The sequence below is a fragment of the Streptomyces noursei genome (assembly GCF_001646665.1).
Classification (GTDB): domain Bacteria; phylum Actinomycetota; class Actinomycetes; order Streptomycetales; family Streptomycetaceae; genus Streptomyces; species Streptomyces lavendulocolor.
Genome location: NZ_LWBU01000384.1, coordinates 56679 through 171217 on the forward strand (window position 1 = coordinate 56679; position 114539 = coordinate 171217).

Sequence of the window (114539 nt, forward strand, 5' to 3'; positions counted from 1 at the left end):
GTACCGCCGCCGCCGACACGTCCGTACGGATCGTCGCGGCCAAGGGCAGCACGGCCCACGCCATCGTCATGAAGTGCGACCAGGAGCCCTTCGACGACCCCGACGTCACCCTGGCGTTCAAGCTGCTCGCCGACCGGGAGAAGCTGGTCGAGGTCGTCCTGGCGGGCCGGGGCGTCGTCGGGAACGACATGTTCGGCAAGGGCTACCAGTACTACCCCGAGGACATACCGCAGCGGAAGCGGGACGTCGCCGAGGCGCGGGCCCTGCTGAAGAAGACCGGCATGCTGAACAGGACGCTGTCCATCTACACCTCCTCCGCCGCCACCGGGTTCGTGGAGGCCGCGACCCTCTTCGCCGAGCAGGCCGCCGACGCCGGCCTGCGGATCAAGGTGACGACCGGCTCCTCGGAGACGTACTTCAAGGACCAGCTCACCAAGGGCGTGATGGGCAGCCACCGTTCCGGCGCCATGTCGATCCCGACGTACCTCAACGACCGTCTGCTGACCACGTCGGCCTTCAACGCCTCCGGGTGGCGCCGCAAGGACTTCGACGCGGCCTTCGCGAAGGCTCGGGCGACGACCGACGAGGGCGAACGCACCCGGCTGTACGGGCAGCTCCAGCGCACCGTCCACGACGAGGGCGGCCTGCTGATGTGGGGCCACCCCGACTGGCTGAACGCGGTCTCCTCCCGTGTGCGCGGCGTCGAGGCGGCCCCGCCCAACACCCTCGACTCCGCCCGCTTCGACAAGGTGTGGCTGGCCTGACGATGCGTGGGTACGCCCTGCAGCGCCTCGCCCTCGGAGGCGTACAACTCGCCCTGCTCACGGTGCTGGTGTTCCTGCTGACGTCGCTGCTGCCCGGTGACGCGGCCGACGTCCGCAACGACGAGGACGCCACGCCCGAGCAGGTGGCGGCGCTGCGCGAACAGCTCGGGCTGGACCGGCCGGCCCTGGAGCGCTTCACCGACTGGGCCGGGGGCGTGCTCACCGGCGACCTCGGCACGTCGCTGGTGAGCGGCGGCCCGGTGCTGGACGTCCTGGCAGGGTCGGCCGGCATCACGCTGCTGCTCGCCGCCGTCACCCTCGCGGTGGTCGTCCCCCTCGCGGTGCTGCTCGGCATCGCGTCCGGGCTGCGGGAGGGCGGCCGCCTGGACCGGGCGGTCACCTCGGTGACGCTCGCGCTCAACGCCGTGCCCGACTTCGTCCTGGCGCTGCTGCTCGTGGCCGGGCTGTCGCTCCGGCTCGGCTGGCTGCCCGCGACCTGGGTGGGGGTGGGCGCGGCCGACCTGATCGCGCGGCCCGCACTGCTGGTCCTGCCGGTCGGGGTGGTCGCGGCCCGCATGATCTGCCTGCTGTCCCGGCAGGTGCGGGCCGGCATGGTGACGGTCCTGAGGGCCGGTTACGTCACCCAGGCGCGGCGCCTGGGCGTGCCGCGCCGGACCCTGCTGCTGCGGCACGTCCTGCCCAACGCGGCCGTGCCCGGCATCCAGGAACTGGCCCGCGTGGGCGACAACCTGGTCGGCGGGGTGCTGATCGTCGAGGCGGTCTTCGCGATCCCCGGCGTGGCGACCGCGCTCGTCGACGCCGTCGAGGCACGGGACGTGCCCACGGTCCAGGGCCTGGCCCTGGTGGTCGCCGCCGCGGCCCTGCTCTTCAGCCTGGCGGCCGACCTCGTCTCCCATCGACTCGTACCACGGACGGAGGTGCTCCGGTGAAGCGCGTGAACCTGCCGACGGCCCCGGCCGGCGTGGCGCTGCTCGCGCTGCCGCTGGGCGTCGCCCTGCTGGGCCCGTGGTGCGCCGAGCCGGCCCGGCCCGGGGTGTTCGCCCCGTACGCGCCCGGTGGCGGCGAACACCCTCTGGGCACCGATGGGTTGGGGCGCGACGTCCTCGCGCTGCTGCTGCACGGCGGGCGCAGCGCGCTCGGCATGGCGCTCGGCGCGGTGGCGGTCGCCTACCTGGTCGGCGGGGCCGTGGGCCTGCTGGCGGCGTCGGCCCGCCGCCGCTGGGCCGACGAGCTGCTGATCCGCCCGCTCGACGTGCTGCTCCCGCTGCCGACCCTGCTGGTGATCAGCGTGGTGGCGGTGGGCTGGCGCGGCTCCCCCGTCGCCATCGCGCTCGCCGTCGCGGCCGTCAACGTCCCGCCCGTGGCACGCCTGGTGCGCGCCGCCGCCCTGGACGCCGCCAGCGGCCCCGTCACCGAGGCGCTGCGCGTACAGGGCGAGTCCCGTGTCCGTATCCAACTCGACCACGTGGCACGCTCGGTGCTCTCCCCCGTGGCCGCCGACATCGGCACCCGCATCACCCTCGCGGTCTTCCTCGTCGGCTCGGCGAACTTCCTCGGCCTCGGCCTGGACCCGACCGCGCCCGACTGGGCGGTGAGCATCTCCCGCAGCCGTGAGGCGCTGCTGCTCCAGCCGTGGGCGGTGCTCGCGCCCGCCGCGATGCTCGTCATGTTCACCGTGGGGCTCAACCTGCTCGCCGACCGCCTGCTGGCCCGCTCCCGCCGTACGCAGGAGGCCGTGTGATGACCGCGAAGACCCCCCTGGTCACGGTGCGCGGGCTCACCGCACGAGCCGGGGACGCCCTGCTCCTCGACGGGGTCGACTTCGACCTGTACGAGGGCCGCGTCACCGCGCTCGTCGGCCCCTCCGGCAGCGGCAAGACCACGGCGGCCCTGGCGCTGCTGGGCGAGTGCGGACCCGGTGTGCGCCTCGGCGGACGGGTGGAGGCCGGGGCCGTCACGGTCGTCGACGCGGACGGCGTCACGCCGGAGGCGGCCACCGGCCTGCGCGGGCGCCTCGTCGCGTACATGCCCCAGCATCCGGGCAGCGCCCTCAACCCGGCCCGCCGCGGCGGAGCCGTCCTCGCCGAACTCGCCCGGCTGCACCACCCGGGCGACCGGCCCCAGGCCCTTGCCGCCGCGGCACTCCGGGCCGCGCAACTGCCCGACGGGCGGGACACCCGACGGCGCTTCCCGCACCAGTTCTCCGGCGGTCAGCGCCAGCGCGTCGCGCTCGCCCAGACCCTGGTGTGCCGCCCGCGGGTGCTGGTGCTCGACGAGCCCAGCACCGGGCTGGACACGGTGACCCGGATGCGGCTGGCCGACGAGCTGGCCGCGCTCGCCCGTACCGGCCCGGCCGTCCTGCTCCTCAGCCACGACCACGACCTGGTGCGCGCCCTGGCCGACCACGTGGTCGTGCTCCGGCGCGGACGGGTGACCGCCCAGGGCAGCCCGGCGGACACCCTGCCCGCCCGCCGCCCGGTCACCGCCACGCGCCACACGCCCACCGGGCCGGACGGCACGGCGGTGACGGGCGACGCAGCGGTGACCGGCGGCACGGCGGTGACGGGCGACGTGCCGGTGCGGAAGGGCACCTCGGTGCCGGACGACGCATCCGCGTCGGACGGCGTGCCCCTGCTGGAGGTGCGGGACCTCTCCGCGCACCTCCACGGCCGGGGCCGCGGCCCGGTCCTGCACGGGGTCGACCTCCGCCTGCCCGCCGGGGCCTGTGTCGGCGTGGCCGGCCTGTCCGGCAGCGGGAAGACCACCCTGGCCCGCTGTGTCGCCGGACTCCACGAACGGCACCGCGGCTCGGTCCTCCTGGACGGCGCTCCCCTGCCGGTGCTGCGCCGCCGCAGCACGGAGCAGAAGCGGCGCGTGCAGTACGTCTGGCAGGAGGTCCGCAGCTCCTTCGACGAGCGGCGCCCGGTGGCCGAGCAGGTCGCCCGTACCGCCGTACGACTGCGCGGCCTGGACGCCGACGCGGCGCGGGGGGAGGCCCTCGCCCTGCTGAGCCGGCTCGGGCTGGACGCGACCACCGTCGAGCGGCGCCCCGGCGGCCTGTCCGGTGGCGAACTGCAACGCGCCGCACTCGCCCGCGCCGCACTCGCCACCCCCGACGTACTGGTCTGCGACGAGATCACCACCGCCCTGGACGCCGACGCCACCGAAGCGGTCGTCGCCGAACTCGCGCGGCTCCGCGAGCAGCACGGCACGGCGCTGCTCTGGGTGAGTCACGACCTGGAGCTGCTCGCCGCGGTCGCCCACCACATCGTCGTCATCGACGCCGGCCACGTCGTCGAGACCGGTTCACCCGAGCGGATCCTCGGCGCGCCCCGGGCCACCCCGACCAAGGAACTGGTCCGCGCCATGGACCTCGGTTCGGCCCTCGCGGCCGACGCCCCGGCCGCGACGGCCGCGGCCACCGCCGTGTCCGCGACCGCGACCCCGTCCGGCTCCTGACGGCCCGCGCGCACCACCGCTCCCCACCCCCCCGCCACGCACTTCAGTCATTCACCCCTGACCACGGAGGACACATGAGCCACCCGAAGACAGCCGAGGCCGAGGCCCGGGCCCTGCTCGACTCGCTGCCCGACACGCTGCCCCGGGACGAGATCCTGGCCATCAACGGCTCCCCGTCCGACATCCACACCCCGCGCACGTACACCTACAACGGCTGGACGTTCCAGCTGCCGCCCGGCGTCTTCAAGCCCGGCGACACCAGCCGCATCGTCCACGACCGGCTGCTGGACGGCACCATCCGGGTGGAAGGGCGGTCGTACGCCGCCATCGGCGCCGGACTCGGCGTCGAAGCCGTGATCGCGGGAGTCAAGGGGGCCCGCGAGGTCTACGCCGCCGACATCCATCCCGACAGCGTCGCCACGGCCGCCGCCCACTACGAGCTCCTGGCCGGCGACCGGCCCGGTACGGTCTTCCGCCTCCTGGTCTCCAACCTCTTCGAGGAGTTCCCCGCCACCACCCGGCTGGACGTCATCACGTTCAACCCACCGGCCGTCAGCACCAGGACCAGCGACGACCCGACGGTCGTCCGCAACGTCTGCGTGGGCTTCGAGATCGTGGCGCGCTTCTTCGACCAGATCGTCGACCGCGACCTGCTCGCCCCCGGCGGGGAGGTGCACCTGGTCGTGTCCAACACCTCGGAGCTCAGAAACATCGTCAAGTACGCCATCGAGGCCGGATTCTCGCCGCGGATCACGCACCGCCAGACCTGGGAGGGCGACAACTGTCAGGCGTACCTCTTCGAGCTGCTGCGCCGCGACGACACCGCCTGACCCGGAGGAGAGGGACATGCACGAGCACATAGCCGAAGCGGTCAAGGAACCCGACGTGGTGACCGTTCCGCCCGGCGCGGTCTGCCTGCGCTTCGAGACGATGAAGCTCTACTCCGCGCTCGGCGCCGTACGCCACCTCCTGGACACCGGCCAGGTCTCACCCGGTGACACGCTCATCGACAGCTCCAGTGGCATCTACGCCCACGCGCTGGCCCTCGCCTGCCACCGCCACGGACTGAAGTGCCACATCGTCGGCTCGACGACGGTGGACCGGACGCTCCGCGTCCAGCTGCAGATCCTGGGCGCCACGCTGGAACAGGTCCGCCCCTCCAAGAACCTGCGCCTCGACCAGAACCTGCGCGTGGAGCGGATCGGCGAACTGCTGCGCGAGAACCCCGACTACCACTGGATGCGCCAGTACCACGACTCCATCCACTACCTCGGCTACCGGGACGTCGCCGACCTGATCGGCAAGGAGGTCCCGGAGGGTGCGCTGGCCCTGGTGGGCGGAGTCGGCACCGGCGCGTCGACCGGCGCCATCGCCACCTACCTGCGCGAGGCCGGGCGTGACGTGACGCTCGTGGGCGTCCAGCCGTTCGGCAGCGTCACGTTCGGCGCCGAGCACGTCTCCGACCCCGACATGATCATCGCGGGGATCGGCAGCTCCATCCCGTTCCGGAACGTCCGCCACGAGCTGTACGACCGGATCCACTGGGTGAACTTCGACTACGCCATGTCCGGCGCCGTCGAACTCCTGCGGGCCAGCGGCATCTTCGCCGGCCTCTCCGCGGGCGCGGCCTATCTGGCCACGCTGTGGGAACGGCGGCGCGACGACTCCAGGACGTACGTCTTCCTCGCCGCCGACACCGGCCACCGCTACGTCGACAGCGCCTACGCCCACCACGACCGGGCGCGCGGCCTGGGCGCCATGCGCCCCCACGAGGTCACGGAGCGGCAGGAGCTGCGACACCCCTGGTCGACGATGGACTGGCCGCCCCGCGACAGCGCACTGCTGCGCGGCGAACCGCTGTTGGTCCCCGGCGCGGTCTGAGCCGCCACGCCGCGCCCGCGTCCGCCTGCCCTCCCCGGCCTCGTCGTGCACCGCTCGGGCCCCAACACCTCCACCCGGGACCGGCGCTCCCTGCTGCTCTGCTTCCAGCCCGCCGGACGCCCGGCCCTGGCGGAGCTGCCGTACCGGCCCGAGCTCCTGGCCGACCTCCCCCTGAGCCGGCCCTCTTACTCCTCCCCGAGCAGGGGCTTCCCCGCCCCACTCCCCTGTCCACCCATGGCCACAGCGGCCATGACGCACCAGAAAGCACCCTCCATGTCTCCGATGCAGCCGCACTCCGTGGCCGACCTCCGGCAGGCCGTCCTCGACGGCGCCTACGGACCGCCGCCCCAGGAGCTCGCCGTCACCAGCGCGTTCCATCTCCACCACACCACCCGGCTGGCCGGCACCGAGGTCACCTACCGCAACAGCTACCTGCTGCTGCGGTCGGGGGACGCCTTCGGTGCCTGCTCCTTCGAGACCGGCGAGCTCACCCCCGACTTCTGCGCGGACGCCTCCGGCCACACCCTCGACCACCTGGTCCGGCACGAGTCGGCACCGGTACGCATCGCCGCCCTCGACGCCTACCTGGCCCGCGTCCAGCCGCACCGCGGCTCCCCCGCCGCCGAGACGGTCACCCTCCCGACCGGCACGCCCGAGACGCGCGCCGAGGCCCGGGACGCGGCCGTCGCCGGGCTGCTCGACATTCCCGCCGGTGCGAAGGTCGCGCTCATCGGCGTCGTCAACCCGCTGGTCGCGGCGATACGCGAGCAGGGCGGCGTCCCGCTGCCCTGCGACTTCAACCTGCGCACCACCCACTGGGGCGACCCGGTCACCGACGACATGTCCCAGGTGCTCGCCGAGGCGGACGCCGTGGTCGCCACGGGCATGACGCTCAGCAACGGCAGCTTCGACGTCATCCTGGAGCACTGCCGCAAGCACGGACTGCCGTTCGTCGTGTACGCGCAGTCCGGCAGTGCCGTCGCCCGCGCCTTCCTGGGTGCCGGTGTCACCGCGCTGTCCGCCGAGCCGTTCCCCTTCTCCCAGTTCAGCGCGGACGCGACCGCGCTGTACCGGTACCGGGCGGCGGGCGCATGAGCAGCGAGACCAAGGGCCCGGCGGTGGAGGCGCACGCGGACGTGAGCACCGGCGCCGTCCCCGGCGACCTGCGGATGGCCCGCACCCTGTGGCCGTTCATGCTCGCCTCGGCCGTGGGACTGGTGCCGTTCACGATCTTCAGCACCTTCCTCGTCCCCATCGCCCACGCGTCGGACGGCGGCGTCGCGGCCATGGGCCAGCTGCGCGGCCTCGGCGGTCTGGCCGCCCTGGCCGTGGGCACGGCCCTCGCCCCCCTGATCGACCGGGTGCGCAAGGACTGGGCGGCGGCCGGCGGGCTCGCCGTGCTGGCCCTTTCCGCCGCTCTCGGCGCGACCGGCGAGTTCCTGCTGCTGGCCGCGTTCTGCCTGCTCGTCGGCGCCGGTACGGCCGTCCTCAACCCGGCGCTGACCGCTGCGGCCGCCGACCGCTTCGACCATGACGCCGCCGCGGGCCGGGCGGCGACCCTCATCACCGCCACCCAGTCGCTCACCGCCCTGCTGGCCGCGCCGCTCGTGGCGCTGCCGGCCGTGCTGTGGGGCTGGCAGGGCGACCTGTGGGCGATCGCCGCCGTCGCCGCCGTACTCGCCGTGCTCTTCGTCGTCCGGGGCCGCCGTGCCGAGCGCCCCGGGGCCCACGGCGAGAAGAACGGGGAGAAGGACGGGGAGAAGGCGGCGTGGCCGGGCTACCTCGCCTCCTTCACGCTGCTGGGGGCCCTCCCCGGGGTGGTGCCACTGCTCTTCGTGGCCATGCTGCGCACGGCGGCGTTCATGGGGTACCTCGCCTACCTGGCGGCGTTCTACGACGAGCGCTTCGGACTCGCCCCCGGCCCCTTCGCCCTCGTCTGGACGCTGAGCGGAACCTCGTTCTTCCTCGGCAACCTCGTCGCCGGCCGGCTGCTGAGCGCCGAGCGGCCGAAGGTGTCCGGTGAGCGGCTGATGACGCTGGCCCTGCTGGTGGCGCTGGCGGCCCTGGTGGGGGTGTTCTACACCCGGTCGCTGCTGCTCGCCCTGCCGCTGACGGCCCTCGTCGGAGCCGGTCACGCGACGGTGGCGGCCTGCGTCACCACGCTGCTGGTGCGCCGCTGCGGCGCGCTGCGGGGCACGGCCCTGAGTCTCAACGCGGCCGGGATGAGCTTCGGCGTCTTCCTGGGTGCGGGGCTCGGCGGCGTCGGTCTCGCACTCGGCGGGTACCCGGGCACGGCGGCGGCGCTGGGGGGCCTGACCCTCGTCGCCCTGGCCTTCGCCCGCGCGGCGGCGCGTTCCGCCCCCGCCGCGGAGGGATGACGGGGGCCGTCGTCCGAGGCGGTCGGGCGCACGGGCGGGGTGTAGGCCCCTCGTCGCCCGCCCGCCGACCGGCGACCGGCCACCGCCGACGGGAGCGCCCGACAAAGGGAACAGTCATACGATTTCCGACCGTCCGGCCACGCCGTCCGAGACGGCACCCGGCTCCGTCCGCCGAGACGCTATGCCCCTAATGCGCAGATATTCTGGAAAGCGTGATCGAGTCTGCATGGCCACGGCTCCGTCGGCGCTACGGCCGGGGGTCGCTCGTGCGGCTGTCACCGGTCATCCTGACCATCGTGATCGCCAGCCTGGCCTACGCCACTCCGCCGGAGATGGCCTTCAGCCGCCTCCTGCCCGCGGCGCCGGCCCTGGCCGCCGCCATGTGGCCGGTCCTGCCGACCGTCCTGCTGGGGACGGTCTGCCTCTGCCTGATGATCGGCCTCGGCTTCGTCTTCCCCGATCTCGGTACGTGGTGGACGGCGGCGGGGATCGTCGCGGTCACCGTGGCCGCCGCGTACGGCAGCCATGTCCGGCTCCAGCGGGAGCGCACCCTGTTCCAGGTGCGGCTCGTCGCCGACGCGGCGCAGCAGGTGGTGCTGAGCCCGATGCCACGCCGCTTCGGGAACGTCGAGATCGAGTCGCTGTACCTCGCGGCGGCGGCGGAGGCCCGGATCGGCGGGGATTTCTACGAGGTGGTCGACACGCCGTACGGGGTCAGGCTCCTCATCGGTGACGTGCGGGGCAAGGGCCTGCCGGCCGTGGGCGCGGCCGCGGCGATCGTCAACGCCTTCCGGGAGGCGGCGTACGGGGAGACCGACATGGTGGAGGTCGCCCGCAGAATGGACGCCAGCAGTACCCGGTACAACGCCGCGTTCCCTCCCGAGGGGCCCATGGAGCGTTTCGCCACCGCTCTCCTCGTCGAGATCCCGCACGAGGGCGGACGCATCCACATCCTCAACTGCGGGCACCCCCCACCGCTGCTCCTGAACCGCAGAAGCCTCCGCGTCCTGGAGGCGGCCACGCCGTCGCCCCTGCTCAGCCTCGCGGAACTCATCGGCGACCACTACACCGTCGACTCCTTCGACTTCGCCCCCGACGACCTGTTGCTCCTCTACACCGACGGGATCGCCGAGGCCCGCGCCCGCGACGGCGAGTTCTTCCCGCTGACGGCCTGGATGCGACGGCAGCCCCCGGCCCCGCCGCGCGAGCTGCTCAGGGTCCTCCACCGCGATCTCCTCCGCTACAGCCGGGGACGCCTCGACGACGACATCGCCGCCCTCGCCGTACGCCGCCGCGACGTCTGAGGCGCCCAGGCGCAGGGGGCGACGAGGGCAACGCCGGTCCACCCGGGGACGTGCCTGCCGATTGCTCGCGCCCGGCGTCGAGGAGGCACCGCTTCCCCGCATCCGGCTGGTCCGCACCTGCCGGGAGACGACAGTGACCGCCGGCCGCCATACGCCCGCCAGCGGTTGTCCGGTACCGCAGGTGGCAGGCAGTTCCCCGGCGACCTGCCCGCATCGGCGGATCACGCTGCACCGGACAGTTAGATTCCCGCCTTCGGAGGGATTGATAGGGCTATGGATAGCTCTAGTCCACCCGGGGTTCTCATTCGGTGTTTTCCTCCGGAGACGCACAGTGTGCCGCTGGCTCGGCGGTTCGTGCGGTCGGCATTGCGTGGTGCCGCGGCGGAGGTGGTGGACACCGCCGAGCTGCTGGCCAGTGAGCTGGTGACCAACGCGGTGCTGCACGCGCGTACCGAGGTGGAGGTGCGGGTCTGGTCGCACGAGGGACAGGTGCGCGTACGCGTCGGCGACGGTCGGCCGGACCGCCCGCTCGTGCCGCGGGAGCGCAGGCCGTACGCCGGTGCCGGGCGGGGCCTTGCCGTGGTCGAGGAGCTGGCTTCGAGTCATGGGGCCCATGTCGGGGAGGGCCGCAAGACGGTCTGGTTCGAGCTGTGGCCCAAGGCCCCGGTGCCACCCACGTCCGGGTGGGGTTCCGTGCCGATGTACGGGCGGACCGCGACCGTGACACTGATCGACATGCCCGGCATCGTGTTCCGCGCGGCGCAGCAGCACGGTGACGAGATGCTGCGCGAGCTGACGCTGACCACCTGCGTCGAGGAGTGCGCCGGGGTGTCGAGCCACGAGTTGCTGGTCGCCATCGATGTGGCCGACGTGATCAACGCGTGCATGACATCCGCGCTGGAGGAGACGGTCACCGGCGGCGCCACAGTGAGCCTGGACATCAGCTTTCCCCTGGACACCGCGCCGGCCCTGGACACGTTGCGGCACGTGCTCGAACACGGCGACGCGGCGGCGCAGCTGGGATCCCTGCTCACCCTCCCGGCTCCGCCGCACGTGCGGAGCCACTACCAGTGGGTGCTCGACCAACTGGGCACTCAGCTCTCCGGAGGTCCGCCCACCGCGTGGACGCTGCTGCCCGGCGTGCCGGACGCCGCCTCCGCCGAACTGGCGCCATGGGATGCCGGCGACGTGGAGGACAGCAGCGTCCCGACCGTCGCGGCCGACGACGACGGCCGGATCATCGCGGCCAACGCCGCTCTGGCCGACCTGCTGGGATGGCAGAGCGACGAGCTGATCGGCCGGCCGTTGACCGTGCTGATTCCCGAGCATCTGCGCGAGCGTCATCGGGCCGGGTTCACCGCCCTCCGGCTGACCGGCCGGTCCAGGATCATGGGCCGGTCCATCCCACTGCCGGCGTTGCACCACGACGGCCACCTGGTCCCTGTGCGTCTGCACGTCCAGAGCCAGGAGGCGGTGGACGGCCGCACGGTGCGGGTCGGCCAGTTCATGCCCAGAGCAATGGCCCCCGGGGAGGACCGGCCGGCATCACGTCCCGGCCCCGGGCTCTCGGTGCGGCTGCCCACCGGCGCGGCAACGGCGCCGCGGGCCGGTGGTGAGAAGGCGGCACGGAGCTGGGAGCGGTTGAGTCTGCTGGCCGACACCACCAGCGCGCTGTCGAGCACACTCGACCTGCGCGAGGGACTGCGGCGGGTGTGCCACGTCCTCACCCGGCGGACGGCCGCCTGGTGCGTGGTCGACCTGCTCGACGAGCACGGGGATGCCGAACGGGTCTGCGTCGTCCACCGCGAGCCCCGGGCACTGAACGCCGGGGTGGACCTCGGCAGGCTGCCCCCGCTGTCCGAGAACGCGCGGGGACCGCTGGCCCGGGTGCTGAACGGCGCGGGGCCCCTGCTGATCACCCACATTCCCTCGCCGGACCAGGCGGAAAGCGCCCTGGACGCCCGGCAGCTGGAGTTGTTCCGGCAGCTGGGCGCCGGCAGCACGATCATGGCACCCCTGAGGGCCCGCCGCGAGGTGCTGGGCGCCCTGATCGTCGTACGCACCGACCACGACGATCCCTTCACCGAGCAGGACGCGCTCCTCGTCGCCGACCTCGTGAAAGGCATCTCCCTGAGTGTCGACAATGCCCGTCTGCACCAGCACACCCGTACCGCAGCCGAGCGCCTTCAGCGCTCCCTGTTGCCTCGCCTGCCGCACATCCCGTCCATGGAGATCACCGCCCGCTACGCCCCGTCGAGTACCACCGCGCAGGTGGGCGGCGACTGGTTCGACGCCTTCACCCTGCCCGGCGGCGACACGGCGCTCGTCATCGGAGACGTCTCCGGGCACGACCTGACCGCAGCCGTGACGATGAGTCAACTGCGCAACATGCTCCGCGGCATCGCCGTCGACTGCCAGGACCGGCCCTCGGAGGTACTGCGCCGCCTCGACCTCGCCACTCTCACCCTTTACCCGCACTCCACCGCGACCTGCGCGTACGCCCTCGTCAAAGGCCCCCGCAGCGGCCCATGGGAAGTGCACCACTCCTCCGCCGGACACCTCCCCCTGCTGCTGACGTGTCCCAACGGCGACACCCACTACCTGGACACCGCCTCCGGTCTCCTCATCGGCGTGGACAGCACCCTTCCCCGACCCACCGCCCGCGACCCGCTGCCACCCCTCTCCACCCTGCTCATGTTCACCGACGGTCTGATCGAACGCCCGGGGGAATCCCTCAGCGACGCCATGACCCGCCTGCGCCGGCACACCGCTGCCCTCGCCCAGGCACCCCTCGACGTCTTCTGTGACGAGCTGATTCTCGGCCTCGGCGCCGGCAGCACCGACGACATCGCCCTGCTCGCCCTGCGTCCCACCCCGCCAGGCACCTGACCGGCGACCGTTCCCGGTGGTGCAGCCCTCTCCCACCGCCCCCTCCGGGGCAAAGGGTACCCACCGCGGGTATTCACCGACCGGGGCTCCTCGGGTCAATGTTGCGGGGTGCACACACCGGACTAAAGTGAGATGAAGAACCCTATGTGCCATCGGAGTTGATGATGATGCCTGAGATTCAGCTCGGCAAACCCGTCGATGAAGAGAAGCTCGTGCCGAACCCTCCCCCGGTCGTCCTGGAATGCCAGCCCGACTCCTTCGTGCGGCTGGAAACACCGGAACAACTGAAGACGTGGGAGTCTCTCGTCAAGCAGACGACCGGTCTCGACATGTCCGCCAGTGATATGCGGGCCGTCGGCACCGAAGGATGCTCGTGCGGATGTTCCGACAAGAGCGACGTCTGTCCCGAATAATGATCCTCACCATTTCACTGCAGGACGACATCCACGCTCTCGCAGTGCAGAACGAGGCGCGCAAACGAGGGTACCGGGATTTCCACATCATCGAGTGCGACCGACTCAGCGGGCAACAAGGCCTGTCCTGGAGCTCGCACGGGGACTCCCCCACCACTCTGCGCGCCTCCGACGGGCGGCTGGTGCGCCTGGAGGACGCTTCCGTCATCTGGTGGCGCCGTGTACGGGCAGCCCAGAAGGACGCGGAAAGCAGGGTGAGCACATCTGAACGCAATCTCGTCAACAACGACTGCCGCGGCGCGCTGACAGGAATTCTCTGCACCGAATTCGCCGGGGAATGGGTCTCTCATCCCGAAGCAACCGACCGCGCATCCGACAAGCTGTACCAGATGGCCGTCGCGCAGCGGGCGGGGTTCCGGGTCCCACGGACACTGGTGACGCAGTCGCGCGACGAAGTCGTGTCCTTCCTGCGGCACGTCGGCCGTATGATCGTGAAGCCCGTCGTCGGCACGTCGGGCCCATTGATCTTCACCCAGTACCTCGACGACCCGGCGTCCATATCCGCAGCCTCCTACGCGGCCTGCCCCGCCATCTACCAGGAATACGTCGAGGGCAACGAGCACATCAGACTGAACGTCTTCGGTGACCGGATGTACGCGGCGCTGTTGCGGACGGAGAAGCTCGACTGGCGGGCCGACCTCACCATACCGATCTCGTGGTGGGAGGTACCCGAGGAAACGGCGCGGAAGGCCCGGTCGGCGCTCCGGGCGCTCGGACTGCGCATGGGGGCCATCGACCTCAAGCTGACGCCCGACGGTGAGCCGGTGTGGCTCGAGGTGAACCCTCAAGGGCAGTTCCTCTTCCTGGAACCCCTCCTGAACATCCCCCTCGCCGGGTACTTCCTGGACTTCCTGCTCTCGACGGCGGAGGACAGCCGTACGCCCGCTCACCGTCCGGTCCTTGCGTGAAGGCAGCTCCCGGGCCCGGCCGCCTCAACGCGCCGCGGCCGGAAAATCCCGGTCGGGGCGGGTGTCAGTGGTCGGGGTGCGTGGCTCGGCGGCTGAGCAGGTCGGTGACCAGGGCGAGCGGGGGCCAGTCCAACCGGCCGTGCCGGGCCACGGCGTGGGCCCGGAGCACCACGTCGGGCTCGGTCAGGGGCAGGAGCCGCACGCCGGGGAGGAGGGCCGTGTCCTGGGGCAGCAGTCCGACGCCGAGATGTGCGGTGATCATGCCCTGGACCAGGTCGAGGCTGTCGGCCCGGTGCGTGATGCGGGGCGTGAACCCCGCCATCGAGGCGAGCGTGCGGATGACGGTCTCATCGGCGTTGTTGCGGGAGTTGACGATCCAGTCGTGCTCGCGGAAGCGGGTGAAGACCTCCGGTGTCGTGGTCGCGCCGCCGGTGTCCGGGTGCGCGGGTACGCCCAGCCCCCATCGGGCGGTCCAGAGCGGGGTGGCGTGGATCGCGGGGTCACCGGCGGCAGGGGCGAGGTTGTAGTCGTAGGTGAGTGCCAGATCGGTCTCGTCCGCGGCCAGCAGAGCCAGCGCCTCCGCCGGTTCGTGTTCGCGGACGAGGACGTGGACCCGGGGGTGGCTCGCGGCCAGCTCGGTGACGAGCGGCAGGAGGAACGCGCGGATCGCGGTGGCGAACCCGGCGATGCGCACGGTGCCGTTCGGTTCCGCTCCGGGAGCGAGGTCCAGGCGGGCCGCCTCGACGGCGGCGAGGATCGCCGTGGCGTGTTCGGTCAGCCTCCGGCCGGCCGGGGTGAGGCGCACCTGCCGCCCGTGCGGTTCGATCAGGGCGGTGCCCATCTCCCGTGCCAGCACCGAGATCTGCTGCGACACCGTCGACGTCGTCGTGCCCTGCGCCTCGGCCACCGCCCGCATCGACCCGAGCCTGGACAGTTCCACCAGCAGCAGCAGCCGTCGTGTCTCCATCCCTCCATTGTTCGTGATCATCGAACGGTATGTCCATGATCGGCACGTGGACACGAACGGTGCTGGGGACATCTACTGGAGCCCATGAGCACGATCGCCCTCCCCGACACGTCCCGCCCCGGCCGCCTGCGCGGTCCCGAGGGCGGAGTCCTCATGGCCCTGGGGTCCATGTCCGGCATCCAGCTGGGCCTCGCCCTGTCCGTGACCCTGCTCGACCGGCTCGGTGCCCTGGGCACCGTGGGGCTGCGCCTGGCGTGGGCGGGCCTGCTGCTCCTGCTCCTGGTGCGGCCGCGCCCCCGCGACTTCGCGCGCCGCGACCTGCTGGCCTGCACGGCCCTGGGGGCGGTGACCGCCGGCATGATGGTGTTCTTCATGCTCGCGGCCTCCCGCCTGCCGCTCGGCACCGCCAGCGCCCTGGAGTTCCTCGGCCCCCTCGCCGTGTCCCTGTACGGATCCGGGGGCGGGCGCAAGCGCTGGACCGCGGCGGCCGCGCTGGGCGTCGTGCTGCTGACCGAGCCCTGGCACGGCGGCGGCGACGCGGTCGGAGTGGGCTTCGCGCTGGCCGCGGCGGCCTGCTGGGCGGGTTACATCCTCCTGACCCAACGGGTCGGCGACACCGTCACCGGCCTGGGCGGCCTGGCCCTGTCCATGCCCGTCGCCGGCGTCCTCGGCCTTCTCGTCGCCGCCCCCACCGACCTGGGCCGCGTGACGTGGCAGCTCCTCGCCGTCATGTTGGGCCTGGCCTCGCTGAGCGTCGTCGGACCGTTCATCCTCGAGTTCCTCGCCCTGCGCCGCCTGACCACCTCGGCCTTCGGCACCCTGATGAGCCTGGAGCCCGCCATCGCCCTCGTCGCGGGCCTGCTCGTGCTCGGCCAGGCGCCCGGCCTGCTGCCCGCGGCCGGAGTCGTCTTCGTGGTCGTCGCCGGTATCGGGGCGACCCGCACCGGTGCCCGCGCCGGCACGGCACGGCCCCGCGTGCAGGAGGCGTCGTGAGCGTCGCCGGTACGGTCACACCTCGTTGAAGCCGCGGGACGGGTCGTAGATGTCCAGCTCGATGAAGACCACGAAGAAGGCCGTGACGACGTAGTGCACCGTCACGCGATCCTCCCACGCCGCACGCGTGACCGTGTCGTTCGTGTAGGCGAGGTGACTGTCGGCGCCCTCGGGATCGGCGGTGATCCTGTCGACGAGACGCTGGAACCTCTCGCGGTCATCGATCGGCATGTATGCGCGGAAGCGCGCAACCTGTTCGGTGAACTGCACACGTCTCTTCATCGGAGGCAGAGCCTAGGGACAAGGCGGCACCCCTCGCAGGGAATATCGGCGCCCGCGTAATCGGCCGGCGGTTCACCGAGTGGCCGTCCCTGCGGGAGACCTGACGGGGCGCAGCCACCCGGCGGGTGTCGGCCGTCCCGCTCGCGCCGCGGGGGCAAGGGATCGGTGCGGCCGCGACCCGCACGGGTACAAGGGCACCATGGACAGCTCTTCCTGGCTCGTGGTGGCCGTGGTTCTCGCTCTCGTCGTGGCCGTGTGCGCGGCGGTTCTGCTCGTACGGGTCTTCCGGGCCCGCCGGCTGCTGCTGGACGCCGGGGTGCCGTTGCAGTCGAAGGCCCTGTTCTGGGCGGCCGTGGTCTACACGGTGTCGCCGGTCGACCTGATCCCGGACCCGGTCTACCTGGACGACGTCGGTGTCCTGCTTGTGGCGCTGCGGGCGCTGCACGCGGCCGCGGCGAGGAGCGGGGCGGACCGTAAGGAGCTGCCGTACTGAAGAGCCGGCTCCGCGCCTGCGGCCGTGTGCGCCGCTGCTCCCGTCCCTGACGATGACCCGTTCGCCGGGGAAGGGACGGCGCGGGCCCACACGATCCCCCTTGGCGCGGCGGCTGCGGCCGGGAGGGGAACGCCGGCCGCGGGTCCGACGGTCCACCACAGAGGCCGCCGCCCCCGCGGGGCGCCGTTGACAGGAAGCCGCCGCACCCGGTGGGCCGAGCCGGCGCAACGAGCCTTCGCGGGACGGGGTTCGACCACGGTCGCCTCCAGGGGTCCGCGGAGGGCCCGCCGCCGAAGAGCGTCACCGCCCCGGTCGCACGACAGCACGTCGGCCGGGGCCGCGGCGCAACGGCACAGGGGGCGGCGGCTGCGGTCGCCGTCACCCCGGACGCACGCAAGCGTGCCTTCCCGGACGGCGGGGGCCCGTCTGTCCGGAACGCCTCCCTCCCCCCACGCGCCGCGCGTCCGTCACCGCACGTCGAAGGCCCGGCGAGGCCACGGCCCGCACTGCCGTGACGTTCCGTCCATGGCTCGAAATACGTTTGCCCGCGGAAAAGGCCCCTCTCATACCCCGTCCGGCCGGGAGTATGACCAACCGTTCGGGCGGACGTGCAACATGCACGTGGAACGCGGAGAAACGGCCGTGGGGGCGGGGTGGCGATTGGCTTGTGTGCGCCGTTGCTCGAGGAAATGCCGGCGCCTAGCTTTGTGCACTGCGTCGGCGGCGCCCTGGCGGATCAGGAAGGGCCGCCGGCTCACGCATGAAGCACCATCAGCCCTGCTCAACCCACGACGAAAGGGTATGACGATGGCTTACGAGCGTCCCACGCTCACGAAGGTCGGCGACTTCCAGAAGGTCACCGGTCTGGCCGGCACGGGCAGCCCCGACCTGCTGGGCGGCCACAGCCTGCTGTGATCCGGCCCATCCCTCGCCCCGCGGACGGGCCGGCAACTGACGGCCCGTCCTGAGGGGACCCGGATCCGGAGCGTGGGCGGCGTGTTCGCGCCGCCCACGCTCGTCCCCGTACCGCTGGCACGCATCGACCTAGAGGGGCCTGTGCATGACGACCGGCACGCCATTTCCCACAGGGGCCAGTTGGTTCCTGGTCCTCCCGGACACCGACGCCGTGGCGAGCCTGGCCGCGCGGGCCGGGTCGGGTGCGGTGCAGGAGATCCGGCACGCCTCGGGCCGGCCCTGGCTGCTGGGGCGCTGGCCGGCGCGCGGCATGACCACGGCCGTGTGCGGACGGACCCGGCTGTGCGTGCTGGGACAGCACGCGGTGACGGAGCGGGAAGCGGAGCGCGCGGCGGGCGGCGGGTCCCCCGAGGCGGCCGAGCGGCTCGCCCGTACCTGGCCCGGCAGTCACCATCTGCTCGCGAGTTTCGACGGCGACGTCCTGGTCCGCGGCACCGTCAGCGGCGTGCGCAGCCTTTTCGTGGCACCGGCACGCGGCGCGCACGGCGCGTACGTCGCCGGTGACCGCGCCGACGTCCTGGCCGACCTGGCCGGGGCGGAGCCGGACGAGGGCCGGCTGGCCGTCCAGCTGCTCAGCCCCGGCATCCTGCATCCCCTGACCGCGCAGACCGTCTGGCGCGGCGTCGACGTCGTGCCCGGCGACCACCGCCTCAGGCTCGACCACGACGGGCACGTCCGTACGAGCCGGTGCTGGTCGCCGCCGCCGGCCGAGCTGTCCCTGGCCGAGGGCGCCGGGCTGGTCCGCGACCGGCTGGCCGACGCGGTCGCGGTGCGCGTAGCGGACGGGGCACCGGTCAGTGCCGATCTCGGCGGGGTGGACTCCACCGCGGTGGTGTGCACCGCGGTCCGCTCGGGAGCCGAGGTCGTCGCGTACACCGCCGCCATCCACGACGTCCTGGGGGACGACGTCACCTACGCGCGGCGCACGGCGGAGGCGCTGCACCCGCCGAACGCGCTGGAACACCATGTGGTGCCGGCGACCGCCGTGCCCCTGACCTTCGACGGCGTGCACGAACTCGAGGACGACCTCGACACCCCGTCGATGTACTCCGTCAACCGCCACCGGCGCATGTACATCATCGAACGGGCCGCGGAGCGCGGCTCCTCGGTGCACCTGAGCGGGATGGGCGGGGACGAGCTGTTCGCCGGTGCCGGCGCCCATGTCCACGGTCTGCTGCGCCGGCACCCCCGTACGGGATGGCGGCACGCCCGCGGGTTCGTGTCCAGGCACCGGTGGTCGCGCCGGACGGCGGTGCGGCAGCTGCTCGACGGCCGCTCGTACGGGGCCTGGCTGCGGCAGGTGGCCCGCGACCTCACCCTGCCGCAGCCGCCCATGTCGGTGCCCCTCTTCGAGTGGGGCACCCCGCCACGGCTCCCCCCGTGGGCCACCGGCCGGGCCGTGGAGGCCGTGCGGGATCTCATCCGTGCGCAGGCGCCGGAGGCTCAGGCGCTGGGCGACGGGCACGGTGTGCACCGCGAGCTGGTGACGATACGCACCCTCGCCCGCTTCGCCCGGCACGTCCAGCAGATGTCCGAGCCCCTGGGCGTCACCTTCGCCTCCCCGTACTACGACGACCTCCTCATCGAGGCGGCGCTCGCCGTCCGCCCGGAGGAACGGGTCACCCCCTGGCGGTACAAGCCGCTGATCGAGGAGGCCATGCGGGGCGTCGTGCCCGACGTCAGCCGTCTGCGGACCACCAAGGCACACGCGGCCTTCGAGGAGGAGACCGGGCTGCGCAGGCACCGGTCGTCGCTGCTCGCCCTGTGGGACGACGCCCGACTGCGGCGCCTCGGCCTCATCGACGTGGAGACCCTGCGCGAATGGTGCCGCCGTCCCCTCGCCGCCGACCTGGAGAGCGCGCTCCTGCACGCCACCGTCGGCTGCGAGGTCTGGCTGCGCTCCAGGGAGGAATCCGCCGGCCGGAGGGGCCGGCCCCGAACCGACATGGGAGGCATCCCGGCATGACGATGAACCTGCGGCCCGGCGTGGTGACGGCCGACACCGAATACGGTATGGCCCTGCTCGATCAGAGCAGCGGCGAGTACTACACCCTCAACCCCACCGCCGCCCTCATCGTGCGCACCCTCCTCGAGGGCACGAGCACCGAACAGGCGGTGACGGCACTCACCGACACGTACGACGTGAGCGCCGAACAGGTCGAGGAGGACATCGCCCGCATCCTGGAGGAACTGCGGGCCGCCCGGCTGCTGACCGCCTGATACCCCGACCGCGTCCGCACCGTGCCCGCAGCCACCGTGTCCGAAGGGTGAAGCAGTGTCCACCTCGCAAGTCATGCCGCACGACCCGCGGTCGGTCCCCCTCGGCGCGCGGCTGGTGACCCGGCTGGTCGTCCTCTGCGCCCACGTCCTGGCCCGCCGGCCCCCGGCCCGTATCCGCGGCGTACTGCAGCGGCTGCGCAAGGGCGCGCGACCGGCGACGCTCGCCGAGGCCACCCGCGCCCGCGACACCGTCCTGGCCGTCAGCCTGTCGGCGGGAGGGCAACAGGGGTGCCTCCCCCGGTCGCTGGCCACCGTGCTGCTGTGCCGCCTGCGCGGTCAGTGGCCGACCTGGTGCGTCGGGGTGCGCACCCAGCCGCCGTTCGCCGCGCACGCCTGGGTGGAGGCGGAGGGGGTCCTCGTCGGCGAGGGAGCACCGGCCGACTACTTCCAGCGGTTCTTCATGGTGGACTGAGCGCCGGTGGCCTCCTCCCCCTCGTTCGCGGAGCCTCCCCCGGGACCGCCCGCGCCCGGGCGGACGGTCCGCCGCCCGAAGCCGCCGGCCGCCACCGGGGACCGCCCGTCCGGCGGACCGGAGGCCGCCGGGAGCGCTTCCGCCCCGGAGCCCACGACGGGCCACGCTCCGGGTCGCGCCCCGGCGTCCGCCGCTGGTTCCGGTCCCGGCGGCGGGCCCGGCGCGTCCGTGCGCGACGCCCGGGCACGCCCCTGGATCGTGCTGTCCCACCTGAGGCCGCACGGCTCCGGCATCGTCCTCGGCAGCGCGCTGTCGCTGGCCGGGAGCCTGCTGGCACTCGCGCAACCGCTGGTGGTCAAGCGGATGGTGGACGCGCTGGGCGACGGCCGGCCCGCCCTGGGCGCACTGGCCGTGCTCAGTGCCCTGGTCGTGGTGGGCGCCGCGACCGCCGCGCTGGGGCAGTACGTGCTGGAACGCACCGCGGAGTCGGTCGCGTGCACGGCGCGTCGGCGCCTGTCGGAGCGCCTCCTGCGGCTGCGGCTGGCCGAGCTGACCGGCACCGAGCCCGGTGAGCTGATCTCCCGGGTGACGTCGGACACCACGGTGCTGCGGCAGGTCGCCACGCGCTCGATCGCCTCCGCGGGCAGCGGCCTGCTGGTCGTGCTGGCGGCGCTGGTGCTCATGGCGCTGCTGGATCCGGTGCTGCTGAGCATCATGCTGGCCACGATCGCGCTGACCGGTGCGACCGTCGCCGCGGCCGTGCCGCCCATCGCCCGGGCCGCCCGCCAGACCCAGGAGGCGGTCGGCCGCATGGGCTCCCGGCTCGAACGCACCCTGGGCGCCCTGCGCACCGTCAAGGCGGCCGGTGCGGAGGGCCGGGAGACGGCCGGTCTGCACCGAGCGGCCGAGGACGCCCGTCGCGCCGGCACCCGGGCCGCCGGGTGGCAGGCGCTGTCGGCCACCACCTCCACCGTCGCCGTGCAACTGTCCTTCCTCGTCGTCCTGGGCGTGGGGGGCGCGCGCGTGGCGACCGGCACGATCACCGTATCGACCCTCATCGCCTTCCTCCTCTACGTCTTCGCCCTCACCCCCCGGATCGGGCAGCTCGTCGAGTCGGTCGGCCTGTTGCAGACCGGATCGGCCGCCGCCGCGCGTATCGACGAGGTGCATGCCATGGGCACCGAGCCGGTCGGCCTCCCGGCCGGGGCCCCGGTCCTCCCGCAGGAGCCGCACCCGCCGGCGCGCGTCACCTTCCAGGGGGTGCGCTTCTCCTACGGCCCCGGCGCCCCGCCCGTGCACGAGGACCTGACCTTCGAGGTGCCGCCGAGGACCACCACCGCCCTGGTCGGACCGTCCGGAGCGGGCAAGACCACCGTCTTCTCCCTGCTGGAACGTTTCTACCGGCCAGACCGGGGCCGCATCCTCCTCGACGGGGAGGACATCGCGGACCGCCCCCTGACCCGCCTGCGCGCGCTCATCGGTTACGTCGAGCAGGACGCGCCGATCCTCTCCGGCACCCTGCGGGACAACCTCCTCCTGAACGCCCCGGAAGCCGACGAGGCGCAGGTGTACGACATCCTCCGCCGCACGCGCCTGGACTCGCTCGTGGCACGTCTGCCCGACGGCCTCGACACCCCGGTCGGGCACCGCGGGAGCACCCTGTCCGGTGGTGAACGGCAGAGGGTGGCCATCGCGCGCGCCCTCCTGCGCCGTCCCCGGCTCCTCCTGCTGGACGAGGCGACCTCGCAGCTCGACGCCGCCAATGAAGCGGCGCTGCACGAGACCCTCGCGGACGTCGGCCGCACCACCACGGTCATGGTGATCGCCCACCGGCTGTCGACGGTCACCCGGGCCGACCAGATCCTGCTGCTGGAATCCGGGCGGGTCCGGGCCGCCGGCACCCACGAGCGACTGCTCGCGACCGACGCCCTCTACCGCGGGCTGGCGGCGGGGCAACACCTGGTCTGAGGCGCGGAAGGCCCCCCGGCCGGCGCGGCCGCCGGCCGGGGGGTGGATCCTTCCGGCGCCGCCGCTACGACTCGACGGCCTGCACGACCAGCCGGTCCTCCAGGGGCCGGAGGGGGATCCCCAGGTTGCCGCACTGATTGGTCGCGCTCGCGTACGGGACGGCGGCCACCAGCGCGGTGACGACCCCGGGACCCGCGGCCGTGACCCCGTTCGCCGCGGCTGAGCCCAGGTTCGTACAGGCGTTGCCGATCGCGGAGTTGCCGAACCCGATGACGGTGGTCGCGGAAGCCGTCGAGGCTCCCGCGACCACCAGGCCCGCGGCACCGGCCGCCGCCGCGAGTGTGGACGCCCAACCATGAGTCATCGACATGTCCTTTCAGAAGAGGCTCTGCCGGGCCAACGCCGCACAGGCGGCTCCGGTCACGCGGCCGCCCGCGCGTCGGTTGCCGGCTCCGCCCGGGGCCGAGCGGCGGCCGCAGTTCCGGGGCCGCAGGTGTCAGGCGGCCGCCAGGAAGGTGTGGACGACCGGCCGGTGGAGGTGGGGGTCGCCGCGCAGGACGCGGGTGGCCGCCCGGACGCGGGAGGCGGCGGCCGCGCACCGGAAGGCGTGCAGGTGGCTCAGGACGGCCTCGCGCTGGGCGGCGGACCCGGTGGGGCCGGCGAGGGTGAGGTCGAGGTGGTGGTGCTCCTCCGCGGTGCCGTCGGGGGCGAGGTGGGTGACGCGGAAGGCGCAGAGCAGGGCGCCGGTGGCCGGGAGCCGCCGGAGCCGGCAGCTGATGCGGGTCTCGGGGTAGTGGACGTCGATCGTGTCCTCGACGCAGGACACGTGCGGGGCGGTGACGACGCGCGGGTCGCCGATCATGAGCGTGAAGCGCGGGGCGAGGCCGCTGACCAGGGTGGCGCGCGTCCGGCGGCGGACCGGGGCGGGCCGGTGCCGGGGAGGTCCGTTCATGTCCATCCGGTGTCCCTCTCGGTGTGTGTGGGGGGGGTGCGGGAAGGGTCGGGTGTGCTCCGGTTCAGGGCGCGGTCGCGGTCGCGGTCTCCAGCCGGGCACTCATGGCCTTGCGCAGTCCGTCGGCCCCGGTGTGTGCGCCGTTCCAGCGGGCGCAGTGGTCGAGGCCGCGCCGTACCGCGTCCTGGTGGGCGTCGTCGAGGGTGCGCTTGACGCCCTCCATGACGTGGGCGGGGTGCCGGCGCAGTTCGTCGGTGAGGGTTCTGGCCGCGTCGTGCAGGGCCGCGGGGCTCGCGTACACGTCGTTGACGAGGCCGATGCGCGCGGCGCGTTCGGCGCCGATGGTGCGGCCGGTGAACGCCAGCTCCCGCAGATGGCCCTGGTTGACGAGGAGGGGCAGGCGCTGGAGGCCGCCGAGGTCGGCGACGACGCCCAGTTGGGCCTCCGGGAGGGCGAAGGTGGCCCGGTGGGTGGCGTAGCGGATGTCGCAGGCGCTGACCAGTTCCAGGGCGGCCCCGGTGCACTCGCCGTCGATGAGGGCGACGACCGGCTTGGGGCAGGCGGCGACCGCGGTCACGGCTCGCTGGAGCCGCCGGACGTCGTCGTCCATGAAGGCCCGGTCCCCGGAACGCTCGGCGCGCCGGAGGCGTACGACGTACCAGCGCAGGTCCATGCCGACGGAGAAGGTGGCGCCCTCGCCGGTGAGCGCGACGGCGCGGATGTCGTCGCGGGCCGCGGCGGTTGCCATGACGTGCTCCAGCTCCGTCCAGAACGTGCCGCCGAGGGCGTTGCCTTCACCGCTGCCGGTGATGGTGACGAGGGCGAGGCCGTCGTCCACGGTGACGTGGAGGGACGCGCGGCTCATCGTGCGGGGACGGCGGCTGCCGCGGTCGAGCCGGCGGCAGCACGGTGTCGTGGGACGGGCTCGGCCGGGGTCATGCGGTACAGCACCTCCGGCGGGTGGGGGCGGGAGCCGTCGCCGGGGAAGTCGTCGGTGCCGAACAGGACTTCGGTGCGCACGTCGAGCCGGCGCTCGTGGGCGAACCTCCGCAGCATGAGCGCGACGGCGCGGTTGCCGGGGTTGACGGTGGTCTCGAAGCAGGTCACGCCCCGGCCGGCGGTGCGGTCGGCGAGTTCGTGCATCATCCGTACGGCGAGTCCGGGCGCACGGTGGCCGGGGTCGACGGCCGACTGCCAGGCCATGAGGGTGTCCGGCCGGGACGGGCGTACGTAGGCGGTGACGAACCCGGCCACGCGGCCGTCGCCGGTGACCGCGACGACGGACGTGTCGGCGAAGTCGCGGAACCAGAGGTTGTAGTAGTAGAGGCTGTTGGTGTCCAGGATGTCGGATTCACTCACCAGTCGCCAGACCGCCGGCGCGTCTGCGGGGCGGGGCGGGCGGAGGGTGACGCCGTGGGTGTCGGGGCCGGATGCCTGGTGGGGGTCGAGGTCGTTCATGGAGACCTTTCGGAGCTCGGCTCGGTGCGGGTGCGGGTGCGTTCCATTCGGCTCGGTTCGGCTCGGACGACGTATTGATGAATTCCGAGGGAACAATGGATCCGCGCCACTGCGAGGGCGGAATAACATGCCGGTGGGTTTTTTTCGGTGCGCCGGTATGCCGGTACGCGGGCGATGCTGCGCGAATCCAGGTGTCCGCGCGAACGCGCGCCGAGAGACACCGGATTTCGACGTGCCGATGCGACGCGTCAGGTGTGCGATCTGTCTAGCACAGTGGATCGCGACGGCGCCAGGCCTCGCGGAAATTCTTTACCCGGGCCGACCGAAGGGCAGGTGAAAAGCGTTGTCGGTATTTCGTCTGGCTGGTTTCCGCATGAGCGCGAAGATCATTCGAACGCTCGCGGAGACACCGCGCGCCGCCTCCGGCCGCGCACGTCGTGGACGGCGCGCGGTGGCCTCCAGCAGCAACTTCGGCCCGGCGGAACGGCCGTTCACGGTCGCCGCCCGGCAACCCGCACCGGCCGGTCGGCGGGTCTCCACTCGGACTCTATTTTTGGACACTTCATGGTCGGCCGGGCATGGAGAACGGGAGGTGTGGCTAGTCGTACCGTCGCTCGTGTAAACCTGTTGCATGTGCCCGTGGCCAAGCCACGGAACAACGAATCACCGGAAGGGGTGACTCGCATGGGAAGCGCATCCCGGCGCAGAGCCGACTTCGCCGAATCTGCTTCCGTGGGACGCTTCTTCCGCTGTCGCGCCATCCGTCGCACCGTCCCGGCGCGGTAATTCACCCCGCCCTTTCCGAAAGCCGCCGGAACACCGTTCCGGCAGGCCGCCCCAGCGCGTACGGCGGCGGCACCGCACGCCCCGTCCAGCAGCGTGACCGGTGCTCCCGCACCGAACGCACCCCCCTCCCCCCGACACCCGCCGGCCTCGGCCGGCCGCAACCACCGGCCGGCGCCGACCCGTCGGCGGCGGCGCCCGGACGCGCCACCACCCCTCGCGGTGCCGGCCGTCTGGCCCGTCACCACTCTCCCCCTCCCGTACCACGGCGCCCGCGGCGACCCCGTCGACCGCCCGCCGGCTCCCCCGCCCATCCCGCTTCCGTCTGCGGAGGAAACCCCACGTGATCGCGACCGACGTCATGGCCCGCCTCACCCCGCTGATACGGGCACGTACCGAACACCTTCCCGCCGGTGCGGGCTCCCCGGCCCCCGAGACCCGGCTGGAACAGGACCTGCGGATGGACTCGATGGCCATCGTGCAGGTGCTGGAGGACATCGAGGAGTCCTTCGGCATCACCATCCCCGACGAGCGGCTCGCCGGTGTCTACACGGTCGGCGACCTGGCGGACATCGTGCGGGACTCGGCCCCCACCGGAAGGCGCGCCGCGTGAACACGACGCTGCCGGGCCCCACGACCGGTCCCGCCGGCCCCGGGGCGCTTACCGACCCCGCGGTCGCCGCCGCCCAGCCGCTGGCCGAGGCCATCCGCGGCATCGACACCACGGCGCTGGACTGCATCCAGGTGAACGCCGCGGTCCTGGCCGACGCGGCCCACGGGCCGGGCTCCCACCTGGAGCTGGGCGCGCGGACGGGCTTCGCCCCGCGCTCCGCCGGCCCCGGGCGGCTGCCCACCGTCGAACAGCCCCCGGCCGACCAGATCCGCACGATGGGCCACCTCCTCGGCCTCTCCCTGCGCGCCGGCCGTCCGGTGACGGAGGGCAGGGCACTGCTGGAGCTGCTCCCCGAGGACGGCAGCCCCCTGTACGTGGTCGGCGACGCGCACCGCATGCCGTGGCTGCCGTACCACGGCCACCAGCACATGGACCACAGCGTGCTGCTCAGGGCCGTGGACGGGGGCGCCCGCGTCGAGGCGGTGGACGCCTACGACAACCAGACGCCCTACGGCCAGGCGGAGCCGGTGGTGTGCGCCTTCGCCCGCGCGGAGGCGGCCGCCCTGTTCGACGGATCGCCCGCCCTGCCCGTCGCGGTACGCCCCGTGCCGCCCGCCCGTCCGCAGGTGGACCTGGTCCTCGACGAGAACGCGCGGGACGCGGCGCTGCTGCTGGCGGGCGACGCCCCGGAACGCTACGCCGCCGCCTTCCGCGACCACCCCGACCAGCGGGAGGCGTGCACGGCGCTGCTGCTGGAGACCTGGCTGCTGAACCGTACGCGCCGGCTGCACGCCGCATGGGCGGCCCACCACAGGCCGGGCTCCCCCCTCGCGCGCACCGCTGCCGAACGGGCCGCCGCCTGGGACGCCCTGGCCGGCCAGTGCTACCTGGCCGCGCGGCGGGTGCAGCGCGGCCGCCCCGTACCGCCGCAGATCCACACCGCGCTGGCGGAACTGCTCCGAGCGGACGCCCGGTCCGCCGTCGACGCCACCCGTACCCCGCCCGGAGAGGCCACCACCATGTCCCTCGACCCCGCACGCGTACGCGAGACGGTGGTGGACACCGTCGCCGACGTCCTGGGCATCGCGCCCGAGGCGGTCGCCGGCCGCGACGACCTGACCGAACTCGACGGCTTCGCCTCCTTCCAGATGGTGGAGACGGTGGAGCGGCTGGAGGACGCCTACGGCGTCGAGTTCGCCCCCGGCGACCTGGAGGCGGACGTGCTGCGCCGCGTCGACGGCCTGGCCGGCCTCGTCCTGCGCACCGTCACCGGTAAGGAGGCGAGCCGCGCGTGAACACCCGCCCGCACGCCACCGTGCTGCACGACCTCCTCGACGCTCCCACCGCCGACCGGGACGCCCCCGCGGTCACCTGCGGGGAGGTCACCCTCAGCCGAGCCGAACTGATCGACGCCAGTCACCGCTGCGCGGTGGTGCTCCGCGAGCGCGGACTGCGGCGCGGCGACCGGCTGGTGGTGACCAGCGACGCCGGTCCCGCCCTGGTGCCCCTGCTGTTCGGGGCCTCCCGGCTCGGCGTCGTCTTCTCCGTCCTGCACGAGCAGGTGCGCGGGGACGTGCTGCGCCACGTACTGGACGACTGCGAACCGGCCCTGGCCGTCGCCGCCTCCGCCGCCACGCGGGACGCCGTCCGCGAGGCGGGGGTGCCCGTCACCGGGCCGGAGACGTTCGGCACCGGACCGTCGAAGACGGCTGCCGAGCCGGCCGGGGCGGGAACGCGCCGGCCGGGAGCGGACGCCGACGGCGCCACCCCCGGCGCCACCGACACCGCCACCGACACCGACACCGACACCGACACCGACACCGACGGACCGTTGCCGGTCGATCCGGTCTGCCTCATCTACACCTCCGGCACCACTGCCATGCCCAAGGCCGTGGTCTCCACCCACCAGCAGATGATGTTCGCCGTCCACGCCATCGCGGAACGGCTGGCCTACCGCGCCGACGACGTCGTCTACTGCCCGCTGCCGCTCTCCTTCGACTACGGGCTCTACCAGGTGTTCCTCTCCGCGCTCGCCGGCAGCCACGTGTGGCTCGGCTCGGCCGCCGAGTCCGGTCCCGCGCTCCTGGCCAACCTGGTGCGCAGCAGGGCGACCGTCCTGCCGGCCGTCCCGCCGGTCTCCGGGGCGCTGCTGCGGCTGCTGCGGCGGCGCGGCGGCCCCCGGCCCCCGCTGCGGCTGCTCACCAACACCGGTGCCGCCCTGCCCTCCGACATCCCCGACGGGCTGCGCGAGGTGCTGCCGGGGCTGCGGGTCCAGCTCATGTTCGGGCTCACCGAGTGCAAGCGCCTCACCATCGCCGAACCGGACGAGGACCTGGTCCGGCCGGGGAGCTGCGGCCTGCCGCTGACCGGCACCGAGGTGTTCGTGGTCGACGAGGCGGGCGAGCGGCTGCCGGCCGGCGAGGTCGGTGAGATCACCGTGCGGGGGCCGAACGTGATGGCCGGCTACTGGCGCCGGCCCGAGCTGACCGCCGCCCGCTTCCCCCGCCGGGACGGCCTCTTCCCCGAACTGTGCACCGGCGACTACGGATGGACCGACGAGGACGGGCGGCTGTACTTCGCCGGCCGCCGCGACGACATCTACAAGCAGGACGGCTTCCGGGTCAGCGCCATCGAGGTCGAGGCGGCCGCCCGGCGGCTGCCCGACGTGGACACCGCGGCCGTCCTGCCCCCCGACGGCACACGGCCGCAGGCCGTCCTGGTGGTCACCGGCACCGCCGACCCCGCCACCGTCCTGCCCCGGCTGCGCGAGCACCTGGAGGACTTCAAGGTGCCCCCGGTGTGCCGCTCGGTCGAGGAACTGCCGGTCAACGCCAACGGCAAGACGGCGAAGGCCGTGCTGGCCGGGCAGCTGACGGAGGGCCGGCCGTGACCGACACCACGCCCCGTACCCGCCCGCCCGTACCCGGCGAAACACCCGCCGCGCAGGTCGCCGCCGGGCAGGTCCGCGCCGCGTCCGCCGCGCAGGCTCCGGCCCCTCTGCCGCCGGACGTTCCGCTGCCGCCGGGGACGGCGACGCCGGCGTACGTCTACGACCTGGACGCCGTGCGCGCGGCGCACGCCCGGCTGCGGTCCTGGCTGCCGGAACCCAGCGAGCTGTACTACTCGCTCAAGGCCAACCCGCACCCGGCCGTGGTGGCCGCCCTGTACGCGCTCGGCTGCCGGGCCGAGGTCAGCTCGCCGGGCGAACTGGACGCCGCCCTGGAGGCCGGGGTGCCGGCCGGCGACATCCTCTACACCGGCCCGGGCAAGCGCGACGAGGACCTGGACGGGGCGCTCGCCGCCGGGGTGCGCGACTTCGCCGTGGACTCCCTGTACGGCATCGGCCAGTTGGACCGCGCCGCCGCCCGGCACGGTGTGCGCGCGGGCTACCTGCTGCGCGTCAACCCGGGCGGCGGCAGCCGCGGCGCCGGACTGCGGATGACCGGCGACCCCTCGGCGTTCGGCGCCGACGCCGGCCACATCGCCGCACATCCCGAGCGGTACGCCGGGGGCGACCACGCCCGCATCACCGGGCTCCACCTCTACCTCGCCACCAACATCAGCGACGAGCAGGCGCTGGGCGACTCGTTCGGCGAGGCCATCGCCGTGGCCCGGACCCTGCACGAGGCCCTGGGCGTGCCGCTGCGCACCGTCGACCTCGGCGGCGGCTTCGGCGCCCCGTACGCCCGCTCCGGCGAGCTGCCGGCCTACCCCGGGCTCGCGGATCGGCTGGCCGGCGCACTGGACGCGGCGCTGCCCGGCTGGCGGCGGGGCGCGCCCTCCGTCGCCTTCGAGTCCGGCCGCTACCTCACGGCCACCTGCGGGCGGCTGCTGACCAGGGTGCTGGACGTCAAACAGTCCCACGGGCAGCGGGTCGTCGTCCTGGACACCGGCATCAACCACCTCGGCGGCATGGCCGGGCTGCGCCGCGTACCGCCGCTCCATCCGGACGTGGTCCCGGCGGGCGCCGGTGCGCCGGGTGCCGCCGCAGCGGACGGCCCGCCGGACGGCGCCGGGGCGCGGGGCCGGGACGGCGGTGAACCGCCCGGACCGGCGATGATCTGCGGTCCGCTGTGCACCCCGCTCGACATGTGGGCGCGCTCGCACGACCTGCCCGCCGTCGCCCCCGGCGACCTCCTCGCCGTACCGAACACCGGCGCCTACGGGCTGCACGCCAGCCTCGTGCTGTTCCTGGGCCACCCGGCGCCGGCCGAGATCGTCACCGACGGCGGGCGGGTCGTGCGCAGCGACCGGCTGACGTTCGTCCGGCGCCCTGCCGCCGGCTGACCGGCCGCACCGCCCTCGGACCGCCCGTCGCCTCTGCCGTACGTGCCCCGTCCACCGCTCCGGCGCCGCGGGGGGGGCACAGCCGCCCCGCCGCACCACCTCCCGTACCCGCACCGCACACCACTTCAGGAGACCCACCATGGACCAGGCGTTCACCGACACCCTCCGTCCCCACCTGCGCTACCTCGCGCCCGGGCAGGAACTGCGCCCGGAGGACCGGCTGCGGGACCTCGGCCTCAACTCGATGCAGGCCATCGACCTCGTCTTCGACCTGGAGGACAACTGCGGGGTGACGCTCCCCGACGACCAGCTCACCGACGCCAACTTCGAGACGGCCGGGTCGCTCTGGGAGGCCGTGCAGCACGCGCGTTCCGCCGTGGTGGACGCCCGGTGAGGGCCCTCGGCCCCGCTCTCGCCGAGCGCCTGGAACCCGTGCTCGGCACGGTGGAGAGGCACGCGGCCGAGTGCGACGAGAAGGCGGCCTTCCCCACGCAGGGTCTGACCGCGATGCGCTCCTCCGGGCTCCTCGGCCTGCTGGTGCCGGCCCGCTACGGCGGTCTCGGCGGCACCGTGCCCGACCTCCTGGCCGTCTCGCAGCTGATCGCCCGTCAGGACATGTCGGCCGCCATGGTGTTCGCCATGCACGGCCAGCAGGTGGCGGCGCTGGTCCACCACGCCTCCGAGGAGCTGCGCGAACGGGTGCTGCCGCGGGTCGCCCGGGGCGACCTGTACCTGGGGTCGGTCACCACCGAGGCGGGCAAGGGCGGGCACCTGCTCAGCTCCGGCACCGCCACCCGGCGCGAGGGCGACCTGATCGAGCTGGACCGGATGGCGCCGATCGTCACCGGCGGCGCCCACGCCGACGCCTACCTCATCACCGCCCTCGCGCCCGGCGCCACCTCCGAGGGCCAGGTGTCGCTGGTCTACGCGGAACGCGACCAGCTGGACGTGCAGGTCCTCGGCGGCTGGGACCCGATGGGCATGCGCGGGACGCACAGCGTGCCCATGCGGTTCACCGGGGCGGTCCCGCACGACCAGGTGGTGGGCGCGCCCGGTGACTTCCGCCGCGTGACCGTCGACGTCTTCGCGCCGCTCGCCCACCTGGGCTGGAGCGCCTGCTGGCTGGGCACGGCCGCCGGCGCGCTGTCCCGCACCCTGCGCCTGCTGCGCAGCCCGGAGGAGCGGCGCCGCCGCGACCTGAAGAGCGAGCTGCTGCTGACCCGGCTGTCCCGTGCCCGTCAGCGGATCGACACCGTGCAGGCCATGCTGAGCCATACGGCCGACGTCTACGGCACGCTCTCCGAACGGGAACGGGGTGGCGCCCCGTGGCAGCTCCTGGTCAACGCGCTGAAGGTGACGGCCTCCGAGCAGTGCCCGGCGGCCGTGGAGGAACTCGTCGAGCTGGTGGGTCTGCGCCACGGCTACCTGCGCAACCAGCCGCTCGCGCTGGAGCGCGCCCTGCGCGACCTGCGGTCCGCCTCGCTCAACTACGGCAACGACCGGCTCCACCTGGCCAACGGTTCGCTGAGCCTGCTCGACCAGGAGACCACCCTTGTCTGACGCCCGCGCCGCCCGGTTCCGGCCGGGCGGCGGCCCGGAGGCCCGCCCCGCCCGGGGCCCGGCCTGTTCCGTCGCCGCCGGTGACGTCGCAGGTTCCACGGGCCCCGTCGACCCGGTCGTCCGGCTCTGGAGGCCGGCGCCCGGCATCGTCCTCGCGCTCGCCCGGTCGGACCGGGTGCTGGCCGCTCCCCGGGTCCTGGACCGGCTGCGGCCCGAGGAGCGGCGGGCGGCCGCCGGGATGCCGCCCTGGCGGGCCGCCGAGCACCTGGCAGGCCGGGCGCTGGTGCGCCACCTGCTCGCCGGGCTGCTCGGTGAGGAGGGCGCCCGGGGGCCCGTGGTCCCCGAGCCGGGCGGGCGGCCCCGGCTGCCCGGCTCGCCCGGCACGGGCATCAGCGTGTCGCACAGCGGCCCGTACGCGGTGGCGGCCGTGGGCGCCGGGGCTGACGTCGGCGTGGACGTGCAGGTGCCGGTGCCGCCGTCGCCCCGGATGCTGCGGCGCTGCTGCGCGCCGCGGACGGCGGCCCGTCTGACGGCCATGGCACCGGGCCCGGCCGCCCTCGCCTTCGCCCGGGTCTGGGCCGTGCAGGAGGCGTGCGTGAAGGCGCGCGGCACCGGCCTGGCCGGCGCGCCCTGGCGGGTGCCCGCCGACCCGGACGCACCGGCCGGCGCCTGGGGCTCCCTGCGGTGGTGCCGGCTCCCCCGGCCGGCCGGGGCGGGCCCCGAACCCGCCGCCCTGGCCTGTGCCTTCGGCCCGCCGGAACCCGCCGGACCGTCCCGTACCACCGCCCCACCCGTGACGCACTCGCATCGCGCCACCGGCCCGGTCCCGACCGCAACGACCGACCGCGCCTGACCCGCCCGACCCGGCCATCCGACCGACCTGACCCCGCCCCGGCCGTCCCGACCGCACCCGACCCGACCGTCCCAGCGCCCCCCGACCCGACCGCCCCGAGGCCGTCCCGAACCCGCCCGACCCGGCCCCCCGGGCCCGACCGCCGCACGGCCGCTCCCGCCGCCGGGCCGCTGCGACCCCTTCCGTGGAGGACCCCATGCGTACCGATCCCACCGCCCCCGCCAGTCTGGGCCTGAGCTGCTACACCGAGAACCTGGCCGCCTACCTGGCCGCACGCGCCCCCGGCTCCACCGACCTGCTGGCCCGCTCGGTGCGGCTGGCGGTGGACCCCGTCACCGGGCGCTTCTCGCACCACGACCGTGCCCTGAACAACCTGCCCGGCGGGCGGCGGCTCGGCTACCGCGGCGCCCCCGACGCCGAGACCGCCCTCGCGGGCATCACCGCCGAACTGGACCGGCTGGGCCGGGTCCTGGTCGTCGCCGACAGCGGCGCCCTGCCCTGGCTGTCCGGTGCGCCCGACGAGCACGCCCCCCACCTGGTCCTGGTGGACGGCCGTACGCCGGAGGGCGCCTGGCACGTGGTGGACGGCTTCTCCGCGCTGTTCGACGGTGGCGCGTCCCAGGAACCGTTCTCCGGGGAACTGTCCGCCGACGAGTTCACCGCGCTGCTGGGCTTCCCGCGCGGGCTGTCCGAGGTGCACCGCACCCGCAACGCGCTCGCGTACGGGTTCCCGGTCGCCCCGCCGCCGTACGAGACGTACCAGTGGCTCGCCGAGGAGCCGGGCAGCACCGACGAGCGGCTGCCCGGCGGGCCGTGGCTCACCGGAGCCGGCGCCCTGGAGGAGACCGCGCGGCTGCTCCTGGCCGACCTCGGGGACGGCGGCGCCCGGGGGGTGCTGGAGGACGTGTGGGCGGCGGCGCAGCACCATCTGTTCCGCGACGCCCATCTGCTGGCCGCGGCGGACGACGCGCTCTCCCCCGCGGAACGGGACGCGATCGGCACGACCACCGCCAAGTGGCGGGAGCTGCCCCGCCTCCTCCGCTTCGCCGCCAACTCGGCCCGCCGCGGCCGGCCCCGGCCGTCCCTGGTCGGCGGGGCGTTCACCGCCCTGGCCGAGGCGGAGGCGGCGGCCTCGCCGCTGCACGCCGCGCACGGTTACGGCGTGCCCACGGCCCGTCCCGCCGCCCGTTCCCACGCCCGGCAGGGAGGGTGACCGCGATGCCGGCCCAGCCGCTCACCCTGTGGGACCGCTTCGCCCGCACGGCCCACCGCCACCCCGACCGCACGGCGCTCACCGTGGGAGCCACGACGCTGTCGTACGGCGAACTGCGCGCCCGCGCCGAGACGCTGGCCGCCCGGCTGCGCACCGCCCGGCCGGGGCCCGGCGGGCGGCCGCCCCGCCGGGTCGCGCTGCTGGCGGTGCGCACCCCCGTGACGTACGCCGCCTACCTGGCCGTGCAACGGCTGGGCGCGGCCGTGGTGCCGCTCAACCCGGCGGCCCCTCCGGGCCGCAACGAGACGGTCGTGCGGCACGCCGGCGCCGAGATGGTGCTGGCCGACGCGGAGGCGGACGCCCGTCCCGCGGGCGGAGCCGTGCCCGTCGTCCCGGTGGCGCTCACGGACGGCGCGGGTGCGCCCGACCTCGGCGGCCTGCCGGGCCCCGGCCCGCGGGACACCGCGTACATCCTCTTCACCTCCGGCTCCACCGGCCGCCCGAAGGGAGTGGTGATCCGGCACGCGAACACCGACGCCTACCTCGACCACGCCGTCGCGCGGACCGGCGCCGGGCCCGACAGCCGGCTGTCGCAGACCTTCGACCTGACCTTCGACCCCTCCGTCTTCGACATGTTCGTCGCCTGGAGCACCGGCGCGGCGCTCGTCGTGCCCACGCGGGACGAGCTGCTGGACCCCGCCGGGTTCGTGGCGCGGCACGCACTGACGCACTGGTTCTCGGTGCCGTCGGTCGTCTCGCTGGCCGCCCGGCTGCGGCGGCTGCCGCCCGGCGCGATGCCGACCCTGCGGTACGCGGCCTTCGCCGGCGAACCGCTCACCCTGCGGCAGGCGCGGTCGTGGGCCGCGGCCGCTCCCGGGGCACGCCTGGAGAACCTGTACGGCCCCACCGAACTGACCGTCACCTGCACCGGCTACCGCCTCCCCGCCGATCCGGCCGACTGGCCCCGCACCGGCAACGGCACCCTCCCCATCGGCACCCCCCACCCCGGTGCCGAGGCCCTGGTGGTGGACGAGCGGATGTGCCCCGCCGAGGAGGGCGAACTGCTGGTGCGCGGGGCGCAGCGGTTCCCCGGCTACCTCGACCCGGCGGACGACCCCGGCCGGTTCGCCGCGGGTGAGCCGGGCGGGGGCCTGCGGCCGTACGAGGAGGGCCCGCTGACGGACGCCCACTGGTACCGGACCGGGGACCGGGTGGCGCGGACCGGCGACGGCCTGCTGCACCTGGGCCGCCTCGACAGCCAGGTCAAGCTGAGCGGCTACCGGGTGGAGCTGGGCGAGGTGGAGGAGGCGCTCCGCTCCCGGCCCGGTGTCGTCGACGCGGTCGTGGTGGCCCGCACCGACCGGGCGGCCCCGGCCCTGGAGGCCGTCTACACCGGGGAGGCCCCGGACCCGGCGCCGCTGCTGGACGCCCTCCACGAGCGGCTGCCCGCCTACATGGTGCCGCGCACCCTGCTGCGCCTCACCGAACTGCCCCTCAATCTCAACGGCAAGACCGACCGCAACGCCGTGCTCGCCGCCCTGGACACGGCCCGCCCGGCCGCCCCGGCCGCCCCCGCCGCATCCCGCCCCGCCGCACCCGCGGACCGGACCATGCCCGCGGACCCGACCACACCCGGCGCCCGCCGCGCGCCCCTCCCGGAAGGAACCCGGTGACGTGACCGCGACCACCGCCCCCCACACCACCCAGCTGCCCGGCCGTGAGGAGTTCTGCACCGCCATGGCGCAGCTCGCCACCGGCATCGCCGTCATCACGACCGGCAGCCCCGGCGGACCGGTCGGCTGCACCGCCAGCGCGGTGCTGTCGCTGTCGACCGACCCGCCCGCCCTGCTCGTCTCGCTCGCCAGCGGCGGCCGTACCGTGCGGCACGCCCGCGACCACGGGAGCTTCGCCGTCAACATCCTCAGCTGGCAGCAGCGGGACCTGATGGACCGGTTCGCCCGGCTCCCGGCGGCCGAACGCTTCCAGGGCGTCGCCCACCGGGACCAGGACGGCTGCCCGGTGCTGGACGGGACGGCCGCCACCGTGGTGTGCCGGCTCGACCGGGCGCCCACCGCGTTCGACCACACCCTGCTGATCGGCCGCGCCCTGTGGACCCGTCAGGACCCGGACGCCCGGGCCCTGGTGCTCTACCGGCGCCACCAGCACGCCGTGGCCGGCTGAGCACCCGTCCGGGGCGCGCCGCCGGAACGGCCGCTCCCGCACGCGTACACACCCCGTACGCACACCCCGCACTCCGCGACCCGCACCCGTGCACGCACCGACGTCCGACAGGGATGAGCAGAGATGGATACGAGCGTCTTCGGCACCATGGAATCAGAGGTACGCAGCTACAGCCGGGCCTGGCCCGCCGTGTTCACCACCGGGCACGGCGCCGTACTGCGCGACGAGGACGGACGGTCGTGGATCGACTTCTTCGCCGGCGCGGGCGCCCTCAACTACGGCCACAACCCGCCCGCCCTCAAGGCGGCGCTGCTGGAGTACCTGGGCGGCGACGGCGTCACCCACGGGCTCGACATGCACACCGCCGCCAAACGCACCTTCCTGGAGCGGCTGCGCGACCTGGTCCTCGTCCCGCGCGGCATGGACCACCGCGTCCAGTTCCCCGGGCCGGGCGGCACCAACGCCGTCGAGGCCGCGCTGAAGCTGGCCCGGAAGGTCACCGGCCGCCACACCGTCGCCTACTTCGAGCGCGGCTTCCACGGGATGACGCTGGGCGCCCTGGCCGTCACCGCCAACCCGGTCAAGCGGGCCGGTGCGGGGGTGCCCCTGCCGCACACCGTGCCGCTGCCGTACGACGACCCCGCCGACGACGACGAACGGGCGGTGAGCCGGCTCGCCCGGTCGCTGGACACGGCCACCGAGGCGGGACCGCCCGCGGCCGTGGTGGTGGAGACCGTGCAGGGCGAGGGCGGCGTCAACCCGGCCCGTCCGGCGTGGCTGCGGGCGCTCGCCGCCTGGGCCCGCGACCACGGCACGCTGCTGGTGGTGGACGACATCCAGATGGGCTGCGGGCGCACGGGGCCGTTCTTCTCCTTCGAGGACGCGGGAATCGTGCCGGACATCGTCTGCCTGTCCAAGTCCATCAGCGGGTACGGGACGCCCATGGCCCTGACGCTGATCCGCCCCCAGTACGACGTCTGGAAGCCAGGCGAGCACAACGGCACCTTCCGCGGCTACAACCCGGCGTTCGTCACCGCCGCGCGGGCGCTGGAACTGTTCTGGTCCGACGGCGTGCTGGAGGCCAGGACGAGGGCGCTGGGGCAGCGGGTCGGCGACGCGCTGGCGGACACCGCCCGGCGGCACGGGCTGCCGGCCCCCCGGGGCCGGGGCCTGGCGTGGGGCCTGCCCTTCGACCGCCCGGGGCAGGCGCGCGCGGTGTGCGACGCCGCCTACCGGGGCGGTCTGCTGGTGGAGACGGCCGGACCGAACGACGAGGTGGCCAAGGTACTGCCGCCGCTGACCGTGCCCGACGGGCAGCTGGAGCGGGGACTGGCGATACTCGACGAGGCGGTCGCCTCGGTGGCCGGCGCACGGAGCCTGGCCGCCTGACCGGGCCCGCGGCGCCGTGCGCGCCCGGGCCCCCGGACGAGAACGGCCCCGGGGCGGACCCGCTCCGGGGCGGATGGAGGAGAGCGCATGTCGGTCGACCTCGTCGGCTTCCTCGGCGTCGTGCTGGTGGCCTACGTGGTCCCCGGCCCGGACTTCCTGGTGGTGGTGAGATCGGCTGCCGAGCACCCCTCGAAGGGGCGGGCCGCGGCGCTGGGCGCCCAGGCCGGCCTGTGCGTGCACATGCTGGCGGCCGCCGTCGGGCTGTCGGTGGTCGCCGCCCGCTCCCCCGCGGTGTACGACGCCATCAAGCTGCTGGGCGCGGCCTATCTCGTCTACCTGGGTGTACGGGCGGTGCTCGCCGCGCACCGGGCCGCGCGCGAACGGCGGCACACGGACGGGCCGGTCACCGCGGCACCGGCGGAGCCCGGCCGGCCGGCCGAGGAGGAGGGGTCCGCCCGGAGCCGCTGGCGGTCGGGCTTCACGCAGGGTTTCCTGACGAACGTCCTCAACCCCAAGGCGGCGCTGTTCTTCCTCAGCATCCTGCCGCAGTTCGTCAACGGCAGCGGTTCGCTCACCCGGCAGATCTTCTTCCTGGGGATCCTGGACGTCGTCATCGGCGTCGTCTACTGGTTCGGTCTGGTCCTCGTCGCCGCCCGGCTGCGCTCCCTGCTCGCCCGGCCCAAGGTCCGCCACCGCTGGGAACTGACCACCGGCTGGCTGTTCATCGCCATCGGCGTCGGCGTCGCCACCCTCGCCTGACCGCGGTCACGGAGGGTGGACGGTGACCGCCGTGACCCCGGTGCCACGTGGCGTCCGGTCGTGGCGGGGACGGCCGGGGAGCTCCCCGGCTTCGACGGCATGACGACGGCGCTCCGCCGCTGAGCCCCGCCCGTCGTGCTCACTCCAGCGAGGCGATCCGGGCCAGCAGCGGAGCGGTCCCGTCCTCCTCGGCGATCCCGGCGGCGAGTTCGGCCGCGCGCCGGCGGTGGGCGGGCTCGGAGAGGCAGGCGGTGAGGGCGTCGGCGAGGGCCTCGGCGGTGAGGTCCTGGAACGGCACCGGCCGGGGGGCGACTCCCAGCCGGTGGAGCCGGGAGGCCCAGAACGGCTGGTCGGCCATGACGGGTACGGGTACGGCGGGTACCCCGGCCCGCAGTCCCGCCCCGGTGGTACCGGCCCCGGCGTGGTGGACGACGGCCGCGGTACGGGGGAACAGCCAGTCGTGCGGGACGTCGCCGACGGCCAGGACGTCGTCGCCGCCGCCACTCAGCCCGGCCCACCCCGCCTGCACCACGGCGCGCACGCGTGCCCGCTTCACTGCCGCGGCCACCAGCTCACCGAGCCGTTCCCCGTGTCCCGGGGCCATGCTGCCGAACCCGATGAACACCGGGGGCGGGCCCGCCCGGAGGAAGTCGGCCAGTCCGCCCGGGGGTTGCCAGCCGGCCGGCCTGGCGGGCCACCAGTAGCCCGCCACGTCGACCCGGGACGGCCAGTCGTCGGGGCGCGGCACCACCAGCGGGCTGTAGCCGTGGAAGACCGGCCGGAGGTCCCCCACAGGGGCGGGCGCACCGGCGGGCAGCCCGAGGCGGGCGCGCAGCCGGGTCACGGCGCCGGCGAAGACCCCTTCGGCGCGTTTCAGCACGTCGCGGCCCGCCGCCAGGTTGCCCTCCGGCCCCGGGTCGCCGGTGCGGTGTGCGCCGGGCAGCGGGAAGTGCCGCGTGGCGAACGCCGGTGTGAGGTAGGTGCCGATGACGGGGACGCCGAGCGCTTCGCCGGCCGTCAGGGCGAGCGGTGCCGGGCCGAAGGGGGTGAGCAGGAGGTCGGTTCCGCCCGCCACGGCCTGCTCCACCCCGTCGGCGAGCCCGTCCGCGTACGCCCTGGTGAGCGCCCGGACCTCGTCGCGTGAGGCCGCCCGGGACCAGGCCCGGATCAGCTCCCGCGGGTCTCCCGGCACGGGCCGGTGGTCGAGACCGCAGGCCCCGACGAGTGCGGCGAACTCCGGGTGGGCGGCCACGGCGACCTGATGCCCCGCGTCCAGCAGGCGCCGCCCCAGCCCGGTGAAGGGTGCGACGTCTCCGCGTGATCCGGCGGTGATGATCAGAATGCGCATGGCGCGATTCTCCTCCGTGCGCGCGTCCCGTCGACCGCCCTTGTCACACGGGCCGGGGTCTCCGGTGGCGGGCTCACGTCCTGGAGAGCCTTCCCGGGCTCGGGGGCCGGGTCTCCTCGCGCTCCTGCGGCACCAGGTCCGAGACCTCGTACGCGAGGCCGGCGGGCACCGCCGCGTCCACCGCCCGGACGACCTTGCCGCAGCCGCTGTACTTCTGGGGCGAGAGTTCGATCAGGCAGCCGGACGCGCCGAAGAGGGTGCGGTCGTCACCGTCCCGCTCCACGCCGACGATCTCGTCGAAGGGCATACGGTGCGGTCGCCCGGCCCCGTCGAGCTCCGCCACACCGTCGTCGGTCAGCACCAGCCGGGACCGGCGCGCGGCGCCGTACCTGGCGCGCGCCAGCAGGGGCGGCCGGAACACCTCGCCCGCGGGCAGCGGTCCTGGCGCGCAGCAGCCACCCCGGGGCAGCGGCCGGCCGTCCGGGCCGGTCAGCCGGGGCTCGACGTCCGGTGCGACGACCAGCTGAGCGGTGGTCAACGCCCGCGCGAAGCAGGCGCGTATCTCCTCGGGCGCGACGGAGCGCAAGCCGGCCAGCCGGGTGGCGGCGTCCCGTGCCGGCAGGCCGGACAGCTCGCGGGAGGCCGCCAGGTCCAGCTCGGCCTGGACGGCGCGCGGGTCCTCGTAACTCTCCCGGAAACCCTCGATCTCCTCCGCGAGCTCGTCCTCGGTGGGCAGTTCGCGGCCCAGGCGCAGCGTTTCCTGCCAGAGCAGCTCAGCTGTCTCGGCGTCGTGCCCGGGACGGGAGTCCAGCGCGACCAGGGCGTCCATGGTGTGCGCGTCGCGCGGGCACGACTCGGCCAGGACGGCGTAGCTCAGGCCTCGGCGGTGCCGTGCGACATCGGTGAGCCGGTGTTCGAGGAGCGCGAGGCCGAGGGCGGCGGCCGGTGAGCCCAGGGGCATCGCCAGGGCTATGCCGGCGCCCTCGATCGGCGCCTCGTCCCAGGACGCGCCGGTACGTGCGGCCGGGGCCGTGCGGTGCGGCGGCCGGCCCTCGGGCAGCGGGAGCCGCAGTTCTTCGGGCGGGGGGCCGGTGAGTTGGAGGACGGCGTTCGCGCGGGTGAAGTACGCGGCGGCGTGCGCCTGGACGGTGTCCGGGGGAAGCCGGTCGTGGCCGGGCCCGATGTAGGGCGCGAGGCCGGGCCCCCGGGCACCGTACCGCTGGTTGAGCAGGAAGGCGGCGGCGGGGAACGTGACCGAGGACGCCTCGGCGGTGAGCACGCCCGCCTCGTGCGGGATCCGGTCGAGCGGCAGGTCGGACAGGGCGGCGCAGACCGCCGCCAGGAACGCGGTGATCTGTTCCGGGCGTCCGGAGGCGGTGAACCGGGTGGCCTCCAGGTCGACGGAGGCGTTGTGTTCGTGGTGCAGCCGGGGCAGCGTGCTCATCACCAGGTGCTCGATGAGGTGGGTCACCCCGATGGTGCGGAAGGTCTCGTCCCGGGCTCCGCACCCGAAGGTGAGTGCGGCGGCGAGCGGGGCCGGGCCGGGGGCCCACAGGACGGTGACGCCGTCGATGGTCGTGCGCTGCATGGGCCCGACTCTACCGACGGCCCGCGTGCGGCCCCGGGTCCGGGCCGTGTCCGGGCCGTTTCCGGCCGTGCGGGGTGCCGCCGCCCCGCCCACGCCGGCTCGGCCGCGCCGTGCCGCGCTGAGCCGGCGGAGGGAGGGCCGCCGGGGGGATGGGGTCAGCGCACCTGGAAGTCGACCCGCGGGGAGGCGCGCCGCCGCACGGCCGGGCGCCGGGCGTGGCGCCCCGGGGGCCGACGGCCGGCATGCCGTGCGGCCGGCCGCTACTGGATGTTCAGGCGGAGCGGGTGCGTGGCGTCCACCGGGCACGTGAAAACGCGCAGTTCACCGAAGCGGCCGACGTTGAGGTCCGGGTCATGGCCGCTGTCGAACGTCAGGAGGAGCCGGCTGCGTGCCCCGCAGGCCGGGCAGTCGATGCGCATGAGGTCCGTCAGGTGCCAGCTGGGCCAGCCACCGGCCTTCCACCCCTCCTGGCAGGACAGGACGCGGTGGTACTCGGCGTCGCGGTCCTCCGCCCAGGCCTCGGCCTCGGCCACCAGTTCGTCCGGCAGTTCGTCCTGGTCGGGCAGGTCGGTGACCTCGACCGGGTCGAGGAGGCAGGGCCGCGGCACGTACCGCGCCACGGCGTCGGCCGGCGGCGCGGGAGGTTCCGCGAGGGTGCCGGTCAGTGCCGCAGGGCGGTGGCGCATCTCGACGGCGGGTCCCCAGTAGTGCGCCTGACCGGGCAGGTCGGAGTGCTCCTGCGGGCACCACAGGACCTGAAGGACGTCCATGCCCTCCGGCCAGTCGAGGGTGGGGGCGTCCTGTGCGCGGAGCTGCAACACCGCGACCATCGGCACTCCCGGGTCGGCGGGGACCGGCACCCTGCGGATCCGCTCCCAGGTGCGCATGTCGAGGGCGCCCGCGCCGTCCATGATGCGGGTCTGGAGTGCGGCCTCCTCGTGGGTGAGTTCGTACGCGCTGTTCGGCCTGCCCGCCCGTCGGTCGCGCATGGCGCGGTCCGTCCGCTGCCATGCCTCGCGCTCCTGCTCGGAGAGCTTCTCCCGTACCTCGACCAGGTGCGGCCCTCGGCACACGGGCCATTCCTCCTCGGCCGGCCACAGCAGCGGGCCGCCCACGTGGCTGTCGCGTGCGGTGGGCCGGCCCGTTCGCGGGCGGAGCAGGGTGGCCTTGCGGGCGTAGGGCGCGAGGGCGGGTATGTCGGCGAGGAGCGCGTCGACGCTCGGGTTCACGGTTGTCACACGGAACACCGTAGATCGCGGTCCGGCGGCCGGGTGACGCGTCGCGGCGCAGGCACGGGCGCGGGGCCGCGGCGGCCGGGGGCGCGGCCGGGACGGCACGCTCGCGCAGGCCGTCGCAACCGGCGGCGTGAGGGCTCGGGGCGTCGCGCGGGCACGGGACCGTGCCCGGCTCGGGGGGCGCCCAGGCGGGGGGTCGTGCCCGGCTCGGGGCGGCGCGCGCGCCGGGACCGAGCCCTACTTGGGGCGGCGCGTGGGCCAGGACCGGGCCCGGCGCGGGGCGTCGCCCGGGGGCGGGACCGTGCCCTCAGTCGCGCTGTCGCTGGGGCAGCGAGAGGTAGAGGCGGGTGCCCCCGGGCGTGAAGCCGACGCGTTCGTAGACGCGGCGGGAGCCCTCGCCGCCGTACTCGAGCCAGACCGATCCGGCCCCCCGGGTGAACATCGCTCCGCTCAGCGCGGCGGTCACGGCGGCGGCGACGCCGCGGCCGCGGTGGGCCGGGCGGGTACCGACACCTGACAGTTCGGCGGTGCCCTCGGCGGGCGGGGAGCAGGAGGCTCCGCCGGCGCAGCCGCCCTCCGGGGCGCGGACGAAACGCACCGCTCCTCCAGTGCGCTGGGTGCGCCTCAACCGGTCCGCGCCCTGCGCGGAAGGGGCGAAGACGCCGCCGAACGCCTCGGACAGCGCGGCGTCCAGCGCGGTGTACTCCTCGTCGGTGACCGGGACTTCCACGCGCGGGGCGTCGGCGGACCGGGGGGCCGCCAGTGTGGCGGGGGTGCAGACGAGGTACTCGTGCACCGCCTCGGTCGCGAAGCCCGATGCCCGCAGGGCGGGCGCCACCCCGGGGGCGGCCTCCGGGCAGAACTCCAGCCGCGGCAGCAGGCCGTGCTCGCGGAACACGGCGATCAGTGCCGTGATGTCCCGCCCGGTCGGTTCGGTTCCGGGCAGCGGGGTGGCGTAGTTGAGGTACGGGCTGTCGCTGCCGGGGCTGAAGCCGGCGACGAAACCGCCGGTCTCGACGACGACGGGGCGGCGGCGGAGGTTGGCGACGGCGAAGTTCTGGACCTGCGTGTCCATGGTGGGTTCGACCTCACGAAGTCTCGTGATCGGCATGGGCGTTGCGGTGGACACCGCACCGTGGGGCCGCCGTGCGGGACGTCGTGCCGGGCGGACCGAGGCGCCCGCTGTGCAGCGGACTGCTCAGTGCCGGCGGCGGCCGCTGGGGGACGCCGGGATCATTGGCTGTCGTTCCTCACCGTGAGTGCGGTCCGCGGGGCGCAGACCGCGGGTCACTTTTCCACGGCCTGGTCGGGGCGGGCAAGGCGTTTCCCGGCGTTTTCCACGGCGCGGACCGGCCTTGCCCGTGGGTCGGGTCAGGCGACGAAGACGCAGAACGGGTGACCCGAGGGGTCCGCCAGCACGTACAGCGGTTCGTCGGGGTCGTCGTGCCGGTCGAGCAGGAGACGGGCGCCCAGTGCCTCGGCCCGCGCGCGCTGCCGGTGGAGCGCGTCCACGTCCGGAACCGTGCAGTCCAGATGGAGTTGCATGGGAACGTCGTGCCGGGGCCAGGTGGTCCGAGGGAGCTCGTCGACCCGCTGGAACGCCAGCCTCGCCCCGCCCTCGGCGTCGCGCAGGACGAGCCAGTCCCTCTCGTCCTCACCGCCGTCCTGGGGCGGCTCGTCACCGGGGCGGTAGAAGTACCCGAGCAATTGGCGGTAGAACTCGGCGAGTTCCCTGGGTTCCGTGGTGTCCAGCACGGTCTGCAGCAACTGCGGGTGTTCCGTCATGGGGGCCTCCGTTTCCTTGGCCTTCCTTCGCCGGCCCGGATGGGCCGACGGCGCCGAGGGGCGGCGCCCCCTCGGCTTCCCCCACCGCTCGCCGTCAATCGCGCATCCGTCACGTCCGCCGGGTCCCGCACACGGTTATGGTCGTTCGCCGGGTATCAGGTGGCGGCCGGCGGACGGCCGAGTGCACCGACGACGGGGATCAGGGGGTTTGGCATGGACGCCAGTATCACTTCGGCGTTGATCGGCGCCATCGCCGTGGGCGGCACGGCTCTGGGCACGGTGCTCGGCGGATGGGTCCAGGCGCGTGGCGGCCAGGCCCAGGCGAAGGCCGCCCAGCAGGCCGCGCAGATAGCGGCGGAGGCCACACACCATCAGGCCCTCTACGACCGCCGCTGGTCGCTCCTGGCGGCCTACCTGCGGGCCGCCAGCGAGTGCATGGAGGCCGCGGACCAGCTCTACACCACGGACTCCGTGCCGGAGACCCGGCGGCGGTGGCACGCGTTCACGCTCGCCCACGCGGAGGCCGAACTGGCGGCCCCGGCGCCGCTTCTCGTTCCCATCGACGACGTCCGCAAGGCCGTGGGGCGCACGTACTGGACGGCTCAGCGGTCCGCGCCCGCGCGGCGCGCCTGGAAGGAGCTGCACAGGCGGGCCAAGCAGGGCGAGGCGGCAGCGGTCCGGGCGCGCGAGGCGGTCGAGGCCCTCTGGGAGGTGGACCAGGACGCCCCGCACGCGCGTCGGGCGGCGTCATCGGCGTACGCGGAAGCGGAGCAGGCTCTCGGCGGCCTGCCCGGGTTCGACGACGACCACACGGCTCTCCTGCTGAACATGACCCGACACCAGTGGGAGGCCGCCGGCCGCGAGAGGGAGACGCGCAAGGAGAACCACCTGGCGGCCCGCCGGGAACTGGTGGCGGCGGCGCGGAACGTCTTCGGCACGGACCGCTTCTGAAGAACGCGGCACGCACCGGCCGCCGCCGCCGAAGCGGCGCATTGCCGTCGCGCCCGCTGGGCGGCCATCCGCGGGGGCGCACCCCGCTCACCCACCTACACGAGGGCTATGGCCGAGCCGGCGGTGACGGAGAGCTCGGCGGCGTGGAGGAGCTGGAGGCAGACGTAGGACTCGACGCGGTAGCGCTGCCGGCCGCCAGGGGCGGGTGTACCGGCTTCGACCGCCGCCGATACCTCTTCGGAGTTCGGGTCCAGACGCTCGTCCAGGCCGAGAGCCCGGGCGATCTCGCGGACCTCGGCGAGCAGCCGCACGGAGGAGCCCACGTAGCCGCCCGGGGCGGCCTTGTCGACGATGACGTGCGGGAGGTCGACGGGGACGTAGTAGCCCTCGCAGTCGGAGTGGTGGACCAGGTGGTCGAACGGCCCGGGGCGTTCCTCGTCGGGCGGAGTCCGGTACACCTCACGCAGGAGCGGATCGTCGGTCGCGCGGGCCCCGCCGAGCGGCAGCGGCTCGGGCAGGCGGCCGTCGTCCGCGAGGTGGACGGCGAGACGGCGAACCGCGTGCAGTCCGGAGTAGCCCCACATCTCGAACTCCGTCTCCCGTGCGTCGACACGGTCCGGTTCCGTCCATGGGGCCGCTCCGGCCCGCTCCAGCAACGTCCCGATCGCGTCGAAGTCGCCGCGCAGCGCCTCGGCATGCTCTTCCTCGACATCGGTCAGCACACCGACCACCATGTTCGGCCCCATGCTCCGCATCATGACAGCGGCCACTGACAGGGGCCCGCCCCCCGGTGGCCCGTCGGCTCGCGAAGGTCGCCGGCGCGGGGCGGGGGCACGGCCCCGGCCGGCGGTTCCCGGCCCCGAACGGGACGGGGCCTGTCTCACGCGCGGCGCCGTACCCCGGTCCGGCCGGCGGCAGTCGGTCAGGAGCCGAACTCCTCCTTGCTGACGTCCTTGACGAACTTCCACCCTTCGCCGGCCGGCTCGAACACGTACACGTACTGCCCCGCCCACGGCACGTCCGGCCGTGGGTCGGCGCCGGAGCGGTCGGTCGTGTAGGGCGTCGTGATCTCCTGGATCCGGACCTTGGCCCGCGCCCCCTGGATCTCCACGTCGGTCAGGGTGACCTTGGCGCGTGCATGACTCCACTCACGGCCCGTGGGGGCCGCGAACCTGCGCCACTCGGCGTCCTTCTTGTCCGCCCTGGCCTGGAAGATGCCCTCCGCGGCGACGCGAATCGACTCCCGTCGCCGTTCCCGCTCGGCCTCCTCCATCCAGTCGTGCACGACCAGCGACCCCCCGCCCACGGCGATGACGGCTGCCAGGGCGGCGAGCAACTGCCTGTGGATCCTGCGCATGGTCCCCCTTCGAACACGGCGAATGCGCAGCGTACGCGATCATGCCCTGGCAGAGTGCGGGGCAGGTGGCGCGGTGCACCGGCCGTGCGCGTGCCCAGACGAAGGGCGGGACTGTGCGGCGTGCGGCGGTGGGTGTCGATGTCGGCGGAACGAAGATGCTGATGCTCGCCCAGGGCGGGGAGCTGCTTGGGGCTGACATCAGCCGGCGGGTCGGCACCGGGCCGGAGACCGGCCCTGCCGAGCTCGAGAAGGCCATCGAGGAGTTCCTCGTCGAACACCGGCTGGAGCCTACGGCACTGGGCGTGGCGGTCCCGGGGCTGGTCGAGAGTGGCCGGGTCGAGGTCTCCGACGTTCTGCCGCAACGCGCCGGCTGGAACGGCCCGGTCACCCAAGCCCCCTGCTCGCTCCTGGTCAACGACATCAGGGCAGCGCTCGCGCAGGAGACGGCCACGCTGCCCGTGGACGCCACCGCCGCCGTGGTGGTGTGCGGGACAGCCGTGGGATCGGCGTACTTGTCCGAGGGGCGAGTCGTCCGCGGGGCCCGCGGCTGGGCCGGCGAGATCGGCAGTCTTCCGCAGACCACACCACAGGGCGTGCGCCGGCTCGACGAACTGGCCGGCGGGGGCGCCATCGTGAGTGCGGCCCGAATGCCGCCCGGACAGATCCACACCGCGCTCTCCACAGGGGACCGCCGTGTGCAAGCCATCGTGCACGCGGCGGGCCATGCGTTCGGGCTGGCTCTCGCCTCGCTGATCAACATGCTGAATCCGCACGCCGTCCGCGTCGCGGGAGGCACCCTCACCTACCGGGGCTACTGGGACACCGCGCTGGAGGCCGCGCGGGAACACTCCCTGCCCGAACTGTGGCATGCGTGCACCGTCACCCGGATCGACCACCCGGAACCCGTCGTCGCACGCGGCGCCGTCCGGCTCGCCACCGCCATGGCCGACGGTCACGCCTGGGTCCGCCAGTACCTATGAGCCGGCGTGTCGAGGACCAGCCCCACGGCCGGCGTCCCACGGCACTCGCGAGCACCTGTCGCGCCCGCAGCCTCCTGCCGGGGCCGAACCCGCCGGGCGCGGGCAGTGCCGGGCGCGGTCCGGCTCCACCGCGGGTGCGCAGCGTCCGGATGACGCGGGGCGGGTCCGTACAGCGACGGTGCGGCCGGCGCGTCAGGGGCGACCGGTCACCCGTCGGCGCCGTGTACGACGCCCGCGGCGCCGGTGCAGCGTCAGGCGGGGCCCGGGGGGTGGCGGCGTGTGAAGCGGGTCCGGGCGGCTTCATGAGCGTGGCGCAGCAGTTGGACGACCAGGCCGGTCGTCCTCTCGCCGGGGTTGACGACGGAGACCCAGCCGAGCGGGCCATAGACGGGGTGGGGCAGCACGATGTCGACGGCTGCGTGGTCGCGCGGACGGCTGATGCGGCGTGGTTCCTCTCCGGTGAGGTCCTGGAACGTCGCACGGTCGACGTGGACGTTGACGCGCCAGCGGCCCGGAGGGTCGAGGTCGGAAGCGGCGTCGTCCGGGTAGTCCTTGGTGACGATCGTTCCGTAGGGCTGGACGTTCTCGGGGGTCCGGCCGTCCGGGGCGTAGTAGAAGAACGCGTCCCCCCAGGCGACTTCGGGGAAGTCGCCTCCCGGCTCCGGGACGAGCACGAGTGCGCCGTCGAAGCCTCGCACGGTCGCGATGATCTGTTCCATACTCATGGTTCAAGCATGACCTTCAAGTGCTTATGTGGGGTTGGCCGGTGGGAGAGGACGCGAGCGGTTCCCGGCACGTGCCGCTGAGGACGGTCGATGTCGCCAGGGAGTCCGGGTACTCGGTGCAACAGGTCCGCGATCTGGAACGGTCGGGAGTCATCCCCCCGGCCGCTCGATCGAGCAACGGTTACCGGTCGTACACCTCGGCCCACGTGCGGGCTCTCCGCGCCTATCGGGGACTCGCCGGTGCTGTCGGGCCCGTCTCGGCCCGGAAGATGCTCACGGAGCTGCGGACGGCGACGGTCGAGACGGCGGCCGCGGCGATCGGCGGGGTGCACGTCCGGCTCGCGCGGGAGCGGGACGAGGCTCTGCGGGCCCAACGAGCACTGCACGCCATCCGGTCGGAGACGGACACTCCTGAGCCGGAGCAGGAGAGCGACGCGATGACGATCACGCAACTGGCCGCGGCGCTCGGCGTGCGTCCCTCGACCCTGCGGTTCTGGGAGCTGGAAGGCCTCGTCGCCCCCGAGCGGGTGACGGCACTGCGGGCCCGTCGCTACGGGCTTCCGGCGATCCGGGCGGCCCGGATCGTCGCGGCCCTCCGCGGGTCCGGTCACGGCATTCCCGCCGTACGCGACATCATGGCGTCCCTGCACCGGCTGGACGGCGCGGAGGAGACGGAGCGCATCCTGCGACGGCGCCTGGACCTGATCGCCGCACGGACCGTCGCGCTGCTGCGGGCGGGCGCGGACCTGGCAGCCGTCGTCACGTCGGCGCAAGGGCCCGCCGATCGGCCGCCGGCCACGGATCGCCACGAGTGCTGACGCGTGCGTACGATCCAGGTCGTCGTCGAGCCATGACGACCGGGCGGGCGGCGCCGGCCCCGACGCCGGGGCGGTCAGCGGCGCCCGAGGGTGGACTACGTGCACGCAATACGGGCACGGGCATGGTGTGTCCGCAGCTACGACCCCCCTGGCGTTACAGGTCCGGTGCGTGCTGCAGCGTGCCGGGTTCTGCCTCCTGGACGCGGCTGACGACGTGACACCCGGCATGCGCGTCAGCGACGTTCCGTCCGGGGTGTTGATCCACTGGACCGCGCTGGGCGGGCGGTCGGAGCAGAACGGCGCACACGTCCCCGGAGGGCACTCGGAGTCGATCGTGCGCGCCGCGGTCCTGGCAGTTCTGACCGGCCACGGGCTCTGCGTCCTGTCGAGCGGCGCGGCCGGCGACCTGATCGTCCTCCCGCCCGATCAGGCGCGTTTCCGCACCTGACGGGGTGTTCGGTCAGGACTGCCGGACGTCCGGCACGGTCATGGGACAGGCGAAATACTTCCCTACATAATCCTTGGACATGGGAAAGACTTACGCGCGTATCGACGGCCGGCTGCGCACCTTCATCGAGCAGCAACCGATGTTCTTCACGGCGACCGCCCCGCTGACCGGCGACGGTACGGTCAACCTCTCCCCCAAGGGCCTGAAGGGCTCCTTCGTGGTGCTCGACGAGGAGCGGGTCGCCTACCTCGACTTCGCCGGCAGCACCGCCGAGACCGTCGCACACCTGCGGGAGAACGGCCGGATCACACTCATGTGGTGCGCCTTCCAGGGCCCGCCCAACATCGTCCGGGTACACGGCAAGGGCGAGCCCGTCTTCCGGGACGACCCGCGCTTCCCCGAACTGCTCGCCCACTTCCCCGACATCGACCCGGCCCTGCACGGGCTGCGCGCGATCATCGTGGTGACGGCCGGACTGATACGGGACTCCTGCGGGTACGGGGTGCCGTTCATGTCGTACGACGAGGACCGCGACCTGCACGGCAGGCGCTTCGCCCGGGAGGACGACGCCTCCCTCAGCGCGTACTTCGCCAAGAAGGAGCACATCGCGCAGAGCATCGACGGCCTTCCCGGGCTGCCGCTCCCGCTGCCTCCCGCCGCCTTCTGAGCCCGCCGCCCCGCCTCGCCCCACCGCGCCGGGGGCGGACGTGATCAACCGCCTGCCCGCAGGCGGTCGGTGAGGAACCCGAGGATCTCGTCACGGGCCCGGACGGTGGGGTGGCCCGCCTCGTCCACGAAGTGGGCGGTGACGACGCTGTGCGGGGTGCCGACCAGGTCGGCGAAGAAGGGCGGCGGGGCCGGGTTGGCGGCGGCTGCCGGCAGGACGCGGCCGTCGAAGGCGTCGCCGAGCAGCGCCCGGTAGGCCGCGAAGCGCCGGCCCGTGCACCAGCGGTCCCCCTCGAAGCGGTACGCGAGGACGGTGAGCCCGTCGCGGTCGAGCCGGTCGCGCACCGCCCGCGCGTCCGCCGGGTCGAGTTCCAGTCCGCCCGGGTCGTCGAGCGGCAGCGACGGATGGTTGACCACCGGGGCGATCACCGCCGGCTCCAGGGCCATGGTGAGGGCGAAGTTGCCGGTGAAGCACAGGCCGATCGCGCCCACCCCCGGGCCCCCGCACGCGGCGTGGGCCTGGCGCGCCAGGCCGCGCAGCCAGTGCGTCACGGGGCTGGTGCCGCCCCCGGCGAAGGCGGCGAACTCCGCGCTGACGCAGGCACGGCGCACCACCTCCCGGCCGCCCTCGACCGTGGGGAAGGCACCGTCGGTGCCGAACAGGGACGGCACGTGGACGGTGAAGCCCGCGTCGCGCACCCAGCGCGCGAGCCGCAGGACGTCGGGGCTGATGCCCGGCATCTCGGGCAGCACCACGACCGCGGGCCCGGCCCCGGCCACGTACACCGTCTTCTCCACCCCCTCCACGGCCACGCTCCGGCGGGTGAAGTCGGTGATCGGATCGTCGACGCTCATGGGCCCCAGCCTGCTGCGGGTCCGGCCGCGGCGTGAGGGGCGGGATCGCCAGGGCCCGGGGTAATCTCGCCACCCGGCGAGCGGGCCGCATGACGCGCGGCCGACGACACCGGGCCGGCGACGACCGGCCGGTGCACCGGCGGACACGGGGGGCGATGGTGGAGGCGGCGCGGCAGCAGGACGAAGGCACGGGCGCGGGCGCGCTGCGGGTGGCGGTCCTGGCGTACCCGGGGTGTTTCGCGTCCGAGGTGTTCAGCGTCCCGGACCTGTTGACCATGGCCGGGCACGTCGCCGGGCCGGACGCGCCCGGCTGCCTGGTGTCGGTCGTCTCTCCCCGCCGCCGGGTCACCGCCTCGGGCGGCGCGGGTCTGGACGTACGCCCCCCGCGAGAGGCCGACGTACTGGTGGTTCCCGGGTTCGAACTGAGCCCGGGCACGGACCTCGACGCGCGGCTCGCCCGGCTCGCCCCCGAGATCGCGGTGATCCGCGAGCGGGCCGCGGCCGGGACCGCCGTCGTCTCCCTCTGCGTCGGCGCGTTCCTGCTCGCCGAGGCGGGGCTCCTCGACGGGCGCCGGGCCACCACCTCCTGGCTGCACGCCGCGGAACTGGCCAGGCGCTGCCCGGGCGCCGACGTACGGCCCGAGCACCTGGTCGTCACCGACTCGGGGGTGACGACCACGGCCGCCTTCAGCTCCATGTACGACTTCGCACTGGACCTGATCCGCCGGCACCACGGCGCCGGGGTGGCCCGGACCACCGCCCGGGTGGCCCTGGTCGACGACGCGCGCTCCTCACAGACCCCGTACGTCGATCCGCGGCTCCTGCCGCAGCCCGGCCGGGAGTTCGCCCAGCAGGTCATGCGGCGCCTCGACCAGAACCTCGCCGAGCGGTACGACCTCGCCGCGCTCGCGGCGGCCTTCCGGGTCAGCACGCGCACGCTGCTGCGCCGCTTCGGCGAGGAGACCGGCCGCAGCCCGCTGGCGCATCTGCAGGCCTCCCGCGTCCGCCGCGCCCGCCATCTGCTGGAGACCACCGACCGCACGGTGGCCGCGATCGCGGCCACCGTCGGCTACCAGGACCCCGGCACGTTCGCCGCCCTCTTCGCCCGTCACACGGGCCACCGTCCGCACGCCTACCGGACCGCCTTCCGCCGGACAGCCGAACCAGCCGAACCAGCCGGAACGGTCGAACCAGTCACGGCAGCGGGGCAGGTGACGGCGCCACAGGGCGGCGCGGCCGGGCGGCGCACCGGCGGCGGGTGAGGACCGCGCGCCGGGGCTGGAGGCCGGAACGGACCCGGCCCTGGACCTGTGAGCGTCGGGTCGGCGGACCGACATCGGTCGAAGCCCAAAGCTGCTGGTCAGCTACGGTGGCGGCATGACTGACAGCCTGCCCGAGGACGTAGCCGACGTGCTTGACCTCGTCCTGAACCCGGACGAGCCCGTTCACGTCGCCCTCCGACGGCAGGTGCCCCGGCTCAGGGTGCAATCCCGCTGTGAGTGCGGTTGCGGCACTGCCTACTTCGACCTGGACACCGACGCGGTGGAGCCCGCGCCAACGGGCCCCAGCACCGTCGTGGCTGCCGACGCACAGCTGTTCACCGAAACCGGCGAGTGCCCTGGCGAGGTCCTGGTCTTCGCGCAAGGCGGCTACCTCTCATGGCTGGAGGTCTGCTCCTGGAGCGATGACATCGAGGTGAATCTCGCCGCGGCGCGGCGCTGGCTACAGCCATCGTCCTGAACCCGAGCCGGCAACAGCCGGCGACCGCGGCGATTCGAGCCCTCCCGGACGCGGCTGGATGGTGCGGACCGGTGTTACCGGCGGTCATTCCGGCCGGCCTGTTCTGTTTCACCCGGCGCCCGTCTCAAATCGTAGGATCAGGCGGCTTCATAAGTGGTGAGATATGCCACACGGGTAGTAGTTAAATCGTATACGAACTCGTCCCGTATACCAGGAATGCGACCTGCACCGGGGCCGATCGACCGCATTTTTTCAGCCCCGTCGAGGCGGGCCCGAAGCCCATGGAGGGCGGCGATCCGGGGGCCGGCCGACCGGCGGGGGAGGCCATTCAAGTCACCGCGCACGTCAGCGCCTTCGCCGGTCCGGTCGAGCGGGAGGGCAACAGAACCGAACCATCACCCACATCATCTGCACGGACAAGCGGAGCGAAGAGGGCATAACGCCCGATTGGCTGCGCCACGCTCCGGCTGTATGTTTCGACGTGCAACAAACCGAACGCTGTGTCAGTGAGAGGGAGAACCACCATGAACCACGCCTCACGTCAGCAGAGTTGGAAGATCCAGACGGAATTACCCGTCGAGTACGAGATAGTCGAGTCGCACGGCCTGCTGAATCCGGATAACCCCGAACTCCTCACGATTCCCGGCGGCGGTCGCGGTTCCGGGACCCGCCTCGTCATTCTCGACCATTCCGTCGAGGAGTTGTACGGCACCGCGGTCCGCGCCTATTTCTCGAAGAACGACGTGAAAGTCGATTACCTGACGCTTCCCGGCTCGGAGGAGAACAAGTCCATCGAGCGCGTTCTGGAAGTCGTCAACAAACTCAACGAGGTCGGCACCAACCGGCTCAGCTCACCGCCGATCGTCATCGGCGGCGGCGTCGTGGCCGACGTGGTGGGGCTGGCCGCGAGCCTCTACCGGCGCGGCATCCCGTTCGTCCGCGTACCGACCACCCTCCTCGGTCAGGTCGACGTCAGCGTCGCCGCCAAGTCGGGGATCAACTACGGCGGGTACCGCAACCGTCTCGGGGCCTACACCCCTCCCCCGAGGACGCTGATCGACCGCTCCTTCCTCGCCACCGTCCCGGACCGGCAACTGCGCAACGGGATGGGCGAGATCTTCAAGATGGCCCTGATCAAGGACCTCCGGTTGTTCGAACTCCTGGAGGAATACGGCGCGGAGCTGATCGAGACGCGCTTCCAGGACCCCGAGCCGGGCGGCGAAGGGCTTCCGGGGACCGTGGCCGACGAGGTCATCGGCCGTGCCATCGCGGGGATGGCCGAGGAACTCCAGCCCAATCTGTGGGAGAAGGACCTCAAGCGTTCCGTCGACTACGGACACTCCTTCTCGCCCCTGGTGGAGATGCGGGCGCTTCCCGAGCTGCTGCACGGCGAGGCCGTGGCCATGGACTGCGTCTTCTCCGCCCTGATCGCCGCGGGCCGGGGCCTGATCGACGGCGACCAGTTCGACCGCATCGTCGCCGTCGCGCGGCGCATGGGGCTCGAGCCGTCGCACCCGCTCTTCTGCGACGTCGCACTCGTCCTGGAAGGCCTCGCGGACACGGTCCTGCACCGCGACGGCATGCAGAACCTGCCGATGCTCACCACGATCGGCCAGGTGTGCTTCCTCAACGACGTGACCGAGGCCGAGATCGGACGTGCCTGCGACGGCATGGCCCGCCTGCTGGGCACGGACGCCGGCCGCCCGGGCCTGCCCGTCGGGGCGGACCGATGACCGCAGGCCCCACCGGGCCGGCTCCGCCGGAGAAGGCGGTCGTGGTCGTCACCGGCGGCAGCAAGGGCATCGGCCGCGCGTCCGCGCTCGCGTTCGCGGAGGCCGGGATGCGTGTCGTCATCGCCGCCCGCAGCGAGGAGCGGGGCGCCGGGACCGAGCGCGAGATCCGGGACCGGGGCGGCGAGGCGCACTTCGTCCGCTGCGACGTGACGAGTCCCGCCGATGTCCGGGCACTGTTCACCCGGGCGCTCGAGCGGTACGGGCGGGTCGACTGCGCGTTCAACAACGCCGGGATCCCCGGCGACGGACGGCTCACCGACCTGACCCCCGAGGACTTCGACCGCACCTTCGCCGTCAACGCCCGCGGGCTGTGGCTGTGCATGCGGGAGGAACTGCGGATCATGTCCGCCCAGGGCGGCGGCAGCATCGTCAACAACACGTCGGTGCACGGCGTCAGGACCGTCTTCCCGGGCATCGGCGCGTACGTCGCCTCCAAGCAGGCCGCCGTCGCCCTGACCCGCATGGCGGCCTTGGAGCACGCCCACGAGGGCATCCGTGTCAACGCCGTCGCCCCGGGCCCCATCGAGTCCGACATGCTCGCCGCCTCGGAGGCGGCCGTGGGCGGGGCGACCACCTGGCGCGGCCTCATCCCGTCCGGTGAGATCGGCACCCCGCGCCACGTGGCGGACGTGGCGCTCTGGCTGTTCTCCGCCTCCTCCTCGTACGTCAACGGGCAGGTCATCGGCGTCGACGGCGGATTCCTCGCGACCTGACCACCCGGTCGCCCGTCCCCCCTGCCCAGTGCAGTGAAGGAACACCCATGGAACGTTTCAGCACCTACGACTACATCGTGGTCGGCGCGGGCGCGGCCGGCAGCGTCGTCGCCGCCCGGCTGAGTGAGGATCCCGGCCGCAGCGTCCTGCTGCTGGAGGCCGGACCGGCCGACACCGACCCGCGGATCGCCCGGCCCGCCTCCTGGCCGTCGCTGCTCGGCGGCGAACTCGACTGGGGCTACCGCACCGTCCCGCAGACCGCCCTCGACGGCAGACGCCTCGCCTGGCCCCGCGGCCGGGTCGTCGGCGGATCCGGGGCAATCAACGCCATGGTCCACGTCCGTGGCGCGGCCTCCGACTTCGACACCTGGCAGCGCTGGGGCGGCGAGACCTGGAACGCCCACCACGTCCTGCCCCATCTGGAGGCCCTGGAGGGCCCCGCCCACGACACGCCGTACGGCAAACTGCCGGTCGCCCGGAACACCGAACCCCACCCGTTCGCGGCCGCCTTCGTCGAAGCCGCGCAGAAGTACGGGCTGCCGGGCAACCCGGACTTCAACGCCGGCCGGCAGGAGGGCGTGGGCCTCTACCGCACGACCCGTACCGCCGCCGCACCCGGTGCCCCGGCCCGCCGCGGCAACACCGCCCGCACCCATCTCGCGCCCGCCCTCGACCGGCCCGGCCTCACGCTCGTGACGGAGGCGTCCGCGCACGCCCTCGTGCTGGAGGGCGACCGGGTCACGGGCGTCCGGTTCCGGCACGGCGGCGCGGTGACGACGGCGCGGTGCACCACCGAGGTCGTGGTGTGCGCCGGGGCCGTCGCCGCGCCGCAACTGCTGCTGCTCAGCGGCCTGGGCCCGGCCGGCGACCTTGCGGCGCTGGGCATCCCGGTGGCCGTGGACCTGCCGGGCGTCGGCGCGAACCTCCACGACCACGTGCAGGTCTCGCTCGCCTACGACACCGCCGACGGCCACCCCGTCGCCGACTCCTCCAACCTCGGCGAGGCCGGCGGTTTCGTCCGCCTCGGCAGCGCCTCGGAGGAGCCCGAGGTGCAGCTGTCCTTCGCGCCGATGAAAGACCTCAACAACGCGGCCCGCCTCGGCCACGGCTTCACCATCGGCCCCGGCGTCACCCGGCCCCTCAGCCGCGGCCGGCTCACCCTGGCCTCGGCCGACCCCGAGGCGCACCCGCTGATCGACCCGGCCTACCTCACCCACCCGGCCGATGTCGACGTCCTGGTGGAGGGGGTGCGCATCGCCCGGGACATCGCCGCCACCGACCCGCTCGCCGGACTGACCACCGGGCGGCCCCCGCTCGGCGCCACGGCGACCCGGCGGGAGCTGGAGGCGTTCGTGCGCGCCCACGCCCAGACGCAGTTCCACCCGGTCGGCACCTGCCGGATCGGCATGGACGGGGACGGCGGCGCGGTCGTCGACCCGAGGCTGCGGGTGCGGGGCGTGAGCGGACTGCGCGTCGCCGACGCCTCCGTCGTCCCGAACATGATCACCGGCAACATCCACGCAGCAGTCGCCGCCGTCGCCGAACGCGCGGCCCGGTTCATCCAAGAGGACAACGCATGACGCACGAGCCAGGCACGACGGTACGGCCCCAGGACGACGGCACCCTGCGCTGGGGCGTCCTCGGCGCCACCTCCTACATCGCCACCCATCTGATGCCGGCCATCGCGGCCACGGACGGCTGCGCGCTCACGGCCGTCGCGAGCCGGCCCGGACGGGCGGCCGCCGCGGCGGAGCTGGGCCGGCCGTTCGGTGCCGCCGCCCACCGGGACTACGCGGCGCTCCTGGCCGATCCCGCGATCGACGCCGTCTACGTACCGCTGCCGAACACCGACCACGTCGAGTGGACCCTGCGGGCGCTGGAGGCCGGCAAGCACGTGCTGGTCGAGAAGCCCATGGCGATGGACGAGGACGGCTGCGCGCGGATCGAGAAGGCGGCCGAGGCCGCGTCGCGGACCGTGATGGAGGCGTTCATGTACCGCTTCCACCCGCAGCAGCGGCGTGCCGCCGAGATCCTCGCCTCCGGCGAGATCGGCGAACTGCGCGTCTTCCGGGCCTCGTTCGCGTACCGCATCGAGAGCGGCAGCGGCAACATCCGGCTCGACCCCGACCTGGGCGGCGGAGCCACCTGGGACGTCGGCTGCTACGCCGTCGACGCCCCGCTGCTGTTCTTCGGCCGGGCGCCCCGGCGGGTGCGGGCCCGTTTCAGCAGCCGCCCCGGCCTCGCGGTCGAGACCAGCGCGGTCGCGACGATGGACTTCGGCGAGGGCCGTTCGGCGGTCGTCGACTACAGCATCGACTACGGCCCCCGTGCCGCGTACGAACTCCAGGGCACCCGGGGCACCGTCATGGTGCGCAACGCGTGGGCCATGTCCGGGGAGGACGGCGTCGTCACCGTCCTCACCCATGACGGGGTCCGCGAGGAGACCGTCCCGGCGGCCGACCACTACCAGTTGCAGCTCGAAGCGTTCGCCCGGGCCGTACGCGACGGGGTCCCCGCGCCGATGCCGCTCTCCGACTCCCGGCGCACCGCCCGGGTGGGCAGCGCCCTGGTGGCGTCCGCGGCCGCCGGCGGCGCCGCCGTCAACACCGCGGACGACGCGTCGGCCGCCCTGTGACGGCGACGGCATCGCCGGCGGCCACCCGCACCCTCACGGTGTGCGTGGCGTCCATCGGAGGGCTGCTGTTCGGCTACGGCACGGGCGTCATCGCCGGTGCCCTGCCGCTCGTCAGCGCCGACTACGGCCTGTCCGCCTGGGCGCAGGGCGCCGCCGTGTCCGCCGCCCTGCTGGGAGCCGCGCTGACGGCTCCCAGCAGCGGGCGGTTCGCGGACCGTTTCGGCCGGCTCCCCGTGATCGGGGCGGCGGCCGCGGTGTATGCGGTGGGCACCCTCGCGTCCGCGGCCGCCACAGGCCCCGGGCTGCTCCTCGCCGGGCGCTTCCTCGTCGGCCTGTCCCTGGGCGCCACGTCGTTCGCGGTACCGCTGTACATCTCGGAGATCGCGCCGCCGGCCCGCCGGGGCGCGCTGGTGACGCTCAACCAGCTCATGATCACCATCGGGCTGCTGCTGTCCTACGTCGTCGCCTACGCGCTCGAACCGTCCGGGGCCTGGCGGGCGATGCTTGCCGTGGGCAGCGTGCCGGCCCTCCTGCTGCTGGCCGGGATGTTCCTCGTGCCGGAATCCCCGGACTGGCTGCACAGCAGGGGCCACGGCCCGCGGGCGGCCCTGGCGGCGGCCCGGCTCGGCATCGAACTGGAAGGCACCCCGCCGCCGGTGCACCCGGAGGCGCGGGGCGCGGCGGCGCAGGGCGGCGCGGTACGGGGCCGGGCGGCCGGCGTGCCCGGCGACGGGCGGCCGGCGCAGGGCCGGACGCGCGGCCCGGGGCTGCGGGCGGCGTGCGCCCGTGCCGGCCGGCGGTGGGTGGCGCTGGGCCTGGCGATCGCGATCCTGGTGCACCTCACCGGCCTCAACACGGCCATCTACTACGCGCCGACGATCCTCGCCTCCAGCGGCCTCACGTCGGCAGGGGGCATCATCGGCTCGATCCTGGTGGGGGCGTGCAACGTCGCGGCCACGATCGTCACCGTGCTGTTCCTCGACCGCTGGGGACGGCGACCGCTGATGATCGGCGGCCTCGTCGTCATGGCGCTCACCGCGCTCGGGATCACCCTCGCCGGTCTCCTCGGGCACGAGGGCACCGTGACCGCTCTCCTGCTGTGCGTCTTCATCACGGCCGGGGCGATCGGCCCCGCCGCCGTGTTCTGGGTGTACATCTCGGAGATCTACCCCTCGGAGGTGCGGGGAGCGCTGATGAGCCTGGCCACCGCGGCGCACTGGGCGGCCGACTTCGTGGTCGCCACGACGTTCCTGCCGCTGGTCCAGCAGCTGTCGCTGGCCGGGACGTTCGCGCTGTACGCGGCCATCACGGGCGCGTCGGCCCTGGCGCTGGCGCGATGGATGCCCGAGACCCGGGGTAAGCCACTGGTGGCGACCGCGCGCCCGGCGGCAGCCGCGTCCTACGCCGACTGAAGGCCGCTCTTCCCGTACGGGACCACCGGCCGCTCCCCGAACCCGACCTATCCCAACCCGACGAACCGGCCCCGCCTCGCCCGCCCCGTCCGACCCGACCGCACCGATCGACCCGCACCCGCACCCGCACCGATCCGTACCCGGAACCAGAAAGCGTCTCGCGCATGCACCCCGATCTCGCCCCCCGCCACGCCAACTGCCTGCTCTTCGACTGGGACGGCACCCTGGTCGACAGCCAGTACGCCAACTACCGGGCCATGGCGGCCGTACTGTCCCCGGAAGGCGTCGACCTGGAACAGGAGTGGTTCGACGCCCGTACGGGCCTGTCGTCGGCGGAGATGATCCGCACCCTGGTCGACGAGCGCTCCCTCGCCCTGTCGCGCCCCGTCGAGGACCTCGTCGCCGACCGCGACCGGATGTTCCTGGAGAACGCCCACACCGTGCGCCCGCACCCCGAGGTGCTGCGGATCGTCGAGGCCATGCACGGCCGGGTCCCCATGGCGGTGGCGTCCGGCGGAGCGCGTCACGTCATCGAGGCGACGTTGCGCCACCAGCCGTTCAGCGAGCACTTCGACGCCCTGGTGACCCGTGACGACGTCGACCGGGGCAAGCCCGCGCCCGACATCTTCCTGCGCGCGGCGGAGCTGCTCGGCGCCCATCCGTCGCGCTGCACGGTGTACGAGGACAGCGACGAGGGCATCGAAGCGGCGCACGCGGCGGGCATGACGGTGATCGACGTACGCCCCTACACCGGCCTCCTCCCCCGTTCCGGCGCCTGAGCGCCCCGCCGCGGGCGGCCGGCGGGCCGGCGGGCGGGCGGTGGCCGTCGTGCCCTGCCGGGCCGCGGGACGGCGCGCCCGGCACGGGAGGCGGGGCGCCGCCGCGGTGCGCGGCGGCGCCCGGCCGGTGTCCGGGGTCAGGCGGTGTCCGGGGGTCAGGCGGTGTGGAGCCGCAGCCCGTAGCGGCCGAGGATCTCGTTGACCGGCTGGAACCACGTCTCGCCGCCGGAGGCGCAGTTGCCCCACCCGCCCGACGTCACGCCCTGCGCCTGGTCACCGCTGATGAACGCGCCCCCCGAGTCGCCGCCCTCGGCGCACACGCTGGTCTTCGTCATCTGGTGGACGGCGCCCTGGCTGTAGTTGACGGTCTCGTTCTTCGCCAGGACCGTGCCGCAGTGCCACCGCGTGGTGGAACCGGACCGGCAGATGGACGCGCCGACGGGAGCCTCGGCGGACCCGCGCACAAGGCGGTCCGGCACGGTGCCCCAGCCGAGCACCACCGGGACCGTCCACCAGCCGCTGTGGATGCTGACGTAGGCGTAGTCGTCGCCGGGGAAGGAGGAGCCCTGGAAGGTGCCCATCGCGGACCCGTCCCAGCCGCGCACCGCCGCACCCGCACGGCCGCAGTGACCGGCGGTGACGAAGCCGCCGTGGACCGAGAAGCCGATGGAACAGCGGACGTTGCCGGTGTAGTAGGGGTCGCCGCCGACGGTGCCCGCGGCGTACGTGACCGGCGCCCGTTCCGCTTCGGCGACCACGACGGGGCCGGCCCGGCGGGCCCGTTCGACGAAGGCGCGGACGGCGGGGCCGTTGCGGTCGGCCCGTACCACGGTGACGACGACGCCGTTCACCCGCGGGTCGACGTGCCAGCCGGCCACTCCGGCGGGGGCGGGCAGGGCGTCGATGCGCTTCTTGACGGCGTCGAGGCGGGCCGCGCTGTGGGTGACGAGCCGGACGTCGGCACCGAGCGCGCGTATGTCGGCGGCCTTCTGACGGTCGGTCACGGCGACGACGAGGCGTTCCTCGTCCGGGTCGAACCAGGAGCCGCCGTACGCGTGGCCCGCGGCGCGCTCGGCCCGCGTCTCCAGCGCCGTGGCGGCCCGCTCGGCCGCCAGGCGCCGCTCCGCCTGCTGCCGCGTCAGACCGAGGTCGGTGCGCATGCCGTCGAGGAGACCGGCCGCCGCGGGCAGGGGCTCGTCGGCGGGCCCGGCGGCCGCGGCGTGGGCCCCGGTTCCGGACAGTGCGGTGGTGAGCAGGAGCGCCGCCACGGCGGCACGAAGGGCGGGTAAGCGTCTCATGGGGGTTCCTCCGGGAGATGGCGGGCCCGTCGCCGTCCGGGCCCCGGGAATGGGGGGTGAGAGCGCTCTCAAGGACGCGCCGCCAGCGTATCGGTACAACGTTGTCAGGTCCATACCATCCCCACCCCACCTCGGCCCGAGGCGGACGCCTGGTCGGCGGACCGGGCAGCGGGCCGGCGAGGTCCCGACGGGAGAGCGGCTTCAGGGCGGGACAGCGGCTTGGGGGCAGGGGCCCGCCCGGCGGCATTCGCCGGACGGGCCCCGGGCCCCGACCCCCGGGAAGGGGGCTCAGCGTTTGAGCGTGAAGGTGAAGTCGCCGGAGACCCGGCCGCTCAGCCGGACCGCCGACACGATCTTCCCGTCCCCGATCAGTCGCTCGACCTCGGCCCGCGAAAGCCCGCAACCGTCGGCGATCAGTCGCACCGGCCGGACGGGAATGCGCGCCGCGAAACGGACCGCGACGTCGATCACCTCGCGGTCCCGGTGATCCGAACCCCCGGTGTCGAGGCTCCAGGCGCCCTCCCAGTCGAGGACGATGCGGTTGCGGCGCCGCACGTCCGGATCCTGGAGCAACTCGGCCGCCAGGGCGGCGTCGTTGTCGTGCAGCCGGTCCAGCAGCCCGGGCCGCACGGACCGCACGTTCACCCGTTCCAGGATCGTGAGCTTCGTGGTCGCCCCGCAGGTGGAGCAGAGCGCGAGGAGCCACACGTCGAGGACCTTGTGGTGCGCGTTGACACGGAATTTGCCGTCCACCCGGAAGCGCTCGAACGCGCAGGCGTGGCAACGGCGGATGACGGTAGGAAGGCAGGTGGGAGCGACCACCCAGGTGTTGAGCACAGAAGTACACCGGTTCCAGTGAGAAGTCCGCAGCAGGAAGCAGCGCGGCGCACATGCGCGACGCGCGACAGATCAGCTCTCGGGGGGTCTCACAGGGTGTACAACGGCAGGTCCTTGGCTGGACGACGAGGTTCGGCAGCACGGTAGTGGCACACCGCGCCGCCGCTCCAGCGATTTTCGTCGTACGGGCGGCTCCGGGCCGTCACTTCCCGGGCATGCGCCGGATCGCGACCATCGCGGCGTCGTCGCCGAGCCGCCCGTGGGGTGTGTGGGCGAGCAGGTCACGGCGCAGGCTCCGCAGGAGCGCCTGCGGGTCCTCGTCGGCGAAGGCACTGATCCGCTCCGCCAGGGGGTAGAAGGCGCCGGAAGCGTCCCGCGCCTCGATGACGCCGTCGGTGTAGAGCAGGACCAGGTCGCCGGCCGCGAAGGGGAACGTCTCGGGCACCAGGGCGGCGGGGTCGGCGAACTCGGTCAGTCCGAGCGGTGGCGCGGGTACGCGCACGTCGAGACTGGTCACCCGGCCGTCACGGAGGAGCAGCGGCGGCGGGTGGCCGCAGTTGACCAGGTGGAGCACCGGTGCGGTGTCCGGGATGTCGAGCAGGGCGGCGGTGATGAACGCCTCGCCCGTCTGCGCCGGCCGCTCCGGCAGCCCCGGCGGCTCCGCCTTCCCCGGCCGCTCCCCCTTGCCCGGCTGCCCCGGTCGCCGTCCTTGCCGCGCCCCGGCCGACTCCGGGTCGTCCAGGTCGGAGGAGACCGTGCCCTCCAGGTAGGTGACGAGCAGCGGGAGTTCGTCCTGCCGGTGGGCGGCGGCGCGGAAGGCGCCGAGAACGAGGGCCGCGTCCCCGACGGCTTCCATCCCCTTGCCCCGTACGTCACCGATGATCAGCCGAGTGCCCCGGGCGGTACGCGCGGCGGCGAACAGGTCGCCACCGATCTGCGCCTCCTCCTCGGCCGCCAGGTACACCGAGGCGACGCGCAGGGTGCCGATGCGGGCCGGCAGGGGGCGCAGGACGACCTCCTGGGCGGCCTGGGCGACCAGGCGCAGTTGCGTCATCTCCTTCTCGTGCCGCTCCCGGAGGTGCGAGAAGAAGGTGACGAACACGGAGATCAGGATGAGCGCGATGATCTGGAACGTGTGGTTCAGGTCCGTGAGGCTGGTGCGCACCACCGCGACGGCCGCTTGGGCCAGGACGGCGAGCAGGCCGATGCAGGCGGTCGTCCTCGGGCCGGCGAACGACGCCGTGACGGCCGGCGCGGCGACCAGGAACGGCCCGAGGTGAACCTCCGGCGGAGCGAGGATGTCCACCACCGTGACGACCACGATCAGACCGATCGGTACGGCCACCAAGGCGTGCCGCCGGTGCTCCTGCTCATGCCCCTGCACGATGGTTGGACACCTCCGCCTGACCGGTGGGCGTTCGCCTCGAAGGATCAGAGTGCACCGGGTCGTCCCCGTCCGGCGGCACCCGGGCACCGGCCGGTGTGGCGTGGGGCGGTACGGGCGGAGGACGGGACGGAGGACGACGACGGGAGGGGCGGCGGGGCACCCGTACCGCCGGACTCCTCCGGTGCGGTGGTGTCAGGCGCTCGCCCGCGTGCCGGTGTTCCCCGTGCCCGCGCCGGGACGGATCTCGAAGACCTGATCGAGGCCGACGACGGTGAGGACCCGCGCGACGGTGTCGGGGACCTGCTGGAGCGCCATCCGCGCCTGTGCGTTCTCCGCCCGGCGGTGGGCGGCGATGAACACGGAGATGCCGCTGGAGTCGCAGAAGGTCAGGCCGTGCAGGTCCAGGAGGAGGGTTTCACCCGGTCGGAGGGGGATGTCGCGGAGGGCGTCACGCAGGCGGGCGGCGCTCCGGTGGTCGAGGTCGCCCGCGACGGTGACGACGGGTCCGGTCAGGGTGGTTCCGGTGCTGGTGGTCAGGTGCGGCACGTCGCTTCTTCGGTGGGTCCGGTGGGTGCGGTGGGGTTGATGCCGAGGGTGAGGATGGCGGTGTCGTCGTCGAGGCCGTCGCCGAAGCTCTCCAGGAGGGTGGTCAGCGCGCCCACTGCCTTGTGGGCGGTGACGGGGGCGAGGTCGGAGGCGTATTCCAGCAGCGCTTCGTCGCCGTAACGGGTGCCGTCGGGGCCGATGCGGGCTTCGGTCAGGCCGTCCGTGTACAGGACGAGGGTGTCGCCCGGAGCCAGGTCCCGGCTGGTGGCGGTGAACGGGGCATTGGGCAGGATGCCCACGAGCAGGCCACCCGGTGTCGGGAGGTACTCGGCCGTGCCGTCGGCCCGCATGAGCACCGCCGGGGGGTGGCCCCCGCTGGCCAGGTGCACCGTCGCGCCGGTGGGGCCGGGGGTGAGGGTGCCGAAGACGGCCGTGCAGTAGCGGGGGTCGCCCCTGTTGTAGTGCTGGTGCAGCACGGTGTTGAGCGTGGTGAGAACGGTGACCGGATCGGGGTCGTGTATGGCAGCCGCGCGTAGCGTGTACCTGGTCAGGGACGTGACGGCCGCCGCTTCGGGGCCCTTGCCGCACACGTCGCCGAGGAAGAAGCACCAGCGTCCGTCCCCCAGGGGGAACAGGTCGTAGAAGTCGCCGCCGACCTGGTCCACCGAGGCGGTGTGGTAGTACGCGGCCGCTTCCATGCCCTCCGGCTGCGGGAGGGTCGGGGGCACCAGACTGCGCTGGAGCACGGCGAGGACGCTCTGGAGGCGGTTCCTGTCGCGTTCGGCCTCCTGCCGCGCCTCCTCCGCCTCCTTCCGTGCCTGCTCCGCCTCGTGCCGGGCCTTGTCGGCCTCCCGTTTGCGGTGCAGCAGCTCGTTCTCGTACGACCGGCGGTCCCGGGCGTCGACGATCGTCGTGCGGATCAGCTGGGGCTGGCCGTCGCTCCCGGCCTTCACCTTGGAGGAGACGAGCACGGGCAGCCGGGACCCGTCGGCGGCCTTGAGTTCGAAGGCGATGGAGTTCACCTCGCCCTGCATGCGCAGCAGCGGAGCGAAGTGGGTCTCGTGGTACAGCTTCCCGCCGACCGTGAGCAGGTCGGTGAACCTCTTCCTGCCGATGACCTGCTCGCGGGAGTGGCCGAGCCACCCCAGCAGGGTGGCGTTCACCTTCGCTATCTTCCCGTCGAGCAGGGTGGAGACGTACCCGCAGGGAGCGTTCTCGTACAGGTCTTCCACGTCGTCCTCCAGCAGCGCGCTGAACTCCGCGTCGGACGCCGTGCCGTCCGTCGGGTGAGGGCCGCGCCGGGAGTCGCGGTGCGTGTCGGGCGGAGGGTCCTGCTCCGTGCGGCACATCATGCCGGGGCCAGGAAGTCGATGACGGCGTCGGCGGTGGCCTCCGGCGCGCTGAGTTGCGGACAGTGGCCCGTCGCCTTCAGCGTCACCAGGCGGCTGCCGGGAATGGCGGCGTGCACGTAGGCCCCCACTTCCCGCGGTGCGATGACGTCCTCGGCGCATTCGAGGATCAGCGTGGGCGCCGTGACGGACGCCAGGTCCTGCCGGCTGTCGGACAGGAACGTGGTGCGTGCGAAGACGCGGGCGATGTCGGGGTCCGTACGGCAGAAGCTGTTGGTCAACTCCTCACCGAGCTCGGGCCTGTCGGCGTTGCCCATGATCACGGGAGCCATGTGCGCCGACCATCCCAGGTAGTTGGACTCGAGGGACTCCAGCAGTTCCTCGATGTCCTCGGCGCTGAAGCCGCCCTTGTAGTCGCCGTCGTCGATGTACCGGGGGGAGGGCACCAGCAGCACGAGCCTCGCGAAGCGCTCCGGCTCCCGGGCCGCGGCGAGGACGCCCGTCATCGCACTCACCGAGTGCCCGACGAACGCCACCTCTCGAAGATCCAGCTCCTGGCAGATGTCCAGTACGTCCTGGGCGTAGCCGTCCAGCGAGCCGTAACGCTCGGGACTCCAGGCGGCGAGATCCGACGAACCGGACCCGACGTAGTCGAACAGGACCACACGGAAACGGGCGGCCAGTGCGGGCACCACGAGCCGCCACATGTTCTGGTCGCAGCCGAACCCGTGCGCCAGCATCACCACAGGGCCGTCGGCCCTGCCGGTGACAGTGACATTGTTCCTGCTCACTACATCCATGCGGGCATCCTGGCACCCGCACCGCTCGCCCGGCGAATCCGCACGAGAGGGTGAGCGGAACCTCACAGGTCCGCCGCTGGACGGCGCTGCACGCCACGTGCGGGCGGCCCGTGCGGGGACGCGATCGGGCGCGGTGTGTGCGTGTCCGGACGCACAACTGCCTTACGGACGGGCCGGGCCCGGCCAGGACCGGCGGTGACACACCATGATCGTCCGGCTATCGTCGTCCCTCCAATCCATCGAGCCGGACAGCGGAGGAGCAAACTGTGCGCCAGGCAGCCGTGACGCCCGAAGGTGACCGGATCCGCTGGGTCGAGCTGCCGGGACGGGAACCCTCACGCGTCTACGTGCACGGACTGGGCGCCACCTCGTCCGTCTACTTCACGCAGGCGGCGGTCCATCCCCTGCTGGCCGGGCACCGGTCGCTGCTCATCGACCTGTTGGGACACGGCATCAGCGACCGGCCCGCGGACTTCGACTACACCCTCGAGGCGCATGCCGACGCCCTCGCCGAGGCCCTGAACCGCGCGGGTGTCACGGGAGCCGAGGTCATCGCGCACAGTATGGGCGGCTCGGTGGCCGTCGTGCTGGCCGCCCGGCACCCCCGGCTGGTCTCCCGCCTGGTCCTGGTCGACGCCAACCTCGACCCGATCCCGCCCGCGCCCGGCACCATGGGCAGCAGCGGGATCGCCGCGTACACCGAGCCGGACTTCCTGGCCCACGGCTGGAAGGAGACCCGCGACCTGGCCGGCCCCGAATGGTGGTCCACGATGCGCCTGGCCGGCCGGGAGGCGCTGTACCGCAGCGCGGTCCACCTCACCCGCGGCACCGTCCCCACCATGCGTGAGCTCCTCCTGGACCTGCCGATCCCCCGCGCCTACCTGCTGCCGGAGGCCGACGGCCCGCTGCCCGGCACGGATGCGCTCGTCGACGCGGGGGTGGCCGTGGTCCCGGTCCCCGACTGCGGGCACAACATCATGCTGGACAACCCGGAGGGCTTCGCCCGCGCCGCGGCGGCGGCACTCACGGACGGCGCCCGGCGCTAAAGGGTGTTGCGGAAGGTCGGGCTTCGGCAGGCGGAAGTGGTGCCTGACCGGCTGGTTCACCGGGTCATGGCGAGGTTGTGCATGGCGGCGACGGCCTGGACGGCATGGTGAAGTCCGTCGCCTCGCTGCCGACAGTCGCGCAAGATCTTCCAGTTCTTCATCCGGGCAAAGGTGTGCTCGACACGGGCCCTGACCCGCCGGTGCTCGGCGTTGTCCTCCTCCTGCCCGCGCAGAAGGGGGCGGCCGGCTCTCCTGCGGTGCGGAACGATCAGGCCGGTGCCGAGGTAGGCGCCGTCCGCGATCACCGTCGTGCTCGCCGCCAGGGCGGGCAGGTCCGACTCGCGCCAGACGTGCGCGTCGGCCTTGCTGCCCGGCACCGGCCGGGCCGCTGCGATGACCAGGCGGGTGTCTGCGCCGATGATGACCTGCACGTTCGCCGAGAACCGGTAGTTGCGGGACGAGGCGCCGATCTTCCGGTCGCGGACCGGGATCAGGGTGTCGTCCACAATCCACAACCGTTCGGTGTCCACCACCGGCCGCGGAGCCCGCTGGAGCGCCAGCAGCGGACGGAGCCGCTGGATGACCCGGCAGACCGTGGCCGGCGAGACCCCGAACAGCGGAGCGAGCTGCCGCACGGTGAGGTTCGTGCGGTAGTACATGGCCACCAGCAGCACTCGATCCGGCGGCGGCAGGCACCACGGACGGCCACCACCAGGCCCGTTCCCGCCCCGCTCCTTCACTGCCTTCACCAGCTTCGCAAACCGATCCATCCGCAAGCCCGTGAACGTCTCAACCCATACCGACTCAGCCGCAACACCCCGCCCATACAGGCAAAATGCCCAGAACTGAGCCTTCTGCAACACCCTTTAGGGCCTGTTGCGGAAGTGCACTGCTGGGCAGCTGAATCCTGCGGGTCGGTACAGTCGCGTGCATGCTGAAGCCAGTACTGCGTGCAGTTGAAGCCAGTGGTCGTATCGTGGACGATCCGACCGAGGAGGCTCTGCACGACCTGCTGTCCGAGATGAACCTGTCGCACCGGTTTGTGATCCTGGAAAGACTCGATCTGGAGCCTGTGGATCAGCACTACATTCAGGTGTACCTGAACGACGACCTCAGCTACCAGGTCGAGTACCGCGAAGGCAGTGCAGACAAGCACCACCAGGCCCACGTCCCAAGGCTTCATGAAGTGTTCGGCCCGGAAGAGCCCACCGCCCAGGTGATGATGGACTGGGCTCACGATCGGCAGGGATGGCGGGAGGCGTTGCCGTGGGCCCCCATGCCTTTTCAGTGAAGTACAGCCACTCGTTGATCGCCGCGACCAGGACTGTCGCCTCGCAGCGGACGGCGAGCTTGTCGTATCGCGTGGCGACCGCCCGGTGTCTCTTGAGGCGGTTGATCCGGCACTCCACCGCGTGCCGCTGGCGGTAGTCGACCGGGTCGAAGCGCGGTGGCCGACCACCGCGGGGTCCGGTTTTTGGCGGTTGCGCACCTGGTCGGCCTTGTCGGGAATGGTGCAGCGGATCCCGCGGCGGCGCAGGTATGCACGGTTCTTGCGGGAGGCGTACGCCTTGTCCGCGCGGACCCGGTGGGGGCGGACGCGTGACCGGCCCGGCCCTATGCGGGGCACACGGACCTTTGCCAAGACGGGTTCGAACTGCGGCGAGTCCCCGCGCTGCCCGGCGGTCACCACGATCGCCATGGGCTTCTGGCCCTGCTCGACGGCCAGGTGCAGCTTGGTGGTGAACCCGCCGCGCGACCGTCCCAGTCCGTGGTCTCCGGGCTCTTCATGGACACCGCCCGGTGGTTCCTTCTGCAGGTCACCCTGCCTTCGGGCTCCGGCCGCATGCTGGTGGGCGCGGCAGACCGTGGAGTCGACATTCAGGTCCCGCACGATCGCCCCCTTCGCGTCGGCCAGGGACTGAAGGCGGGTAAGAATGCGGTGCCAGATGCCGTTCCGCTGCCATCGGCGGACCGCGTAGACCCGGTTCCACGGTCCGTACTCGACGGGCACGTCCCGCCACGGAACACCGGTCCGGACCCGGAACCGTATGCCGTCGATCAGCTGCCGCCGGGGCCAGACCGGTGGCCGCCCGGCCTTCGCCCCCCTCGGCAGCAACGGCTCCAGCATTGCCCACTGTTCGTATGTGAGATCTCCTCGACCCATGAACCGTGATCATTCACAGCCCAAGATCGACTTTCGATACACGGCCTAAGGCCGCGTCCGCAAAGTCTCGCCCGGCCGTGAGGGGCGGTGTCCGGGCGGTGAGCGCCGGCGGCCGGGCGGCCGTCCGCGGAGGCGGCGTGTGATGCCGGGCGTCGCGCGATCCGCCGGTGTCAGGCGCGCTGGAGCCAGTCCCGGTCCAGGCGGTCGGCCAGGCCGGCGCTGGTGAAGGCGGCTTCCAGCTCGTCGCGGCCCTCGGTGAAGTGGGCCCAGCTGTCGTGGTGGACCGGCACCACGCGGCGGGCGCCGAGGGTTCGGGCGGCCTCGGTGGCCTGGGCGCTGTCCAGGACGAGCAGTCCGCCGCCGAAGAGCATGGGGAAGCGCGGGGCTCCGGCGAAGAGGATGGCGGTGTCCACCGGGGCGAAGCGTTCCGCGATCTCCTCGACGGCGTCGAGCGAGGCGTTGTCTCCGCTGACGTAGACGCTGGGCAGTCCCTGGCCGGTCAGCACGAAGCCGACGACCTGGCCGGTTATCGGCTCGATCTCCTCGCGCTTGCCGGGACCGTGGACGGCGGGGACCCCGGTGACCGTGATGGTGCCGCCGCCGGGGCGGGACAGTTCGACGGACTCCCAGTCGGCCAGGCCCTTGGCGTTGCCGCCGAGGCGCTGCCCGCCGCCGGGGGTGGTCAGGGTGAGCGGGACGTCGGCGAGGAGGGCCCTGCCGGCGGTGTCGAGGTTGTCGGCGTGCTCGTCGTGCGAGAGCAGCACCACGTCGATGGGGCCGAGGTCGGCCGGGGTGGCGGCGGAGGAGGCGGTCTTCGTCAGCGTCGGCCCCGCCGAGGGGTAGTCCCCGGGGGCGTCGAACGTCGGGTCGGTCAGGAAGCGCAGGCCGCCGTACTCGAAGAGGGCGGTCGGGCCGCCGAGAACGCGGACCGGGAACTCATTGGCGTCATGCCCGAGCATACTCATGTTCCTCACGGATAGGAGACGTATTTACCGTGAGCCACACTAGGCGGATGTCACGGAAAAGAGCAAGCGATAACATGAGGACATGGAAGAGACCGCAGCCGCCGACACCCCGCACGCCGCGCTGCCCCCCACTCCTGGTGCCGACACGTACCGTTCCCTGGACTTCGCCGACACCGCCACGACCCTGCCCGCCGGCCAGAGCTACGACCTGCTCGCCGTCCCCGCGTCCGCGATGCGCTGGCTGGCCACCCACAGCCTGACCACCCCGGACGTGCAGTTGTACGAGGTGTGCGCGCAGCGGATGCGGACCTTGCGCGGCCATGTGCGGGCCCTGTTCGCCGCGCACGTCGAAGGCGCCGCCCCGCCCGAGGAGTCCTTGCGGGCGGTCAACCAGGCGCTCACGGCGGTGCCCACCGCTCCCCCGCTCGCCTGGGACGGCGAGCGGGGGCTGCGCCGCGTCCACGCCCACCCCACCGACCAGGCCGTCAACCACGCGCTGGCCATCCTCGCCGCCGACGCCGCCGACCTGCTCACCGGCCCGGACGCCGCGCTGCTCGCCGCCTGCAAGTCCGCTCCGTGCGACCGCTTCCTGCTGCGCACCCATGGCCGGCGGCACTGGTGCTCCACCCGCTGCGGCGACCGCGCCCGCGCGGCCCGTGCCTACGCACGGCGCAACGACCCGGCGGAGTGACGCGCCGGATCCCGTCCGGCACGTAGGGGCGTCCGGGCATCCCGCGGCGCCGTCACCGTCCGACCGTGTGCGCCGCTTACGACCCCCGACCGTGCGGCACCGGCCCGGCAGAGGGCGCGGACGCCGGCTTCCGTCCGCGGTAGGCATTTCGGGACCTGTCACGCCCCCGGCCGACACCGTTCGGGATCGCGCCGTACGGACTGGATCCGATCTTCGAGTCCGGCTCGGTGACGGTGCGCCACGGAACAGGGGTACGTGCAGTCCAGGGCCCGCCCGACCGAGCGGTGGCAGGCGCGGGCGCGAGCTATTCGTCCCCGCATCTGAACGACGGTCAGCTTGATGTCCAAGAAGGTGACTTCGCGTGCCCCTCATTCCTGTTTCTGAATCTGATCGTGCGCGGAACCTTGTCACTCCCGGAGGCGGCCCCTATCGTCGCGGCCAGAAAGCGCTTTCCCGAGTCATCCGCCGTCGCCCGGCCGAGCCGACGGTGGCGAGCGGCGCCGCCCTCCTGGCGCCGCCGACAGGCGAAGACGAGAGGTGAGCCACCAATGAGACGAACAGTCGGACTGCGATGCGGCTCGGCACTGGCCGTCGCGGCCCTCGCGGGCGCCGCGGGTGCGTTCCTGCCGGCACCGGAAGCGTCGGCGGCCGCCGCCGGCGCCACCGGTTTCGCGACCCAGAACGGCGGGACCACCGGCGGAGCCGGTGGGCAGACCGTGCGGGCCACCACGGGAACCGCGATCCACGCGGCACTGTGCGGCCGGGCCAGCAGCAGCACCCCGATCACCATCCAGGTGGAGGGGACGATCAACCACGGCAACACCGGCAAGGTGTCGGGCACCAGTTGCAGCACCGCCGCCGGCGTGATCGAGCTGAAGCAGATCAGCAACGTCACCATCGTCGGAGTCGGGGGCGGAGCCGTCTTCGACCAGGTGGGCATCCACATCCGCGACTCCCGCAACATCGTCATCCAGAACGTGACGGTGCGGAACGTCAAGAAGTCGGGTTCCCCCACGTCGAACGGCGGCGACGCCATCGGCATGGAGAGCAACGTACGCAACGTCTGGGTCGACCACGTCACCCTGGAGGCGTCGGGCGGCGAGTCGGAGGGCTACGACGGCCTCTTCGACATGAAGGACAACACCCAGTACGTCACCCTCTCCTACAGCACCCTGCGCAACTCCGGCCGCGGCGGCCTGATCGGCTCCAGCGAGACCGACACCTCCAACGGCTACGTGACCTTCCACCACAACCTGTACGAGAACATCGACTCCCGCGCACCGCTGCTGCGCGGCGGCATCGCCCACATCTACAACAACCACTACAGGAGCCTCAACGAGTCGGGCATCAACTCCCGGGCCGGGGCGCGCGCCAAGGTGGACAACAACTACTTCGAGGACTCCAAGGACGTCCTCGGCACCTTCTACACCGACGCGGCCGGCTACTGGCAGGTCGCCGGCAACATCTTCGACAACGTGACCTGGTCCGCCCGCGAGGGTGACCACAACCCCGCCGGGCCCAACCCGCAGTCCAACACGACCGTCGGCATCCCGTACTCCTACACGCTGGACGCGGCCGGCTGCGTACCGGACGTCGTGAGCCGTACCGCGGGCGCCGACAAGGGGCTGCGGGTGTCGGACGGCAACTGCACTCCCCAGACGCCGGACCCGACCCCGACCCCGACGCCGACCCCCACTCCCACACCCACCCCGACCCCCACGCCGACCCCGACGCCCACCCAGCCCAGTGGCACCAACCTCAGCATCGGTGCCGGCTCCGACGGTTCCAGCAAGGCCGACGGCACCAGCTACGGCAACGTGCGGGACGGCAACACGAGCACCTACTGGTCACCGGCCGGCCCGACCGGTTCGGTGTCCATCAAGTGGGGCTCCCCCACCGCGGTGTCCCGCGTCGTCATCCGTGAGGCCACCGGCTCCGCGGGCGCCATCGGCTCCTGGCGGCTCGTCAACGCCGACACCGGCGCCGTCCTGACCTCCGGCAGCGGGGCGGGCGTCATCTCCTTCGCGCGGACCTCGCTCCAGAAGATCACCTTCGAGATCACCGGGTCCACCGGCACCCCGAGGATCGCCGAGTACGAGACGTACGCCGGCTGAACCGCACTCCCCCGTCCGGGTCCGTTTTCGGCGGACCCGGACACCGGCGTCCCCGGCCCCCCACCGGAACCACCGGCGCCCCCGTACACCGCCGGACCGGTACACACCGCCGGACCCGGACGCCGCCGGACCCGGACAACGGCGGTCCTGCACGGGACCGTACCGAGCGGCGGGCGTGGCCTCTACGGGCGCTCCGCCGGGACCGGCCGCAGCGTGGGCCAGCGGGCGAGCATCCGCCGGCGCACGGCACCGCTGAGGAGGCCGAGGCCGGCGAGGGGGGCGCGGCCGGCCGCCATCCGGCCGACCACTCCGAGCCGGTGGACGAGCCGCTGCCGGGCGGTCGCGGTGCCCCACGTCCAGTCCTCGTGCGGGATCCGGGCCAGGTGGTCCGTGCCGTCGCGCCCGGCCCGCTGCACCAGGGCGTCGCCGCGCAGGAGCCAGCCGGCGCATGCGTCGGCGAGCCCGTCCGGGACGTCGGCGCCGGTCGAGGCGTACCACTGCTCGCGGTAGGCGCGTTCCGCCCGTTCCAGCAGCGGCTCCGACGCCGACGTGACGCACCAGCAGGTGGGGAACCCGATGCGGAAGTAGGCCAGTTCCATCAGCCCGCTGCCGAGTGAGGCCTGCTCGAAGTCGATGAACCTGATGCCCGCGTCGGTGTGGAGGTCGTTGCCGGGGCAGGGGTCGCCGTGGAGGAGCGCGTACCCGGGCGCCCGGCCGAGCCGTGCGACGAGGTCGTCGAGTTCGCCGGGCACGCCGTCGGGGACAGGCACCTCCAAGGACTCCGCCAGCCGCAGGAAGGACCCGGCATCGGCCGCTGTCGGGCCCTGCCACCGGGGCAGGTCCCCGGCGTCACCGGGACGCGCGGTGGCGTGCAGCCGCGCCAGCGCGCCCGCGTGGCCGACGATCCAGTCCGGGGCAGGGCGCCGGTGACCCAGATGCTCCAGGACGACGACCCGCTCGGCCGGATCGGTGGCCAGTACGGCGGGGACCACGGGAGGCGCGGCCCGGCCGGCGATGCGCAGGGCAGCCACCTCGCGTGCGTACCGCTCGTCGGCCCCGGGGCCGTCGACGAGCTGCTTCACCACCGCTTCCGTTCCCGGCAGTTCGACGTGCCAGACGCGCGACCGGGGGCTGCTGGCCAGTCGGCGCGAGCGCCGGGGCGGCCCCAGAGCGGCCCGTAAGGCATCCCCGAACGGCAGTCGCGACTCCATGAGCCGATCCTTCCACGCGGCCGGACGGTCCGGCGACGCCTTTACGCCGCCGAGGGCGGCCGCCTCCCGGCCCCGGCAGAGGGGGGTCCCGAGCGGCCACGGCGGGCGCCGGGGACGGAGTACGACGCGCCCCGACACCGCCGTCGCGCACCGGGGCGACCCGTACCGCATCCGGCCGCCGTTCAACACCGCGACCGTGTCGGCCGTGGTCGTGACCTCCGGCGAGCGGCGCCGGAGGGCGCGGAGAGCGGCGTCCCGGCGCGCACGGCGTGGAACACGTGGCCGTGATGACGCCGGACGGTCGGGCCGGCGAGCGGGCCACGGTTCCCGGCGAGCAGCGGCACCGGCCCGGCCCTCGGCCGGCGGTCATGCGGTCCGCCCCGGGGCCGCGTCCGGCATGCCGAAGGGGTCAGCCGCGCCAAATGCGTTGCGGGCCCCAACGGCACCGGCCCGGCCGACGGCCGGCAGCCACGCGGTCCCGGCGAGCGGCCGCACCGCCCCGGCCCTCGGCCGGCGGCCACGGCATCCGGCGCGCCGCCGTAGCCGCAACCGCAACCGCCCGCGCCCCGCACCCGCACCCGCACCCGCACCCGCACCCGCGACCAGTTTCGGCCGTTCGGTGGCGACCCGCGCATCCGGCGGGGCGCACCAGGGCGCGCGGAGTTCCGCCGCGGTGCGGCGCGGGCGAACCGGCGGTGGGACCCTGCGCCGGGGCCCGGCCACGACCGGCGCCGCCCGGTCGATCCGGCCGACGCCCGGCCCCTCGAAGGCCGACGGCCCGCCATGATTTCCACCGGAGCCCGTCCACCTGACCAGTGGACGAACGGGTGCACGCGGGAACCGCTCGGGGAATCGAAGGGGGACGTGACAGGTGCTGGTGGAGCGAGACGAAGTGCTCGGTACGGCGGCGGCGGCCGCGACCGCCGCGCGGGCCGGCGAGGGACGCTGGGTGCTGCTGGCTTCGGCGGCCGGGATGGGCAGGACCGCCGCGCTGGACGCGATCGTACGGCGGGAGTCCGCCGGCGGGGCCATGCGGGTCGCGCGGGCGCGCTGCGTACCGGAGGAGGCGGGGTTCCCGTTCGGACTGGTCCGGCAGGTGTTCCCGGGCGACGGCGCCGTACCGTTCTCGGCTCCGGCCGGACCGGACGAACAGCTCGTCCTCCACCGGCTGGTGGCGTGCCTGGCCCGGTCCTCGGCCGAGCGGCCGGTGCTGCTCGCGGTGGACGACCTGCACCACGCGGACGAGCCGTCGCGGCGCTGGATCGGCTACCTGGCGCGCCGCATCACCGGCCTGCCCGTGGCGCTGGTGCTGACCGAGTGCCTCGACCAGTCGGAGCCGACGCCCCTGCCGCCCGCCACGGGCACGACCGTCCGCCTCCGTTCGCTCGGCGCGCAGGCCGTCACCCGCATCGCCCGTGCCGCCGGGCTGACCGAGGAGCAGGCCGCGACCTGCGTCGAGGCGGGGGCGGGCATTCCGGCCCTGGTGCGGGCGCTCGTGGCCGACCTCGGGGAAGGCCCGCTCCCCCGCCCGCCGTCCGGCCCGGCGCGCAGCCGTTACCGCGAGACCATCACCGGCTGGCTCCGGCACCGGGCCGATCCGCGCTCGCGCCACGTGTGCCTCGCGCTCGCCGTCGCGGCCGACGGCGGGACGCCCGACGGGCCCGGCCTTCTCGACCAGGTCGCGGACCTCTGCCCGCACGGGCGTCCGCCGAGCGCCCGCTCGGTGCGCCGGCTCGGCCGGATGCTGCGCCACCCCCTGGCGCGGGAGGCCGTCCTCGCCGCCGCCGAACCCGGGGAGACCGCCGCCCTGCACGCGCGCATCGCCCGGCTGCTCGACGAGAGCGGGGCACCCGCGACGACCGTGGCGTCCCGGCTCCTGCGCGTCGACCGGCCCGGCGAGGGCTGGATGGCCCGCTCGCTGGCCGAGGCCGCGGAGGAGGCCGCCGGCGCCGGTCGTGTCGCGGAGGCCACCGCGTACCTGCGCCACGCCCTGAGCGGCCCGCATCCCCCGGACCGGCGGGCCGACCTCAGCCTGCGGCTCGGCGCGCTGGAGCTCCCGCACAGTGCCGCCGCCGGCATCCGCAGGCTCCGCACCGGGCTGGAACTGCACACCGACGTCCGGGAACGGGCCGCCGCGGCGCCCGCCCTCAGCGCGGCCCTCGTCGCCGGCCGCCGCACCGACACCGCGCTGCGGGTCCTGCACCAGGCGAGCCGCGGCGCCGACGACGAGCTGGTCCAGGTGCTGCAGACCCTCGGCGCGCTCATCTCCTCCCACGACGCCGCGGCATGGCGCAGCGCCGTCGCCCGGCTGCACGCCCTGGCGCCGACGGCCCCGGTGACCATCGAGCCGCTGGTGTGCGGTCTGATCACCGAGTACGAGGCCGGCGCCGGGCTCTGTTCGGCGGCCGAGGCGGTCCGGCGGGTACGGAAGCGTCTCGCCGCGCCGGTGGACCCGCGCCTGCGCACCGCCTGGCTGGGCAGCGCGGCGACCCTCCTGCAGTGGGCGGACCACCTGCCCGAGGCGCGGGCGCTCGCGGACGGGTGCCTGCCGGCGGCGCCCACGCCCCCGGACCTGACGGACGCGGGCGTGCAGTGCCTGCTCAGCGTGCGGGCCGAGGCGGCCCTGTGGGCGGGGGACTTCTCCCGGGTCGTCGCCGAGAACGCCCCTCTGGTGGAGGCGTCCGCCGGGCAGGGCGTACGCCTGCCGCACCTGGTGGCGATGGTGGCGACCGCCCACGCGGAGGCCGGCCGGCGTGCCCGGGCGTGGGAGGTCCTCGCCGGCCCGGGCCCGTCCGGTGCCGACAGTTCCTGGGAGTGGAACGAGTTGCGGTACGCGCGGGCGCTGCTGCACGCGGCGGACTGCAACTGGGCGGCGGCGTACGAGGACCACCTGGCGTGCGGGGCGGGCCAGGCCGCCCGTGACTTCGTCAGCCCGGTGGCCACCCCGTGGCGTTCCGGTGCGGCGCTCGCGCTGGTACGGCTCGGGCGGCGGCGGGAGGCGCGCGAGCTCGCCGAGGAGGAGCTGCGCCACGCCCGGACCTGGGGGACCCCCCGGACGGTCGGCCGGGCGCTGCGGGCGCACGCCGCTGCGGTGGGCGGGCGGTCGGCCCTCGAATCGCTGACCGAGGCCGCCGAGTCGCTGCGGTCCGGCCCGGCGCCCGTGGAACTGGCCGAGACGCTGGTGGACCTGGGGCGGGCCCACATCGAGGCGGGCAACGGCCGCAAGGGCCGCGACGCGCTGCGTGAGGCGCACGCCGTGGCGGAGCGGCTGTGCGGGACCGCCGCCCCGGTACCCGGCGGCGGTGCCGTGAACGGCGCCCCGCCGGTCCTCGCCGGCCGGCTCCTCGGTGTGGTGGAGGAGGCCCTGCGCGAGGGGCGGGTGCGCGGCCGGCCCCGCGCGATGACCGGCTGTCCGGCGCTGACCGCCGCCGAGCTGCGCGTGGTGGAACTGGCGGCCGCGGGGCACACCAACGCCCACATCTCCGCCGCGCTGCACCTCACCCGCCGCACCGTGGAGACCCATCTGACCAGCGCGTACCGCAAGTTGGGCGTGACGCGGCGGGCGCAGCTGGCGCCCGTACTGGCCCGGGAGGCGGAGCCGGCCGCGCCGCCGCCGCCCGGCTGACCTGGCGGGCACGGCACGGCACGGCACGTTCACGGCACGCGCGCGCCCCTCCCCTCGCCGTGTGCCGGGGCGGGAGGAGGGGCACCGTACGGTCAGGACAGGGTGAACACCGGGCTGGCGTTGTCACCGCCGCCGCCGGACCGCCTGCACTGGTAGCCGGCGGGCGCGGAGCACTCGTAACTGTTGCTCCCCACATAGGGGTTGTTCCACTTGATCCGGACGTTGCCGACGCCCTGGAGGACGTACGTCGCCTCGCCCTCGGTCCCGGTCGCGAACCCTTCGGACTCGCTCTGCCAGGAGCGGGTGTTGCCCGGCGGGATGGACTCCGGCGGGTACTGGTTGGCCGTCCACACCCCCCACGCCAGACGCGCGTCGGTGCGGAGCATCAGGCGGTCGGTGTGGTTGTTGAACGTCACGTGCGTGCTGCGGGCCGCCTGGGCCACCGGAGGTCCGGCCAGGGCGGACGCGGGCCCGGCCGCCGGCGCGGCAGCAGGCGGAACGGCGGCGGACCGGACGGGGGCGGACGGAATCGTGGCGGACGGGGCCGGGGCGGAGGCGACCGTGGCCGACGGGGCGGGGGCCGACGCGCCGGTGGTGGACCGGGCGGCCGCGGCCGGTCCGCCGGAGAGCCGGAAGCGGACGGTGGCATTGTTCCCGCCGCCGGTCGACGAGTCCCTTACGCAGCGGTAACCGGACGGTGCGGTGCAGTCGTAACTGTTGCTGCCGACGTACGGGTTGTTCCAGTAAACGGCGACCTCGCCACCGGGCACCGAGAACGAGGCCCGCCCCTCCGTCCCCGTCATCATGCCGCAGGATTCGCTCTCCCACTGGCCCGCCCGGTGGCCGGGGACGTACTCGGGCACCAGGGACGTCCAGCAGCCGTGCTGGAGTTCCGCCTGGACGCGCTGCATCCCGCCGGCGGTCTGATTGTCGAACACCACCCGGGTGCTGCGGGCGGCCTGGGCGTCCGGCGGGGACACGGCCGCGGCGGGCTTGCCCCGCGGCACGTCCTCCTGGACGGGATGGGCGGCTGCCGGGGAGGTGAGGGCCCCCGCGCCGGCCAGGGCGAGCATGGCGGTCAGGAGCACCCTGGCGGCTCCGCGCGGGGCGCGGGCGGCGGGTGACGGCGTGTTGGTCTTCACGGTTGCCTTTCGCATGGGGTGGAAACGGTGTGCGGGTGCGGGTGCGGTGGAACGGTGCGCGTCACGGGCGGCCGCGGTGCGGCTCACGTGTAGTGGATCCACCAGTTGGTGGTCTGCCGCACGGTGTCCCAGACCTGGACCAGGTAGTAGGCGGTTGCCCGGCCGATGCCGATGGTGAGCTGCGCGGCCGCCGCGGCGATCTCCGGGTCGCTGTACGGGCCTTCCCGCCACCCGGCGGCCGCGGCGGGCGCGGCGGTACGAGCGGTGGTCGGGTGCGTTCCGCTCACGGTGGCGGCACCGGCACCGGCACCGGCACCGGTACCGGCGTCCGGGTCGGCGGCGTGCGCGACGGCGGGGCCTCCGACGACGGTGACGGCGGCGAGGGCGGAGGCGACCGCCATGGTGGTGATGCGCATGGGTGACTCCCGGCTCTGCGAGGGTGGAAGGTGCGGGGCGCTTGCCCGGGCACCAGACTGTCGTGGGCGGCGCGGGCGGGGCATCGTGGAAATCCACGAACTCACGTGACCGGGCGCGCCGACGGCGCGGGGCGACGGCCGCTCACGTCGCCGGCCGCACCGCGCCGCCGCGGCCGCACCTGAACAGCCGAGCGGCCTCACCGCGTCACCGCGTCACCCCGTCACCCCGTCACCCCGTCACCGGAAAACGGCGCGCGGCGCGGTGTGCGGACGCGGCATGATGCCCGCCGTGAACGTTCTCCTGTGCGGCCTCGCCGAGAACCCGGCGCTGCCGGCGGAGTTGATGGACCGGCTGGTCGCCGTCGCCGACACCGACATCGCCGGTGTGCTGGCCCGCCGCGCCGACCTCACCCATGACCAGGCGGTCGCGCTGGTCGCCCGCGTCGAGGAGAGCGCGGTGCCCCTCGCGTACGGAGGACATCTGACCGCCGCCGACATCGATCCGGTGACCCGGCCGGATGCGGCCCTCGCCCTGCTCGACAGGGGCGCCGGTGAACCGTGGTGGGCTCGCCTCCTGGTGACCGGTCCGGTCGTCGCGCGCCGGGAGCGGCTCGCCGCCTGCCCGGACCTGCCCTCCGACGTGGTCGAGACACTCGCCACGGACCCCGAACTCGGGGTGGTCGTGGAACTGGCGCTGTGGACGACGTCACGATGGCCCGCCGGGCTGGCGGCGCACCCGCATGCCGATGTGCGCCGCGCGGTGGCGGCCAACGAGGCGGCGCCGGCCGCCGTGCTGGCGGCGCTGGTCACCGGCGACGGCCTGCCTCCGCTTCAGCGGTGCCCGGTCTGCGACCGCGGGGAGGGCCCGTCGGTCCACGATCCGCGCGGCCCGCTGCCCCACGGCGACCTGTTGCCGGGCGCTTCGTGCGACGGCTCCCACGAGTCCGCCGTGCACGACATACGGCTGGCGGCGCTCCAGAACCCCGCCACTCCGGTGCACGCCGTCGCCGCCCTGGCCGATCACCCGTCCCGGCTGCTGCGCCAGGCGCTCGCGGCCCGTCCGGACCTGCCCGCCGAGGTGTGCCGGCGGCTCGTCGCGGACCCCGTCGCCGGTGTACGGGCCGAACTCGCCGCGAACGCCGTGCTCGGCGACGCACTGGTACGCGTGCCGGCCGCCGACCGCGACCCGGCCGTACGGCGCGCGGCGGCGCACAACCCGCGCGTGCCGCTCGACGTCCTCGACCGCCTCGCGGACACGGTCCGGCTCCCCGCCGAACCGCTGCCGCGCATCGCCGCCGCGTCACCGGCCGAGGTCGGAGAACTGGCCCGGTCGGGCAACCCGGCCGTGCGGATGCTCGTGGCGCAGCGGCGTGATCTGCCGGCGGACGTGCGGGACATGCTGGCCGCCGATCCCGACGCGAAGGTCGTCGCCTCCGTCGCCGGGCACCCGGGCCTTGCGGAAGCCCGGTTGCGTGCGATGGTGCGCCGGCACGGCGACCGGGTCGCGGCCGCGGTGGCCGCCAACCCCGACGCGTCCCCAGCACTGCTCGAAGAGCTGGCCGGGCGCCGGCCCGTGGTGCGCAAGGCCCTCCGTGAGATCGCACGCCACCGTCATGCGACCGCCGCCGCCCTCCTCCCCTGCCTGGACGACGCGCGGACGAGGCCGGTGGCCGCCGCCCACCCGGCGCTCCCCCCTCCGCTCGTCGCCGCCCTCCTCACCGACGCGGACCGGCAGACGGCCTCGTCGGCGGCGGCCAACCCGTCACTGCCGCCGTCCGCCATGTCCCGCCTCCTGCCCCGCCACTGACGGCGTCACCGTCCATGGCCGGCGGCGGCCTGTCACCCAATTTCCACACCCCTCCCCCACCGTCCCGGTCACCGGACGCCTGCCGTACCGGTCCGGACGCCTGCTGCCGGCCTCGCTGCGGACGCGGCGGCGACGGCCGCGGCGAGGGGATCGCGGGACGGCCGGCCCAGGAGGGACGTGAGGTCGGGACCCGTACCGTCCAGGAAGCCGTGCCGGACGGCCGTGGCGATCGAGGCGAGCATGGGCGGCTGGAACGGCAGGAGGCCCGGCGTCTCGTGGAGCAGCCTGCGCCGGTACTCGGCCAGGCCGATGGAGCGGTGCGGTACGCCGAGCCGGCCGGCCACCCGGTCCGCCGTGACCGGCGTACCGACGAGGTCGTACACGCGTCCGGCGTGCCGTGCCGGGTGCGACGCGACGACGGCCGCCGCCTCGGCGAGATCCTGCCGCGGGACCGCGCTCAGGGCGCCGTCGCCGAACGCGGACTCCACCCCCTGGTCGGTCCACATCAACAGACCGCCGAAGAGTTCGGCGTAGAGGCCGTTGCGCAGGATCGTCCAGGGCAATCCGCTCGCCCGTACGAGGCGTTCGGTGGCGCGGTGCGCGAGGGCGAACCCGAGGTGGTCGCCCGCACCGGCCAGGCTCGTGTAGACGACGTGGTGGACGCCATCGCGCACGGCGGCGTCCAGGGCCGCCGTGTGCCGTGCGACGACCTGGTCGTCCTCGGCGTACCCGGCGGAGATCAGCACCAGGGTCGACACGCCGGTCAGGTCGAGGCCCGCCGGGTCGTCGAAGTCGAGCCGCCGCATTCCCTCGCCCGGTGTACGGCTGCCGCCCGAGGCGACCGTGCCGCGGGCGCGCAGCGCCGCGAGAGTGGCCGAGCCCAGGCTCCCGTTCGCCCCTGTCACCAAGATCATGTCTACCGGTCTTCCGTCGCGTGGTTCTCATCGGTAACTACGCTTGATCCTCGACCGCACCCCCCGCACCGACAAGAAGGCACTTCGATGTCACCCACGCACACCGGGGTAACCACCAGCCCCGCCGCACTCGACCCCTGCGGACGCGCGGACCACCCCGACTGCGGCATCCGTGACGTCCTGGACCGCATCGGGGACAAGTGGTCGGTGCTCGTGGTCGTCGAACTCGCGGGCGGACCGCGCCGGTTCCGCGAGCTGCAGCGCGCGATCGACGGCATCTCCCAGCGCATGCTCACCCTGACGGTGCGGAGGCTCGAACGCGACGGTCTGGTCCTGCGCACGGTGTATCCGACCGTCCCGGCGCAGGTCGACTACCGCCTGACCGAGACGGGAGCCGGCCTCACCCACCTCGTCAAGGCACTCGCGGACTGGTCGCTCGCCCACCGTGCCGTGATCGCCGAGGCACGGCACGCGTACGACCGTGCCCATCCCGGCCACGACATCCACTGACGGCACGGCCCGCGGTCCTGACTGCCCGGCCCGTCGACGAGGCCGTGGTGCTTCCTGCCCTGCCGTGCTCGGTCGGCCGGACTGGGCCTACTGGTGCCGGCCCGGTGTGCACGCACCGGCCGGAGGCCGCGTGGGCCAATGCGAGGGGACGACGAGGACGCACCCGTCCCCGGCAGGCGGCGGGAGCCGGTACCGTCGCCGATGAACCGACGACCAGAGGGAAGCAGATGCGTGGCAATTGGCGATGGATCGCTCTGGGCGCAGCCGCATTCGTCGGCCAACTCGTCGTGAACGCACGGTCGCGTGCCACCGACGAGTCGGCCGAGGCGGTCATCGACCGATTCCGTGACGACCCGGGCAGCTTCGGCACCCACGCGAGCAGCGGCTCCGGCGGGTACCGGGCCTGCGGCCACCGGGCATGCAGCAAGAAGGCGAAGGAGTCCATCAGGAGTCACGATTGCTGTGGCCGGTGCCGGATCGCGCAACACCGGAACTGCACGGGCAGAGCGATGCGTGACTACGAGGGGCCAGGCGGGTTCTACCACGACTTCCACGAAGGGATCATGAAACCTGGCGTGTGTACCGTCTGCGGAGAACCGGAAGAAGCGCACTGACCCGAAGCAGTCGGCGTGCCCGCCACACGCCGTACCGCGGAGCCGGCCGGTGGTCCGACTACGCGTACGGCGGGAAGGCCTACCTGGTCCTCAGCCTCGCGGCGAAGTCACTCCTGGCGTGGCAGATCTTCGCCGGCTCGCCGGCTGACCGAACCTCTTTCACGGTGCGCTGTGCCTCACATGCCCCGGCTCCGGAAGGACGAAGAGCAACCTCACGCACATGAGCACCCCTCGTCGTCATCCATGCCGCCCAGGCCGTAGGCGCGGGAAAGGCTACGCCGCGAGGGCGCCGTGACCGTGGCCGGTCTCAGGAAGCGGACCGGCCACACCCATGTCACCGTCCTTCGGCGGGGTCGGGCGCCCTCAAAGATCCACGCGTACCCTTTCCTATTACTGGGATGATTTGTGATGTCCGGTGGCCGTCAGGCAGGGACGAGAATGCGGTGACAGGCGGAGAGCAGATGCCCGGACTGCCTGGCGCGCGCAGCGCGCAGCAGGCCGAAATCCTGCCGTTCCGCTCCCCCGTTCTGGCCACCGCGCACGCGGTGGCCGGGGCCGCGGCTCTGGGCGCCGCGCTGCTGGGCCTGCTCGGCCTGGCCGGATGGGTCACCGACACCGAGGTGCTGAAGAGCGTGCTGCCCGGTGTCGCGGTGTCCATGAAGGTCAACACCGCCCTGGCCCTCGTCGCGCTGGGCCTCTCCCTGTGGGTGATCGGCCGTCGGCCGGTCCGGCCGCGGGCGGTCGTCGCGGCCCGCGGGGCGGCGGTCTTCGCCGGCCTGCTCGGCGTGCTCACCCTCGCGGAGTACGCCACCGGGACGAGCCTGGGCATCGACGAGCTGATCTTCGACGACGACACCGCCCGCACCCAGACGGGGTCGCCCGGACGGATGGGCCCGAACACGGCCGTCGCCCTGGCGCTCGCCGGCGCCGGGGCTCTGTGTGCCAGTACGCCCCGGGTCCCCGCCTGGGCCGGCCAGGTCCCCGGCCTGGCCGTCGGGGCACTCGCCATGCTCAGGCTGTACGGCGCCGCATACGAGGTACCCCAGCTGGAGCGGTTCGGCGCCTACACGGGCATGGCCCTGCACACCGCGGTCGCCCTGGTGCTGCTGGCCACCGCTATGTTCCTGACCCGGCCCGACGAAGGTCTCACGGGCCTGGTGCTGAACGCCGGGACGACCGGCGCACTGGGGCGCTGGCTGCTCCTGACCGTCGTGGTCGTCCCGCCGCTGCTGGGCTGGCTCGTCCTGGCGGGCGAGGACGCGGCGGTGTTCGGGCCGCGGCTCGGCACCGCACTGCTGGTGGCCGGCCACGTGTCCGTGTTCACCGCGGTGATCTTCATGTCCCTGACCGTGGGCCGCCGTGTCGAGGTCGCTCATGCCCGTCTCGCCTGGCAGGTGCGCCAGAACGAACTGCTGCAGGCCTTCATGGACCACACCCCCGCGGTGGTCTTCATCAAGGACCTGGAGGGCCGCTACCTGGCGGTCAACACCACGTTCGAGCAGATCCTGAACCTGACCCGCGACCAGGTCCTGGGCCGCCTCGACCAGGACGTCATGCCGTCCGACCTGGCACGCAAGGCGCGGGCCTCCGACCGCGCGATGCTGGCGGAGGGCCGGCCCGTGCAGCGGGTGGAGGTGTTCACCCTGCCGGGCGGCACTCGGGAGTTCCTTTCCAGCCTGTTCCCGATCAGTGACGCGTCCGGTGTGCCGTACGCCGTGGGTGGCGTGGTCACCGACATCACCGAACGCGTCGCGGCCCAGCGCGAGGTCCAGCGGTCCCACCGCCGGTTCACCGCCCTGCTGGAGTCCGCACCCGACGCCACCCTCATCACGGACGGCGACGGCGTCATCGTCATGGCCAACACCCAGGTGCGGCACCTGTTCGGCTGCGCGCCCGGCGACCTCGTCGGCACCGAGGTGGTCGGCCTGGTGCCCGCCGCGCGGCGCCGCCGGCACGGCGCCCTTCTCCGTGCCTATCTGCGCCTGCGCGATCCGCAGCCCACGGTCCTGGACCGGGACCTGTACGGGCTGCGCCGCGACGGCTCCGAGTTCCCCGTCGAGGTGAGCGTCAGCAGCCTCCAGTCGGAGCAGCAGACCCTCGTCGTGCTGACCGTGCGGGACATCACCGAGCGCAGGCGGCTGGAAGCCGAGCGCGCCGAGCGCTACGAGCAGCAACGGCATATCGCCTACACCCTGCAGCACAGCCTCATGGGGGAGCCACCCCTGCTGCCGTACCTGCCCAGCGCCCACCGGTACCTGGCCTCCGTCCGTGACCCCGGAGTCGGCGGCGACTGGTTCGACATCATCCCCCTCGACGAGCGCCGCACCGGCGTCGTCATCGGCGACGTGATGGGGCGTGGCCTGGAGGCCGCGGCCGTGATGGGTCAGCTGCGCGCCGCCTCCCACGCCCTGGCCCGCACCGGCTGCACCCCCGGTGAGCTCATGACCGGACTGGACGCCTTCGTCAACGACCTGGCCGGCCAGTTGGTCACCTGCCTCTACCTGGTGATCGACCAGGAGGCGGGCGAGGTCACCCTGTGCTCCGCCGGGCACCTCCCCGTCATCGTCGTGCCCCCCGACGGGCACGCTCGCAGGCTGGGGGCGCCGGTCGGGGTGCCGCTGGGCGTCAACGACCCGGCCGGCAGCGGGCTGCCGTTCGAGGAGGCGAGCCACCCGTTGGTGCCTGGCAGCACCCTCGTGCTGTACACCGACGGGCTGGTCGAGCGGCCCGGCACCGACATCGACGCCCAGATCGACGTCCTCGTCCACACGCTCGACCTCGCGCTGAAGGGCGCCCCCGCCGATGCGGAGGCCCTGGACCGGGCCGCGGCCCGGCTGGTGAGGACACTCATACCGGACACGGAAGCCCATGACGACGACGTGACGCTGCTCATGCTGGGCGTGCCGGCACACGACAGCACTTGACCGAAGAGCATGTCCCCGACCGACGTTCGACTGCCCCCGCCCGGTCGCCCCGTCCGAACGGGGCACTGCCCCGTGCGGCGGACGCACCGATCGGTACGCCGCACCTTGGATCTGTACATTTGTACGGAAGGGCAGACAAAAATGCCAGGCGTGCCGATGGCCGCGCCCGTCCTATGACGACCCGCGCAGGCGAGGGCCACATGTTCGATGTGAGTGCTCCGATCCTCACCACGTTCCTCCTGTACGTGGCCGCCATGATCGGAACGGGTGTCTGGGCGTACCGCCGGACTCACACGTTCGCCGACTTCGCCCTCGGCGGACGCAGGCTCAGCGCGTTCGTCGCGGCCCTGTCCGCCGGGGCCAGCGACATGTCCGGCTGGCTGTTCCTCGCGCTGCCCGGAGCGGTGTACGCGGCCGGGCTCGGCGCCGGCTGGATCGCCGTGGGCCTCGTCATCGGCACCTACCTCAACTGGCTGTTCGTCGCGCCGCGGCTGCGCACCTACACCGAGCGGGCCGAGAACGCCGTGAGCCTGTCGGCCTATCTGGAGGAACGGTTCGAGGACCGCACCCGGATGCTCCGGCTGGTGTCGGCCGCCGTCACCCTGGTGTTCTTCACCGTCTACGTGGCCGGCGGACTGGTGGCCGGCGGACTGCTGCTCGAGCAGGTCTTCGACGTCGGCTTCGGCCTCGGGGTGACGCTGACCGCCCTGGTGATCGTCGTCTACGCGGGCCTGGGCGGCTTCCTGGCCGTGAGCATGACGCACGTGATGCAGGGGACCCTGATGTTCCTCGCGCTGATCGTGCTGCCCCTGACCGGCGTCGCCGTGCTCGGCGGCTTCGGGGACCTGGGCGAGGGCATCGACACCAGGAGCCCGCAGCTGCTCGACATGGGCGCCAGGGTGGGTTACGCGGACGGGCAGTGGTCGGCGGGCGGCTCCCTCGGGGTCGTGGCCACGATCTCGTTGCTCGCCTGGGGCCTGGGCTACTTCGGACAGCCGCACATCCTGGCCCGATTCATGGGCATCCGCAGCACCGGGGCCGTACCGGCGGCCCGCCGGATCGGCACGGCCTGGGTCGCCGTGGTACTCGCCGGCGCCACCCTCGTCGGCCTGGTGGGCATCGCGCAGCTGGACACCCCGCTCACCCAGCCCGACACGGTGTACATCGCCCTGGCCCGGACTCTGCTCACCCCCTGGGTCGCCGGCGTGATGCTGATCGCCGTGCTGGCCGCGATCATGTCGACCGCCGACAGCCAGCTCCTGGTGTCGTCGACCGCCCTCACGGAGGACTTCTACCGCGCGTTCCTGCATCGGCGGGCCGGGGACCGGACCCTGGTACGGGTCGGCCGGGCCGCCGTCGTCGTGGTGATCCTGGTGGCCTACGTGATCGCGCTCAGACGCGGCGGGCTGCTGGACATCGTCGGCCAGGCGTGGGCCGGCTTCGGCGCCGCCTTCGGGCCGGTGGTCCTCCTGTCCCTGTACTGGCCGCGCATGACGTGGGCCGGGGCCATGGCCGGGATCGTGTCGGGCGCGGCCACGGTCCTGTTCTGGGACGACATCAATCCCCTGCTCGGACCGCTGGAGTCGGGAATCTACGAGATGGTCCCGGGCGTCCTGGTCGCCACGGCCGCCGCACTGGTCTTCGGCAGGTTCGTCGGCCGGCCGCCCAAACGCGCCTTCTGGCGCATGCCGGGGGGCGGCGTGAGCCAGCTGATGGTGACGCCCTTCCTCAACAACGCGCCGATCGGCATGGCCGTCCTGGACGCGGACCTGCGCTACGTCTGGGTGAACGAGCCGCTGGAGCGCCTCATCCCGCTCGAACGACGGCTGGGCCGGCAGGTCAGGGACGTCCTGCCGGAGGCAGAGGCGGAGGCGTTCGAGAAGCAGATGCACAGAGTCCTGGAGACCGGGGAGCCGGTGCTCGACCACGAGTATCGCGGCCCCAGCCACCTCGACCCCGACCGCACGCGCGCCTGCTCCGCCTCCTTCTTCGGCATGAGGGACCGCAAGGGCCGCATCGTCGGCGTCTCCTACATGGTCGTCGACGTCACCGAGCGCTGGCGGGCCCAGGAGCGCCTGGCGCTGCTGAACAACGCCGGCGCCCGGATCGGCAGCACGCTGGAGATCACGCGGACCGCGCAGGAACTGGCGGACGAGGCGGTGCCCTCCGTCGCCGAGTTCGTCGCCGTCGACCTGCTGGACTCGGTCATGCGGGGCGAGGAGCCGGCCCCCGGGCCGGTGGACATGACGCCGGTGATCCGCCGGGCGGGCCAGCAGTCGGTGCGCGAGGGCTGCCCGGAGGCGAGCCTGCCCGTGGGCGGAACGGTGCGGCGTGCTCGTCTCTCGCCCGTCACCCAGTGCCTGATGGAGAGCCGGACGCTGGTGGAGCGGGTCCTGGACCTCACCCACAGCGCCTGGGTGACGGAGGACGAGTCGCTGGGCTCCACGCTCCGTGACTTCGACTTCCGCTCACTGATGGTCGTGCCGGTGCGGGCGCGCGGTGTCACCCTCGGCGTGGCGACGTTCGCCCGCACCGACCGCACGGGCCCGTTCGAGGACGACGACGTGCGTCTCGCCGAGGAACTCGTGTCGCGGGCGGCCGTGTCCGTCGACAACGCGCGCCGCTTCACCCGTGAGCGCACCGCCGCCCGCTCCATGCAGCGCTACCTGCTGCCGCACGAGCTGGCCGGGGGTTCCGCGCTGGAGGTGGCGTCCTGGTACCTGCCCGCGGACGCCCCCAGCGGGGTGGGCGGCGACTGGTTCGACGTGATCCCGCTGTCCGGGGCCCGGGTCGCCCTGGTCGTCGGGGACGTCGTCGGCCACGGCATGAACGCGGCGGCCACCATGGGACGCCTGCGCACGGCGGTCCGTACGCTCGCCGACCTGGACCTGCCCCCGGACGAACTGCTGGCCCATCTGGACGACCTGGTCATCGGCCACCTCGGGGCGTACGGCGACAAGGAGCCCGCGGCGGGCGGCGACGAGACGGCGGGCGCCGCTTTCCTGGGCGCCACGTGCCTGTACGCCGTGTACGACCCGGCCAGCAGACGGTGCACGCTGGCCCGGGCCGGCCATCTCCCGCCCGTGATCGTCAGCCCCGACGGCACCCCGGCCCTCCTCGACCTGCCCGCCGGACCGCCCCTGGGCCTCGGGTACCTGCCCTTCGAGTCCACCGAGGTGGAGCTGCCCGAGGGCAGCCTCATCGCCCTCTACACGGACGGCCTCATCGAGACCTACGACCGGGACATCGACGTGGGGCTCGACCGGCTGGGCGAGGCCCTCGCCGTCCGCGGGACGGGGCTGGAGGAGATCGGCCAGGGCGCGGTCGACGCCCTGCTGACGGGCCCGCCGTCCGACGACGTGGCCCTGCTGCTCGCCCGGACCCACGTCCTGGCGGCGGAACGGGTCGTCTCCTGGGACCTGCCCAGCGACCCGGCCGCCGTCGCCCACGCCCGCGGGCTCGTCGTCCGGCAACTGGAGGTGTGGGGCATGCCGGACCTGGCCTTCACCACGGAGCTGATCGTCAGCGAACTGGTCACCAACGCCATCCGCCACGCGGCCGGACCGGTCGGCCTGCGCCTGATCCGTGATCGCGGCCTCATCTGCGAGGTCTCCGACGCCGGCAGCACGGCACCCCGCCTGCGCCATGCCCGGACCACCGACGAGGGCGGACGCGGCCTGCTCATCGTGGCCCAGCTCGCCCAGCGGTGGGGCACGCGCTACACCACGAACGGCAAGATCATCTGGACGGAGCAGGTCATTCAGGGGGGCGAGGCCATCGAGGGCCAGACGCGATGACTGTACGGGTGGGCTGCGCGACCGTCGCCGGCTCCACCCGGGAGATCGTGCAGCGGATCGGCGAGAGGCCGGGGGCGGCCGGCGGCGCTGCCTGCGCGCCCGCTCGGCTCGGCAGGCGCCGTCAGCGGGTGCGAAGACTTCGTCCTGGGCAGCGCCGTCCACGGCCCTGCCTCGGTGGCCTAACGAGGAGACGACCGGCCCGGAGCCGGAACAGACCAAGTCGGGCGGATGCCGTCGACCACCGGCCGGCATTGCGCCCCACCTCGGCGGCCGGGCCGCCACCAAGGTGCGCCGGCAGGTCACCGTCGACGCCGAACGCCTAGGCCCGGCCACCGCGGCCGCGCAGAGGTGTTCGTCCCGAGGGCGCCCAGGACAGTGATGGCGACCCGGGCCATGTCCTGACTGGACTCCAGACCGGGTTTGCGCCGGCCTGGTACGGGCGAGGCAGTCAGACACTGGTCGGCGCCCGGACAAGCCGCGCGGCCCCATGGTCAACCGGTCGCCACACACCGGTCACGCACGACGGCAGGTCGGGATGGTGCTGCAGCGGCCGGGCATGGTGCCGTCCACCCCGACGGACCGGATCGGCGAGTGTCAGCGGCACGGTCCGGCCCTCATGGCTTCAGTGATCACCGAGCGGGACAGTGACGCGGTGGAGTCGCGTCGGCGGGCGGCCGGGACGCGGGGACGCTTCAGGTGTCCGCGGTGCGGCGGGGCCGCTGGGCCGCGGCGGCGTGGCGCAGCTCCTCGTTGATGCGCTTCGCTTCTTCGAGCTGGTCCTCGAGGATGACGATCCGGCAGGCGGCTTCGACGGGGGTGCCCTGGTCGACGAGTTCGCGGGCGCGGGCGGCGATGCGCAGCTGGTAGCGGGAGAAGCGGCGGTGTCCGCCTTCGGAGCGGAGCGGGGTGATCAGCCGGGCTTCCCCGATGGCGCGCAGGAACGCGGGGGTGGTGCCGAGGAGCTCGGCGGCTCTGCCCATGGTGTAGGCGGGGTAGTCGTCGTCGTCGAGACGGTCGAGCGGGTCGTGTTTGGTCATCTGCACCTTCCTGGGGGAACGCGGTCGAGGGGCCCTGGTCGCCATGCGGCAACCAGGGCCCCGAGGGATTTCAACACCATCTGCCGGCTTGCTGCTGCGCCGGCGTTCTTGTTCCGCGGCTCCGGCCGGGAGGCCGGGCGTGCGGGGATCGCGGTTGCGTGACCGGGGACCACCTTCCAATCCGGGGTCTTGCGGTACCCGGGCGGTGAAGCTTCCTCACCCGGGCGATCCTCTGATGGCGTCTGCCTCCTTCTTCTTTCGTGCTGCTGGAAACACGGGTACTGCTCACGGCCCCGTGGGCCGCCCGGCCCGGCGGCCAGCGAGGGGACCCTGCCTACCTTCCGGCCCCATCGCTCCGCCGCCGTGCCGCTCCTGCGTGCGCGCCAGTTCGTCTCTGCCGCGCCTTACTGGATCTCGTGGCTTCGGACACAACCCTAGCCCCGACCCGAAGCAATGTCTACACCGGCCACGACAGATTTTCTGCAGAGATCGAGGGGAGAGTTCGTCGACCGCCGGCGCCGAAAGTCTGCCGCTGCCCGTATCCGGCCATCCCGCCTCTCGCGCCCTGGTCATGGCGGGGGGCCGACCGTACTGTGGCCCTGACTCCGAGGGAGGGACCGCGTGGCGGACTTCGACATGGAGGGCCGGCGTTCGGTGGCACGGGCCTACACGGGCCTGGGGGCGGCGTTCATCGCCCTGAGCGTGGTGTGCGTCCTGTGGGGAGGACCATTCAGAACCGTCTTCGCGGTGATCGCCGCGCTGAGCGCGGTCCTCGCCCTGACGGCCGCGGCCGGCTTCCGGCGACTGGCCCCGGGCGGGAACCGGGTGCACGGGGACCTGGCCCAGCACGGCTGGGGGCTGCTGAACCTCGTGTGGATCGCCCTGTCGGTGCTCATGCCGTTCGCGGTGTGCGCCTGGCTGTTCGTCCTGGACGAGCGCTTCCGCGGCCAGACGCTGAGCACGGGCACCGCCCTGCCGGTGTTCCTGCTCTTCAGCGCGCTCGTACGCCAGGCTCACCGGCTGGCCGCCCGGACGTTCGACAGCAGCGCCGGCTGAGGACGGGAACCGCCACACCGTCCCCGGCACCCGGGCGCCCGGCGGTGGGACGCGGATAGCGCGGTCCGGCGTCCACACCCTTGCGATCGATCAGCACTGACTGACTGAAGCGTCAACAAATGGCCTTCGCAGAAAGCTATTTGAGCGCACAGGCGGTGAAATCGAGGACGTGCAGATCCGGAGCAGGAGTTAGAATGGGACTCACCTCCGACGGTCTGAGCGAGTCGACCGGAAGTGCCACCCCCTTCTTGGTGAGCGGGAGGAACGCCGATCTTCCCGGCGCACGCGCCCTGCTCAGACCCCCTAGGTGGCCGGGCGGATCACTGCCACATCCGAAGACCGCCCGCGGCCCCACTCCCGTCATTCCCACGGTGCCATTCCGCCGCAATCGCCGTTGAGCACAGAGGCAAAGACAATGGACCCGTCCAGCGATTCGCGAGGCGGCGCGCCTCTGCGAAGCCAGCCCGTTCCTCCTTGGCCGGCCCGGAATCCGTACGAGGAGATGCCGCCGCCCGAACCCTCGGCCGCAGCACCACCGGCATCGACGGCCGCATTCGCCGGTTACGACGTCACACGGTATCTGTGTGCCGCCATGTACACCGATGTCACACTCGCCCGCAGTGCCGTGGACCGCATCGTCAAAGAGCCGCGAAAGGCAGTGGCGTCATCGCCGGGTGTGAGCATGGGATGCGTGCTGCGGCATGCCCTGGCGGCGCAGCGGCGACACAGGCGCCGGGACATCCTGCTCACGGTCCTTCTGTGCACCGGGCTCATCGCCCTGGCGCTCGCGTTCGCCGTGAGCGGCGCCGCGGGCTACACCGTGGCCTTCCTGGGGTTCCTCATCGCCTGGGCGATCGTGGCCACCGAATTCGTCTCGGCGCACTACCACGTGGTCTCCCGGCAGCTCAAGAGGGAGAACTTCGACCCTCATCGGGCACCTCGTCCGACCAACGCGCGGGACGCCGCTCGTGTGGACGCCATAGAGCTCCGCGACCGCGGCAACGTACTCATCTCGTCGTCCTACCCACCCTTCGTGGGGCACGGAGTCACCTACAGCACATGGTCGTTCGCTCTGAACACCGCGCGGGCCGAGCCGGGCCGGCAGGTCGTCCCGTTCACCGTCCACGAACTCGACCGATATCTCTCCGCCCGAGTCGGCGAGCTCGGCCTTCCCGGTCTGGACCTGGCCCACGTACTGCTGGTCAACGGCGCCGACCTGCTGCTGGGAGTGGACGAACGCACGCGCGGCGAACTGCTTCCCCATACGGGCGGGCCGCCCGGAGCGCACGTGTCGGAATCCCTGCTGCGGGAACTGCGCGAGCACGGCAGAGGCACGGCCCGACCCTATCTCGCCATCCGTGTCGCGGGGTGGGGAGGCGAATTGGTCAGTACGCTGTTCCTGCGGTGCACCTTGCTTCCGGACCGATCCATCGCGTTCATCGAGGGCAGCAACTGCCTCCTGACGCCGGTGCGCCAGGAATACCGGACGGTGGACGCACTGCTGGGTTCGCCCACCCTGCGGCAGTGGTGCCGGCTCGTGGGCGAGGCAGGTCTGCGCACGCCCTATCTGCTCCTGCGCGCGCCCTTCGCGGTACGGGACGACCTGTTCGCCCCACTGTCCGAAGGACGTGAGCAGCGCCGCCAGGAACGCAGGATCCGCGTGCGGTCCTTCAACTACGGTGCCGAGTTCAGCCTCCGGGAGGCCGCCAGCAGCGGGCTCTATTACCGCCACTTCCAGGAAATCGACGAGGAGCTGTACTCGAAGACGGTCGAACACCGAGTCCTGGACTCCCTGGTTCAGTTCATGGAGGACCACAACATTGATACCCATGAACTGATCCAGCGGCAGACGACGATATACAACACCGGTCTGTTCGCGGGTCGTGACATCTCCATCAACCGCTCCAGTGTCCGGGCCGGGAGCAGCGCTCCGCCGAGAACGGTTCAGCCTGCTCAACGGAGGTGACGTGATGTCGGAACACAGGGACCAGGGCAGCGCGAGCCACAGCAGCAGAATCGAAGCGGGTCGTGACATGCGGATCGACCGGAGCACGGTCGCCGTAGGGCACTCCACCGTCACGGGCCCGGCGCCCACGGCCGACCGGGAGGCGGCCGTCGAGGAGCTGCGCGCCGCGGTGGACCAGCTGTTGGACGAGCTCCGCCGGAACTCGGAGCACTACGAGGACGGACCTCAGCTCGTCGAGGCCGGGGAGCAGGTCCAGGCGGAACTCGCCCGGAACGAGCCCCGCCCGAACCTCCTTCTGCGCTGGCTCGGTTTCATCGCGCCGGGCGTCCACACGACAGCCGCCGTCGCGGCGGACGTGGCGTCGATACAGGACAGCGTGACCGCCCTGTTGTAACGGTCCCGGACGACCTGCGCTCGGGACCGACGGCCGACAGGACAACTGCCGGGCCCGGCCGCCACGACGTGTCCGGGCCGGACGGGCGGCTTCCCCGCATGGCGCGGACTCGCCGTACCGGACCTCCCATGGCTGTGCCGGGTCCTCGCCCGCGTGACCGAACCGACCCGTCCCCGCGGCGGGGCGAGGGCGGCCGTCCGCGGCAACGGCGTCTGCGTGTGGGACGATCGGGGGCCGGAAAGCGGGGCGGTGACCGGCTGCCCGGTGGTGGAGGGAGTGGGGGCGCGGTGGAGGACGACGAGGTGCGCTCGCGCTTCGACGGGCGCGCGCACGTCGAGTTGCTGCCCGGTGGGGCGGGTGCCGCGGAGCGGCGACGGATCGACGAGATCGCCGGCGCCCTGGGCTACCGGTTGTCGGCCGTCGAGAACCTGGGGTTCGCCGGGGTGCGGTTGCGGTACGAGCGCGACGACGATCCGCGGGCGCGTCGCCGCGCCGGGCTGACCGTCGAGCGGTTGCGTTCGGGTGGGCCGCTGCTGCCGGCCGTCGAACCGTCCGTCCCTCCGCCGCCCGCGTCTCCGCCCCCGGCCCCGGTCCGGCTCCCGCCCCGGCAGCGCATCCGTCCTCCGTCGGAGCCCCCGCCACCCCCGCCTCTTCCGGCGTCGGCCCCGACCCGCGACCGCGTCCCGCCCCGGCCGCCCCATCCGCCGCCCCCGCCCCCTCCCCCACCCCACGCTCCCGCCGCGTCGTGAGCGTCGCCGCGGTCCGGGCGGGCCCCGGTTCGTCACCCGATCGGCCGATCAGGTCCTAGAGTGTGCGCGTGACAGAGGACAACCCCGGGCTCATCGCCGGGCGCTACCAGCTCGTCGAGCGGATCGGCCAGGGCGGCATGGGCCGGGTCTGGCGGGGCATCGACCAGCAGCTCTTCGGGCGAGAAGTCGCCATCAAGGAGATCCTCTTCCCCCCGGGGATGGACGACGGCGACCGGAGCACGCTGCTGCGGCGCTTCACTGGTGAGGCCCGGGCGGCGGTCACCCTGAGCCATCCCGGGATCATCACCATCCACGACGTCGTGGAGCACGACGGCGCGCCCGTCATCGTCATGGAGTTCGTCCGCGGGCAGTCCCTCGCCGCGGCGATCCGTGAGCAGGGCCGGCTGCCCGTGCACCGGGTGGCCGAGATCGGCTCCGCCATGCTCGACGCCCTCACCGAGGCGCACGAGGCACGGATCGTCCACCGCGACATCAAACCGGACAACGTGCTCCTCACCAAGGACCGCGTCGTCCTCACCGACTTCGGCATCGCCCACCTCGCGGACGCCACCACGAAGCTCAGCCACAGCGGGGTCGTCATCGGCACCCCGCACTACATGCCGCCGGAACAGTTGGAGGGCAAGCGCCCGACACCGGCCAACGACCTGTGGGCGCTGGGCGCCACGCTCTACCACGCCGTCGAGGGCCACCCCCCGTTCGACGCCGACGGGCTCCACGCCCTCGCCATCGCCGTCTTCACCCGCCCCCACCGGCCGCCGGTCCATGCCGGTCCCCTGGCGCCCGTCCTGGACGCGCTCCTCACCAAGGACCCCGCGCAGCGCGCCGGTGCCGCCGAAGCCGCTGAGCTCCTGGCCCCGGTCCTGCGCGGCACCGGGCCGGGCGCCGGGTCGCGTCCCGGGTCGCGGAACGGATCAGGGGCCGGACTGCCCGTGCCGGCCCCGGAGCAAGCACCGCCCCCGGAGCCCGTACCGGTCCCGAAGCCCGTACCGGCGCCGGACGCCGTGACGGAAACCGCCCCCACCCCCACGGTGCCCGACGGGAAGCCGCCGGCCGGGGACGCCTCCACCGCGCCCACGTCCGGCGGTACGGGGCTGCCCCTGCCCGACCGGCCCACCGCCCCGGCCAACCCCGTGCCCCCGCCCGAGGACGCTGTGTCGCTCGGTGCTGGACGCCCCGGAGGGGCGGGGGGCGAGGGCGGCACCGCCCGGCGCCGTGCCCTGGGCCGGCGGTCCGCCGTCCTGGCCGTCGCCCTGGCCACCCTCGCCGCCGGGGTCCTGACCTGGAGCCTCACCCGAGACACCCCGGGCGGCGGCAGGAACGGCGGCGCGGGCGGCGCCGCCGGCACGGGAGGCGGCGCGGGATCGCCCGCCACCCGGGTCGTCATCGGTGTCGACGCACCGCTCACCGGCGACCTGACCTTCCTCGGCGCCGGTATCAAGAACTCCGCCGACCTGGCGGTCAGGACCGCCAACCGGACGCGTCACGTGCCCGGCGTCACGTTCGAGATCAAGGCCCTCGACGACGCGGCACAGCCCGCCAAGGGGCAGGAGAACGCCACCCGGTTCGTCGCCGACGACAAGGTGCTGGCCGTCGTGGGGCCGCTCAATTCGGCCGTCGCCTCGTCCATGCTCGGCCCCCTCGGCGAGGCCGGTCTCGTCAACGTCTCGCCCGCGAACACCAACCCCGCCCTGACGCACGGTCCCGGCTGGGCCGCCGGCACGAGGACCCGCCAGTACGAGACGTACTTCCGCACCGTCGGCACGGACGTGGACCAGGGGCCGTACGCCGCCCGGTACCTGTACCAGGACGCCCGGAAGACCAAGGTGTTCGTGATCGACGACCGCTCCGACCACGGCGCCGGTCTGGCCACCGGGTTCACGAGCGAGTTCCGCGCGCTTGGCGGGACCGTCGTCGGCACCGAGCACGTCGGCAGCGGCGGCGGCGACTTCACCGCCCTCGCCGTGAAGATCAGGGCCTCGGGCGCCCAGGCCGTGTACTTCGGCGGCTACTACACCACCGCGGCACCGCTCTCCCAGCGGCTCAAGGAGGCCGGCGCGGGCATCCCGCTGATGGGCGGCGACGGCATCTTCGACCCGCAGTACGTCCGGAGCAACACCCGGGCGGAGGGCGACCTGGCCACCTCCATCGGCGCTCCCGCCGAGGAGCTGGCGCGCGGGCCGGCGTTCCTCGCCCAGTACCGCGAGGCGGGGTACCAGGAGGGCGCGGGCACGTACGGCGCCTACGCGTACGACGCCACCTGGGCCGTCATCGAGGCGGTGAAGGCCGTGGCGGCGGCGAACGGGGGCACCCTCCCGCCCAACGCCCGGTCCAGGATGCCCGGAGCCGTCGCGGGTGTGTCGTTCGACGGCTTCACGGGGCCCGTCGCCTTCGACGCGTACGGCGACACCGTCAACCGCCGGTTCACCGTGCACACGGTGAAGGACGGCACCTGGAAGACCCTGAAGAGCGGCCCCCACACACCCTGACGGCCACCGGCGGGCGGCCGCCCCGCTCAGCCGCCGGGGCCCTGCGGATGGGCGAGCGCGACGTACGCCCAGCGTGCCGCGCCCACCGCCAGGAAGAGCAGGGACGGCGCCAGCCACCAGGGGCTGAGGGTGCGCCGCCGCACGGGGACCAGGGCGAGCAGGAAGGTACCGGCGCCGAGCACGACCAGCAGCGCCGACGCGAACTCGACGCCCGTCAGCGTCTGCTCGTCCCACTCCCCCTGCGGCCGGGCGGCGAGCGCTCCGTAGGAGACGTAGCAGCCGAGCAGGTTCGCGAGTCCGAGGAGCACTCCCCATGGCCCTCGCAGCAGGCCGGTCACTTCAGGGCGCTCCTCGCGTCGTCCGGGTTCTCGTCGAAGCCACGGCCGTCGGCCGGCGCTTCCCCTGGCATCCTGCCAGTGTGCTCCGGTGCTCGATCGGGTGGGCGTGGGTGATGGGCCGCGGTCGGGCCGGGGTCACCACCAGTAGGCGGGGTACCTCGGGGCCCGGGGGCGGAGGCGGGAGGCGGCGTACTCGGCGAGGATCAGGAGCGTCGCGGCGCCGGTCAGCAGCGGGACGAACCGGCCGGCCTCAGGGGTCTGGAGGACGATGACGACGGTGGTGGCGCAGGCCGGGGAGTGCGGGGCGCGGGCGACCATCAGCAGGGCGAGGGTGACCCCCGCGGCGATCGCCGCCGCCCACGGGCTGCTGCCCGCGAGGGCGAGCGCCGTGTAGCCGACGGCGGCGCCGATGAGGTGGCCCGCGAGGACCGAGCGGGGCTGGGCGAGGGGCAGCGTGGGAGCGCTGTGCACCAGGGCGGCGCTGGCGGCCAGCGGGGGTATCAGTACCGGCTCGTGGATGACCGCGCCGATCGCGGCGAGGACGAGGAGGCCGGTGGTGGCGGCGGTGAAGCTGTAGAGCGCCCCGGTGAGGGCCGGCCGGGCGGGGGCGCCGCCCGTCACGATCCGGTTCCGCAGGGGGGTACGGGCGGGGGCGGGCCGGGGGGTCTCGGTGGGCAGCGTGGGGTCGGCACTCAGCACGAAGGTCTCCGGGGCGGGCGGCACACGGCCGGTCGGGGGCAGGTCTGGAGCGGTCGGTGCTGTGCGGAGCATGCCCTGTGGTCGACAGTGCGCTGACCTTGCGCCGTCCCGGTCGGTCGGGCGCAGTCCGCCGACGATTTTACCGAGGGGCCCGGCGCCCTTCCGTGGGGGGCGCCGGGCAGGCGCCGGGCAGGCGCTCACGGCCGGGGGTTGCGGCCGTCCTCACGGTCCGGCCGGCCGGCGGTGGCGTGCAGCAGGTCCCGCAGTTCGAGTGCGGCGGGCAGTGGGGCGGTGGGCAGTGCCACGTGGACGGTGCGGCGCAGGGCCGGGTCGGTGAGGCGGCGCAGGACGAGTTCGCCGGGGACGGCCCAGGTGGCGAGCGAGGGGACGAGCGCCACGCCCAGGCCGGCGGCCACGTAGCCGAACTTGCCGGTCCACTCCGCGATGCGGATGATCTTCCTGGGGGTGAAGCCCGCCCGGGCGAAGGCGTCGGCGAGGAGGGTGGGGCGGTCCCCGTACGCGCTCTGGACCCAGGCCTCGTCGCGCAGTTCCCGCAGGTCGACGGGGCCGGGTCCGGCCAGGCGGTGCTCACGCGGGAGTGCGACGAGCAGTTCGTCCTCGCACAGCGCGCCGGTCGTGACGCCCTCTGCCGAGGGCAGTCCGGACGGGTAGTCGCTGACCACGGCGAGGTCGAGCGCCCTGTCGGCGAGGCGTGCCATCAGCGTGTCGGTGGGGCCTTCGACCGCGACGACCTCGATGTCCGGCCGGGCCTCCGCGAGCGCCCGCAGGGCGGTGGGCACCAGCGAGACGTTGGCGGTGGCGAACGCGCCCAGGTGCAGCAGTCCTCCGTGCCCGGCGTGGAGCGCGGCCAGTTCCCGCCGGGCCCGCGCCATCCGGTCGAACACCTCCAGGGCGTGCCGGTGCAGCGTGCGGCCGGCGGGGCTGAGCCGTACGCCCCGGGGGAGCCGGTCGAACAGCGGTCCCCCGGCCTGCTGTTCCAGTGCGGCGATCCGGCGGGACACCGCGGACTGGGTGTAGTTGAGCCGTACCGCCGCCTTCGTGAACGAGCCGCTCTCGGCCACCGCCACGAGCACCCGCAGCGCGTCGACGTCGAACATGGACCTCCCCCGCCGGACGCTTCTCCGGCCCTCGTCGTCCTCCCTCGACCCATGCCTGGTGCGCATGGCTCCCATGCGAACCCGTCGCTGGTGGCATACCGGCCGCCGCCCTACCGTCGTTGACGCGGCGGCGCTCCGCAAGAGCCGCGCTCCGCCGCTTCGGCGCCCCACGGGGCGCGTACCGGAGGGGAGTCGTGTGGTGGTGGGTCGCGGGGACGGGACGGGGCGGGACCGGTGACCCGGCCGGGCGTACTGGCGCTGCCGGCGATGCTGGCCGATCTGGAGGAGCTCGTGACCTGCGAGTCCTTCTCGGCCGATCACGCGGCGGTGGCGCGCAGTGCCGGGGTGGTCGGGGCGCTGGGGACGAGGTTGCTGGGAGCCGCGCCGGAGACGATCGTGATCGGCGGTGCGACCCATCTGCGGTGGGTCCTCGGCACCCCGCGGGTGCTGCTGCTGGGGCACCACGACACGGTGTGGCCGGTGGGTTCGCTGCGGCGGCTCCCCTGGTCGTCGGACGGCGGGATCGCTCGCGGTCCCGGGGTCCTGGACATGAAGGCGGGCCTGGTGCAGCTCTTCCACGCACTGGCCTCGCTGCCGTCCCCGGACGGGGTGTGCGTCCTGGTCAACGGGGACGAGGAGGTCGGGTCCCCGACGTCCCGGCAGCTGATCGAGGACGCCGCGCGCGGCTGTGCGGCGGCCTTCGTCATGGAGGCGTCCGCGGACGCGTCGGGTGCCCTGAAGACCGCCCGCAAGGGCACGTCCCGGTACGAGGTCGTGGTGCGCGGCCGGGCGGCGCACGCGGGTCAGGACCCCCACCGGGGCGTCAACGCGGCGGTCGAGGCGGCTCATCAGGTGCTGGCCGTCGCGGCCTTGGGGGCGTCGCCGGGTACGGCCGGCGACGGCGGGCCCGCCCTCGGCTCCACGACCGTCACGCCCACCCTGCTGACGGCGGGCACCACCCGCAACACGGTCCCCGCGCTGGCGCGGGTGTCGGTGGACGTGCGCGCGCCGACCGCGGCGGCGCAGGACCGGGTCGACGCCCTGATGCGGGGGCTCACCGCCCGGACGCCCGGGGCGCGGCTGGAGGTACTGGGCGGCAGGCAACGGCCGCCCATGGAAGCGGAGTCGTCGGCGGGCCTGTTCGCGCTGGCCTGCCGGCTCGCCGCCGAACTGGGCCAGGAGCCGTTGCGCGGGGTCGCCGTCGGCGGCGCGTCGGACGGCAACCTGACCGCCGCGGTGGGTTGTCCGACGCTGGACGGCCTGGGGGGCGTGGGCGCCGGGGCTCACGCGGACGGCGAGTACGTCGACGTGGCGCGGATGGTTCCCCGGGCCCGTCTCCTCGCCCGGCTCATCGATGACACGACCGACTGAGACGTCCCCCGAGGCGAGGGGCGTCCCCCAGGAAACCGAGGCCCGGTATGAGTGTTCCGGCACCCCCGTCCCCCGAAGCCGCCCGACTGGCCGCCCGCACGGCCCTCGGCCGGCTCGAGCACACCTTCCCGCCCCGCAGGGAGGTCGCCGTGCGGGAGGACCACCGGGGGCTGTTCGTCGCCGCTTCCGTGACGGCCGTCGCGTGCCTCGCCGCCGGGGGCGTCGTGCTGTGGCTCCTGGTCGCATGGGCGCTCGCGCTGTACCCCCTCTTCATCGCCGTGATGGCCGCCGGAGCCCTGCTCAACAGCCCCAACGCCCGGAAGAAGCTGGGTGGCCGGCGCCTGCACCTCTTCGAGGAGGGCCTGCTCGTGGACATGGGCCCCGGCCGGATGTTCGCGGTCCGCTGGGACGAGGCGGTCCACTACCAGGAGACGATCCAGGAGGTGATCGCCTACAAGGGGACGCAGACCCCGCTCAGGAGCGCGCACACCTCCACCCTGGTCGCCCCCGACGGCGCGAGGACACGGATCACCGACTTCTTCGCGGACCACGGGACGTGGGCGCCCCTGATCTCCGAGGCCATCGCCCGTAACCAGGGCGGGCGGGCGTGGGCGGCCGTACGGGCGGGGCGGAGGATCGGCCACGGCCCGTTCACGCTGGAAGCCGCCGGTATATCCACCCGGCGCAGAGGAGTGCTGCCCTGGTCGGCCGTCGAGACGATCGGCGTCCGCGCCGGGTTCGTGGTCGTCCGGGAGCACGGGCGGCGCAAGCCCTGGGCGCACGCGCGGGTCAGGGCGGTGCCGAACCTCCTCGTCTTCCTGACCGTCGCCGCGTGCCTCCACCGTGGGTGACGCCCGCTCCGTCGTGGGGCGGGCCGGCCGGGGACCGGGCGGGTCCGGCGGGCGGGACGGCTGGGGCCGGCGGGTGGGGCCGACGGGTGGGACGGCCCGGGGGCGGGGGACTCGTCCGGAGCACCGCCGGCCCGCGCCCGTCCGCCCGGCCCAGGAGGACGTGCGCGGGCGGCGGACCCCGGTGATGCTGGACCCACGACCGCCGGGACGGGCGTTCGAGGGGCGACGCGCGGCAGGTGCGGGTCGCCGGGCAGGACCCAGGGTCCGCACGGGTCCGCACGGATCCGTGCGCAGCCGGACGGAGGCGACACCCGCATGGCCACCCACCACTGGCTGTTCGGCGACCAGCTCGGGCCGCACTTCCTGTCGCCCGGCTCCGAGGGCCCGGCCGGGGACGCGCCGCTGGTGATGGTCGAGGCGCTGTCCGTGTTCCGCCGCCGGCGCTTCCACCGCGCGAAGGCACACCTGATCCTGTCCGCGATGCGCCACCGGGCCGCCGAGCTCGGCGACCGGGTGCGCTACGTCCGCGCCGACACCTACCGGGAGGGGCTCCGCGAGGCGACCGGTGGCGGGCCGGTGACGGTGCACCACCCGACCTCCCACGCGGCGCTGCGGTTCGTCCGGTCCCTGGACGGGGTCCGCGTGCTGCCCGCCCGCGGTTTCCTCGTCGCGCACGACGACTTCCGCGCCTGGGCCGACGGCCACGGCGGCCGGCGCCTGCTCCAGGAGGACTTCTACCGGTGGGTCCGGCGGGACCACCAGCTGCTGATGGACGGTGACGCCCCGGCGGGCGGACGGTGGAACCACGACCACGACAACCGCCTGCCGCCGCCGAAGGGCGCCCGTACGCTCGCGGCCCCACGGCCCTTCCGTCCCCGTGAGGACGACATCGACGAGGGCGTACGGCACGACCTCGACCGCTGGGAGCGCGACGGCACCGTGCGCCTCGTCGGCCGGGACGGGCCGCGCCGCTTCCCGGCCACCCGGCGCGAGGCGCTGGCGGCGTTGCGGCGGTTCGTGGAGCACCGGCTCGCCGGGTTCGGGGCGCACGAGGACGCGATGCTCGCGGACGACCCGGTGATGAGCCACAGCCTGCTGTCCTCGTCGCTCAACCTCGGCCTGCTGCACCCCGCCGAGTGCGTGGAGCGCGCGGAGGACGCCTGGCGGGCGGGGCGGGCGCCCGTCAACAGCGTGGAGGGGTTCGTCCGGCAGGTCGCCGGGTGGCGCGAGTACGTCTGGCAGTTGTACTGGTACTTCGGTGACGACTACCGCCGGGGCAACGCCCTGGGGCACCGGGCGCCCCTGCCCGGCTGGTTCCTGGAGCTGGACGCCGACGCGGTCACGGCGCGGTGCCTGGCGACGGCGCTGGCCGACGTGCGCGACCGGGGCTGGACGCACCACATCCCCCGGCTGATGCTGCTCGGGGGGTACGCCCTGCAGCGCGGCTGGGACCCCCGGGCGGTGATGGACTGGTTCCACCGCTGCTTCGTGGACGGGTACGACTGGGTGATGGTGCCGAACGTCATCGGCATGTCGCAGTACGCCGACGGCGGCCGGATGACGACGAAGCCGTACACCTCGGGCGGCGCCTACATCCACCGCATGAGCGACTTCTGCGGCGGCTGCGCCTACCGGCCCACCGAACGCGTGGGCGAGCTGGCCTGCCCGTACACGGCGGGCTACTGGGCCTTCCTGCACCGCCACCGCGCCCGGCTGGAGGGGAACCACCGGATGACGCAGGCGGTGCGCGGCCTGGACCGGTTGAAGGACCTCGACGAACTGCTGCTCCAGGAGGGCCACCGGGGCGACGCCCCGCCGTGACCCGGCCCCCGAGCCGTCCGGGGAGCCGTCCCGGGCGGGGACATGCGCACCGCGGCGCACCGCCCTCGACCGCGCCGGGGAAGTCCCCCCGGGCCGCCGCGCGCCTCCCGCCGGCCCCGGTCGGCGCGGCCGTACCGCCGGCCGGGTCCGGCGCCGTGGTGGGCAGGGTCGTCCTGGTGCCGTGGGCGGAGGGGGCAGACCGGGCCGGACGGCCGGCGCGCCCTACTGTGACGTACGTCTCGGGAACCCCGCCCCGTGGACCGACAGCTGACAGAGGTGACCACAACCATGCGCGCGCGTATCCGGGCGGGTGATCCGCAGGCCTTCGCGGAACTCTTCGACCAGTACGCGAAGACCGTCTACAACCACGCCTACCGGTTGACCGCCGACTGGTCGGCCGCCGAGGACATCGTCTCCGCGACCTTCATGGAGGCCTGGCGCGGCCGTCTGCGCCTCGAGGCGGACGGCGGGAGCGTACGCCCGTGGCTGCTGGGCATCGCCACCAATCTCGTACGCGCCCAGTCGCGCGGCAACCGGCGCTACAAGGCGGCGGCCGCCGCGGCCGCCCGCGCCCTCGACGCCAGGTCGGGGGCGACCGTGGCCGACCACGCCGACGAGGTGGCCGGGCGCCTGGACGACCGCGACCGCCTCGCCGCCACCGTGTGCGCCCTGGCCGGACTGCGCCGAAGCGAGCGGGAAGTGCTGAGTCTGTGCCTGTGGCAGGGCCTGGACTACGCCGCCGCGGCGCGGGCCCTGGACATCCCGGTGGGCACGGTGCGCTCCCGGCTCTCCCGGGCACGCAAGAAGCTGCGGCGATCCGCCGACGAACAACTCCTGGGCTCCTTCCGGGAACCCGGGCCGCTGAACCGGCAGACAAGAGGGGACCGCACGATCGCGGCCCGGCCCGCACAGGAAGGAACCCGGTGACCATGCGTCAGTTCCGTTCGCGTCATGCCCGCCACACGCCTGACGAGTGGCCCGAGGGCGAGCCCCTGCTCTCCCTCGCGGAAGCCGACCTCCCCGCGGGCCGCCATGCCTTTCACAAGGAGGAACTCATGGCCTTCATCGAACAGGACACCCGGGACACCGCGCCCGCCGCGCCCGTCCCCCCGGCCGCGGCGCCGGTACGCGGCAGGTTCGCGCGCAGGGCGGTCCTCCTGCCCGTCGCCGCGTGCTCGCTGGCCCTGGCGGCCGCGGCCGTCCTCACCCTCGGCGGGAGCGGCGGCGGGGAAGCGGACACCGGGCCGGCGCTCACCGCTCCGCTCGGCACGGGCACCAGCGAGGGCGTGCCGCAGCTCCTGCAGCGCATCTCCCTCGCCTCGGCCAAGGCCCCGCGGATCACGGTCCGCCCGGGCCAGTACGTGTACATCGAGAGCAAGGTCGGCACCACCTACGAGAAGACCGTCGGCGACAAGACCACGCTGGCCAGCCACGGGATCCACCGGCGCCAGGTGTGGAACTCCACCGACGGCTCCCAGGGCTGGCTGATCGACCCCGCCGTCTCCCCGCCCGGCGGCGAGAAGCTCGACCGGATCAACGAGAAGGGCGAGCGGCAACCGGCGTACCTCAACGCGCCCACCTACGACTACCTCGCCACCCTGCCGACCGACCCCGACGCCCTCCTGGCGAAGATCTACAAGGAGACCGAAGGCATGGGCAACAGCCCCGACCAGCAGGCCTTCACGACCATCGGTGACCTGCTGAGGGAGTCACTGCCGCCCGCCGCGCTGAACACCGCGCTGTACAAGGCGGCGGCGAAGATCCCGGGCGTCGTGCAGGTGAAGGACGCCGTCGACGCCGTCGGCCGCCACGGCGTCGCCGTCGCGCGCCTGGACGAGACCTCGGGGGCCCGCACCGAGTGGATCTTCGACGCGAAGACCTACGTGTACCTCGGCGAGCGCACCATCCAGGTGCGTCCCGACGGCGGCGAGTCCGGTCTCCTCCAGCCCGGGACCGTCATCCACACCGAGGCCGTCACCCTCCGGCAGGCCGTCGACGAACTGAAGGAGCTCCCCTCGTCCGGCGCCTGAGGCAAGCCCCCGGGGGTGGTGCGGCCCCCGGGGCAGGGCGGGCCGCCCGCGTCGCCGGCGGGCGCGGGAGGGGGAGTGCCACGGCGCGGGTGCCGCACCGGCCGGGTCAAGGCGGGTTCCGGCGCGGGCGGCGGCTTAGGATCCCGGGCGTGACAGATGATCAGGATCAGGCACGCGGGGAGTCGTACGCCCGGCTGGTGGAGCTGAAGCTGGCGTCGGTGGCCGCACAGGCGCACGCGACGGCGGAGGGGTACAGCGAGGAGGCGTGGTCGCCGTGGCGGCAGGCGGCCGAGGAGTACGAGGCGGCGCTGGCCGAGCACGCGGGTGCGTTCGGTCTGGACCGGGACGAGGTGGACCGCGCGGTGACGGCCGAGGTGCTGCACCCCCGGCCGAACGAGTAGGGCCCCGGGCCGTCCGGGGCCCGTGCCGTGACCGGCGGGCGGATGCCGCCGCCCGTTCGGGGCCGGGGCGCGCCACGGGGCACCGCCTCGTACCTTCACCGTCATTCATTGCAACGCCGCATTGCGTTCGGCTTCAGCACCATTGCATCAATTAACCGGCTTTGACGTGCAGTTATGACTGGGTGGTCATTGACGGAGCAGTGAACGCAACGTAGCTTTCGGGGCACGTCGAACACGTGCCACCGCGAGATGAGGACCGGTCATGAGCGAGCCCCCGCACACCGTCACGGCCCTGCCGGCCCAGCGCCGTCCCGGCTGTCCCTTCGACCCGCCGGCGGAGCTGACGGAGGCTCGCCGCCACGCCCCCATCAGCCGCTATACGCACCCCGGGGGAAAGCCCGGCTGGCTGATCACCGGGTACGACCTGGTGCGTTCGGTCCTGGCCGACCCGCGCTTCAGCTCACGCAAGGATCTGCTGAACGTGGTCGACTTCGCCCTTCCGCCGGCGCCACCCGGCGAGTTCCTCCTGATGGACGAACCCCAGCACGAGCGCTACCGCAAACCCTTGGTGAGCAGGTTCACCGCACGGCGGATGCGGCTGCTCACCGAGCGCATCGAGCAGATCACCACCGCATGCCTCGACGCCATGGAGCAGGCCGGACCGCCGGCGGACCTGGTGACCGCGTTCGCCAAGCCGATCCCCACCATCGTCATCTGCGAACTGCTGGGGGTGCCGTACGAGGACCGGGACTCCTTCCAGGAGCAGATCGACGCGTTCATGAACGGGGAGACGGGCGACGAGGACCTGCTGGCGGCCTACACCGCGGTGCAGGACTATCTCGCACGGCTGGTGGCCGCCAAGCGCGCCGACCCCACCGACGACGTGCTCAGCGAGCTGACCGACGGCGACCTGACCGACGAGGAGCTTCAGGGCATCAGCCTGATCCTGCTGGCGGCCGGGTTCGACACCACCGCGAACATGCTGTCCCTCGGCACCTTCGCGCTGCTGGAGCACCCGGACCAGCTCGCCGCGCTGCGCGCCGATCCCGCTCTGGTCGACGGGGCGGTGGAGGAGCTGCTGCGCCACCTCAGCGTCGCCAAGTCGTTCATGCGGACCGCGCTGGTGGACGTCGAGGTGGGCGGGCAGCTCGTCGAGGCGGGCACGACGGTCGTCCTGTCGTACAACACCGCGAACCGCGACCCCGAGCGCTTCACCGACCCGCAGGCATTGGACGTCCGGCGGCGGGAGGGCGGACACCTGGCCTTCGGCCACGGCATCCACCTGTGCCTGGGCCAGCAGCTGGCCCGTGTCGAGATGCGGGTCGCGCTCTCCGCGCTGATCCGCCGCTTCCCCACACTGCGCCTGGCCGTACCCGCCGAGGAGGTCGCCGTGCGCCCCGAGACCGCGGACATCCACGGGGTGAAGAGCCTCCCGGTCACCTGGGACGTGTGACCGGCGGCGGGCGGACCGTCAGGCGCCGGAGGGGCGGCCGGCTTGCGGAGCAGCGCCCCGGAAGGCGGCCGCGAGGGCGGCGCCGATCGCCCTGGCCCCTTGGCGTCGGGGTGCAGGGGCATGGCGGCGCGGGTGCGCAGCCACCCCTCGATGCCATGACAGAGAAATGCATAATTCGTCCCGGTTCCAGCACATGGGCCGAGCGATTCCGGGGGCGCCCGCTCAGGTCGGCGGGGTGCGCCCCGGCCCCGTGGGACACGCCGGGAGTGTTCATGGCCGGCCCGGGCATCCGGAGCCCGTGGAGACCCTCGACGAAACACGCCGTCGCCCGTCCGGTACCCGCCGTGCCGGACCCGGGTGGCCGTTCACGATCCTCGCGGTCCTCGTGTGCCTGGTGCTGCTCCTGGTGCTGGCGGGGCGCTTCAGCCTGGTACCCGGCCTGAACGATCTCTTCGGCGAGGAGACGAAGGACCGTTCGGGGCCCGCGCTGCTCGAATCGATCCAGGACATGAGCCGCCACGAGGGCGCGGTGGGCACCTTCCAGATCGTCGTCGACCTGGAGAAGGACGCCAAGTACCTCCCCGACGCCGTGCGCGGCACCCGAACGCTGTACGTCGCCGCCGGCACGGTGGGGGCCTACGTCGACCTGGGCCGCACCGGCCCCGAGAGCGTGGTGGTGGACGAGGAGCGCACCTCCGTGACGCTGCGCCTGCCCCGTGCCGCGCTGGGCGCGCCCGCCCTGGACCCGGACCGGTCGTACGCGGTGTCGAAGCAGCGCGGCCTGCTGGACCGTCTCGGCGACCTGTTCTCCGACAACCCGGCCGACGAGCGGGCCGTGCACCGCCTGGCCTCCCAGCGCATCGCCGAGGCGGCCGAGGAGAGCGGGCTGGTCGCGCGGGCGGAGAAGAACACGACGAGCATGCTGGAGGGCCTGCTGCGCTCGCTGGGTTTCCGGACGGTGCGGGTCGTCTACGCCTGATGCCGGCGCCTGCCCTCCCCCACCGCGACCCTCAGGTGGGGGGCGGGCCCCGCCGTCTCCCGGGGGGATGGGGACGACGGGGCCCTGTTTGGCTCGGTGCGGGCCGGGAGGGGGGTGGCCGACCGAGCGCGTCGAGACTCTGCTGCCCGGCTTCCGGCGGGCTACACCCGCGTTTTCCGACCGATTCGGCCGGCTCGCCCCGCCCCGGGCGTTTACCGGCGCCGACGGGGGCAAGGAGCCCGGCGACAGGTCGCGGCAGGGCAGTTCGAGGAGCGATGGTGATTTCCCAGGAGCAGCTCGGAACGCTGGCCGGCCGGCCCGTGTACGGCGCGGACGGCGTCAAGATCGGGGACGTGGTCCGGGTACTGGTGGACGACACCACCGGCCGGGCCGAGTGGGCCTGCGTGCGCGGTGGCACGTCGGGGCCGGGCGAGGTCTTCGTCCCCTTGCGGGAGGCCGTCCCCGGCACCGACCGGATCCGGGTGCCGTTCACCGTGGCGGCCGTGGAGGCGGCGGCAGCGGTGGACGTCCGCCACCGGGACGTCCTGTCGGTGGCGGACGAGGACCGGCTCTCCGCGTGCTTCGGACTCACGGACGTACGTGAGCGGGTGAACGCCGAGGAGGGCACCGGGTGGTCCCGGATGGACCGGGCGGCCGGCATCCGGGCCGGCACCGGCGGGCACGAGGAGTCGCGGTCCCGGCTGCGGCCCCTGGAGCACGGCGGCGCCTGAGGCGGGCCATGACCGGCGTACGCGGTGCCGGGGCCCGGCCGGGCCCCGGCCCCGCGTGCGTCCGCGCGCCGCGTACGACCGCGACGCGCAGGCGTCCGTACCCCGGGGCGCGTACCGGTCGGCCCGCGGGCCCCGGGGCCGGACCGTCAGGGCGACTGGAGGGCGAGCCGTACCGCGAAGCCGATCAGGAGGACGCCGGTGACCTGCTCGATGCGCGCCCGCACCCGGGGCCTGCGCAGCACCCTTCCCAGCCGGTCGACCGTGACCACGTACAGGCTGAACCACATCAGGTACAGCGCCGCGAACACCAGGGACAGCGCCATCGCCCGTGGCAGGACGTTCCCCGTGGGCGGCAGGAACTGCGGCAGGAACGTCACGAAGAAGAGCGCGACCTTCGGGTTGAGGGCGTTGGAGAGGAAGCCGTGGCGCACGTACCGGCCGACGGCCGGGTCCCGCTCCGGCGTCTCGTCCCCGGGCGCCTCCCGCAGCGTCCGGCGGGCGGCGCGGAGTGTCGCCACGCCCATCCAGACGAGGTACACCGCCCCGACGACCTTCAGCACGGTGAACGCGGTCGCCGAGGCGAGCAGCACGGCCGAGATGCCGAGCACGGCCGCACCCACGTGCACGACCAGGCCGAGGACGCCGCCCACCATCGTCAGCAGGCCGGCCCTGCGCCCCGCCGCGAGCGCGCTGCGGGTGATCAGGGCCTGGTCCGGCCCCGGGATCATGATCAGCACGAGCGAGGCGGCCGCGAAGGTCAGCACGGGACGTTCCTCTCCCCCGTGGCCACCGCACCGAGCACGCCGGCCAGCACCCGCAGGACGGGGGCGGGCCGGTCGCGCAGGTAGAAGTGGCCGCCGGGGAAGCGCCGTACCGTCACGTGGGCGTCCGTCACCTCCCGCCAGGCGTCGAGCTGTTCGGCGGTCACCCGGTCGTCCGTGCCGCCCAGCACGGTCACCGGGACGGACAGGGGCTCCTGCGGGCGGTGTACGTACGTCTCCAGCACCTCGTAGTCGGCCCGCAGGGCGCGCGCGGCGAGCGTGACCAGCTCGTCGCAGGCCATCAGCTCCTCCGGGATGCCGCCGTGCAGCCCGGCGACGGTCTCCATCAGCTCCCGGTCGCCCAGCTGGTGCAGCCGTGACGGGGTCCTGGGCAGGTGCGGGGCCGGGTAGCCGGAGACGACGAGGTGCGCGGGCCCGGGCCGTCCGGCCGCCCGCAGTGCCCTGGTGATCTCGAAGGCGAGGAGCGAGCCGAAGCTGTGCCCGAAGAACACGAAGGGCTCACGGCCGGGCGGCGGGGCGGCGTCGAGGAACGCCCCGACGAGCGCGTCCATCGACGTGAGGACCGGTTCGTCCACGCGCGAGCCGCGTCCCGGCAGCTGCACCACGCGGGTCTCGGCGTTGCGCACGTCGCGTGCCCAGCGCAGGTACTCGGCGGCCGAGCCGCCCCCGTGCGGGAAGCAGTAGAGCAGGGGGGCGGCCGGCCGGGGTGCCCCGCCGAGGATCCAGCGGGGCGGCATGGCGTCGTTCACGTCGGGCTCACACTCCCGCGGGCAGCGGAGCCGCCAGGTGCCGGCCGAGGGCGTCCGCGGTGAAGTGGTCGAGGACGTCCCGGGGGCGTACCGGGACGCCGAACTCCGCGGCGAGCCCGGCGCACAGCACGAGGGTGGTGGCCGAGTCGACGCCCAGTTCGTCGAGGGGCGTGGCGGGGTCGACGTCGGTGGCGGGGACGTCGAGGATCTCGGCGAGGAAGGCCACGACCCACGCGGTGACGGCGCCGGCCGCCGGGCGGCCGGGCGGCTCCCGGTCGGCCCGGGCCGCGGGGGCGGGGCCGGTCTGCTGCGTCTGGTTCATCACTTCTCCCCGGGCATGGGCTCGGACGGTCCGAGGAGCTGCTCGAGGTGGCCGTCGAGCGCCTCGACCGTCGTGTACTGGAGGACCGTGCCGACCGGCACGGTGACGTCGAACGCGGACTGGAGGTGGGCGACGAGCCGCGCGGCGAGCAGCGAGTCGCCGCCCGCGTCGAGGAAGTCGTCGTCCAGGTTCACCTGGTTCAGCCCGAGCACCTCGCGCCAGATCTCGGCGAGCTTGCGCTGCCGGTCGGTGCGCGGCGGTTTCGCGGGCCTGCCGCGGGAGGCGCCGCGCGCGCCGGCCTTGGCGAGTGCGGCGCGGTCCACCTTGCCGGTGGGGCTCAGCGGCAGTTCGTCCAGGGCGAGGATCTGCGCCGGCACCATGTGCCGGGGCAGGCGCTCGGCGGCGAAGTCCCGCAGCGCCTCGGGCGCGAACCTGCGGCGGGTGTCCGGTGCCTGCGCGACGATGACGTCGAAGCCGACGGAGCCCGGGCCGCCGCGGGTGGTGAGGACCTCGGCACGGTCGAAGCCGGCCGCGGTGAGTTCGGCGTGCCACTGTTCGCGGGACAGCAGGCAGTGGTCCCGGCGCAGTTCGGTGTCCTCGAAGTTGTCGAAGCCCTGCTGGAGTCCCATGACGAGGTCGAACCACGGGTGGAAGGTGGTCTGTTCGACCATGAGCAGGATGCCGCCGGGTGCGGTCATGGACCGCAGGTTCTTCAGGGTGGGCCGGATCCGCCGCATGTCGTGGAGCACGCTGGCCGCGACGAGGAGGTCCGCGCTCTGGTCGCCGAATCCCTGGACGGTGGGCGGCAGGTCGAGGTCGAACACCTCGTACCGCAGGGCCGGGTGGTCCGCGAACACGCCGCGGGCGCGGTCCGTGAAGTAGCGCGAGATGTCCGTGAAGAGGTACTCGGTGCGGTCGGCCGGCAGGAGCGGCAGGAGGTGCCGGGTGAGCGAGCCGTACCCGGAGCCCACCTCCATGGCCTTCAGCGGACGGTCCGCCGGCCACCGTTCGGCGAGCGCTCCGACGGCTGCGGCCGCGGCCGCGTAGGTGGGGCCGAAGAGCCGGTCGTAGACGCCGGGGGTGCGGTCGGAGGCGTACAGCTCCGCCGAGTGGACGCTCTGGGTGAGGACGTCGGCCAGCCCGTCGGCGAGCGTGAGCATCCAGTCGGTGACGTCCTCCTCGATGCCCAGGACCTCGCCGAGGGTGACGCGCGCCCGCTGCTTCAGCCCGGGCGGCAGGGCGGCGGGCAGCTCCCGGGCCACGGTCGGTCCGCCGGGGCCGGGGCGCAGGTGGCCGGTCGCCTCCAGGGCGGTGACGGCCCGGGCCAGCCAGCGTTCGTACCGCGGGGCGACCCCCGCGCCGCGCAGTGCGGCGGGGTCGAAGGCCGCTCCGGGGGTGTGGGGCAGGCCGAAGGAGCGGAACGCGGCCGCGGTGGCGACGGTGTGGACCTCGTTCAGCACGTCCCAGGCGGAGCGCAGCGCCTCGGGTCCGGGGCCCTCGGCGGGCCGGCCGGCGGCCGAGCGGACCGCCCGCCACCGGTCCCGGGCGGTCTCGGGCTCCGCCCGTTCGGTGACGAAGAGCGTCTCGTCCCGGGGCGAGGGCACGACGTACCCGTGCAGGCGGGCGGCGCCCGCGCCGTCGGTCGTCCTCACCACGACGGACGCGTCGACGCCCGGGTGCTGGGAGAGCGTCGTCTCGATCTCGCCGAGTTCCACCCGGTGGCCGTTGATCTTGACCTGGCCGTCCCGGCGGCCGAGGAACTCGATGGTGCCGTCGGCGGTGTACCGCCCGAAGTCACCGGTGCGGTAGAGGCGTTCGCCGGTGCGGGGGTGCCGCACGAAGCTCGCCGCGGTGCGCTCCTCGTCGCCCCAGTAGCCGCGTGCCAGGCCGGTGCCGCCGATGTAGAGCTGTCCGGCGGTCCACACCGGGCAGGGTTCCATCCGCTCGTCCAGCACGTGGAAGGTCTGGTTGCGCAGCGGGACGCCGTACGGCACGCTCCTGGCGCCCCGCGGCACCTCGTCGACACGGTGGTGGATGGACCAGATGGACGCCTCGGTCGCGCCGCCGAGGCTGACGACGTCGGCGTCCGGCCACAGGTCGTGGATGCGGCGGGGCAGGTCGACGGGGATCCAGTCGCCGCTGAGGAGCACCAGCCGGAGCCGCTCGGGGACCTCCCCGCCCGCTTCGAGGTGTTCCACCAGCATCTGCATCTGGGCGGGCACGGAGTTCCACACTGTCACACCGTGCTGGGTCATCACCTTCGCCCAGTGGGCGGGCTCCGAGCGCATGTCCGGGTCGGGCAGCACGAGCGCGGCGCCCGCGGCATGGGTGCCGAACACGTCGTACACGGAGAGGTCGAAGCCCAGGTCGGCGAGGCCGAACACCCGGTCGTCGGGCCCGACGCCGAAGCGGTCGTTGATGTCGGCCACGGTGTTCAGCACCGCGCCGTGCTCGATCATGACGCCCTTGGGGCTGCCGGTGGAGCCCGAGGTGTACAGGACGTAGGCGAGGTCGCCGGGGCGGGCGGGACCCGGGGGGCGGCGGTCGGCGCCGTCCGCGCCGGACGGGTGCGGTGCCCGGTCGGCGAGGACGCGGGCGATGCCGTCGGGCCACTCCAGGGCGGTGTCCAGGGCGCTGTCGGTGACGATGCCGGCCGCCGCTCCGTCGCGCAGGATGCGGGTCCGGCGGTGCGCGGGGAGGGCGGT

The 114539-nt window shown here is 73.8% G+C and carries 103 protein-coding genes and 1 pseudogene (2 of these 104 cut by a window edge); 68 read left to right on the forward strand and 36 right to left on the reverse strand.

Going from position 1 to position 114539, the window contains the following annotated elements; translation table 11 throughout:
- The 12 genes from A4V12_RS30885 to A4V12_RS30940 form a co-directional block, all read left to right on the forward strand.
- Positions 1-764: the final stretch of an ABC transporter substrate-binding protein gene (locus A4V12_RS30885; protein WP_064072774.1), read on the forward strand. The gene continues 796 nt to the left of window position 1, outside the view; only the last 764 of its 1560 coding nucleotides appear in the window; the start codon falls outside the window, past its left edge; its stop codon occupies positions 762-764.
- Between the two features lie 2 nt (positions 765-766).
- Positions 767-1714 carry an ABC transporter permease gene (locus tag A4V12_RS30890; protein ID WP_064072775.1) on the forward strand — a complete coding sequence of 316 codons (948 nt, stop codon included), beginning with the start codon at positions 767-769 and terminating at the stop codon, positions 1712-1714.
- A complete protein-coding gene (locus tag A4V12_RS30895) occupies positions 1711-2526 on the forward strand; it encodes an ABC transporter permease (protein WP_064072776.1) in 816 nt (271 codons plus the stop codon). Before A4V12_RS30890 ends, A4V12_RS30895 begins: the two co-directional genes overlap by 4 nt.
- A complete protein-coding gene (locus A4V12_RS30900) occupies positions 2526-4244 on the forward strand; it encodes an ABC transporter ATP-binding protein (protein ID WP_064072777.1) in 1719 nt (572 codons plus the stop codon). The genes A4V12_RS30895 and A4V12_RS30900 overlap by 1 nt, the downstream gene beginning before the upstream one ends.
- 74 nt (positions 4245-4318) lie before the next feature.
- Positions 4319-5074: a methyltransferase gene (locus tag A4V12_RS30905; protein ID WP_064072778.1), complete on the forward strand. Its 756-nt coding sequence runs from the start codon at positions 4319-4321 to the stop codon at positions 5072-5074.
- 16 nt (positions 5075-5090) lie between these two features.
- Positions 5091-6125 carry a pyridoxal-phosphate dependent enzyme gene (locus tag A4V12_RS30910; RefSeq protein ID WP_064072779.1) on the forward strand — a complete coding sequence of 345 codons (1035 nt, stop codon included), beginning with the start codon at positions 5091-5093 and terminating at the stop codon, positions 6123-6125.
- A 273-nt stretch (positions 6126-6398) separates the two neighbouring features.
- Positions 6399-7220 (forward strand): Rossmann-like domain-containing protein, encoded by an 822-nt coding sequence (locus A4V12_RS30915; protein WP_064072780.1) that lies wholly within the window; start codon positions 6399-6401, stop codon positions 7218-7220.
- Positions 7217-8503, forward strand: coding sequence for an MFS transporter (locus tag A4V12_RS30920; RefSeq protein ID WP_064072781.1), 1287 nt, complete (start codon positions 7217-7219; stop codon positions 8501-8503). The genes A4V12_RS30915 and A4V12_RS30920 overlap by 4 nt, the downstream gene beginning before the upstream one ends.
- A gap of 212 nt (positions 8504-8715) precedes the next feature.
- Entirely contained in the window at positions 8716-9807 is a 1092-nt protein-coding gene (locus A4V12_RS30925) for a PP2C family protein-serine/threonine phosphatase (protein ID WP_064072782.1), read from the forward strand.
- Between the two features lie 273 nt (positions 9808-10080).
- Positions 10081-12696 carry a SpoIIE family protein phosphatase gene (locus A4V12_RS30930; protein ID WP_079137485.1) on the forward strand — a complete coding sequence of 872 codons (2616 nt, stop codon included), beginning with the start codon at positions 10081-10083 and terminating at the stop codon, positions 12694-12696.
- Between the two features lie 146 nt (positions 12697-12842).
- Positions 12843-13109: a hypothetical protein gene (locus A4V12_RS30935; protein ID WP_064072783.1), complete on the forward strand. Its 267-nt coding sequence runs from the start codon at positions 12843-12845 to the stop codon at positions 13107-13109.
- Positions 13109-14077: an ATP-grasp domain-containing protein gene (locus tag A4V12_RS30940; protein ID WP_064072784.1), complete on the forward strand. Its 969-nt coding sequence runs from the start codon at positions 13109-13111 to the stop codon at positions 14075-14077. Before A4V12_RS30935 ends, A4V12_RS30940 begins: the two co-directional genes overlap by 1 nt.
- A gap of 64 nt (positions 14078-14141) precedes the next feature.
- Here A4V12_RS30940 and A4V12_RS30945 read toward each other — a convergent pair whose 3' ends face one another.
- Positions 14142-15044 carry a LysR family transcriptional regulator gene (locus tag A4V12_RS30945; protein ID WP_064072785.1) on the reverse strand — a complete coding sequence of 301 codons (903 nt, stop codon included), beginning with the start codon at positions 15042-15044 and terminating at the stop codon, positions 14142-14144.
- Positions 15045-15128: 84 nt separating this feature from the next.
- Between A4V12_RS30945 and A4V12_RS30950 the strand changes: the two genes are divergently transcribed.
- A complete protein-coding gene (locus tag A4V12_RS30950; protein WP_064072786.1) occupies positions 15129-16037 on the forward strand; it encodes an EamA family transporter in 909 nt (302 codons plus the stop codon).
- A 15-nt stretch (positions 16038-16052) separates the two neighbouring features.
- Here the strand turns inward: A4V12_RS30950 and A4V12_RS30955 are convergent, their stop codons facing one another.
- Complete coding sequence (locus tag A4V12_RS30955; RefSeq protein WP_234372399.1) at positions 16053-16319, reverse strand: hypothetical protein; 267 nt, start codon at positions 16317-16319, stop codon at positions 16053-16055.
- A gap of 199 nt (positions 16320-16518) precedes the next feature.
- Here A4V12_RS30955 and A4V12_RS30960 point away from each other — a divergent pair, with 199 nt between their 5' ends.
- The 6 genes from A4V12_RS30960 to A4V12_RS30980 all read left to right on the forward strand — a co-directional run bounded on the left by A4V12_RS30960 (position 16519) and on the right by A4V12_RS30980 (position 22447).
- Positions 16519-16812: a YkvA family protein gene (locus A4V12_RS30960; protein WP_064072788.1), complete on the forward strand. Its 294-nt coding sequence runs from the start codon at positions 16519-16521 to the stop codon at positions 16810-16812.
- A gap of 807 nt (positions 16813-17619) precedes the next feature.
- Positions 17620-17727, forward strand: coding sequence for a keywimysin-related RiPP (locus A4V12_RS37810; RefSeq protein WP_110635242.1), 108 nt, complete (start codon positions 17620-17622; stop codon positions 17725-17727).
- A gap of 145 nt (positions 17728-17872) precedes the next feature.
- On the forward strand, positions 17873-19753 hold the full coding sequence (locus A4V12_RS30965) for an asparagine synthase-related protein (RefSeq protein ID WP_064072789.1): 1881 nt from the start codon (positions 17873-17875) through the stop codon (positions 19751-19753).
- Entirely contained in the window at positions 19750-20007 is a 258-nt protein-coding gene (locus tag A4V12_RS30970; protein ID WP_064072790.1) for a lasso peptide biosynthesis PqqD family chaperone, read from the forward strand. The genes A4V12_RS30965 and A4V12_RS30970 overlap by 4 nt, the downstream gene beginning before the upstream one ends.
- Positions 20008-20062: 55 nt before the next feature.
- Positions 20063-20479: a lasso peptide biosynthesis B2 protein gene (locus A4V12_RS30975; RefSeq protein WP_079137486.1), complete on the forward strand. Its 417-nt coding sequence runs from the start codon at positions 20063-20065 to the stop codon at positions 20477-20479.
- A 258-nt stretch (positions 20480-20737) separates the two neighbouring features.
- Positions 20738-22447: an ABC transporter ATP-binding protein gene (locus tag A4V12_RS30980; RefSeq protein ID WP_234372400.1), complete on the forward strand. Its 1710-nt coding sequence runs from the start codon at positions 20738-20740 to the stop codon at positions 22445-22447.
- Between the two features lie 64 nt (positions 22448-22511).
- Here the strand turns inward: A4V12_RS30980 and A4V12_RS30985 are convergent, their stop codons facing one another.
- The 4 genes from A4V12_RS30985 to ectA form a co-directional block, all read right to left on the reverse strand.
- Positions 22512-22811 (reverse strand): hypothetical protein, encoded by a 300-nt coding sequence (locus A4V12_RS30985; protein ID WP_079137488.1) that lies wholly within the window; start codon positions 22809-22811, stop codon positions 22512-22514.
- 132 nt (positions 22812-22943) lie between these two features.
- The gene (locus A4V12_RS30990) at positions 22944-23399 is read right to left on the reverse strand and encodes a hypothetical protein (protein WP_159028967.1); all 456 of its coding nucleotides are present in this window, start codon (positions 23397-23399) and stop codon (positions 22944-22946) included.
- A 64-nt stretch (positions 23400-23463) separates the two neighbouring features.
- Entirely contained in the window at positions 23464-24264 is an 801-nt protein-coding gene (locus tag A4V12_RS30995) for an enoyl-CoA hydratase-related protein (protein WP_064072794.1), read from the reverse strand.
- On the reverse strand, positions 24261-24857 hold the full coding sequence (ectA, locus tag A4V12_RS31000; RefSeq protein ID WP_079137489.1) for a diaminobutyrate acetyltransferase: 597 nt from the start codon (positions 24855-24857) through the stop codon (positions 24261-24263). The genes A4V12_RS30995 and ectA overlap by 4 nt, the downstream gene beginning before the upstream one ends.
- Before the next feature lie 1126 nt (positions 24858-25983).
- Here ectA and A4V12_RS31005 point away from each other — a divergent pair.
- The 12 genes from A4V12_RS31005 (at position 25984) to A4V12_RS31060 (ending at position 38495) form a co-directional block, all read left to right on the forward strand.
- A complete protein-coding gene (locus tag A4V12_RS31005; protein ID WP_079137490.1) occupies positions 25984-26253 on the forward strand; it encodes an acyl carrier protein in 270 nt (89 codons plus the stop codon).
- A complete protein-coding gene (locus tag A4V12_RS31010) occupies positions 26250-27548 on the forward strand; it encodes an acyl carrier protein (RefSeq protein ID WP_079137491.1) in 1299 nt (432 codons plus the stop codon). The genes A4V12_RS31005 and A4V12_RS31010 overlap by 4 nt, the downstream gene beginning before the upstream one ends.
- Complete coding sequence (locus A4V12_RS31015) at positions 27545-29143, forward strand: class I adenylate-forming enzyme family protein (protein ID WP_064072795.1); 1599 nt, start codon at positions 27545-27547, stop codon at positions 29141-29143. The genes A4V12_RS31010 and A4V12_RS31015 overlap by 4 nt, the downstream gene beginning before the upstream one ends.
- Positions 29140-30540 carry an alanine racemase gene (locus tag A4V12_RS31020; protein WP_234372401.1) on the forward strand — a complete coding sequence of 467 codons (1401 nt, stop codon included), beginning with the start codon at positions 29140-29142 and terminating at the stop codon, positions 30538-30540. The genes A4V12_RS31015 and A4V12_RS31020 overlap by 4 nt, the downstream gene beginning before the upstream one ends.
- A 139-nt stretch (positions 30541-30679) precedes the next feature.
- Complete coding sequence (locus tag A4V12_RS31025; protein WP_064072796.1) at positions 30680-30934, forward strand: acyl carrier protein; 255 nt, start codon at positions 30680-30682, stop codon at positions 30932-30934.
- Positions 30931-32100 (forward strand): acyl-CoA dehydrogenase family protein, encoded by a 1170-nt coding sequence (locus A4V12_RS31030; protein WP_079137492.1) that lies wholly within the window; start codon positions 30931-30933, stop codon positions 32098-32100. Before A4V12_RS31025 ends, A4V12_RS31030 begins: the two co-directional genes overlap by 4 nt.
- On the forward strand, positions 32093-32953 hold the full coding sequence (locus A4V12_RS31035) for a 4'-phosphopantetheinyl transferase family protein (protein ID WP_064072797.1): 861 nt from the start codon (positions 32093-32095) through the stop codon (positions 32951-32953). The genes A4V12_RS31030 and A4V12_RS31035 overlap by 8 nt, the downstream gene beginning before the upstream one ends.
- Before the next feature lie 196 nt (positions 32954-33149).
- A complete protein-coding gene (locus A4V12_RS31040; RefSeq protein WP_064072798.1) occupies positions 33150-34166 on the forward strand; it encodes a hypothetical protein in 1017 nt (338 codons plus the stop codon).
- Between the two features lie 5 nt (positions 34167-34171).
- Entirely contained in the window at positions 34172-35839 is a 1668-nt protein-coding gene (locus tag A4V12_RS31045; protein ID WP_079137525.1) for an amino acid adenylation domain-containing protein, read from the forward strand.
- A 1-nt stretch (position 35840) separates the two neighbouring features.
- The gene (locus A4V12_RS31050) at positions 35841-36347 is read left to right on the forward strand and encodes a flavin reductase family protein (RefSeq protein ID WP_079137493.1); all 507 of its coding nucleotides are present in this window, start codon (positions 35841-35843) and stop codon (positions 36345-36347) included.
- A gap of 123 nt (positions 36348-36470) precedes the next feature.
- Entirely contained in the window at positions 36471-37736 is a 1266-nt protein-coding gene (locus A4V12_RS31055) for an aspartate aminotransferase family protein (protein ID WP_064072800.1), read from the forward strand.
- A gap of 87 nt (positions 37737-37823) precedes the next feature.
- A complete protein-coding gene (locus A4V12_RS31060; RefSeq protein WP_064072801.1) occupies positions 37824-38495 on the forward strand; it encodes a LysE family translocator in 672 nt (223 codons plus the stop codon).
- A 139-nt stretch (positions 38496-38634) separates the two neighbouring features.
- On the opposite strand, the gene A4V12_RS31065 is transcribed toward A4V12_RS31060, so the two are convergent.
- The 5 genes from A4V12_RS31065 to A4V12_RS31085 form a co-directional block, all read right to left on the reverse strand.
- Positions 38635-39843: a glycosyltransferase gene (locus A4V12_RS31065; RefSeq protein ID WP_064072802.1), complete on the reverse strand. Its 1209-nt coding sequence runs from the start codon at positions 39841-39843 to the stop codon at positions 38635-38637.
- 73 nt (positions 39844-39916) lie between these two features.
- Positions 39917-41431 carry an insulinase family protein gene (locus tag A4V12_RS31070; RefSeq protein ID WP_064072803.1) on the reverse strand — a complete coding sequence of 505 codons (1515 nt, stop codon included), beginning with the start codon at positions 41429-41431 and terminating at the stop codon, positions 39917-39919.
- A 260-nt stretch (positions 41432-41691) separates the two neighbouring features.
- A complete protein-coding gene (locus tag A4V12_RS31075; protein ID WP_159028968.1) occupies positions 41692-42669 on the reverse strand; it encodes a hypothetical protein in 978 nt (325 codons plus the stop codon).
- A gap of 304 nt (positions 42670-42973) precedes the next feature.
- Positions 42974-43741, reverse strand: a complete 768-nt coding sequence (locus tag A4V12_RS31080; RefSeq protein WP_064072805.1) for a GNAT family N-acetyltransferase — start codon at positions 43739-43741, stop codon at positions 42974-42976.
- A 296-nt stretch (positions 43742-44037) separates the two neighbouring features.
- On the reverse strand, positions 44038-44451 hold the full coding sequence (locus A4V12_RS31085; protein WP_064072806.1) for a VOC family protein: 414 nt from the start codon (positions 44449-44451) through the stop codon (positions 44038-44040).
- Positions 44452-44664: 213 nt separating this feature from the next.
- Here A4V12_RS31085 and A4V12_RS31090 point away from each other — a divergent pair, with 213 nt between their 5' ends.
- The gene (locus A4V12_RS31090) at positions 44665-45402 is read left to right on the forward strand and encodes a hypothetical protein (RefSeq protein ID WP_159028969.1); all 738 of its coding nucleotides are present in this window, start codon (positions 44665-44667) and stop codon (positions 45400-45402) included.
- A 95-nt stretch (positions 45403-45497) separates the two neighbouring features.
- Here A4V12_RS31090 and A4V12_RS31095 read toward each other — a convergent pair whose 3' ends face one another.
- A complete protein-coding gene (locus A4V12_RS31095) occupies positions 45498-46148 on the reverse strand; it encodes a hypothetical protein (RefSeq protein WP_064072808.1) in 651 nt (216 codons plus the stop codon).
- 176 nt (positions 46149-46324) lie between these two features.
- Positions 46325-46759 carry a hypothetical protein gene (locus A4V12_RS31100; RefSeq protein WP_159028970.1) on the reverse strand — a complete coding sequence of 145 codons (435 nt, stop codon included), beginning with the start codon at positions 46757-46759 and terminating at the stop codon, positions 46325-46327.
- A gap of 41 nt (positions 46760-46800) precedes the next feature.
- Between A4V12_RS31100 and A4V12_RS31105 the strand changes: the two genes are divergently transcribed.
- Positions 46801-47739, forward strand: a complete 939-nt coding sequence (locus A4V12_RS31105) for an ROK family protein (protein ID WP_234372402.1) — start codon at positions 46801-46803, stop codon at positions 47737-47739.
- 251 nt (positions 47740-47990) lie between these two features.
- Here A4V12_RS31105 and A4V12_RS31110 read toward each other — a convergent pair whose 3' ends face one another.
- Complete coding sequence (locus A4V12_RS31110; RefSeq protein ID WP_064072811.1) at positions 47991-48458, reverse strand: DUF6194 family protein; 468 nt, start codon at positions 48456-48458, stop codon at positions 47991-47993.
- 32 nt (positions 48459-48490) lie between these two features.
- Here A4V12_RS31110 and A4V12_RS31115 point away from each other — a divergent pair, with 32 nt between their 5' ends.
- From A4V12_RS31115 to A4V12_RS31125, 3 genes are all read left to right on the forward strand, one after another.
- A complete protein-coding gene (locus tag A4V12_RS31115; protein WP_064072921.1) occupies positions 48491-49282 on the forward strand; it encodes a MerR family transcriptional regulator in 792 nt (263 codons plus the stop codon).
- Between the two features lie 169 nt (positions 49283-49451).
- Complete coding sequence (locus tag A4V12_RS31120) at positions 49452-49730, forward strand: hypothetical protein (RefSeq protein ID WP_064072812.1); 279 nt, start codon at positions 49452-49454, stop codon at positions 49728-49730.
- Between the two features lie 79 nt (positions 49731-49809).
- Positions 49810-50397 (forward strand): pyridoxamine 5'-phosphate oxidase family protein, encoded by a 588-nt coding sequence (locus tag A4V12_RS31125; RefSeq protein ID WP_064072813.1) that lies wholly within the window; start codon positions 49810-49812, stop codon positions 50395-50397.
- A 44-nt stretch (positions 50398-50441) separates the two neighbouring features.
- On the opposite strand, the gene A4V12_RS31130 is transcribed toward A4V12_RS31125, so the two are convergent.
- A complete protein-coding gene (locus A4V12_RS31130; protein WP_064072814.1) occupies positions 50442-51251 on the reverse strand; it encodes a dienelactone hydrolase family protein in 810 nt (269 codons plus the stop codon).
- A gap of 89 nt (positions 51252-51340) precedes the next feature.
- Between A4V12_RS31130 and A4V12_RS31135 the strand changes: the two genes are divergently transcribed.
- From A4V12_RS31135 to A4V12_RS31170, 8 genes are all read left to right on the forward strand, one after another.
- Positions 51341-52513 (forward strand): GlxA family transcriptional regulator, encoded by a 1173-nt coding sequence (locus A4V12_RS31135; protein WP_234372403.1) that lies wholly within the window; start codon positions 51341-51343, stop codon positions 52511-52513.
- A 115-nt stretch (positions 52514-52628) separates the two neighbouring features.
- Positions 52629-52991, forward strand: coding sequence for a hypothetical protein (locus A4V12_RS31140; RefSeq protein WP_064072815.1), 363 nt, complete (start codon positions 52629-52631; stop codon positions 52989-52991).
- Positions 52992-53515: 524 nt separating this feature from the next.
- The gene (locus tag A4V12_RS31145) at positions 53516-54724 is read left to right on the forward strand and encodes a sedoheptulose 7-phosphate cyclase (protein WP_064072816.1); all 1209 of its coding nucleotides are present in this window, start codon (positions 53516-53518) and stop codon (positions 54722-54724) included.
- Complete coding sequence (locus A4V12_RS31150) at positions 54721-55497, forward strand: SDR family NAD(P)-dependent oxidoreductase (protein WP_064072817.1); 777 nt, start codon at positions 54721-54723, stop codon at positions 55495-55497. The genes A4V12_RS31145 and A4V12_RS31150 overlap by 4 nt, the downstream gene beginning before the upstream one ends.
- A gap of 47 nt (positions 55498-55544) precedes the next feature.
- Positions 55545-57077, forward strand: coding sequence for a GMC family oxidoreductase (locus A4V12_RS31155; protein WP_064072818.1), 1533 nt, complete (start codon positions 55545-55547; stop codon positions 57075-57077).
- Positions 57074-58132 carry a Gfo/Idh/MocA family protein gene (locus A4V12_RS31160; RefSeq protein WP_064072819.1) on the forward strand — a complete coding sequence of 353 codons (1059 nt, stop codon included), beginning with the start codon at positions 57074-57076 and terminating at the stop codon, positions 58130-58132. Before A4V12_RS31155 ends, A4V12_RS31160 begins: the two co-directional genes overlap by 4 nt.
- Positions 58133-58176: 44 nt before the next feature.
- Positions 58177-59544, forward strand: a complete 1368-nt coding sequence (locus A4V12_RS31165) for an MFS transporter (RefSeq protein ID WP_234372404.1) — start codon at positions 58177-58179, stop codon at positions 59542-59544.
- A gap of 164 nt (positions 59545-59708) precedes the next feature.
- On the forward strand, positions 59709-60323 hold the full coding sequence (locus A4V12_RS31170; RefSeq protein ID WP_064072821.1) for an HAD family hydrolase: 615 nt from the start codon (positions 59709-59711) through the stop codon (positions 60321-60323).
- A 155-nt stretch (positions 60324-60478) separates the two neighbouring features.
- On the opposite strand, the gene A4V12_RS31175 is transcribed toward A4V12_RS31170, so the two are convergent.
- From A4V12_RS31175 to A4V12_RS31200, 6 genes are all read right to left on the reverse strand, one after another.
- A complete protein-coding gene (locus A4V12_RS31175) occupies positions 60479-61621 on the reverse strand; it encodes a S1 family peptidase (protein WP_064072822.1) in 1143 nt (380 codons plus the stop codon).
- Positions 61622-61909: 288 nt separating this feature from the next.
- Entirely contained in the window at positions 61910-62458 is a 549-nt protein-coding gene (locus tag A4V12_RS31180) for a DUF1062 domain-containing protein (RefSeq protein ID WP_064072823.1), read from the reverse strand.
- A 202-nt stretch (positions 62459-62660) separates the two neighbouring features.
- The gene (locus A4V12_RS31185; protein ID WP_064072922.1) at positions 62661-63845 is read right to left on the reverse strand and encodes a PP2C family protein-serine/threonine phosphatase; all 1185 of its coding nucleotides are present in this window, start codon (positions 63843-63845) and stop codon (positions 62661-62663) included.
- Positions 63846-64037: 192 nt separating this feature from the next.
- On the reverse strand, positions 64038-64391 hold the full coding sequence (locus A4V12_RS31190) for an STAS domain-containing protein (RefSeq protein WP_064072824.1): 354 nt from the start codon (positions 64389-64391) through the stop codon (positions 64038-64040).
- Positions 64379-65743, reverse strand: a complete 1365-nt coding sequence (locus A4V12_RS31195; protein WP_064072825.1) for a PP2C family protein-serine/threonine phosphatase — start codon at positions 65741-65743, stop codon at positions 64379-64381. Before A4V12_RS31195 ends, A4V12_RS31190 begins: the two co-directional genes overlap by 13 nt.
- Positions 65740-66540, reverse strand: a complete 801-nt coding sequence (locus A4V12_RS31200) for an alpha/beta fold hydrolase (RefSeq protein ID WP_064072826.1) — start codon at positions 66538-66540, stop codon at positions 65740-65742. Before A4V12_RS31200 ends, A4V12_RS31195 begins: the two co-directional genes overlap by 4 nt.
- Before the next feature lie 266 nt (positions 66541-66806).
- Here A4V12_RS31200 and A4V12_RS31205 point away from each other — a divergent pair, with 266 nt between their 5' ends.
- Positions 66807-67586, forward strand: coding sequence for an alpha/beta fold hydrolase (locus A4V12_RS31205; protein WP_064072827.1), 780 nt, complete (start codon positions 66807-66809; stop codon positions 67584-67586).
- A 56-nt stretch (positions 67587-67642) separates the two neighbouring features.
- Here the strand turns inward: A4V12_RS31205 and A4V12_RS31210 are convergent, their stop codons facing one another.
- Complete coding sequence (locus A4V12_RS31210) at positions 67643-68356, reverse strand: IS5/IS1182 family transposase (RefSeq protein WP_064072828.1); 714 nt, start codon at positions 68354-68356, stop codon at positions 67643-67645.
- A gap of 161 nt (positions 68357-68517) precedes the next feature.
- Between A4V12_RS31210 and A4V12_RS31215 the strand changes: the two genes are divergently transcribed.
- The gene (locus A4V12_RS31215) at positions 68518-68877 is read left to right on the forward strand and encodes a hypothetical protein (protein ID WP_064072829.1); all 360 of its coding nucleotides are present in this window, start codon (positions 68518-68520) and stop codon (positions 68875-68877) included.
- A gap of 4 nt (positions 68878-68881) precedes the next feature.
- Here A4V12_RS31215 and A4V12_RS35805 read toward each other — a convergent pair.
- Positions 68882-69750: pseudogene (locus A4V12_RS35805) on the reverse strand (IS5 family transposase); the annotation flags it as partial.
- 170 nt (positions 69751-69920) lie between these two features.
- The gene (locus tag A4V12_RS31220; RefSeq protein WP_064072830.1) at positions 69921-70715 is read right to left on the reverse strand and encodes an MBL fold metallo-hydrolase; all 795 of its coding nucleotides are present in this window, start codon (positions 70713-70715) and stop codon (positions 69921-69923) included.
- An 82-nt stretch (positions 70716-70797) separates the two neighbouring features.
- Here A4V12_RS31220 and A4V12_RS31225 point away from each other — a divergent pair, with 82 nt between their 5' ends.
- Both A4V12_RS31225 and A4V12_RS31230 read left to right on the forward strand, forming a co-directional pair.
- Positions 70798-71406, forward strand: a complete 609-nt coding sequence (locus tag A4V12_RS31225) for an ABATE domain-containing protein (RefSeq protein WP_064072831.1) — start codon at positions 70798-70800, stop codon at positions 71404-71406.
- Between the two features lie 548 nt (positions 71407-71954).
- Positions 71955-73520 carry a pectate lyase family protein gene (locus A4V12_RS31230; RefSeq protein WP_064072832.1) on the forward strand — a complete coding sequence of 522 codons (1566 nt, stop codon included), beginning with the start codon at positions 71955-71957 and terminating at the stop codon, positions 73518-73520.
- Between the two features lie 182 nt (positions 73521-73702).
- Here A4V12_RS31230 and A4V12_RS31235 read toward each other — a convergent pair whose 3' ends face one another.
- Positions 73703-74731 (reverse strand): aminoglycoside phosphotransferase family protein, encoded by a 1029-nt coding sequence (locus A4V12_RS31235; RefSeq protein WP_064072833.1) that lies wholly within the window; start codon positions 74729-74731, stop codon positions 73703-73705.
- Between the two features lie 871 nt (positions 74732-75602).
- Here A4V12_RS31235 and A4V12_RS31240 point away from each other — a divergent pair.
- On the forward strand, positions 75603-78356 hold the full coding sequence (locus A4V12_RS31240) for a LuxR C-terminal-related transcriptional regulator (protein ID WP_079137496.1): 2754 nt from the start codon (positions 75603-75605) through the stop codon (positions 78354-78356).
- Positions 78357-78448: 92 nt separating this feature from the next.
- Here A4V12_RS31240 and A4V12_RS35810 read toward each other — a convergent pair whose 3' ends face one another.
- Together A4V12_RS35810 and A4V12_RS37815 are read right to left on the reverse strand one after the other, a co-directional pair.
- On the reverse strand, positions 78449-79513 hold the full coding sequence (locus A4V12_RS35810; protein WP_267893245.1) for an aegerolysin family protein: 1065 nt from the start codon (positions 79511-79513) through the stop codon (positions 78449-78451).
- A gap of 68 nt (positions 79514-79581) precedes the next feature.
- Complete coding sequence (locus A4V12_RS37815) at positions 79582-79914, reverse strand: hypothetical protein (RefSeq protein WP_064072835.1); 333 nt, start codon at positions 79912-79914, stop codon at positions 79582-79584.
- A gap of 289 nt (positions 79915-80203) precedes the next feature.
- Here A4V12_RS37815 and A4V12_RS31255 point away from each other — a divergent pair, with 289 nt between their 5' ends.
- Complete coding sequence (locus A4V12_RS31255) at positions 80204-81721, forward strand: hypothetical protein (RefSeq protein ID WP_064072924.1); 1518 nt, start codon at positions 80204-80206, stop codon at positions 81719-81721.
- Positions 81722-81789: 68 nt separating this feature from the next.
- Here the strand turns inward: A4V12_RS31255 and A4V12_RS31260 are convergent, their stop codons facing one another.
- On the reverse strand, positions 81790-82635 hold the full coding sequence (locus A4V12_RS31260; RefSeq protein ID WP_064072836.1) for an NAD(P)H-binding protein: 846 nt from the start codon (positions 82633-82635) through the stop codon (positions 81790-81792).
- A gap of 87 nt (positions 82636-82722) precedes the next feature.
- Between A4V12_RS31260 and A4V12_RS31265 the strand changes: the two genes are divergently transcribed.
- The 4 genes from A4V12_RS31265 (at position 82723) to putP (ending at position 90480) form a co-directional block, all read left to right on the forward strand.
- The gene (locus tag A4V12_RS31265; RefSeq protein ID WP_064072837.1) at positions 82723-83145 is read left to right on the forward strand and encodes a winged helix-turn-helix transcriptional regulator; all 423 of its coding nucleotides are present in this window, start codon (positions 82723-82725) and stop codon (positions 83143-83145) included.
- Positions 83146-83722: 577 nt separating this feature from the next.
- Entirely contained in the window at positions 83723-83983 is a 261-nt protein-coding gene (locus tag A4V12_RS35825; protein ID WP_079137500.1) for a hypothetical protein, read from the forward strand.
- Between the two features lie 237 nt (positions 83984-84220).
- The gene (locus tag A4V12_RS31270; protein ID WP_064072838.1) at positions 84221-86683 is read left to right on the forward strand and encodes a SpoIIE family protein phosphatase; all 2463 of its coding nucleotides are present in this window, start codon (positions 84221-84223) and stop codon (positions 86681-86683) included.
- A gap of 200 nt (positions 86684-86883) precedes the next feature.
- Positions 86884-90480, forward strand: a complete 3597-nt coding sequence (gene putP, locus A4V12_RS31275; RefSeq protein WP_064072839.1) for a sodium/proline symporter PutP — start codon at positions 86884-86886, stop codon at positions 90478-90480.
- Positions 90481-91172: 692 nt separating this feature from the next.
- Here the strand turns inward: putP and A4V12_RS31280 are convergent.
- Complete coding sequence (locus tag A4V12_RS31280) at positions 91173-91517, reverse strand: MerR family transcriptional regulator (RefSeq protein ID WP_064072840.1); 345 nt, start codon at positions 91515-91517, stop codon at positions 91173-91175.
- A gap of 621 nt (positions 91518-92138) precedes the next feature.
- Here A4V12_RS31280 and A4V12_RS31285 point away from each other — a divergent pair.
- From A4V12_RS31285 to A4V12_RS35830, 5 genes are all read left to right on the forward strand, one after another.
- Complete coding sequence (locus A4V12_RS31285; protein ID WP_064072841.1) at positions 92139-92573, forward strand: hypothetical protein; 435 nt, start codon at positions 92139-92141, stop codon at positions 92571-92573.
- Between the two features lie 625 nt (positions 92574-93198).
- Positions 93199-94539: a hypothetical protein gene (locus A4V12_RS31290; protein ID WP_234372407.1), complete on the forward strand. Its 1341-nt coding sequence runs from the start codon at positions 93199-93201 to the stop codon at positions 94537-94539.
- 4 nt (positions 94540-94543) lie between these two features.
- Positions 94544-94933: a hypothetical protein gene (locus A4V12_RS31295; protein ID WP_064072925.1), complete on the forward strand. Its 390-nt coding sequence runs from the start codon at positions 94544-94546 to the stop codon at positions 94931-94933.
- A 287-nt stretch (positions 94934-95220) separates the two neighbouring features.
- Complete coding sequence (locus A4V12_RS39605) at positions 95221-95682, forward strand: hypothetical protein (RefSeq protein WP_064072843.1); 462 nt, start codon at positions 95221-95223, stop codon at positions 95680-95682.
- A 68-nt stretch (positions 95683-95750) separates the two neighbouring features.
- The gene (locus A4V12_RS35830; RefSeq protein ID WP_159028971.1) at positions 95751-98189 is read left to right on the forward strand and encodes a bifunctional serine/threonine-protein kinase/ABC transporter substrate-binding protein; all 2439 of its coding nucleotides are present in this window, start codon (positions 95751-95753) and stop codon (positions 98187-98189) included.
- Between the two features lie 26 nt (positions 98190-98215).
- On the opposite strand, the gene A4V12_RS31310 is transcribed toward A4V12_RS35830, so the two are convergent.
- The 3 genes from A4V12_RS31310 to A4V12_RS31320 all read right to left on the reverse strand — a co-directional run bounded on the left by A4V12_RS31310 (position 98216) and on the right by A4V12_RS31320 (position 100344).
- A complete protein-coding gene (locus A4V12_RS31310; protein ID WP_159028972.1) occupies positions 98216-98527 on the reverse strand; it encodes a hypothetical protein in 312 nt (103 codons plus the stop codon).
- A gap of 135 nt (positions 98528-98662) precedes the next feature.
- Positions 98663-99298 carry an HPP family protein gene (locus tag A4V12_RS31315; RefSeq protein ID WP_079137505.1) on the reverse strand — a complete coding sequence of 212 codons (636 nt, stop codon included), beginning with the start codon at positions 99296-99298 and terminating at the stop codon, positions 98663-98665.
- Positions 99299-99423: 125 nt separating this feature from the next.
- Positions 99424-100344: a LysR family transcriptional regulator gene (locus tag A4V12_RS31320; RefSeq protein WP_064072844.1), complete on the reverse strand. Its 921-nt coding sequence runs from the start codon at positions 100342-100344 to the stop codon at positions 99424-99426.
- 267 nt (positions 100345-100611) lie between these two features.
- Here A4V12_RS31320 and A4V12_RS31325 point away from each other — a divergent pair, with 267 nt between their 5' ends.
- The 9 genes from A4V12_RS31325 (at position 100612) to A4V12_RS37820 (ending at position 109981) form a co-directional block, all read left to right on the forward strand.
- Positions 100612-101715, forward strand: a complete 1104-nt coding sequence (locus A4V12_RS31325) for a M20 family metallopeptidase (RefSeq protein WP_064072929.1) — start codon at positions 100612-100614, stop codon at positions 101713-101715.
- Between the two features lie 47 nt (positions 101716-101762).
- Positions 101763-102566: a DUF6585 family protein gene (locus tag A4V12_RS31330; RefSeq protein WP_064072845.1), complete on the forward strand. Its 804-nt coding sequence runs from the start codon at positions 101763-101765 to the stop codon at positions 102564-102566.
- Positions 102567-102881: 315 nt separating this feature from the next.
- A complete protein-coding gene (locus A4V12_RS31335; protein ID WP_064072846.1) occupies positions 102882-104387 on the forward strand; it encodes a cryptochrome/photolyase family protein in 1506 nt (501 codons plus the stop codon).
- Positions 104388-104675: 288 nt separating this feature from the next.
- Complete coding sequence (locus tag A4V12_RS31340) at positions 104676-105314, forward strand: RNA polymerase sigma factor (RefSeq protein ID WP_199831433.1); 639 nt, start codon at positions 104676-104678, stop codon at positions 105312-105314.
- Positions 105315-105316: 2 nt separating this feature from the next.
- Complete coding sequence (locus tag A4V12_RS31345; protein ID WP_064072848.1) at positions 105317-106417, forward strand: CU044_5270 family protein; 1101 nt, start codon at positions 105317-105319, stop codon at positions 106415-106417.
- Positions 106418-106566: 149 nt separating this feature from the next.
- Complete coding sequence (locus tag A4V12_RS37230) at positions 106567-106818, forward strand: hypothetical protein (protein ID WP_159028973.1); 252 nt, start codon at positions 106567-106569, stop codon at positions 106816-106818.
- Positions 106819-107080: 262 nt separating this feature from the next.
- Positions 107081-108271 carry a cytochrome P450 gene (locus A4V12_RS31355; protein WP_064072849.1) on the forward strand — a complete coding sequence of 397 codons (1191 nt, stop codon included), beginning with the start codon at positions 107081-107083 and terminating at the stop codon, positions 108269-108271.
- A gap of 298 nt (positions 108272-108569) precedes the next feature.
- Positions 108570-109250, forward strand: a complete 681-nt coding sequence (locus tag A4V12_RS31360) for a DUF4230 domain-containing protein (protein WP_064072850.1) — start codon at positions 108570-108572, stop codon at positions 109248-109250.
- 275 nt (positions 109251-109525) lie between these two features.
- On the forward strand, positions 109526-109981 hold the full coding sequence (locus A4V12_RS37820; protein ID WP_064072851.1) for a PRC-barrel domain-containing protein: 456 nt from the start codon (positions 109526-109528) through the stop codon (positions 109979-109981).
- Between the two features lie 146 nt (positions 109982-110127).
- Here the strand turns inward: A4V12_RS37820 and A4V12_RS31370 are convergent, their stop codons facing one another.
- The 4 genes in view from A4V12_RS31370 to A4V12_RS31385 are tightly spaced (at most 7 nt apart) and all read right to left on the reverse strand, a layout consistent with a single transcriptional unit that may run on beyond the window.
- Positions 110128-110745, reverse strand: a complete 618-nt coding sequence (locus A4V12_RS31370) for a LysE family translocator (protein WP_107415556.1) — start codon at positions 110743-110745, stop codon at positions 110128-110130.
- Entirely contained in the window at positions 110739-111512 is a 774-nt protein-coding gene (locus tag A4V12_RS31375; RefSeq protein WP_199831434.1) for a thioesterase II family protein, read from the reverse strand. Before A4V12_RS31375 ends, A4V12_RS31370 begins: the two co-directional genes overlap by 7 nt.
- Before the next feature lie 7 nt (positions 111513-111519).
- Complete coding sequence (locus tag A4V12_RS31380) at positions 111520-111834, reverse strand: acyl carrier protein (protein WP_079137509.1); 315 nt, start codon at positions 111832-111834, stop codon at positions 111520-111522.
- Positions 111834-114539, reverse strand: partial view of a non-ribosomal peptide synthetase gene (locus tag A4V12_RS31385; protein ID WP_064072852.1) — the 3' portion only. 1710 nt of this gene lie beyond the right edge of the window; the window shows 2706 of its 4416 coding nt (coding positions 1711-4416); the start codon falls outside the window, past its right edge; it ends in the stop codon at positions 111834-111836. The genes A4V12_RS31380 and A4V12_RS31385 overlap by 1 nt, the downstream gene beginning before the upstream one ends.

What these genes read in the sequence shown, in the direction of transcription:
- A4V12_RS31040 (WP_064072798.1), top strand. Translation starts at nt 33,150, where the DNA reads ATGCGTACCGATCCCACCGCCCCCGCCAGTCTGGGCCTGAGCTGCTAC.
- A4V12_RS30950 (WP_064072786.1), top strand. Translation starts at nt 15,129, where the DNA reads ATGAGCACGATCGCCCTCCCCGACACGTCCCGCCCCGGCCGCCTGCGC.
- A4V12_RS31210 (WP_064072828.1), bottom strand. Translation starts at nt 68,356, where the DNA reads ATGGATCGGTTTGCGAAGCTGGTGAAGGCAGTGAAGGAGCGGGGCGGG.
- A4V12_RS31160 (WP_064072819.1), top strand. Translation starts at nt 57,074, where the DNA reads ATGACGCACGAGCCAGGCACGACGGTACGGCCCCAGGACGACGGCACC.
- A4V12_RS31060 (WP_064072801.1), top strand. Translation starts at nt 37,824, where the DNA reads ATGTCGGTCGACCTCGTCGGCTTCCTCGGCGTCGTGCTGGTGGCCTAC.
- A4V12_RS31125 (WP_064072813.1), top strand. Translation starts at nt 49,810, where the DNA reads ATGGGAAAGACTTACGCGCGTATCGACGGCCGGCTGCGCACCTTCATC.
- A4V12_RS31220 (WP_064072830.1), bottom strand. Translation starts at nt 70,715, where the DNA reads ATGAGTATGCTCGGGCATGACGCCAATGAGTTCCCGGTCCGCGTTCTC.
- A4V12_RS31155 (WP_064072818.1), top strand. Translation starts at nt 55,545, where the DNA reads ATGGAACGTTTCAGCACCTACGACTACATCGTGGTCGGCGCGGGCGCG.
- A4V12_RS31200 (WP_064072826.1), bottom strand. Translation starts at nt 66,540, where the DNA reads ATGGATGTAGTGAGCAGGAACAATGTCACTGTCACCGGCAGGGCCGAC.
- A4V12_RS31065 (WP_064072802.1), bottom strand. Translation starts at nt 39,843, where the DNA reads ATGCGCATTCTGATCATCACCGCCGGATCACGCGGAGACGTCGCACCC.
- A4V12_RS30970 (WP_064072790.1), top strand. Translation starts at nt 19,750, where the DNA reads ATGACGATGAACCTGCGGCCCGGCGTGGTGACGGCCGACACCGAATAC.
- A4V12_RS30940 (WP_064072784.1), top strand. Translation starts at nt 13,109, where the DNA reads ATGATCCTCACCATTTCACTGCAGGACGACATCCACGCTCTCGCAGTG.
- A4V12_RS31270 (WP_064072838.1), top strand. Translation starts at nt 84,221, where the DNA reads ATGCCCGGACTGCCTGGCGCGCGCAGCGCGCAGCAGGCCGAAATCCTG.
- A4V12_RS31055 (WP_064072800.1), top strand. Translation starts at nt 36,471, where the DNA reads ATGGATACGAGCGTCTTCGGCACCATGGAATCAGAGGTACGCAGCTAC.
- A4V12_RS31280 (WP_064072840.1), bottom strand. Translation starts at nt 91,517, where the DNA reads ATGACCAAACACGACCCGCTCGACCGTCTCGACGACGACGACTACCCC.
- A4V12_RS31325 (WP_064072929.1), top strand. Translation starts at nt 100,612, where the DNA reads ATGCTGGCCGATCTGGAGGAGCTCGTGACCTGCGAGTCCTTCTCGGCC.
- A4V12_RS37820 (WP_064072851.1), top strand. Translation starts at nt 109,526, where the DNA reads ATGGTGATTTCCCAGGAGCAGCTCGGAACGCTGGCCGGCCGGCCCGTG.
- A4V12_RS37810 (WP_110635242.1), top strand. Translation starts at nt 17,620, where the DNA reads ATGGCTTACGAGCGTCCCACGCTCACGAAGGTCGGCGACTTCCAGAAG.
- A4V12_RS30965 (WP_064072789.1), top strand. Translation starts at nt 17,873, where the DNA reads ATGACGACCGGCACGCCATTTCCCACAGGGGCCAGTTGGTTCCTGGTC.
- A4V12_RS31340 (WP_199831433.1), top strand. Translation starts at nt 104,676, where the DNA reads ATGCGCGCGCGTATCCGGGCGGGTGATCCGCAGGCCTTCGCGGAACTC.
- putP (WP_064072839.1), top strand. Translation starts at nt 86,884, where the DNA reads ATGTTCGATGTGAGTGCTCCGATCCTCACCACGTTCCTCCTGTACGTG.
- A4V12_RS30990 (WP_159028967.1), bottom strand. Translation starts at nt 23,399, where the DNA reads ATGAACGGACCTCCCCGGCACCGGCCCGCCCCGGTCCGCCGCCGGACG.
- A4V12_RS35810 (WP_267893245.1), bottom strand. Translation starts at nt 79,513, where the DNA reads ATGCGAAAGGCAACCGTGAAGACCAACACGCCGTCACCCGCCGCCCGC.
- A4V12_RS31295 (WP_064072925.1), top strand. Translation starts at nt 94,544, where the DNA reads ATGTCGGAACACAGGGACCAGGGCAGCGCGAGCCACAGCAGCAGAATC.
- A4V12_RS31265 (WP_064072837.1), top strand. Translation starts at nt 82,723, where the DNA reads ATGTCACCCACGCACACCGGGGTAACCACCAGCCCCGCCGCACTCGAC.
- A4V12_RS31175 (WP_064072822.1), bottom strand. Translation starts at nt 61,621, where the DNA reads ATGAGACGCTTACCCGCCCTTCGTGCCGCCGTGGCGGCGCTCCTGCTC.
- A4V12_RS31225 (WP_064072831.1), top strand. Translation starts at nt 70,798, where the DNA reads ATGGAAGAGACCGCAGCCGCCGACACCCCGCACGCCGCGCTGCCCCCC.
- A4V12_RS31090 (WP_159028969.1), top strand. Translation starts at nt 44,665, where the DNA reads ATGGACGCCAGTATCACTTCGGCGTTGATCGGCGCCATCGCCGTGGGC.
- A4V12_RS30960 (WP_064072788.1), top strand. Translation starts at nt 16,519, where the DNA reads ATGGACAGCTCTTCCTGGCTCGTGGTGGCCGTGGTTCTCGCTCTCGTC.
- A4V12_RS31355 (WP_064072849.1), top strand. Translation starts at nt 107,081, where the DNA reads ATGAGCGAGCCCCCGCACACCGTCACGGCCCTGCCGGCCCAGCGCCGT.
- ectA (WP_079137489.1), bottom strand. Translation starts at nt 24,857, where the DNA reads ATGAACGACCTCGACCCCCACCAGGCATCCGGCCCCGACACCCACGGC.
- A4V12_RS30955 (WP_234372399.1), bottom strand. Translation starts at nt 16,319, where the DNA reads ATGAAGAGACGTGTGCAGTTCACCGAACAGGTTGCGCGCTTCCGCGCA.
- A4V12_RS31080 (WP_064072805.1), bottom strand. Translation starts at nt 43,741, where the DNA reads ATGGACACGCAGGTCCAGAACTTCGCCGTCGCCAACCTCCGCCGCCGC.
- A4V12_RS31260 (WP_064072836.1), bottom strand. Translation starts at nt 82,635, where the DNA reads ATGATCTTGGTGACAGGGGCGAACGGGAGCCTGGGCTCGGCCACTCTC.
- A4V12_RS31235 (WP_064072833.1), bottom strand. Translation starts at nt 74,731, where the DNA reads ATGGAGTCGCGACTGCCGTTCGGGGATGCCTTACGGGCCGCTCTGGGG.
- A4V12_RS30910 (WP_064072779.1), top strand. Translation starts at nt 5,091, where the DNA reads ATGCACGAGCACATAGCCGAAGCGGTCAAGGAACCCGACGTGGTGACC.
- A4V12_RS31320 (WP_064072844.1), bottom strand. Translation starts at nt 100,344, where the DNA reads ATGTTCGACGTCGACGCGCTGCGGGTGCTCGTGGCGGTGGCCGAGAGC.
- A4V12_RS31070 (WP_064072803.1), bottom strand. Translation starts at nt 41,431, where the DNA reads ATGCAGCGCACGACCATCGACGGCGTCACCGTCCTGTGGGCCCCCGGC.
- A4V12_RS31130 (WP_064072814.1), bottom strand. Translation starts at nt 51,251, where the DNA reads ATGAGCGTCGACGATCCGATCACCGACTTCACCCGCCGGAGCGTGGCC.
- A4V12_RS30900 (WP_064072777.1), top strand. Translation starts at nt 2,526, where the DNA reads ATGACCGCGAAGACCCCCCTGGTCACGGTGCGCGGGCTCACCGCACGA.
- A4V12_RS31025 (WP_064072796.1), top strand. Translation starts at nt 30,680, where the DNA reads ATGGACCAGGCGTTCACCGACACCCTCCGTCCCCACCTGCGCTACCTC.
- A4V12_RS31140 (WP_064072815.1), top strand. Translation starts at nt 52,629, where the DNA reads ATGACTGACAGCCTGCCCGAGGACGTAGCCGACGTGCTTGACCTCGTC.
- A4V12_RS31170 (WP_064072821.1), top strand. Translation starts at nt 59,709, where the DNA reads ATGCACCCCGATCTCGCCCCCCGCCACGCCAACTGCCTGCTCTTCGAC.
- A4V12_RS31110 (WP_064072811.1), bottom strand. Translation starts at nt 48,458, where the DNA reads ATGGAACAGATCATCGCGACCGTGCGAGGCTTCGACGGCGCACTCGTG.
- A4V12_RS30890 (WP_064072775.1), top strand. Translation starts at nt 767, where the DNA reads ATGCGTGGGTACGCCCTGCAGCGCCTCGCCCTCGGAGGCGTACAACTC.
- A4V12_RS31380 (WP_079137509.1), bottom strand. Translation starts at nt 111,834, where the DNA reads ATGAACCAGACGCAGCAGACCGGCCCCGCCCCCGCGGCCCGGGCCGAC.
- A4V12_RS31345 (WP_064072848.1), top strand. Translation starts at nt 105,317, where the DNA reads ATGCGTCAGTTCCGTTCGCGTCATGCCCGCCACACGCCTGACGAGTGG.
- A4V12_RS30920 (WP_064072781.1), top strand. Translation starts at nt 7,217, where the DNA reads ATGAGCAGCGAGACCAAGGGCCCGGCGGTGGAGGCGCACGCGGACGTG.
- A4V12_RS30915 (WP_064072780.1), top strand. Translation starts at nt 6,399, where the DNA reads ATGTCTCCGATGCAGCCGCACTCCGTGGCCGACCTCCGGCAGGCCGTC.
- A4V12_RS31115 (WP_064072921.1), top strand. Translation starts at nt 48,491, where the DNA reads ATGTGGGGTTGGCCGGTGGGAGAGGACGCGAGCGGTTCCCGGCACGTG.
- A4V12_RS37815 (WP_064072835.1), bottom strand. Translation starts at nt 79,914, where the DNA reads ATGCGCATCACCACCATGGCGGTCGCCTCCGCCCTCGCCGCCGTCACC.
- A4V12_RS31150 (WP_064072817.1), top strand. Translation starts at nt 54,721, where the DNA reads ATGACCGCAGGCCCCACCGGGCCGGCTCCGCCGGAGAAGGCGGTCGTG.
- A4V12_RS31230 (WP_064072832.1), top strand. Translation starts at nt 71,955, where the DNA reads ATGAGACGAACAGTCGGACTGCGATGCGGCTCGGCACTGGCCGTCGCG.
- A4V12_RS31335 (WP_064072846.1), top strand. Translation starts at nt 102,882, where the DNA reads ATGGCCACCCACCACTGGCTGTTCGGCGACCAGCTCGGGCCGCACTTC.
- A4V12_RS31195 (WP_064072825.1), bottom strand. Translation starts at nt 65,743, where the DNA reads ATGATGTGCCGCACGGAGCAGGACCCTCCGCCCGACACGCACCGCGAC.
- A4V12_RS31100 (WP_159028970.1), bottom strand. Translation starts at nt 46,759, where the DNA reads ATGCGCAGGATCCACAGGCAGTTGCTCGCCGCCCTGGCAGCCGTCATC.
- A4V12_RS31315 (WP_079137505.1), bottom strand. Translation starts at nt 99,298, where the DNA reads ATGCTCCGCACAGCACCGACCGCTCCAGACCTGCCCCCGACCGGCCGT.
- A4V12_RS31215 (WP_064072829.1), top strand. Translation starts at nt 68,518, where the DNA reads ATGCTGAAGCCAGTACTGCGTGCAGTTGAAGCCAGTGGTCGTATCGTG.
- A4V12_RS30930 (WP_079137485.1), top strand. Translation starts at nt 10,081, where the DNA reads ATGGATAGCTCTAGTCCACCCGGGGTTCTCATTCGGTGTTTTCCTCCG.
- A4V12_RS30905 (WP_064072778.1), top strand. Translation starts at nt 4,319, where the DNA reads ATGAGCCACCCGAAGACAGCCGAGGCCGAGGCCCGGGCCCTGCTCGAC.
- A4V12_RS31095 (WP_064072808.1), bottom strand. Translation starts at nt 46,148, where the DNA reads ATGGGGCCGAACATGGTGGTCGGTGTGCTGACCGATGTCGAGGAAGAG.
- A4V12_RS31145 (WP_064072816.1), top strand. Translation starts at nt 53,516, where the DNA reads ATGAACCACGCCTCACGTCAGCAGAGTTGGAAGATCCAGACGGAATTA.
- A4V12_RS31105 (WP_234372402.1), top strand. Translation starts at nt 46,801, where the DNA reads ATGCCCTGGCAGAGTGCGGGGCAGGTGGCGCGGTGCACCGGCCGTGCG.
- A4V12_RS31135 (WP_234372403.1), top strand. Translation starts at nt 51,341, where the DNA reads ATGACGCGCGGCCGACGACACCGGGCCGGCGACGACCGGCCGGTGCAC.
- A4V12_RS30945 (WP_064072785.1), bottom strand. Translation starts at nt 15,044, where the DNA reads ATGGAGACACGACGGCTGCTGCTGCTGGTGGAACTGTCCAGGCTCGGG.
- A4V12_RS30985 (WP_079137488.1), bottom strand. Translation starts at nt 22,811, where the DNA reads ATGACTCATGGTTGGGCGTCCACACTCGCGGCGGCGGCCGGTGCCGCG.
- A4V12_RS30995 (WP_064072794.1), bottom strand. Translation starts at nt 24,264, where the DNA reads ATGAGCCGCGCGTCCCTCCACGTCACCGTGGACGACGGCCTCGCCCTC.
- A4V12_RS31045 (WP_079137525.1), top strand. Translation starts at nt 34,172, where the DNA reads ATGCCGGCCCAGCCGCTCACCCTGTGGGACCGCTTCGCCCGCACGGCC.
- A4V12_RS31330 (WP_064072845.1), top strand. Translation starts at nt 101,763, where the DNA reads ATGAGTGTTCCGGCACCCCCGTCCCCCGAAGCCGCCCGACTGGCCGCC.
- A4V12_RS31085 (WP_064072806.1), bottom strand. Translation starts at nt 44,451, where the DNA reads ATGACGGAACACCCGCAGTTGCTGCAGACCGTGCTGGACACCACGGAA.